This is a genomic window from Streptomyces tremellae, assembly GCF_039540215.1.
Classification (GTDB): domain Bacteria; phylum Actinomycetota; class Actinomycetes; order Streptomycetales; family Streptomycetaceae; genus Streptomyces; species Streptomyces tremellae.
In genome coordinates this window covers 1-114,568 of the sequence record NZ_BAABEP010000015.1, presented here as the reverse complement: position 1 = coordinate 114,568, position 114,568 = coordinate 1, and the positions used below count along the sequence as shown (strand labels likewise).

Here is a 114,568-nt window from a genome sequence, read left to right as displayed (position 1 = left end):
GTTCCGCGACAGACCGAGATCGGCCGCCAGTTCGCTCTCCTTGGGGAGGCGGTCGCCGGGACGCAGCGCGCCCGAGACGATCATTCCCTTGATCTTCTCTATGGCCTCGTCGGTGACAGCCACGGGCGACCTCCATACATCCGATGTATCGGCCCCCATTATGCGCCGGGCTCGGCGCCCCGGGGGACGGATACGCGGGTGACTTCGGCCCGGCCGGCGCCGGCGTCAGTCGCGCCGCGCGAGCACCTCCTCGACCTTCGCCTTGATCTCGTCCGTGTCCAGGCCGCGGATGGTGAGCGTGGTGCGCCGCCGCAGCACGTCCTCGGCGGTCTGCGCCCACTCGCGGTCCCGCGCGTACACGACCTGCGCCCAGATCTCCGGCGCGTCCGGGTGGATGCGCTCGCCCAGCTCGGGCCGCTCGTACGTCAGGCGCGCGATGTCGAAGGCGAGCGAGCCGTAGTGCGTCGCCAGGTGCCTGGCCGTGTCCGGTGCGATCCCGCTCTCCGGCGCGCCCCGGTCGATCAGCAGCCGGTGCGCGACGGCGTGCGGGTTGGCGATGCCCGGCAGCGGCATCTTCTTCGGCAGCTGGGAGACCGGCTCCGCGTCCCGGCCCAGCGGGTGGCCCGGCAGGGTCTCCAGCTTGTTCAGCACGGTGCGGCCGATGTGCCGGAAGGTGGTCCACTTGCCGCCCGCGACCGACAGCATCCCGCCGCGGCCCTCGGTCACCACGGTCTCCCGCTTCGCCGTGGCCGTGCCGCCGGGCCCGCCGGGCAGCACCCGCAGACCCGCGTACGAGTACGCGATCAGGTCCCGGGAGAGCTGCTGGTCGCGCACCGACAGCGACGCCTCGTCGAGGATCTGCCGGATGTCCTTCTCGGTGACGGAGACGTCCGCGGGATCGCCCTCGTACTCCTCGTCCGTGGTGCCGAGGACGAGCATGTCCTCCCAGGGGAGCGCGAACGTGATGCGGTACTTGTCGATGGGCGTGGCCAGCGCGGCGCGCCACGGCGCGGTCCTGCGCAGCACCAGGTGCGCGCCCTTGGACAGCCGGATCGACGGGGCCGCGTTCGGGTCCTCCATCGCCCGCAGGTGGTCCACCCAGGGGCCCGTCGCGTTCAGCACCAGACGCGCGTTGACCCCGAACTCGGTGCCGTCCGTACGGTCCTTGAGGTCGGCGCCCGTCACCCGGCCGGCGGTGAAGCGCAGCCCGGTGACCTCCGCGTAGTTGAGCACCGCCGCGCCCGACTCGGCCGCGGCACGCACGGTCATCAGCGCCATCCTGGCGTCGTTCATCTGGTCGTCCCCGTACACGGCGACCGCGCGCAGGTTCTCCGTGCGCAGTTCGGGCACGGCGCGCCTGGCCTTCTCCGGGCTGATGACGTGCCCGACGCCGTCGCCGAACGCGGACAGCGCCGAGTAGGCGAACACGCCGGCGCCGAGCTTGGCGGCGCCGTGCGGGCCGCCCCGGTAGACCGGCAGGTAGAAGGTGAGCGGGTTGGCCAGGTGCGGTGCGACCTGCTGGGCGACGGCCCGCCGCTCGAAGTGGTTCTCCGCCACCAGCCTGACCGCGCCCGTCTGGAGGTAGCGCAGCCCGCCGTGCAGCAGTTTCGACGAGGCCGACGAGGTGGCGCCGGCGAAGTCGCCGCTGTCCACCAGGGCCACCCTGAGGCCCGACTGCGAGGCGTGCCAGGCGGTGGAGATGCCCAGGATCCCGCCGCCGATCACCAACAGGTCGAAGGCCGCGCGGTCCATCTGTTCGCGGATCTCGGCGCGGCTCGGCAGTGAGCCGCCGGCCAGGTGCGTCCCGAGTGCAGGGGCGCCGCTCAGGGGGGTGTTCATACGTACTCCTCGTCAGCCGTCGTGGGCTGTCGTCTGCGGTGCGGGTCCGGCCGCCGGGTCCCGGCGGCCGGTTGCCGGCCGGCGGTCAGTCCGCCAGCCAGCCCTTGGTGCGCTCCACGGCCTTGAGCCAGTTCCTGTACTCGCGGTCGCGGACCGCCGCTTCCATGTGCGGGGTCCACTCGGCGGCCCGCCGCCAGTTGGCGCGCAGGGCGTCCGTGTCGGGCCAGAAGCCCACCGCGAGCCCCGCCGCGTAGGCCGCGCCGAGCGCCGTGGTCTCGGCGACCAGCGGGCGGACGACCGGTGCGTCGAGGACGTCGGCGAGCGTCTGCATCAGCAGGTTGTTGGCGGTCATGCCGCCGTCGACCTTGAGGGTGGTCAGCTCGACCCCGGAGTCCTTCGTCATGGCGTCGCTGATCTCGCGGGTCTGCCAGGCCGTGGCCTCAAGCACCGCGCGGGCGATGTGCGCCTTGGTGACATAGCCGGTGAGGCCGGCGATCACACCGCGCGCGTCGGGGTTCCAGTGCGGCGCGAACAGGCCGGAGAAGGCGGGCACGAAGTACGCCCCGCCGTTGTCCTCCACGGTGGACGCCAGCGTCTCGATCTCCGGAGCCGTCTTGATCAGGCCCATCTGGTCGCGCATCCACTGCACCAGCGCGCCGGTGACCGCGATGGAGCCTTCGAGCGCGTAGACCGCGGGCTGGTCGCCGATGCGGTAACCCACCGTGGTGAGCAGCCCGTTGTACGAGTTGACCGGCTTGTCCGCCGTGTTCATCAGCATGAAGGTGCCGGTGCCGTACGTGGACTTGGCGTCGCCCTCGGTGAAGCAGCACTGGCCGAACAGCGCGGCCTGCTGGTCGCCGAGCGCGGAGGCCACGGGCACCCCGTCCAGGGCGCCGCCCGCGGCCGTCCCGTACACCTCGGCGGAGGACCTGATCTCCGGCAGCATCACGGAGGGCACGCCCATGGACTCGCAGATGCGCTCGTCCCATTCCATGGTGTGCAGGTTCATCAGCATCGTGCGGGACGCGTTGGTGACATCGGTGACGTGGGCGCCGCCGTTCACACCGCCGGTCAGGTTCCAGATGACCCAGGTGTCCATCGTGCCGAAGAGGATCTCGCCGCGCTCCGCGCGCTCGCGCAGTCCCTCGACGTTGTCGAGCAGCCAGCGCGCCTTGGGCCCGGCGAAGTACGTCGAGAGCGGCAGGCCCGTCTCCCTGCGCCAGCGGTCCGCTCCGACGTTGCGGCCCAGCTCGCGGGTGAGCGCGTCGGTACGGGTGTCCTGCCAGACGATCGCGTTGTGCACCGGGCGGCCGGTGTTCTTGTCCCACAGCAGCGTCGTCTCGCGCTGGTTGGTGATGCCGATCGCCTTGACGTCGTCCTTGGTGATACCCGCCTTGCGGATCGCGCCCGCGACGACGTCCTGGACGTTGGTCCAGATCTCGGCCGCGTCGTGCTCCACCCAGCCGGGCCTGGGGAATATCTGCTCGTGCTCCTTCTGGTCCACGGCCACGATGCGGCCGTCCCGGTCGAAGACGATGCAGCGGCTCGATGTCGTGCCCTGGTCGATGGCGGCGATGAAAGGGCCCGTCCCGTGGGACGCGGTCCCGCTGGTGTTGTCACTCACGGTCTAGCTCCTGCTCCGTCGGAGGAAGTCGGTCGGGGTGGGCGTGCGCCGGGGGCGTCATGCGAACGCCAGCTCGTAGAAGCCGGCCGCGAGCGCGGCGCCCGCGAAGGGGCCGACCACCGGGATCCAGGCGTACGCCCAGTCGGAGCCGCCCTTGTTGCGCAGCGGCAGCAGGGCGTGCACGATGCGCGGCCCGAGGTCGCGGGCCGGATTGATGGCGTAGCCGGTCGGCCCGCCGAGGGAGAGTCCGACGGCCACCACGACGAACGCCGTGATGAGGATGCCGATCGCCCCGAGGCCGTTGCCCTTCTGGTTGAGGCCTTGCGTGAGGATCGCGATGACCAGGACGAACGTGCCGATGATCTCGGTCAGCAGGTTCTGCGCCGGGTGCCGGATCTCCGGGCCCGTGGAGAAGATGCCGAGCACGGGGCCCGCCCTGGGTGCGGTCCGCTGGTCGACCAGGCCTTCCTCGGACGGCTGCGCCGCGAGCACCTCGGGATCCCGCAGGAAGGCCTTGAACTGGCCCATGTAGGCGACCCACACCAGGAAGGCGCCGATCATGGCGCCGAGCAGCTCCGACCCGATGTACAGCGGTACGTCGCCCCACTTGATCCCGCCCTGGATCGCCAGCGCGAGCGTCAGGGCGGGATTGAGGGACGCGGCCGACTTGGGCGCGGAGAGATAGGCGCCGACCATGACCGCGAAGCCCCAGCCGAAGCTGATGGCGACCCAGCCGGCGCCGAACGCCTTGGAGCGTTTGAGCACAACGCCCGCCACCACGCCGCCCCCGAGCAGGATCAGCATGGCGGTACCGGACGTCTCGCCCACGAATATGTCGAGATTGGACACCCGAGACTCCTTCGTCCAGGGAAGGCGGATCTCCGGGGAGCCGGCGGTCCGCGCCGTCCTGCAGGGCACTTGCTACCGGTCGGTTTGCCGTGGGACCCCTGTGACTCTGGAGACCTGTTCGGCAATGCCGACCGCTATACGGCAGTCTCGTACCGAGTTCAAGTGCAGTCAAGGGCTCCGCCACCGGAACCTCCCGCACGTCCGATCATCCGCTATACGGGTCAAAACCGCCCGTTGCCGATATCCCGGGACACCGATCTCGCGCACCCGCGCACCGCCGCGACCAGGTCGTCGCGCACCGCGGGCCGTCCCTCGCCCGGTGCCGCGCCGGCGGACCGCAGCCGCTCCGCGGCGCCCGTCACCGCGACCGCGCCGACCACCATGGAGTGGCGGTCGCGGATCGGCGCCGCCACGGCCGCCACGCCGTCCCAGGTCTCCTCCACGTCGGCGGCCCAGCCCCACTCCCGTACGGTGGCGAGCTCCGCCTCGAACGCGCCGGGGTCCACCACCGTGCGCGGCGTGAGCGGGCGGCGCTCGCCGTCCAGCGCGTCCTGGCGCGCCACCGGGTCGAAGGCGCACAACACCTTCCCGAGCGCCGTGGAGTGCAGCGGCTGGAGCGCCCCCACCTCAAGCACCTGGCGGCTGTCGTCGGGGCGGAAGACGTGGTGCACGATCAGCACGCCACCCAGGTGGAGCACGCCCAGGTGCACGCTCTCGCCACTCGAACGCGCCAGGTCGTCCGTCCACACCAGGGCGCGCGCCCGCAGCTCGTTGACGTCCAGATAGCTGTTGCCGAGCCGCAGCAGCTCCGCCCCCAGCTGGTACCGCCCCGACGCCGCCTCCTGCTCCACGAACCCCTCCGCCTGGAGGGTCCGCAGGATCCCGTGCGCCGTGCCCTTGGCCAGGCCGAGGGACGAGGCGATGTCGGACAGGCCGAGCCGGCGCTCGCCGCCCGCCAGCAGGCGCAGCACGGCCGCGGCCCGCTCCAGCGACTGGATGTTCTTCGCCATGGCGGACTCCGTTCCCTATTCGACAATGCTGAACACTATCGGCCCATGCCGAATTAGTCCGCCGAAGTGAGGGTGTGGTGACCACGCCCTGGACGCCCCGCCCCCGCCCGCGCCCCTCCCGGCTACCCTGGCCGGGTGCCCCTCGCACCGCCCCGGGGCAAAGCCGACAGCCGTCGCATCTACGGGAGTGAATCCATGGCCTCGTCGCCGACCCCCCCCACCGACAGCCGCACCCGTGCCGACGCCCTGCGCGAGGCGTTCGCCACCCGCGTCGTCGTCGCAGACGGCGCCATGGGCACGATGCTCCAGGCACAGGAGCCCACCCTCGCCGACTTCCAGGACCTCGAAGGCTGCAACGAGATCCTCAACGTGACCCGCCCCGACATCGTCCGCTCCGTGCACCAGGAGTACTTCTCGGTCGGCGTCGACTGCGTCGAGACCAACACCTTCGGCGCCAACTTCGCCGCCCTCGGCGAGTACGACATCCCCGAGCGGGTCTTCGAGCTGTCCCAGGCGGGCGCGGCCATCGCCCGCGAGGTCGCCGACGAGTTCACCGCGTCCACCGGGCAGCAGCGCTGGGTCCTCGGCTCCATGGGCCCCGGCACGAAGCTGCCGACGCTCGGCCACGCCCCCTACGTCAAGCTCCGCGACGCCTACCAGCAGAACGCCGAGGGCATGATCGCGGGCGGCGCCGACGCGCTCCTCGTCGAGACCACCCAGGATCTCCTCCAGACGAAGGCCGCCATCCTCGGCGCCCGCCGCGCCCTCGCCGCCACCGGCACCGACCTGCCGGTCATCTGCTCCGTCACCGTCGAGACCACCGGCACCATGCTGCTCGGCTCCGAGATCGGCGCGGCATTGACGGCGCTCGAACCGCTCGGCATCGACATGATCGGGCTGAACTGCGCGACCGGCCCGTCCGAGATGAGCGAGCACCTCCGCTACCTCGCCAAGCACGCCCGGGTCCCGCTCTCCTGCATGCCCAACGCCGGCCTGCCCGTCCTCGGCAAGGACGGGGCGCACTACCCCCTCCAGCCGGGCGAGCTAGCCGAGGCACAGGAGACCTTCGTCGGCGAGTACGGCCTCTCCCTGGTCGGCGGCTGCTGCGGCACCACCCCCGAGCACCTGCGCCAGGTCGTCGAGCGGGTGCGCGGCAGCAGGCCCGCCGAGCGCACCCCGCGGCCCGAGCCGGGCGCCGCCTCCCTCTACCAGACGGTCCCGTTCCGCCAGGACACCTCGTACCTCGCCATCGGCGAGCGCACCAACGCCAACGGCTCGAAGAAGTTCCGCGAGGCCATGCTCGAAGGGCGCTGGGAAGACTGCGTGGAGATGGCCCGCGAGCAGATCCGCGAGGGCGCCCACATGCTCGACCTGTGCGTCGACTACGTGGGCCGCGACGGCGTCGCCGACATGGCCGAGCTGGCAGGGCGGTTCGCCACCGCCTCGACCCTCCCGATCGTCCTCGACTCCACCGAGATCGACGTGCTGCGCGCCGGCCTGGAGAAGCTGGGCGGCCGCGCCGTCATCAACTCCGTCAACTACGAGGACGGCGACGGCCCCGAGTCCCGCTTCCACAAGGTCACCGAGCTGGCCGCGGAGCACGGCGCCGCCCTGATCGCACTCACCATCGACGAGCAGGGGCAGGCCCGCACCGCCGAGAACAAGGTCGCCATCGCCGAGCGGCTGATCGCGGACCTCACCGGCAACTGGGGCATCCACGAGTCGGACATCCTGGTCGACTGCCTCACCTTCACCATCTGCACCGGCCAGGAGGAGTCGCGGCGCGACGGCATCGCCACCATCGAGGCGATCCGCGAGCTCAAGCGCCGCCACCCCGACGTGCAGACCACGCTCGGCCTCTCCAACATCTCCTTCGGCCTCAACCCGGCTGCCCGCGTCGTCCTCAACTCCGTCTTCCTCGACGAGTGCGTCAAGGCGGGCCTCGACTCGGCGATCGTCCACGCCTCCAAGATCCTGCCCATCGCCCGCCTCGACGAGGAGCAGGTCGAGGCCGCCCTCGACCTCATTCACGACCGCAGGCGGGAGGGGTACGACCCGCTCCAGCGCCTCATGGAGCTGTTCGAGGGCGTCAACACCCAGTCGATGAAGGACAGCAGGGCCGAGGAACTCCTCGCCCTGCCGCTGGACGAGCGCCTGGAGCGCCGCATCATCGACGGCGAGAAGAACGGCCTCGAAGCCGACCTCGACGCGGCGCTCGCCGAGCGGCCCGCCCTGGAGATCGTCAACGAGACCCTGCTCAATGGCATGAAGGTCGTCGGTGAGCTGTTCGGCTCCGGCAAGATGCAGCTGCCGTTCGTGCTCCAGTCCGCCGAGGTGATGAAGACCGCGGTCGCCTACCTCGAACCCCACATGGAGAAGGTCGAGGGCGAGGAGGGCAAGGGCACCATCGTCCTGGCGACCGTGCGCGGCGACGTCCACGACATCGGCAAGAACCTCGTCGACATCATCCTCTCCAACAACGGCTACAACGTCGTCAACCTCGGCATCAAGCAGCCCGTCTCCGCGATCCTGGAAGCCGCCGAGGAGCACCGGGCCGACGTCATCGGCATGTCGGGGCTCCTCGTCAAGTCCACCGTGATCATGAAGGAGAACCTGGAGGAGCTGAACCAGCGCCGGATGGCCGCCGACTACCCGGTCATCCTCGGCGGCGCCGCGCTCACCCGCGCCTACGTCGAGCAGGACCTCCACGAGATCTACGAGGGCGAGGTCCGCTACGCGCGCGACGCGTTCGAGGGCCTGCGGCTGATGGACGCCCTCATCGCCGTCAAGCGCGGCGTCCCCGGCGCCGAGCTGCCCGAGCTCAAGCAGCGCCGGGTCAGGTCCGCGGCCACGACCGCCGTGCTCGACCGGCCGGAGCAGCCCGTCACCCGCTCCGACGTCGCCACGGACAACCCGGTCCCCACCCCGCCGTTCTGGGGCAGCCGCGTGGTCAAGGGCATCCAACTCGCCGAGTACGCGTCCTGGCTCGACGAGGGCGCCCTCTTCAAGGGCCAGTGGGGGCTGAAGGAGGCCCGCACCGGCGAAGGGCCCTCGTACCAGGAGCTCGTCGAGACGGAGGGCCGCCCCCACCTGCGCGGCTGGCTGGACCAGATGCACACCCAGAACCTGTTGGAGGCAGCCGTCGTCTACGGCTACTTCCCCTGCGTCTCCAAGGGCGACGACCTGATCCTGCTGCACGAGGACGGCTCCGAGCGCACCCGCTTCACCTTCCCCCGCCAGCGGCGCGGCCGGCACCTGTGCCTCGCGGACTTCTTCAGGCCGGAGGAGTCCGGCGAGACGGACGTCGTCGGCCTCCAGGTCGTCACCATCGGCTCGAAGATCGGCGAGCGCACCGCCGAGCTGTTCCAGGACAACGCCTACCGCGACTACCTGGAGCTGCACGGCCTGTCCGTGCAGCTCGCCGAGGCCCTCGCCGAGTACTGGCACGCCCGGGTGCGCTCCGAGCTCGGCTTCGCGGGCGAGGACCCGGCCGAGGTCGAGGACATGTTCGCGCTGAAGTACCGCGGCGCCCGCTTCTCGCTCGGCTACGGCGCCTGCCCCGACCTGGAGGACCGGGCGAAGATCGCCGCGCTGCTCGAACCCGAGCGCATCGGCGTCCAGCTCTCCGAGGAGTTCCAGCTCCACCCGGAGCAGTCCACGGACGCGATCGTCATCCACCACCCGGAGGCGAAGTACTTCAACGCGCGATGACCGCGCCGTCACCCCCGGTGCGCCGGTACCGCGCGCCGCGCGCCGGGGGCACGTACACTGATCGGTCCAGCGTTGGCCGGCCGCCGGCCCTGGCGGGGGGAACCCGTGCGGGCAGGCGGCCGGCCTTCTCGTCCCTCATGGAGGTGTGCCGGATGACCAGTACGGTCCCCGCGTCCCTGCCCACGACGGCCGGGGGCTCAGCCCTCCAGGCCGTGCTGCTCGACATGGACGGCACCCTGGTGGACAGCGAGGGCATCTGGTGGGAGGCCGAGACCGACGTCTTCAAGGAGCTCGGCCACGTCCTCGACGAGGGCTGGCGCGACATCGTCGTCGGCGGGCCGATGACGCGCAGCGCTGGCTTCCTCATCGAGGAGACCGGCGCCGACATCACCCTGGACGAGGTGGTGGTCCTGCTCAACGACGCCTTCGAGAACCGCATCAGAGAGGGCGTGCCCCTGATGCCCGGGGCCGCGCGGCTCCTCGCCGAGCTGACGGCGCACCGGGTGCCCACCGCGCTGGTCTCCGCCTCGCACCGGCGCATCATCGACCACGTCCTGCGCTCCCTGGGCCCCGAGCACTTCGCGCTCACCGTCGCGGGCGACGAGGTGGCCCGCACCAAGCCGCACCCCGACCCCTACCTGGTCGCCGCGCGCGGCCTCGGCGCGCTGCCCGAGCGGTGTGCCGTCGTCGAGGACACCGCGACCGGCGTGGCCGCCGCCGAGGCGGCCGGCTGCCGCGTCGTCGCCGTGCCGTCCGTCGCGCCCATCGCCCCCGCGCCCGGTCGGCACGTCGCCGCCTCCCTCGAACACGTCGACCTCGCCCTGCTGCGCGCCCTGCCCGCCCGCAGCCGCTGACCTGCGACGACGCCCCTTGCTCCGGCCTCACGCCGGCCGTGTCGCCGGGCCGCCGCGCCCAGTCCGCGGCGCGGCCGGGTGATTTTCCTCACTCCCCGTGGCGCCCGCGCCCGCGGTCCTCCGGGACCGCGCCACGCCGACCGCCCGGTTCGTTACGCCCATGTGTCCCGGTTGGTGAAGGGGTGTACGAAACATGCGACTCCCCACCATGTACAGGCCGTTAAGGGCCATCACGGAGCGGAAGCCCGCTCCTGGAAGCCCGTTCGGGGACCTGGTCGCGCGGGAGCTAATGTCGGAGCCAGTACGCCGACGCCGCGACTGGTGCCGCGCGTAGGGCGTCATGGCGCGTTGTCGACCGCCGCGTCCAGGTTTCCCCCACAAGGAGTTAGCCCACGATGAAGCGCACAACCCTCGTGCTGACGGCGGTCGTCGGCATGTTCGCACCCGTCATGGCAGGCTGCGGCGCCGCTGACAGCGGTTCCGACGGCGGCAGTGCGATCGTCGTGGGCACCACCGACCAGTTCGGCGCGACGAAGACGGCCCCCGCGCCGTTCGACCCCGCGTACACGTACGACACGGCGGCCTGGAACATCCTCCGGCAGACCATCCAGACGCTGACCCACGTGCCGCGCGGCGGCGGCGAGCCGGTCCCCGAGGCCGCCAGCCGCTGCCTGTTCACCGACCACGCGAGCACCACGTACCGCTGCACGCTGCGCACGGGCCTGAAGTTCGCCAACGGTGACCCGGTCACGGCGAACGACGTGAAGTACTCCATCCAGCGGGTCGTCACCATCCACGACCCCAACAGCGCCTACGGCCTGCTGACCAACATCGGCTCGATCGACACCGAGGGCCACGACGTGGTCTTCCACCTCAAGTCGTCCGACGCCACGTTCCCGTACAAGCTCGCCACCCCCGCCGCGGGCATCGTGAACCCCAAGCAGTACGCGCCGAGGAAGCTGCGCGACGGCTTCGAGATCGACGGCTCGGGCCCGTACACCTTCAAGGCGAAGGTCAAGAACAACACCCTCGTCGGGGCCACCTTCACCAAGAACCCCACGTACAAGGGGGATCTGAAGGTCCAGAACGACAAGGTCGAGATGCGCAACTACACGAGCGCGAGCGCCATGGGCGCCGCGTTCGACAAGAACGACGTCGACGTGATGCTGCGCATGTCGCCCGACCAGATCAAGTCGCTGACCGACCACACGCCCAAGGACGTCAACCTCACCGAGATGCCGGGCCTCGAAATCCGCTACCTCGGCTTCGACACCGCGGCGCCGGTCGTGAAGGAGAAGGCCGTACGGCAGGCCATGGCGTACGTGGTGGACCGGGACGCCCTGGTCAGCAAGGTCTACGGGACAACGGCCACGCCGCTCTACTCGCTCATACCGTCCGGCATCACAGGACACACCAACTCGTTCTTCAACCAGTACGGCGGGCAGCCGTCGGTGCAGAAGGCGGCCGACGCGCTCCAGAAGGCCGGGATCCACACCCCGGTCAAGCTGACGCTGGACTACACGACGGACCACTACGGCGCCGCCACCGCCAAGGAGTTCCAGGTCCTCCAGAGCCAGTTCAACGACAGCAAGCTGTTCGACGTCACCATCAAGGGCATCCCCTGGGACACCTTCCGGCCCGATCAGACCAAGGGTGACTACACCATCTACGGCATGGGCTGGTTCCCCGACTTCCCGGACCCGGACAACTTCACGGCGCCGTTCCTCGACAAGGACAACTTCCTCAACAGCCCGTACGACAACCCGCTGATCCGCAACCAGCTGATCCCGGACTCGCGGCGGGTGGCCAACCGCGGCGCCGCGTCCGGCACCTTCGGCGAGATCCAGGACCAGGTCGCGAGCGACGTGCCGATCCTGCCGCTGTGGCAGGGCAAGCAGTACGTCGCGGCCCACACCGACGTCACCGGTGTGGAGTGGGCGGTCGACGCGTCGACCAACTACTACCTCTGGGAGCTCGCCAAGGGCACCTCGGACGACTGAGCCGCACGCCGCGCGCCAGAGCCCCGGACCCGCGCCGCCGGTCCGGGGCTCCCGCGCGCCCCGGGGCACCGGACCGGGCCGCGCACCGTCGCCGCTACTGCGCGCCGGGGCGCACCAGCCCGCTCTCGTACGCGTAGACCGCGGCCTGCACCCGGTCCCGCAGGCCCAGCTTGGTCAGCACATGGCCCACATGCGTCTTCACCGTCGTCTCGCTGACGAACAGGTCGGCGGCGATCTCCGCGTTCGACAGGCCGCGCGCCACCAGCTTCAGCACCTCGACCTCACGCTCCGTCAGCGTGTTCAGCATGTCGGGTACGGGCTCCTCGCCCGACGGCAGATGGTCCGCGTACTTGTCGAGCAGCCGCCGGGTGATGCTCGGCGCCAGCATCGCCTCGCCCGCGGCCACCACCCGGATCGCCTGCACCAGCTCCACGGCCGGCGCGTCCTTCAGGAGGAAGCCGCTCGCGCCCGCGCGCAGCGCCTCCACCACGTACTCGTCCAGGTCGAACGTGGTCAGCACCAGCACCTTGGCGGGGCCGTCCCGGCCGGGCCCGGTGATCTGCCGGGTCGCCTCGACGCCGTCCATCCTGGGCATCCTGATGTCCATCAGCACCACGTCGGGCTGGAGCGCCCGCACCTGCTCGATGGCCTGGAGCCCGTCACCCGCCTCCCCGACCACCGCGACGTCCTGCTCCGCCTCCAGGATCATCCGGAAACCGGTGCGCAGCAGCGGCTGGTCGTCGACCAGCAGGACACGGACGGTGCCGACACTCACAAGAACCCCTCTCCACGGACCACGGCCATTCTGCCCTGCCCGTCCGCTAGCCGGCCGTCAGCGGATAGACCGGGGGAGTGCCGCCGAATTCGGGACAGAGCGCCTGGTGGTCGCACCAGCCGCAGAGCTTCGTGGGGCGTGGCGGGAAGTCGCCCGTCTCCACGGCCCGCCTGATCGCGTCCCACAGAGCGAGCAGCTTGCGCTCCACCCGTTCCAGGTCAGCGGGCACCGGGTCGTACGTCAGCACGTCCCCGCTGCCCAGGTAGACCAGCTGGAGGCGGCGCGGCACGACGCCCTTGAGTCGCGAGACCACCAGCGCGTAGAACGCCATCTGGAAGTGCGCGCTCTCCGCGTACTGGGGGCGGGGCGCCTTGCCCGTCTTGTAGTCGACGATCCTGACCTCGCCCGTCGGCGCCACGTCGACCCGGTCGATCACACCGCGCAGCCGCAGCCCCGAGTCCAGCTCCGTCTCGACGAACATCTCGCGCTCCGCGGGTTCGAGCCGCGTCGGATCCTCCAGCTCGAACCACCGCTCCACCAGCGACTCGGCCTCGCCGAGCCAGCGCGCGAGCCGCTCGCCCGCCGCGTCGTCCGCGAACAGCTCCGTCAGCTCGGGGCGCGCCGCGCGCAGCCTGTCCCACTGGTGGGGCACCATCGCCTTCGCCCGGGGCGCGGTGCGCTCCACGGCGGGGGCGTCGAAGAGGCGCTCCAGCACGGCGTGCACCAGCGTGCCGCGGGTAGCCGCCTCGCTCGGCTTCTCCGGCAGCTTGTCGATCACCCGGAACCGGTAGAGCAGGGGGCACTGCATGAAGTCGTTCGCCCGCGAGGGCGACAGCGAGACAGGGGGCACGCTCGTGGTCATGACGCAGACCCTAAGGCCCACCAAGGACAGCGATCCGCATACCATCGACTACAGGGCCTTTCGCACTGCATGATCAAGCAGACGACAGGGCGACGAAGGAAGGAACCCCGGAACCCGTGAAACCCGTGAAGGACGACGAGTCGGGCGAGCGCGGCGCGGGCGGGGCTCGGGGCCGCGACGGCACCCCCCACCCGGGAGGCAAGCCCGTGCGCCCCGCCGACCCCGGAGGCGGCATCCTGGTCGGCCGCCCCTTCGGCGTGCCCGTCTACGTGGGCCCCAGCTGGTTCCTGGTCGCCGCGCTCATCACCTGGATCTTCGGCGGCCAGCTCGGCGGCATCCTCCCGGACATCGGTAACGCGCGCTATCTGGTGGCGCTGTTCTTCGCGGTCGCCTTCTACGCCTCCGTCTTCGTGCACGAGCTCGCGCACACCGTCGCCGCCCTCCGCTTCAACCTGCCGGTCCGCCGCATTCAGCTCCAGTTCTTCGGCGGCGTCTCCGAGATCGAGAAGGAGTCCGAGACGCCGGGCCGCGAGTTCGTCCTCGCCTTCGTCGGGCCGCTCCTTTCGCTCGTGCTCTCCGGGATCTTCTACGGCGCGATGTACGTCGTCGACGCCGGCTCCGTCCCCGGGGTGCTGCTCGCGGGCCTGATGGTCTCCAACCTGATCGTCGCGGTCTTCAACTTCCTGCCCGGCCTCCCGCTGGACGGCGGCCGCATGCTCCGCGCCGTGGTCTGGAAGATCACCGGCAAGCCGATGAGCGGCACCGTCGCCGCCGTCTGGGTCGGCCGGGCCCTCGCCGTCGCCGTCCTCGTCGTCCTCATCGGCCTGCCGCTGTTCGGCCGCGGCGGCCTGCGCGGCGACGGCGGCATCGACGGCGTGGAGACCGTCACCGACGCGCTGATCGCGGCGGTCCTCGCCGCGATCATCTGGACGGGCGCGGGCAACAGCCTGCGCATGGCGCGGCTGCGCGAGCACCTGCCGCAGCTCCAGGCCCGCACGCTGACCCGGCGTGCCGTGCCCGTCGAGTCCCACACCCCGCTCTCCGAGGCGCTGCGCAGGGCCAACGAGGTCGGCGCGCGCGCCCTCGTCGTGGTGGACGGCCAGGGCGACCCGACCGGCATCGTCCGCGAGACGTCCATCGTCGGGGTGCCGCAGCACCGGCGCCCCTGGGTCGCGGTCAGCACGCTCACCCAGGACCTCACCGAGGGCATGACCGTGCCCGCGGAACTCGGCGGCGAGGTGCTGCTCGAACGGCTGCGCGCCAACCCGGCCACCGAGTACCTGGTCGTAGAGGAGACCGGCTCGATCTACGGGGTCCTCTCCACGGCCGACGTCGAGAAGGCGTTCGTCGCCGCGATGGCCCGCCCCCAGTAGGCCCCCCGCGACCGCCGGCCAGAGGGGCCGCGGGGACCGGATAGGCTGGGGCCATGTCCGAACCGACCGGTGCCGCCCGCCGTCGCGGGCCCTTCAAGGTCGGGGACCAGGTCCAGCTCACCGACCCCAAGGGACGCCACTACACCTTCACGCTCGAAGCAGGGAAGAACTTCCACACCCACAAGGGGTCCTTCCCGCACGACGAGCTGATCGGTGCTCCCGAGGGCAGTGTTGTCCGAACCACGGGAAACGTCGCCTACCTCGCGCTGCGCCCCCTGCTCCCCGACTACGTCCTGTCCATGCCCCGCGGCGCCGCCGTGGTCTACCCGAAGGACGCGGGCCAGATCCTCGCCTTCGGCGACATCTTCCCCGGCGCGCGCGTCGTCGAGGCGGGCGTGGGGTCCGGCTCCCTCAGCAGCTTCCTGCTGCGGGTCATCGGCGACGAGGGCATGCTGCACTCCTACGAGCGCAGGCAGGACTTCGCGGACATCGCGCGGGGCAACGTCGAGCGCTACTTCGGCGGGCCGCACCCCGCCTGGGAGCTGACCGTGGGCGACCTCCAGGACAACCTCTCGGACACCGACGTCGACCGGGTCATCCTGGACATGCTCGCTCCCTGGGAGTGCGTGGAGGCCGTCTCCAAGGCGCTCGTGCCCGGTGGCATCCTCATCGCGTACGTGGCCACCACCACGCAGCTCGCCCGCACCGTGGAGACCATCCGCGAGTTCGGGACCTTCAACGAGCCCGCCGCGTGGGAGTCCATGATCCGCAACTGGCACGTCGAGGGCCTCGCCGTACGCCCCGACCACCGCATGATCGGCCACACGGGCTTCCTGGTCACCGCCCGCCGCCTCGCCGACGGTGTGGAGCCGCCGCTGCGCCGCCGCAGGCCCGCGAAGGGCGCCTACGGCGAGGACTACGAGGGCCCGGGCAGCGGCTCCCGCTGAGTCCGGGCCCGTACGGGCTCTCCACCGCCGGCCGGGCCCGCGGGCAACCGCCTGCCGCCGCCGCACCGTTCACGCGCCCCGTGCGCAACGGGGCGGCGGCGCTCCCATGTTGGCCGGCGGCGCGGGCGCCCCACGGGCGCCGACGTACCGCCCCCACCGTTCCGGCCGCGTGTGACGTGTGGCACGATGCTGTCTCCCGCCCACAGTTGGTTTCTCCAGCACCACCGCAACAGGAGACACTCGGCGTGCAGCTCTCCGAGCTTCCGGACCTCGCGCACAACCGGCCGGCTCCACTCCACTGGGTCGCCACGGCGACCGCGATGGCCGGTGTCGTCGCGCTGGCGGGCCTGCTCCAGCCGGGCGGCGCCACGGCGTCGCCGACGGCCGGGGCCGGGCCCTCGATCAGCAGCTCCGCCCCGCCGAGAGCGGCCCACCTGCCCGCTCCGGACGCCGCCGCTTTCCCCTTCCCCCTGGAGTGCGGCTCCGTCGGCTCCGTCGTCACCGCGAAGGCCAGCGGCGACCTCGACGGCGACGGCAACCCGGAGACGGTCGCCGCCGTCCGCTGCGACTCGGGCACCGGCGCCCCGCCGAACGCCGTCTACGTGCTCAACCGGGACCGCTCGGGAAAGCCGCGCGTGGTCGCCACCCTGCTGGGCGTGGCCGCGCGCGAGACGGTGGGAAAGGGGCTCACGGTGCGCCACGGCGCCGTCTACGCGACACTGCTCGGCTATTCCAGCCAGAACGTGCCGACCTGCTGTCCCGACGTGCAGGAGAAGGTCTCCTGGGCCTGGCGGGGCGGAGCGTTCGTCCGCAGCGAACAGGGCGACAACAAGAGCGTCTGAAAACCGCCGCTCGCCCCGAAGGTCGATTTCCGGTCACCCGGGGCGGGGGAGCCGCGGGCGTACGGCCGCCGCCGGCCCGTCACCGCGGGGCAGCCGCGGCGCTCACTCCGCGTCCGGGCCCACGACCTCGGTGCGGTCCGACACCCGGCGCACATGGATGCACTCGCCGGGGCACTCCCTGGCGGAGTCCACCACCTCGCGCAGCAGCGGCAGGGGCACCCGGGTGGCGGCCCCGGGCTCCTGGAGCAGCTCGTCGTCCTCGCTCTTGACATAGGCCAGGCCGTCGATGTCCAGCTCGAAGACCTCGCGCGCGTACTGCGCGCAGATGCCGTCCCCCGTGCACAGATCCTGATCGATCCAGACCTCCAGCGGTCCGTGGGCCGCCAGGTCGTCGGTCGGGGTGTCCTGCTGCACGGTGATGTCTCCTGCCGTTTTCTGCGCCGGGCCGGTCCTGCGTGCAACCCTGGGGGACAAGTCGCGCCAGCCATGACGGGTGTTGAACAACTCGACGATACAACCGGCCGCTTTCCGATGTTGCTGGGTGGGTATTTGCCTGGCGGGAGGGAGAGCGCAAGGGTGAAGATCGGACGGAGCCCTTACGTCTTTGTGATCTAGGGGTTTCAATCATCACCCACCCAGGTAGGGTCAGGAAGCGTCCAGCTCCCCTTGGAGGAGGTGAGGACCGTGGCAGCCCACGACGACGACATCAACCGCGGCATCCGGCCCGGGCGGGGGTCCGAGGACCCCGCGGGCCAGGTCGCCTATCTTGAGCAGGAAATCGCCGTCCTGCGCCGCAAGCTCGCCGACTCTCCGCGGCACACGAGAATTCTCGAAGAGCGGATCGTCGAGCTCCAGACGAACCTGGCGGGCGTGTCCGCGCAGAACGAACGTCTCGCGAACACGCTGCGTGAGGCGCGCGATCAGATCGTGGCCCTCAAGGAAGAGGTCGACCGGCTCGCGCAGCCGCCCGCCGGCTTCGGTGTCTTCCTTCAGGCCAATGAGGACGAGACGGCCGACATCTTCACCGGCGGCCGCAAGCTCCGGGTGAACGTCAGCCCCAGCATCGAGCTCGACCAGCTCAGGCGCGGCCAGGAGGTCATGCTCAACGAGGCGCTCAACGTGGTCGAGGCCATGGAGTTCGAGCGCGCGGGCGACATCGTCACCCTCAAGGAGGTCCTTGAGGACGGCGAGCGCGCCCTGGTGATCGGACACACCGACGAGGAGCGCGTGGTGCGGCTCGCCGAGCCCCTGATGGACCTCACCATCAGGCCGGGCGACGCCCTGCTGCTCGAACCCCGCTCCGGATACGTCTACGAGGTCGTGCCCAAGAGCGAGGTCGAGGAGCTCGTCCTCGAAGAGGTCCCCGACGTCGACTACACCAAGATCGGCGGTCTCGGCGGTCAGATCGAGCTGATCCGCGACGCCGTCGAACTCCCCTACCTCTACCCGGACCTCTTCAAGGAGCACGAGCTCAGGCCGCCGAAGGGCATCCTGCTCTACGGCCCGCCCGGATGCGGCAAGACGCTCATCGCCAAGGCCGTGGCCAACTCGCTCGCCAAGAAGGTCGGCGAGGTGACGGGCAGGCCCACCGGCAAGAGCTATTTCCTGAACATCAAGGGCCCCGAGCTCCTGAACAAGTACGTCGGCGAGACCGAGCGGCACATCCGCCTGGTCTTCCAGCGCGCCCGGGAGAAGGCGAGCGAGGGCACGCCCGTCATCGTCTTCTTCGACGAGATGGAATCCCTCTTCCGCACCCGCGGTTCCGGTGTCAGCTCGGACGTGGAGAACACCATCGTCCCGCAGCTGCTCGCCGAGATCGACGGTGTGGAGGGCCTGGAGAACGTCATCGTCATCGGCGCCTCCAACCGCGAGGACATGATCGACCCGGCGATCCTGCGCCCCGGGCGCCTCGACGTGAAGATCAAGATCGAGCGTCCCGACGCGGACTCCGCCAAGGACATCTTCGCCAAGTACCTCACCGCCTCCCTGCCGCTGCACGCGGACGACCTCGCGGAGCACCGCGACTCGCCCGACCAGGCGGTCCACGCGATGATCCAGACCGTCGTGGAGCAGATGTACGCCGAGTCCGACGAGAACCGCTTCCTTGAGGTGACGTACGCAAACGGCGACAAGGAAGTCCTGTACTTCAAGGACTTCAACTCCGGCGCGATGATCGAGAACATCGTCGGCCGGGCCAAGAAGATGGCCATCAAGGACTTCCTCGACCACGACCAGAAGGGCATCCGCGTCTCCCACCTCCTGCAGGCGTGCGTGGACGAGTTCAAGGAGAACGAGGACCTGCCGAACACCACCAACCCGGACGACTGGGCCCGCATCTCCGGCAAGAAGGGCGAGCGGATCGTCTACATCCGCACCCTCGTCACCGGGAAGCAGGGCGCCGACACCGGACGGTCCATCGACACGGTGGCGAATACCGGTCAGTACCTGTAAGCCGCCGACCGGCTGCGGACGCCCCCACCGGGTGTCCGCAGCCGGTTGCTTTACCCAGACGTACCATCGCAGCAGGCCGACGTGTTGAATGATCTCCCCGCGGGCGCCACGGCGTTCTAGGCTCGATGATGGAGCGCGCCGCGTCCCCGAGGGGCGCCGCCGGGCAAGGAGGGCCGCATGACCGTACGGCGAGTAATGGGCATCGAGACGGAGTACGGGATCTCCGTGCCCGGTCACCCGAACGCCAATGCCATGCTCACCTCGTCCCAGATCGTCAACGCCTACGCGGCGGCGATGCACAGGGCGCGGCGCGCGCGGTGGGACTTCGAGGAGGAGAACCCCCTGCGGGACGCCCGCGGCTTCGACCTCGCGCGGGAGACCGCGGACTCCACCCAGCTCACGGACGAGGACATCGGCCTCGCCAACGTCATCCTGACCAACGGCGCGCGCCTCTACGTCGACCACGCGCACCCGGAGTACAGCTCGCCGGAGATCACCAACCCGCGCGACGCCGTGCTGTGGGACAAGGCGGGCGAGCGCATCATGGCGGAGGCCGCCGAGCGCGCGGCCCAGCTGCCCGGCGCACAGCCCATCCACCTGTACAAGAACAACACCGACAACAAGGGCGCCTCCTACGGCACCCACGAGAACTACCTGATGCGGCGGTCGACGGCGTTCTCGGACATCGTGCGCCACCTGACGCCGTTCTTCGTCTCCCGCCAGGTCGTCACGGGCGCCGGCCGCGTCGGCGTCGGCCAGGACGGCCGCGACCACGGCTTCCAGCTGAGCCAGCGCGCCGACTACTTCGAGGTCGAGGTGGGCCTGGAGACCACACTCAAGCGGCCCATCATCAACACGCGCGACGAGCCGCACTCGGACGCGGAGAAGTACCGCCGCCTCCACGTGATCATTGGCGACGCCAACCTCTCCGAGATCTCGACCTACCTGAAGCTCGGCACGACGTCGCTGGTGCTCGCCATGATCGAGGACGGCTTCATCAACGTCGACCTCGCCGTGGACCAGCCCGTGCGCACCCTGCACCAGGTCTCCCACGACCCGACGCTCAAGCACCTCGTGACGCTGCGCAGCGGCCGCACACTCACCGCGGTGCAGCTCCAGATGGAGTATTTCGAGCTCGCGCGCAAGTACGTCGAGGAGAAGTACGGCGACGACACGGACGAGCAGACCAGGGACGTGCTGGGCCGCTGGGAGGACACGCTCAACCGCCTGGAGCGCGACCCGATGAGCCTCGCGGGCGAGCTGGACTGGGTGGCCAAGCGGGAGCTGCTCGAAGGCTACCGGCGTCGGGACGGGCTCGACTGGGACGCCGCGAGGCTCCACCTCGTGGACCTCCAGTACGCGGACGTACGGCCCGACAAGGGGCTGTACAACCGCCTGGCGGCCCGCGGCAGGATGAAGCGCCTGCTGACCGAGGACGACGTCGAGCGGGCCAGGACGAACCCGCCCGAGGACACCAGGGCCTACTTCCGCGGCCGCTGCCTCGACCAGTACGCGGAGGACGTCGCCGCGGCGTCGTGGGACTCGGTGATCTTCGACCTGCCGGGGCGGGACTCGCTCCAGCGGGTGCCGACCCTGGAACCACTGCGTGGTACACGCAACCACGTGAAGGAGCTGCTTGACCGCTGCCGTACGGCGGAGGACCTGGTCCGGGTGCTCTCGGGGCAGTGAGGAGGCTGAAAGGGCCCGCCGCAGGGAATCATGGAGGTGGGCCCCCGACGTTGCATCACAACGGGGCCTTTGCCGGAGCCTGCGGTTAGGGTCTGATCTTGAGAGCAGCGAAGGCCGGAGCACTGAAGGCCACATCGAGCGGGGCGAACCGAGCGGGGTGAGGGATATGGCGACCAAGGACAGCGGCGGCGGCCAGCAGAAGGCGGCACGCACCACGGAGGAGACCGAGGAGCAGACGCAGGACGCGCAGGGCTCCGAGGACCTCAAGGAGCGTCAGGAGAAGCTCTCGGACGACGTGGACTCCGTCCTGGACGAGATCGACGACGTGCTCGAGGAGAACGCCGAGGACTTCGTGCGGAGCTTCGTGCAAAAGGGCGGACAGTAGTCACACGGCTGAACGGGGGAGAAGGGGTGCTCCCGTCCTCGGGGGCGCCCCTTTCCTCGGCGGCCTCTTCCGGAAGCGCATGTGGATCACCGCCGCGAGGCGGGTAGGGTCCGTGGCGTACTGTGCTTCAACTGCAATTCGGACACCGGCAAGTTGGGACACGCTCCCGACCCCTTGCGCTGTGCCGTCGCATATCTGGAGGGAAACGCGTGGAAGCCAATACTCGTGACACCGGGCGACTACCTGCTGCCTTCCTGACTCCCGGATCCTCTTCGTTCATGGACTTCCTCTCCGGCCACGCGCCGGAGATGCTGCCGGGCAACCGGTCGACGCCGCCGCTCCAGGGCGCCATCGAGGCGCCGCACGGCACGACGATCGTGGCCGTGACCTTCCCCGGCGGCGTGGTCCTCGCGGGCGACCGCAGGGCGACGATGGGCAACATGATCGCCCAGCGGGACATCGAGAAGGTCTTCCCGGCGGACGAGTACTCGGCGGTGGGCATCGCCGGCACGGCCGGCCTCGCCGTGGAGATGGTCAAGCTGTTCCAGCTGGAGCTCGAACACTTCGAGAAGGTCGAGGGCGCCCAGCTGTCCCTGGAGGGCAAGGCCAACCGCCTCTCCACGATGATCAGGTCCAACCTCGCCATGGCCATGCAGGGCCTCGCGGTCGTGCCGGTCTTCGCGGGGTACGACCTCGACCGCGGCAAGGGCCGCATCTTCTCCTACGACGTCACCGGCGGGCGCTCCGAGGAGACCGGCTACTCCTCGACCGGCTCGGGGTCCGTCTTCGCGCGCGGCTCCCTCAAGAAGCTCTACCGCGACGACCTGACGGAGCAGGACGCCACGACGGTGGTCGTCCAGGCGCTGTACGACGCGGCCGACGACGACTCGGCGACCGGCGGCCCGGACATGGCGCGGCGCATCTACCCGATCGTCACCGTGATCACGGAGGACGGCTTCCGCAGGCTCACCGACGACGAGTCCTCCGCCATCGCCCGCGCCGTCGTCGAGCGCCGGCTCGACGAGCCCGACGGGCCGCGTGCCGCGGTCCTGTGACGGCACCGCCGTGCGAGTGAATCAGCCACTGACAGAAAGGGACGGATAGCCGGTGTCGACGCCGTTCTATGTCTCACCCCAGCAGGCCATGGCCGACCGGGCCGAGTACGCCCGCAAGGGCATCGCCCGCGGTCGCAGCCTGGTCGTGCTCCAGTACGCCGACGGCATCGTCTTCGTCGGCGAGAACCCGTCCCGCGCCCTGCACAAGTTCAGCGAGATCTACGACCGGATCGGCTTCGCGGCCGCCGGCAAGTACAACGAGTACGAGAACCTGAGGATCGGCGGTGTGCGCTACGCCGACCTGCGTGGCTACACATACGACCGCGACGACGTGACCGCGCGCGGCCTCGCCAACGTCTACGCCCAGACGCTCGGCACGATCTTCTCCAGCGCCGGCGAGAAGCCGTACGAGGTGGAGCTGGTGGTGGCCGAGGTCGGCACCACGCCCGACGGCGACCAGATCTACCGGCTCCCGCACGACGGCTCGATCGTGGACGAGCACGGCTCGGTCGCGGTCGGCGGCAGCTCGGAGCAGATCAGCTCCTACCTCGACCAGCGCCACCGCGACGGCATGACGCTCGCGGAGGCCCTCAGACTCGCGGTGCAGGCGCTCTCCCGCGACACCAACGGCGGCGAGCGGGAGATCCCGGCGGAGCGCCTCGAAGTGGCGGTCCTCGACCGCACGCGTCCGCAGCAGCGCAAGTTCAAGCGGATCGTCGGCGCGCAGCTCTCGCGGCTGCTGGAGACGGAGGGCGCCGCCGCGGAGCCCACCGACTCCCCGTCCGACGAGCCCCCGGTGGCGCCGCCCGAGGACCCTGGCGGGGACTCGGACGGCTGAGCCGCGGTACCCCAGCCCTGTGCCCCGGCCGCCCGCGCGGCCGGGGCACAGGCGCGTCCGGCTCAGCGCGGCGCCGGTGCCGTGGACCCCCGTACCACCAGCTCGACCCCGAGCTCGCCTGCGGCCGGGTCGCGGCCGTCGAGGACCGCGAGCAGCGCCGCCATGCCGCACTCGCCCACCCGCTCAGCGGGCAGCCGCACGGTCGTCAGCTCGGGCTCCACGGCCGTGGCCAGCGCCAGGTCGTCGAAGCCGGTGACGGAGACGTCCTCGGGCACCCGCAGACCGAGGCGGCGCAGCGCCTTGCAGGCACCCGCCGCCAGCACGTCGTCGTCGCAGACGATCGCCGTGGGACGCGGCCCGGGGCCGGCGAGCGCGGCTGTGACGGCCTCCCGCGCGTCCGGCACGGACAGCGCGGCCCGCACCGTGCGCAGCCGGGCCCCCGCCCCGCGCACCGCGCCCGCCAGCGCCTCGGCCCGTGCGTCGAAGGTCCAGGACACAACCGCGGAGCCGAGGTGCAGCAGCTCTCGGTGGCCGAGCTCCAGCACATGGGCCGCGACGCCGCGCATGCCGTCCGCGATCGCGAGATTGACGACGGCCGCGGCGCCGGGCGCCGACGGATCGCTGTCCAGCATGACGAGCGGCAGCAGACTGCCGTGGATGGCGGCGGGCGCGTCCACGGCCATCGAGGAGGCGATGACGCCGTCGAGTGCCGTGCGCCCCGGGTCGAAGGGGCTGGTCGCGGGGCCCACCCCGGCGGGGGAGGGGTAGAGCACCACGCCGAAGCCGTGCTCGGCCGCGACGCTCGCGGCCCCGGTGTAGACGCGGGCGAAGAACTCGCTGGTGAGGGCGGGCACGACGAGCAGGGCCGTCCGCGTCGAGCCGAGGCGCAGATTGCGCGCGGCGAGGTTCGGCCGGTACCCGAGCGCGTCCGCGGCCTCACGGACCTGGCCGGCGGTCCGCTCGGAGACCCGGCCGCGCCACTTGCCGCCCAGCACCAGGGAGACCGTGGCCTGCGAGACGCCGGCGGTCCGCGCGACGTCCCTGCTGGTGGGACGCGTGGCCGGCCGGCTCATCCGAACTCCTCACGGGTGCGCCGGTGGACCCGGCGCTCGGGCTCATGGTACGTATGACCTCCGGAAGTTATACGTAACACTTCACCAGGACCACCCGACCGGGGAGGCACAGGCGTGGGAGCCACCGGATATCTGGAGCTGCTGCGGGCGCCGCACGCCGCGCGGCTGCTCACCGGCACGCTGGTGGGCAGGCTGCCCAACGCCACCGCGCCGATCGCCGTCGTGCTGTTCGCCCGGGCGGACGGCGGCAGCTACAGCCTCGCGGGCGCCCTGGCCGCCGTCTACGGCCTCGCCAACGCCGTGGGGCAGCCGCTGCTCGGCCGCGCCGTCGACCTGCGCGGCCAGCCGCGCGTCCAGCTGCCCGCCGCCGTGGTCTCGGCCCTCGGCATGGTGCTGCTCGTCGGCGCGGGCACCGGGACGCCCGCGGTGGCGTTCGCCGCGGTCGCCGTCGCGGGTCTGTGCACACCGCCCCTGGAGGGCGGGCTGCGCGCCCTGTGGCCCGGTGTGCTCGGCAGGACGGACCGCGTCCACCGGGCGTACGCGCTGGACGCCGTGGCCCAGGAGGTCATGTTCACCGTAGGGCCGCTGCTCGTCACCGCGCTGGTGGCGCTCGCCTCCCCGGCCGCGGCGCTGCTCGTGATCAACGCGGTCGGCGTGCTCGGCGCGCTCTCCGTGGTCGTCTCAGGGCCCTCGCGCGCCTGGCGCTCCGCCGACCGCGAGGCGCACTGGCTCGGCGCCCTGCGCTCGCCCGGCCTGCTCGCGCTGCTCGGCGCCTTCCTCTTCATAGGGGCCGCGCTCGGTTCGATCACCGTCGCGGGCGTCGCCTACGCGGACGGCGCGGGCGGCGACGCCGTGTACGGCTGGCTGATGGCCGCCCTCGGCCTCGGCGCCCTGCTGGGCGGCGCCGTCTACGGGGCCCGCGACTGGACCGGCAGCCCCGAGCGCAGGCTCCTCGCCGTCGTGGCGCTCCTCGCGGTCTGCTACCTGCCGCTCGCCCTCACCCCCGGCACCGCGGCCATGGTGCTGCTCTCCGTGCTCTCGGGCGTCTTCCTCGCGCCCTCCCTGGCCTGCGCCTTCGTCGTGGTGGACCGGCAGGCGCCGCAGGGCACCGTCACGGAGGCGTTCTCCTGGCTCGTGACCACCTTCGGTGTCGGCTCCGCGCTCGGCACGGCCGTGGCGGGGCCCGTGGCCCAGCACACCGGCACCTCGGCCGCCTTTGCGGTCGCCGGGGCCGCGGGGCTCGCAGCGCTGCTCGTGCTGGCCGCCACCCGGCGGGCCCTCGCCGTCCCCGCGGGCCGGGACGGCGGGCGGGCCCCCGCGGAAAATGATCGAAGTGACGCGCCCGAACACGGTTTCAGCTCAGGCCATCAGGCGTAATGTTCAGACATGGACCGCCGCATTTTCGGGCTGGAGAACGAGTACGGCGTCACGTGCACGTTCAGGGGACAGCGCCGACTGTCACCTGACGAAGTGGCGCGCTACCTCTTCCGCCGTGTCGTGTCATGGGGCCGGAGCAGCAATGTCTTCCTGCGCAACGGCGCCCGTCTCTACCTCGACGTGGGCTCGCATCCGGAATACGCCACCCCGGAATGCGACAACGTGACCGAGCTGGTCACGCACGACAAGGCCGGTGAGCGCATTCTGGAGGGCCTGCTCGTCGACGCGGAACGCCGCCTGCACGAGGAGGGAATCGCGGGCGACGTCTACCTGTTCAAGAACAACACCGATTCGGCCGGAAACTCCTACGGCTGCCACGAGAACTATCTGGTGGCACGCCACGGCGAGTTCTCGCGCCTCGCGGACATCCTCATTCCGTTCCTCGTCACGCGCCAGCTGCTGTGCGGCGCGGGCAAGGTGCTCCAGACGCCGCGCGGCGCCGTCTACTGCGTCAGCCAGCGCGCCGAGCACATCTGGGAAGGGGTCAGCTCGGCGACGACCCGCTCCCGGCCGATCATCAACACCAGGGACGAGCCGCACGCGGACGCCGAGCGCTACCGCAGGCTGCACGTCATCGTCGGCGACTCCAACATGTCGGAGACGACGACCCTTCTCAAGGTCGGCGCCACCGACCTGGTGCTGCGGATGATCGAGGCGGGCACCGTGATGCGCGACCTCACCCTGGAGAACCCCATCAGGGCCATCCGCGAGGTCAGCCACGACATCACCGGCCGGCGGAAGGTGCGCCTGGCCAGCGGGCGTGAGGCGTCCGCCCTGGAGATCCAGCGCGAGTACTACGAGAAGGCCGTCGACTTCGTCGAGCGCCGCGACATCCGGACCGGCACCGTCGACCGGGTGCTCGAACTGTGGGGCCGCACCCTCGACGCGATCGAGACCGAGGACCTGGACAAGATCGCCACCGAGATCGACTGGGTCATGAAGTACAAGCTCATCGAGCGGTACCGCGAGAAGCACAACATGACCATGTCGCACCCCCGGGTCGCGCAGATAGACCTCGCGTACCACGACATCCACCGCCGCCGCGGGCTCTACTACCTGCTGGAGAGGAAGGGCCAGGCCACGCGCGTCGCCAACGACCTGCGGATCTTCGAGGGCAAGTCGGTTCCCCCGCAGACCACGAGGGCGCGGCTGCGCGGCGACTTCATCCGCAGGGCCCAGGAGCAGAGGCGGGACTTCACCGTCGACTGGGTCCACCTCAAGCTGAACGACCAGGCGCAGCGCACCGTGCTGTGCAAGGACCCGTTCCGGTCCGTCGACGACCGGGTGGAGAAGCTCATCGCGGGGATGTGAGGGGCGCGCCGTCCCACCCTTCCGCCCGTGGGCCCCGTACGAGTGCGTACGGGGCCCACGCCGTGCGACGAGGGTGACGGGTGGGGGAAGAGTCGTAGAGTGGCGGCCACTGATCTAACGCCTACCCCACGAGGACCCACTGTGCGACGCAGTCTTGCAGCCTTGCTGATCGTGCCGGCCTTGGTGCTGACCGCAGCCTGCGGCGGTGACAACAAGAAGGACGACGCGGCGTCATCGGCTGCACCGAGTCCGAGCGCGTCAGCACCGGCGAAACCGCCGACGCCGGTCGGCTCGGCCGACCCGATGCCGTCCGTCGCCGGCGCGTCGGGCAAGAAGGCCGACATCAGCGTCCCGAAGGGGAAGCCGACCGACAAGTTCGTCGTCCATTCCCTCTCCCAGGGCAGCGGCCCGGCCATCAAGAAGGACCAGCTCGTCGTCGCCGGCTTCACCGCCAAGGTGTGGGGCGGCAAGGACCTCGGCAGCTCGTACGACAAGGGCGCGTCCCCCCAGGTGATCCCCGCGGGCTCCCCGCAGATCATCCCCGCGTTCTCCCAGGCCGTCGTCGGCCAGAAGGTCGGCAGCCGCGTCCTGGTGGTCGCCCCGCCGACCGCGGGCTTCGGCAGCCAGGGCAACCAGCAGCTCGGCGTCAAGGGCAAGGACACGCTCGTGTTCGTCCTGGACATCCAGAAGACCCTGCCCAAGCAGGTCAGCGGCTCCCAATCGGCCGTCTCGAAGGACCTGCCGCAGATCAAGGCCGACGCGGCGGCGCCCGCCACCATCCAGGTGCCGAAGTCCGACCCGCCGAAGGACCTCGTCAAGAAGACGCTCATCCCCGGCAAGGGCGCGACCGTCAAGAGCGGCCAGACCGTGGTGATGCAGTACACCGGCGCCGCCTGGAAGCCCAACGAGGGCAAGTCGCCCGCCAAGGCGTTCGACAGCTCCTTCAACAGCGGGGTCCCGCTGACCACGGCCATCGGCACCGGCGCCGTCATCAAGGGCTGGGACCAGGGCATCGTCGGCCAGAAGGTCGGCAGCCGCGTCCTGCTGGTGATCCCGCCGAGCCTCGGCTACGGCGACCAGTCCCCGAGTCCGGACCTGCCCAAGAACTCGACCCTGGTCTTCGTCGTGGACATCCTCGGCGCAGTGTAAGACTTGGGCGGTTCACCAGAGCAACGCGTACAACCCGCGAGGAGCAGTGCAGTGAAGAACGAGAAGCCCGAGGTCGACTTCCCCGGCGGCGAGCCGCCCGCCGACCTGGAGATCAAGGACCTCTGGGAGGGCGACGGCGCCGAGGCGAAGGCCGGCGACACCGTCGCGGTCCACTACGTGGGCGTGGCGTTCTCCACCGGTGAGGAGTTCGACTCCTCGTGGAACCGCGGCACCCCGCTCAGGTTCCAGCTCGGTGTCGGCCAGGTCATCCCCGGCTGGGACAAGGGCGTGCAGGGCATGAAGGTCGGCGGGCGCCGCCAGCTGATCATCCCGGCGCACCTGGCCTACGGGGACCAGGGCGCGGGCGGCCGCATCGCCCCCGGCGAGACGCTGATCTTCGTCTGCGATCTGATCGCGGTCTGATCATTTCCGTTCGCGAGAGGGCCCGTGCCGGTCGGCGCGGGCCCTCAGCTTTTCCAGGTCCGCCCCGTGGCGGTACCGTCGACCAGCACAGGCACCACACGGAGGGGCGTCGATGGCCATTGCCAAGGCAGAGCGGCTGATGAACCTGGCGCTGTGTCTGCTCGGGACCCGACGCCCCCTCAGCAAGCGCGAGCTGCGCGGCTCCATCGAGGCGTACCTGGAAGCGGCCACCGACGACGGCTTCAACCGGATGTTCGAGCGGGACAAGGACGACCTGCGCGAACTCGGCCTCGTCATCGAGACCGTCGAGGGACTCGACGGGGAGACCGGCTACCTCGCCCGCCGGGACAGCAACCGGCTGCCCGCCATCACCCTGGACGCCGAGGAGGCCGCCGCGCTCGGCGTCGCCGCCCGCGTCTGGCAGCAGGCGCGCCTCGCGGGCGCCGCGAGCGGTGCCCTGCACAAGCTGCGCGCCGCCGGCATGCCCGAGGCCGAGGACAGCTACGAGGCGCACCACAGCGCGCTCGAACCCCGCATCCCCGTGCACGAGGCCGCCTTCGAGCCGCTGATGCTCGCCTGCCGGGACCGCAGGCCCGTCTCCTTCGACTACCGCAAGGCCAGCGCGGCCCGCCCCGAGCAGCGGCAGGTCGAGCCCTGGACGCTGGAGTGCTGGCGCGGCCACTGGTACCTGGCGGGCCACGACCGCGACCGTGGCGCCGAGCGCGTCTTCCGGCTCTCCCGGATCAGCGGGCGCGTCAGGACCAGGAACGGCTCCTTCACCGCACCCGTGCCCGACGTCTCCACCGTCAGGGAGACCGTCGAGACCTGGGCGGGTGAGACCGCGACCCGCTCGGCGCTGATCCGGCTGCGGGCCGGGGCCGGATACCCGCTGCGCGCCAAGGCGCTCTCCTCACGCGACCTCGGCGACGGCTGGGACGAACTGGAGATCCCCTACGGGCACGGCCTCGACGCGTGGCTCGTCGAGTTCGGCCCCGACGTGGTCGTACGGGAACCCGCCGACCTGCGGGCCGACGTCGTGGACCGGCTGCGCGCCGTGGCCGAGGGCTGAGAAGGGGAACACGCACCATGGCCACCGCCAACGGCAACGCCATCGACCGCACCAGACGCATGCTGTCGCTCGTCACCTATCTGCGCGAGCGGCCCGGCGCCCATGTCTCCGACGTGGCCAGGGCCTTCGGCATCAGCGAGGACGAACTCATCGCGGACCTGGACGTGCTGCCCATGTGCGGTACCAGCTTCCGCGGCGGTGACCTCCTCGACATCGACACGGACGGCGACCGCATCTGGTGGCACAACCCCGACGACGTCGCGGAGCCGCTGCGGATCGCCGCGGACGAGGCCACCGCGCTGCTTGTCGCGGCCCGCGCCGTCGCGACCCTCCCGGGGCTGCGCGACGGCGACCGGGAGGCGCTGCTGCGCGCCACCGCCAAGCTGGAGGCCGCGGCGGGCGAGGCGGCGGGCGCCAGCTCCCGGCTCTCCGTCACCTTCGAGTCCGAGGGCGGGGTCTTCGCCGACGTCGACCGGGCCATCTCCGAGCGGCGCAGGCTCTGGCTGCGCTACTACTCGCCCGCGCGGGACGAGCTGACCGAGCGGGAGGTGGACCCGATCAGGCTGTTCGCGGTCGGCCACACCTATCTGGAGGGGTGGTGCCACCTCTCCGAGGCCCGCCGCACCTTCCGGCTCGACCGCGTCGCCGAGATCAAACTGCTCGACGAGCCCGCGGCGCCGCCCGCCATCGAGCCCCGCGACCTGTCGGAGGGGCTCGTGCAGCCCTCCGCCGACGACCCGGAGGTCGTCGTGGAGGTCGGCCCCGGCGGGCGCTGGGTCGCCGAGTACTACCCGCACGACAGTGCGGAGGAGCTGCCGGACGGCGGCCTGCGCATCACGCTGCGCACCCCCGCGCCCGCCTCGCTGCGCCGCCTCGCGCTCCGGCTCGGCGGCGAGGGCCGCATCGTCTCCCCGCCCGACCTCGCGCAGAGCGCCCGGCAGGCGGCACGCGACGCGCTCGCCGCGTACGAGGGCGCGGGGGACACCGGCGTCCGCCCGTACGACGAAGGGGCGGCGCCCGAGGACGCCGCCGCACGGCCGCCGTCCCCCCACCCGCAGGGCGTACCCCACGCGCCCGCGGACCGCGCAGGTCGTCAAGGCCGCGAGTAGAAGGAGACCCGGGAACCCATGCCCCCCACGCCCGACGGGTCCGACACGCCAGGCCCCGCCTACGACGCGCCCCAGTACGAGCTCACCGCCGTCGCGCCCGTGCGCTTCAAGGCCGCCTGCCCCGAGTGCCGGGCCAGCTTCGAACTGCCAGCCGACGCCTTCCTGCTGGCCATAGGCGCCAGCAGGCGCACCACGTCCTACTCCTTCACCTGCCCGGACTGCGAGGCCTCGGTCCGCAAGCCCGCGGGGGAGCGGATCGTGGAACTGCTCAGCGAGGGTGGCGTCAGGACGCTCCGCCTGCACGGTGTCGCGCACGCAAGTCGGATCGTAGCCATGTCGTTCTGTGAGCCAAGGAGTTGGGATCGCACGTTGTCTTCCTAAGACCGCTTGGCCTCCGACTTTGCGGGATCGCCGTGCTCGGTGTGCTCGCCGTCCGCGTCTTCCTCGAAACCCAGCGGCTCGGCCGCCAAGTGGCCCACACCACCGACCGGATCAACCGGGCGGCAGCGGACCTCGAACGGGCCGCCGAGCGGATGGCCGCGTCGGGTGAGGCCCTGCGGTAGGGCCGCGCGGGGCCCGGCGGCCGGGACGCCGCGCGGGGGGAGTCGCGGGCGGCCCGCATCCCTCCGCCCCCTCCTGGAATGCGTGTTCGGCGGGTACGCTGGCGTCCGTGGCCCAGCGAGCGAGGCATTGGGCCGCAGCGGGAAGTACGCACAGGGATTGCCCGGGGTTCATCCCCGGGGTTTACGATCCTTGCGTAGGACACCGGTCGGGCATCTGTCCGCCCTGTGTGACGCAGGCCCCCCATGCCGCCTCGGTGAGAAGGTAAACCATTATGTTCGGAAGGCTCGGCGCCCCCGAGATCATTCTCATCCTCGTCGTGATCGTCCTGCTGTTCGGTGCGAAGAAACTCCCGGACATGGCGCGTTCGCTCGGCAAGTCCGCCCGCATCCTCAAGAGCGAGGCGAAGGCGATGAAGTCGGAGCAGGGCCAGAGCGCCCCCGCCGACCCGCCGCACGACGCCGAGGCCCAGCGCACCATCAAGGCCGCGCCCGGCGACGTGACGACTGCCCGCCCGGTCACCGAGCCCTCGGACACCACCCAGCGCTGAGCCGTACCGCACCAAGGGCCAGGAGCGGCGCCGCCTGCTGGCGTGTGTCCGCCGCACGAGATGAGGAAGTGGGTTGGCCAGCTCTGCCCGCAAGCAGCAGAAGGACCCCGAGGGGCGCATGCCCCTCGTGGAGCACCTGAGGGAGCTGCGCAACAGGTTGGCGAAGGGCCTCCTGGCGATCGTCGTCGTCGCCTGTGTCGCCGGGTTCTTCTACAACGACATCATCAACTTCTTCACCCACCCGGTCCTCCAGTCCGTCGGGTGCACGGGTGACTTCACCTCGCTCGCCCACCACAAGGGCCAGCCCTGCGCCAACATCACGATGAACGGCCTGCTCGGCCCGTTCTCGCTGGCCCTGAAGGTCACCCTGATGGCGGGCGTCGTGTGCGCCTCGCCGATCTGGCTGTACCAGCTGTGGGCGTTCATCGCCCCCGGCCTGCACCGGCACGAGAAGAAGTACGCGCTCATCTTCGTCGGCAGCGGCGTGCCGCTGTTCTTCTTCGGCGCCTTCTTCGCCTACGAGGTGCTGCCGACCACGGCCAAGGTCCTCCTCGACTTCACGCCGAACAACATCGCCAACCTGCTGCCCCTCGACGACCTGCTCGACCTCGTCACGCGCATGGTCCTCGTCTTCGGCCTCTCCTTCGAGATGCCGCTCCTGCTGGTGATGCTCAACTTCGTCGGGATCATCAGCGCCAAGCGGATGCTGGGCTGGTGGCGGCTGATGATCATGGGGATCACGGTGTTCGCCGCGGTGGCCACTCCCAGCACCGACCCGCTGTCGATGCTGGCCCTGGCCGCGCCCATCTGGATCCTCTACTTCGCCGCCTGTTTCGTCGCCTACCTCAACGACCGGCGCAAGCGGCTGCGCGACGAGGGCGGCCCCGCCGACGACGAGGCGTCCGACCTCGATCTGGCCCCACAGCGCGTCGAGCCCGTCGAGCCGGTCGGCTCGACCCCCGCCCTGCCGGAGCAGTCCGACGCGCACCGGGTCAACGGTTTCGACGACGTGACCTGACCCGCCTTCTCCGTCCCGGCCCCGCTCCCCGCACGCCGCGTGCGGGGAGCCGTCCGCGCACACCCGCGTACCCGGCGTGCCGGCCCGTCCGGCGTACCCGTCCACCGGCGCGCCGCCGGTGGACCGGGGCGAAAGACCGAGGTGAGTGTCCGAGGTGGCGGGTAGGCTCGTGGGCGAGATGACAGAGGACCTTTCTCCCGCCGAGCGCTACGCGGCCGCCCGTATCCGCAATGCCGTACAGGCCACCGCGCTCGCCCCCTTCCGCGAGATGTACGAGTTCGGCCTCGACCCCTTCCAGATCGAGGCGTGCGAGGCCCTTGAGTCGGGAAAGGGGGTGCTGGTCGCGGCGCCGACCGGCTCGGGCAAGACCATCGTCGGCGAGTTCGCGGTGCACCTGGCCCTCGGAGAGGGCCGCAAGTGCTTCTACACGACCCCCATCAAGGCGCTGTCCAACCAGAAGTACGCCGACCTCGCGGCCCGGTACGGAGCCGACAAGGTCGGCCTGCTGACCGGCGACAACAGCGTCAACGCGGACGCGCCGGTGGTCGTCATGACCACCGAGGTCCTGCGCAACATGCTCTACGCGGGCTCCCAGGCGCTCACCGGCCTCGGCTATGTCGTCATGGACGAGGTGCACTACCTTTCCGACCGGTTCCGCGGCGCGGTCTGGGAAGAGGTGATCATCCACCTGCCGGACTCGGTGACGCTGGTGTCGCTCTCCGCGACGGTCTCCAACGCCGAGGAGTTCGGCGACTGGCTCGACACCGTGCGCGGCGACACCGCCGTCATCGTCTCCGAGCACCGGCCCGTGCCGCTGTGGCAGCACGTGCTCGCCGGCCGCCGGATGTACGACCTCTTCGAGGAGGAGACCGACCACGGCGGCCGTGGCGAGGCGAAGCGCGAGGTCAACCCCGACCTGGTCCGGATGGCCAGGATGGAGAACCAGCGCACGTACAACCCGCGCGACCGCAGGCGCGGCAAGATGGTCCGCGAGGCCGACCGCGAGCGCGAGCGAAGACAGCGCAGCCGGATCTGGACGCCGTCGCGGCCCGAGGTGATCGACCGGCTCGACGCCGAGGGCCTGCTGCCCGCGATCACGTTCATCTTCAGCCGGGCCGGCTGCGAGGCCGCCGTGCAGCAGTGCCTCTACGCGGGCCTGCGGCTCAACGGCGAGGCCGCGCGCGCCGAGGTCCGCGAGATCGTCGAGCAGCGCACGTCCTCCATCCCCACCGAGGACCTGCACGTCCTCGGCTACTACGAGTGGCTCGAAGGGCTTGAGCGGGGCATCGCGGCCCACCATGCGGGGATGCTGCCGACGTTCAAGGAGGTCGTGGAGGAGCTGTTCGTCCGGGGTCTGGTCAAGGCGGTCTTCGCCACCGAGACGCTGGCGCTCGGCATCAACATGCCCGCGCGCACGGTGATCCTCGAGAAGCTCGTCAAGTGGAACGGCGAGCAGCACGCCGACATCACACCGGGGGAGTACACCCAGCTCACCGGGCGGGCGGGGCGGCGCGGCATCGACGTCGAGGGCCATGCGGTGGTGCTGTGGCAGCGCGGGATGGACCCGGGCGCCCTCGCCGGGCTCGCGGGCACACGCACGTATCCGCTGCGCTCCAGCTTCCGGCCCTCGTACAACATGGCCGTCAACCTGGTCAAGCAGTTCGGCCGCCACCGGTCGCGGGAGCTGCTGGAGACGTCCTTCGCGCAGTTCCAGGCGGACCGGTCGGTCGTCGGGATCTCCCGGCAGGTCCAGCGCAACGAGGAGGGCCTCGCGGGCTACCGCGAGGGCATGACCTGCCACCTCGGTGACTTCGAGGAGTACGCGCGGCTGCGCAGGGAGCTCAAGGACCGGGAGAACGAGCTGGCCAAGCAGGGCGCAGCGCAGCGCAGGGCGCAGGCGGCCGCCTCGCTAGAGAAGCTCAAGCCGGGCGACGTGATCCACGTGCCGACCGGCAAGTTCGCGGGTCTCGCCCTGGTGCTCGACCCGGGAGTGCCCGCGGGCCGGACGGGCGGGCACCGCGGACACGCGGGAGTGGAGTACCACGAGGGCCCGCGCCCGCTGGTGCTGACCGTGGAGCGGCAGGTCAAGCGGCTCGGCTCGATCGACTTCCCGGTGCCGGTCGAGCCCCTCGAACGGATGCGCATCCCGAAGTCGTTCAACGCGCGCTCGCCCCAGTCGCGCCGCGACCTGGCGTCGGCGCTGCGCACGAAGGCCGGGCACATCGCGCCCGAGCGGCACCGGAGGCAGCGCGCCGCGGCCGCCGACGACCGGGAGATCGCCCGGCTGCGCGCGGCGCTGCGCGCCCACCCGTGCCACGGGTGCAGCGAGCGCGAGGACCACGCGCGGTGGGCCGAGCGCTACCACCGGCTGACCCGCGACACGCGCCAGCTGGAGCGCCGGATCGAGGGGCGTACGAACACCATCGCGCGGACCTTCGACCGGATCGTCGGGCTGCTCACGGAGCTCGACTACCTGCGCGGCGACGAGGTCACCTCGCACGGCAGGCGGCTCGCCCGCCTCTACGGCGAGCTCGACCTGCTCGCGAGTGAGTGCCTGCGGGAGGGCGTGTGGGAGGGGCTCGGGCCCGCCGAACTGGCCGCTTGCGTGTCGGCCCTGGTCTTCGAGTCACGGCAGACCGAGGACGCGGTGGTGCCCAAGACGCCCTCGGGCCCCGCGAAGACGGCGCTCGCGGAGATGGTCAGGACCTGGGGCCGGCTCGACGCGCTGGAGGACGAGTTCCGCATCAACCAGGCGGAGGGCGTCGGCCAGCGTGAGCCGGACCTCGGCTTCGCCTGGGCGGCGTACATGTGGGCGTCCGGCCGGGGCCTCGACGAGGTGCTGCGGGAGGCCGAGATGCCCGCGGGCGATTTCGTGCGCTGGTGCAAGCAGGTCATCGACGTGCTGGGGCAGGTCGCGGCGGTCCCGTCCTCCGAGGAGTCCACGGTCGCGCGCAACGCCCGCAGGGCGATCGAGGGGATGCGGCGCGGCGTGGTGGCGTACAGCTCGGTGGGCTGAGCGGCCGGGCGGCTCCGGCACGGACCGTGCGGGCCCGTGCCGTGGGGGCCCGGTACCGGGGCCGCCTCCCGGGGCTCAGGCCCCCCTGGCACGCAGGAAGCGGTCGCGGCCCGCGGCCAGGTCGACCACCGGATCCGGGTAGTCGAGCGCGGCGCGCTCGGGCTCGGGCAGGCGCCAGGGCCGGTGCACCGCGGCGCCCGCCACGTCCGCGAGCTCGGGCACCCAGCGCCGCACATAGCTGCCCCGCGGGTCGAACCGCCTGGCCTGGGTGAGCGGGTTGAGGACCCGGTTGGGGCGGGTGTCGGTTCCGGTGCCCGCGGCCCACTGCCAGTTGAGCTGGTTGTTCGCGAGGTCGCCGTCGACGAGCAGGCCGAGGAAGTGCTCGGCGCCGACGCGCCAGTCCGCGTAGAGCGTCTTGGTGAGGAAGCTCGCGACGAGCAGGCGCGCCCTGTTGTGCATCCAGCCCTCGTGGCGCAGCTGCCGCATCGCCGCGTCCACCACCGGGTAACCGGTGCGGCCCTGCCGCCACGCCTCGACGGCCCGGTCCGTGTCGGCCCCCGTGGACCAGCGGTCGCCCCGGTCCCGGTAGTCGGACCAGGAGGCGGCGGGACGTGCGGCGAGCACCTGGTGGTGGAAGTCGCGCCAGGCGAGCTGCCGTACGAAGGCGTCGGCCCCCGCGCCGCCCTTGCGGCCGGCCCGGTGCACCAGCTCCACGGCGGAGAGGCAGCCGAAGTGGAGGTAGGGCGAGAGCCGTGACGTGGCGTCGCCCGCGAGGTCGTCGTGTCGGTCCCCGTACTCCGTGATGCCGGAGCGCAGCCAGGCTGTGAGCCGCTCGCGGGCCGCCGCCTCGCCGCCCTCGGGCACCCCGGGGGAGACGCCGGCGACACCGGCCCTGCGGAGCGGCTCCTCGCCCTTCACCCGGGGCACGTCCACGGATCTGGGCGCGCCGAGTGCCGCGCGTACGCCCTCCTGCTGCCAGCGCCTGAAGTAGGGGGTGAAGACGGCGAAGTGGTCGCCCGAGGCGGGGGTGACACGGCCCGGCGGCAGGGCCGTGACCACGGCGTCGTGGGCGTGCAGCGCGCACCGCAGGCCGGTGAGCGCCTCGCGCAGCCGCTCCTCGCGGCCCAGCGCGTACCCGCTGACGCCGGCGGCGACATGCACCTCGTGCGCGCCGGTCTCGCGCACCACCCGGCAGACCTGGTCGACGGTTTCACCCGTACGGACGACGAGGCGGCCGCCCCGCTCGCGCAGCCCCGCGTCGAGCGAGGCAAGGCAGTCGGCGAGGAACGCCCGCCGGTTCGGCGCGTCGAACCCGGCGCGGTGGATGCCGTCGTCGCGCACGAACAGCGGGACCACCTGGTCCGCGGCTCTCAACGCGGCATGCAGCACGGGCTGGTCGTGGACGCGCAGGTCGGAGGTGAAGAGGGCGACGGCAACGGTCATGCCGCGCATTCTCGCGGGGCGCGGCCCCGGAGCGCGGACCTCGGGCCGCCCGCGCGGCGTGGCCGCACGGGCGGGTCGGGCTCAGGCCGGGACCTGGCCCTCCTGCTCGCGCTCCACCTGGGCGTTCCACTCGCGCTTGACGGCGCGCCACGCCTCGTCGTCGTGGCCGTGCCGCCAGTACCCGGAGACGGAGAGGCGCTCGACGGGCACCTTGCGGTCGTGGCGCAGGTGGCGGCGCAGCTCCTTCACGAAGCCGGCCTCGCCGTGGACGAACGCGTGCACGGACCCCTCGGGGAAGTCCAGCGCGCGCACCGCGGCGACCAGCGCCTCGCCGACCGGACGGCCCGCGCGGTGCAGCCAGGTCACCTCGACGCCGTCGGGGCAGGCGATCTTCTGCTCCTCCTCGGGGCCCTCGATCTCCACGAACGCGTGCACCGGGGCCTCTGCGGGGACCTGCTCAAGGGAGGCGGCGATCGCGGGGAGCGCGCTCTCGTCGCCCGCGAGCAGGTGCCAGTCGGCGTCCGCGGACGGCGCGTAGCCGCCGCCGGGGCCGAGGAAGCGGACCGTCTCGCCGGGTTCTGCCCTGGCGGCCCAGGGGCCCGCGAGCCCCTGGTCGCCGTGGACGACGAAGTCGATCGTCATCTCCAGCGCGTCCCGGTCGAAGGCGCGCACCGTGTACGTGCGCGTGGTGGGCCACTGCTCGCGGGGGAACTCCGCGCGGATGCGCTCCATGTCGTACGGCTCGGGGTAGGTGACGCCCGGGGCGCCGAAGACCACCTTCACGTAGTGGTCGGTGAACTCGCCGCACTCGACGGCGGCCAGGTCCTCTCCGCCGAGCACGATCCGCACCATGTGCGGGGTGATGCGCTCGGTGCGCAGCACGCGCGCCTCGCGGACCCTCGGTGCCTTGCGGCGCGGTTCCTCCGCCACGGCCAACTCCCCTGATCGTTGTGGATATCAGATTAGGCTTACCTAAGTTAACACCTCAGCGGGTGAGCGTGGAGAGGAGCCGAGCCAGCGATCCGCCGAGCCCCCACCGCCGCGCCAGGGCGTCCAGCGCCTCGGGGTCGCGCGGCGCCTTCGGCAGCGTGGAGTCCACCGCGGGCAGCGGCACGTCGGAGGCGACCCGTACGACCCGCGGCGCGACCGCCAGATAGGGCCGCGCCTCGGCGAGGCGCCCCCGCTGGGAGGGGGTGAGCCTGGTGTGCGGGTCGTCCACCGCGGCCAGGATTCCCGCGAGGTCGCCGTAGGAGTCGAGCAGCTTGGCCGCGGTCTTCTCGCCGATGCCGGGCACGCCGGGGAGACCGTCGCTCGGGTCGCCGCGCAGCAGCGCCAGGTCCGCGTAGCGCGCGCCGGAGACCCCGTACTTCTCCCGCAGCACGGCCTCGTCGGTGAGCTGGAGGGTGCCGACGCCCTTGACGGGGTACAGCACGCGCACCCCGCGCGCGTCGTCGACCAGCTGGTAGAGGTCGCGGTCGCCGGTGACGATGTCGACGGGGCCCGTCGCCCGCGCGGTGAACGTGCCGATCACGTCGTCCGCCTCGTAGTCCGGGACGCCGGCGCGCGCGATCCCCAGCGCGTCCAGCACGTCCTCGATGACGGGGACCTGCGGCGAGAGCGTGTCCGGCACCTCCTCGACATCGCTGCCGCCGGTGCCGGCCGCAGGGGCCTCCTCGGCGACCCGGTGCGCCTTGTAGGAAGGGATGAGCTCGACCCGCCACCGCGGGCGCCAGTCGGCGTCCATGCAGGCCACCAGGGCATCCGGCCGGTGGTCCTGGACCAGTCTGGCGATGAAGTCGAGCAGGCCGCGCACGGCGTTGACCGGGGTGCCGTCGGGGGCGCGCACGGAGTCGGGCACGCCGTAGTACGCGCGGAAGTAGAGGGAGGCGGTGTCGAGGAGCATCAGGCGTCGCGTCACGCCGCCGATGATGCCGTACGGCACCGACAGCCGGGGTTGACCGTGATCACCCGGGATGTCCCGCGTGCAAGAGCGACACGCCCTCTTGATGTGATGTAGATCACATAATTGTTTGGTCTGTACAAGTGAGGGCAGGTGCGCAGCCGGAGCGGACCAGCCTCCGGCCCAAGGCGGCCGGACGGCCGGCGAAGCGGGCAGACCCCGTGCCGCTCCACGGCTCGCCCGGCGGGGGTGGCGGGCCGTTTTCCGGTTCGACCCGTGAGGTTTATGTGTCCAGGCTGCAAGCCGAGCACTTGTACAAAGTGTTCGGCAGACGACCCGATGAGGCCGTGACGAAGCTCCGCGAAGGCGCGGACCGCGAGGAGCTTCGCGCGGACGGAACGACGGCCGCTGTCATCGATGCATCCTTCACGGTCGAGCCGGGGCAGATCTTCGTGGTGATGGGCTTGTCGGGCTCCGGCAAGTCCACCTTGCTGCGCATGCTGAACGGCCTGCTCGAACCGACCGCCGGGCGGGTCCTCTTCGACGGGCAGGACCTCACGGCCCTGTCCAAGGAGGGGCTGCGCACCGTCAGGTCGACCAAGATCAGCATGGTCTTCCAGCACTTCGCCCTCTTCCCGCACCGCAGCGTGCTGGAGAACGCGGGCTACGGCCTCGAGGTCCAGGGCGTCCCGCGCAAGCAGCGCGAGGCCAAGGCCCGCGAGGCCCTGGAGCTCGCCGGGCTCGGCGGCTGGGAGGACTCCTGGCCCGACGAGCTCTCCGGCGGCATGCAGCAGCGCGTGGGCCTCGCCCGCGCGCTGGCCACCGACGCGGACCTGCTCCTCATGGACGAGTCGTTCAGCGCCCTCGACCCGCTGATCCGCCGTGACATGCAGGACCAGCTGCTCTCGCTCCAGAAGCGGCTCAAGAAGACCATCGTCTTCATCACGCACGACCTGAACGAGGCCATGCGCCTCGGCGACCGGATCGCCGTGATGCGCGACGGGAAGATCGTCCAGCTCGGCACCGGGCAGGACATCCTGGTCACCCCGGCCAACGACTACGTCGCGTCCTTCACCCAGGACGTCGACCGCTCGCGCGTGCTCACCGCCGGCGCCATCATGGCCGACACCGAGACCGCGTTCGGCACCCGTACGGACTCCGGCAGGGAACTGCGCACGGAGGAGGACGTCCTCGCCGCCGCGCCCGCCACCGTCTCCGAGGACACGCCGATCATCGAGCTGTTCACGCCCTGCTCGACCAGCGCGGCGCCGGTCGCGGTCACCGGAGGGGACGGCGCGCTCGTCGGCGTCGTGCCGCGGTCCCGGCTGCTCGCCGTGCTCGGCGAGCCCATGACCCCGCCGGACTCCCGCGAGGGGACCGGGGGCGAGGGCGCCGCCGACGCGGACTCCGCCACGGGCAAGGCGGTGGCCAGTGCCTAGGCTCCCACTGGGCGACTGGGTCGACAGCGCGGTGAACTGGCTCCAGGACAACCTGTCCTGGCTGTTCAACGCGGTGTCCTGGCTCGTCAACCACCTCTACGACTGGATATTCGACGTCCTGTCGGCCCCGCAGCCGCTGCTGCTCGCGGGCATCTTCGCCGTCATCGCCTGGTGGCTGCGGAGCCTGTCCGCCGGTGTGCTCGCCTTCATCGGCTTCGCGCTGATCGACTCCATCGAGCTGTGGGACCACTCGATGCAGACGCTGTCGCTCGTCCTGGTCGCCACGGTCCTCACCCTGGTGATCGGCGTGCCGCTCGGCATCTGGGCCGCGAGGTCCAAGACCGTCAGCCAGGTGTTCCGGCCGATCCTGGACTTCATGCAGACCATGCCCGCCATGGTCTACCTGATCCCCGGCGTGATCTTCTTCGGCGTCGGCGTCGTGCCCGGCATCATCGCGACGATCGTCTTCGCCCTGCCCCCCGGCGTCCGCATGACCGAGCTGGGCATCCGCCAGGTCGACGAGGAGCTGGTCGAGGCCGCAGACGCGTTCGGCACGCCCCCGCGCCAGACGCTGCTGCGGGTCCAGCTGCCCCTCGCCATGCAGACGATCATGGCCGGTGTCACCCAGAACGTGATGCTCGCGCTCTCCATGGTGGTCATCGCCGGCATGGTCGGCGGCGGCGGCCTCGGCGGCGACGTCTTCCAGGCCATCGGCAACGTCAACATCGGCCTCGGCTTCGAGGCCGGCATCTCCATCGTCATCGTGGCGATCTACCTCGACCGGATGACCGGCGCGCTGGGCCAGCAGGTTTCGCCGCTCGGCCGCCGCACCCTCGCCAAGGCGCGGGAGATGGCGAGCGGGGTCGCGGGGCTCAAGGTCTGGAACCACCGGCCGCAGCCCGTCGTGGCGCTCGTCGGAGTCGTGGTCCTGGCGCTCGCCGCGGGCGGCATCGGCCTCTTCGGCGGCTCGGACTCGGGCACCGCCAAGGTCGCGGACACGCAGAACGTCGGCCACGGCAAGTCCGTCAGCATCGGCTACATCCCGTGGGACGAGGGCATCGCCACCACGTACCTGTGGCAGGAACTGCTCCAGGAGCGCGGCTACAAGGCCGACGTCAGGCAGTACGACGCCGGCGCGCTCTACCAGGGCCAGGCCAACGGCCAGATCGACCTGCAGACCGACTCCTGGCTGCCCACCACGCACGCCGCCTACTGGAAGAAGTACGGCAGCAAGCTGGAGGACATGGGCAAGTGGTACGACCAGACCTCGCTGGAGGTCTCCGTCCCCTCGTACGTCAAGGGCGTCAAGTCCATGGCGGACCTCAAGGGCAAGAGCAAGGAGTTCGGCGGCCGGATCATCGGCATCGAGCCGAGCGCCGGTGAGATGGGCCTGCTCAAGACGAAGGTGCTCAAGGCGTACGGCCTCGACAAGGAGTACACCGTCACCGACGGCTCCACGCCGAGCATGCTCTCCGAGCTGAAGCGCGACTACCAGGCCAAGAAGCCGGTGGCCGTCGTGCTGTGGTCGCCGCACTGGGCGTACAGCACGTACAAGCTCACGAAGCTCGCCGACCCCAAGAACGCCTGGGGCAAGGGCGACAGCATCCACGCGCTGGCCCGCAAGGGCTTCACCGCCGACAACCCCACCGTGGCCGGCTGGCTGAAGAACTTCCACATGAGCGAGACCCAGCTCAGCAGCCTTGAGGCGGAGATCCAGAAGGCCGGCAAGGGCCACGAGCTGGACGCCGTGAAGACCTGGCTGAAGGCCAACCCCGGCCAGGCGGGCAAGTGGGCCCCGGTGCCGAAGCAGAACAAGGCGGTCGCGGCGGCCGTCGCCAAGGAGGCCGCCCGTCCGCTGAACGTCGCCTGGTTCCCCTGGGACGAGGACGTCGCGGCCACCTACCTCTGGAAGGAGGTGCTGGCCAAGCGCGGCTACACGATGAACCTCAAGCAGTTCGACGTGGGCCCGATGTACGCGGCGCTCTCCAGGGGCCAGCTCGACGTGCAGTTCGACGGCTGGCTGCCGTACACGCAGAAGCCGTACTGGGACAAGTACCACCAGGACCTGACCAAGATCGGGTACTGGTACGGGCCGACCTCGCTGGAGGTGGCGGTGCCCAGCTACGTCAAGGGCGTGAAGACGTACAGCGACCTCAAGGGCAAGGGCAAGGAGTTCGGCAACCGGATCATCGGGATCGAGCCGGGCACCGAGGAGATGAACCTCCTCAAGCACAAGGTCCTGCCGACGTACGGCGTCGACAAGGAGTACAAGGTCGTCGACGGCTCGACGCCCGGCATGCTCGCCGAGCTCAAGCGCGACTACGCGCAGAAGAAGCCGGTCGCCGTCGTGCTGTGGTCCCCGCACTGGGCCTACAGCACGTACAAGCTGACCAAGCTCGCCGACCCGCAGAAGGCGTTCGGCTCCGGTGACAAGCTGACCACCGTGGCCAGCAAGAAGTTCCCCCAGCAGTACCCGCAGCTGACCAAGTGGCTGAAGAACTTCCACATGTCGGACGCGGAGCTGGGCGGTCTGGAGAGCCAGATCAAGAAGGCGGGGACCGGCCACGAGGAGGACGCCGTCAAGGCGTGGATGGCCAAGAACCCCGGCATCGTGGACAAGATGGCCCCGATGTAGCACGGCGTGCGGGCCTCCCGGGCACACCCCGGGGGGCCCGCCGTCCGGCACGGTGAGCGGCGACCGCGAACGCTGCGTCGAGGGGTGAGTACCCGCTGTGACGGGGCTCACCCCTTTTCCGGTTTCCTATCGGCCCGGGAACGACAAGTCTTGTCAGGGCGTGACCTCTGAGAAGATGGCGGTCCGGCCGGGAGGGAGCCCAGACATGGACGACAAGGAAGCGCTGAGAGTGGGCGCGGCCGTCCGCAGGCGGCGCAGGTCGCTCGGGTTCACGCTGGCGGCGGTCGCCGCGCGCAGCGGCCTGTCCGTGCCGTTCCTCAGCCAGATCGAGAACGAGCGGGCCCGCCCGAGCACCCGCTCACTCGAACGGGTCGCGGACGCGCTGGAGACCACGCCCGCCGCGCTGCACGCCGCCGCCGACTCCGCACGCACCGTCGACGTCGTACGCGGCGACTGCGGCGCCGGGTCCGCTGCCCCCGGCACCCGGCGGGTGGTGCGCGGCGGCCACCAGCTCGCCGCCAAGGAGTACAGCGGCGAGCAGGACACGGGGCGCGAGTACATGCACCGCAACGACGAGATCATGTACATCGCGGACGGCGCCGCCGAGGTCGAGGCCGAGGGCCGCTCGTACCTGCTGGAGCGCGGCGACACGCTCTACCTCTCCGGCGGGGTCAGGCACCGCTGGCGCACCACGGAGCCCGGCACGCGCATCCTGGTCGTCGCCGTCGCCGAGCACATCGACGCGACCTTCGACCGGGACCGCTGAGCGGGGCGCCGCCGTGGCCGCCCGCCCCCGGGTCGTCTCCCTCGTCCCCTCGCTGACCGAGGCCGTCGCGGTGAGCGCCCCCGGGCTGCTGGTCGGCGCGACCGACTGGTGCGTGCGCCCCGCGGGCCTCGACGTCGCCAGGGTCGGCGGCACGAAGAACCCCGACACGGCCGCCGTCCTCGCGCTCCGCCCCGACCTGGTCGTCGCGAACGAGGAGGAGAACCGGCCAACCGACCTCGAAGCGCTCCGCGCGGGCGGAGCCCGGGTGCTGGTCACCGAGGTCAGGACGCTCGGGCAGGCGTTCGCCGAACTGACGCGCGTCCTGGCCGGCGGCTGCGGCCTTGCGCCGCCGCCCTGGCTCGACCGGGCGCGTGCCGCCTGGGCGGCCGTGCCGCCCCCGGCGGGCGGCCCGGTGCGCGCGGTCGTCCCGGTGTGGCGCAGGCCGTGGATGGTGCTCGGCCGCGACACGTTCGCGGGCGACCTGCTGTCCAGGCTCGGGGTGCGCAACGTGTACGCGGAACACGCCGAGCGCTATCCGCGCGTGCCGCTCGACGAGCTGCGGGCGGCAGGCGCCGACCTGGCCGTCCTGCCCGACGAGCCGTACCGCTTCGCGGCCGACGACGGCCCCGAGGCGTTCCCCGGCCTGCCCGCCGCGCTGGTCGACGGCCGCATGCTCACCTGGTACGGCCCCTCCCTCGAACAGGCGCCGATGTCCCTCGCGGCGGCGCTGCGGGCGCCCCTGCCGCCGCGCTGAGACCCGGGCGCGCAGGTCCGTGCGGGGCGCGGCCGGGGCGTGCACGGCCGCCGCGGAGCCGGGGCCGGGCCCGGCGTCCGCCTCAGCCGGCGTACGCCGCCGCGCGGACGAAGTCGGCCACGACGCGGGTGTCGTCCGCCATCTCCGGGTGCCACTGGACGCCGAGCACCCAGCGCCTCCCGGCCAGCTCGACCGCCTCCACCGTGCCGTCGGGGGCCACGGCCGAGACGGTCAGGCCTTCGCCCAGCCGGTCGACCGACTGGTGGTGCTGGCTCGGCACGGTGCACTCCTCGGGCACCAGGCCCGCATAGCGCGTCCCCGGCAGCGGCGCCACCGGATGCGCGCCGAACTGCCCGGCGACCTCGCCGACGTGGCCCTCGATGTGCTGGACGAGCGTGCCGCCGCGCGCGACGTTCAGCAGTTGCAGCCCCCGGCAGATGCCGAGCAGCGGGGTGTCCGCGTCGAGCGCCGCCCCGATCAGCGCCAGCTCCCAGGCGTCGCGCTCGCGCGCGGGCGGCCCCGTCCGCGGATGCGGCCCGGCCCCGTACCGCTCGGGCTCCACGTCGGGGCCGCCCGCGATCACCACGCCGTCGAGCCGCGCCACCACGGCCGCCGCCGTCGCGGGATCGCCCGGCGGCAGCAGCACGGCGAGGCCTCCGGCGCGCTGGACAAGCCCGGAGTAGCCGGCAGGCAGCAGCGCGGCCGGCATCCGCCAGGGCCCCCACGCCGCCGGGTCCTCCCAGTAGGTGCTGATGCCGATCAGCGGCGCCATCGTGTCTCCTCCCCGCGTCAGGGCCGTCCACCGGCCAAAGGTCTCTGATCACACCATTCGCTCCCGGGCTCGTCGCCGGGGCCGCGGCCGTCCGCGAGGAAGCCGCGCAGCAGCGCCGCGGTCCCCGCGCAGTGCTCGCGCGCGATCTCACGGGCGGCGTCCGCGTCCCGGTCGAGCACCGCGCCGACCAGCGCGGCGTGCTGGCGCTGCGAGTGCTCCAGATTGCGCACCAGCAGGGGGATGCAGTCCAGCAGGTCGTTCACCCGGGCGCGCACCGCCGCGTACTGCGCCGTGAGCGAGGGGGCGCCCGCCAGCTCCGCGAGGGCGAGGTGCAGCAGCGTGTCCCGCCTGCGGTAGTCGGCGAGCGGCGCGTCGTGCGTCGCCGCGAGCGCCGCGCGCAGCCGGCCGGCGGCACCGCCGGCCAGGCCCTGGTCCGCGCAGAGCCCGGCGGCGCCCGACTCCAGCACCTCGCGGAAGCGCAGCACGTCGTCGAGGTCGGCGCGCGCGACCCGGCGGCGCAACTCGGCGCCGCCGGCGTGCGGCGCGCCGCCAGGGGCGGGGCGCGGGCGCACGAAGGTCCCGCCGTACCGGCCCCGCCTGCTCTCCACCTCGCCGTGGTCCGCGAGCACCTTGAGCACCTCGCGCAGCGTGACCCGGCTGACGCCGAGCCGGCCCGCGAGCTCGCGCTCCGCCGGCAGGCGCCCGCCGGGCGGGACCAGGCCGAGCCTGATCACCTGGAGGATCTGTTCGAGCGCCTCCTCGAAGCCGTTGCCCGCGTGCACGGGCCGCAGCACCGGCGCGAGCGCGTCCGCCCCCGCGGCGGGGCGTACGCCGTCCTGCGGCGCCTGAGCCATGTGCCTCCCCCTCGCGGGGCCGCGGACCCGGCCCGTCGTCCCTCGTACTTCCCTCTCAAAGGTAAGCAGCTATACCTTAAGGCTTCCGGCTGACCGAAGGAGGCCATACCCCCGTGGCAGACCGCACACCCCCGCTCGCCACCGGCGACCTCGCACGCCTCGTCGGCGCGGGCGAGATCGACACCGTCGTCCTCGCCTTCCCCGACATGCAGGGCAGGCTCCAGGGCAAGCGCTTCGCCGCGCCCTTCTTCCTCTCCGACGTCCTCGACCACGGAGCCGAGGGGTGCAACTACCTCCTCGCGGTCGACACCGAGATGAACCCCGCCGACGGCTACGCGATGGCGTCCTGGGACCGCGGCTACGGGGACTTCGCACTGCGGCCCGACCCCGCGAGCCTGCGCCGCGTGCCCTGGCACCCCGGCACCGCGCTGCTCATGGCCGACCTCGCCTGGGCCGACGGCACCCCCGTCGCCGCCGCGCCGCGGCAGATCCTGCGACGCCAGCTCGACCGCCTCGCCGGGCACGGGCTCACCGCGCACGTCGGCACGGAGCTGGAGTTCATCGTCTTCAAGGACACCTACGAGCAGGCGTGGGACGCCGCCTACCGCGGCCTCACCCCCGCCAACCAGTACAACATCGACTACTCCGTCCTCGGCACCGGCCGCGTCGAACCCCTGCTGCGCCGCATCCGCAACGAGATGGCGGGCGCGGGCCTGACGGTCGAGTCGGCGAAGGGCGAGTGCAACCCGGGACAGCACGAGATCGCCTTCAAGTACGACGAGGCCCTCACCACCTGCGACCACCACGCCGTCTACAAGACCGGCGCCAAGGAGATCGCCGCGCAGGAGGGCGTCTCGCTCACCTTCATGGCGAAGTACGACGAGCGCGAGGGCAACTCCTGCCACATCCATCTCTCCCTGCGCGACGCCGGGGGACGCCCCGCGATGGCGGGAGACGGACCAGGCGGCATGTCCGCGCTGATGCGGCACTTCCTCGCGGGACAGCTCGCCGCACTGCGGGACTTCGCGCTGCTGTACGCGCCGAACATCAACTCGTACAAGCGCTACCAGCCGGGATCCTTCGCGCCCACCGCCGTCGCCTGGGGCCACGACAACCGCAGCTGCGCGCTGCGGGTCGTCGGGCACGGCCCCTCGCTCCGCTTCGAGAACCGGGTGCCGGGCGGCGACGTCAACCCCTACCTGGCCGTCGCCGGCCTCGTCGCCGCCGGCCTGCACGGTGTCGAGGAGGAGCTCGAACTCCCCGCCCCCTGCGCGGGCAACGCCTACGAGGGCGACTACGTGCACGTCCCCGCCACCCTCCGCGAGGCCGCCGAGGTGTGGCAGGGCAGCGCGCTCGCCCGCGCCGCGTTCGGCGAGGAGGTCGTCGACCACTACGCCAACATGGCCCGCGTCGAACTCGCGGCCTTCGACGCCGCCGTCACCGACTGGGAGCTGCGCCGCTCCTTCGAACGCCTCTAGGGAGTGTCCGGCACCTGCCGCCTCGCCGTCCTCCGGGCGGACGGCGGCGGGTGTCCGACAGTCCCCAGCACCGCACGTACCGCGCACGTCCCGTCCGCCCGCTCACGTAAGGACCAGGCCGCATGCCAGGGCACCACCACACCACCGGAGCGCCGCACCCCGTGGAGCACCGCGTACTCGACCCGGCGACCGGCGCGGTCGTCGCCACCGTCCCCGCCACCACGCCGGAGCAGGTCGACGCGGCCGTGGGCCGGGCCGCGGCGGCCCAGCGCGGCTGGGCGGCCGCGGCGCCCGCCGACCGCGCAAGGCTGCTGCGCCGCTTCGCCGCCGTCGTGGACGAGCACACCGAGGAGCTGGCCGGGCTGGAGGTCCGCCAGGCCGGCCACACCATCGGCAACGCGCGCTGGGAGGCCGGCAACGTCCGCGACCTCCTCGACTACGCCGCCGGGGGAGTGGAGCGCCTCACCGGGGCACAGATCCCCGTGCCGGGCGGCATCGACGTCACGTTCCTCGAACCCCTCGGCGTGGTCGGCGTGATCGCCCCCTGGAACTTCCCGATGCCCGTCGCGGCCTGGGGCTCCGCCCCCGCGCTCGCCGCCGGGAACGCGGTCCTCCTCAAGCCCGCGGAGACCACCCCGCTGACCGCCCTGCGGCTCGCCGAACTCGCCCTGGAGGCCGGCCTGCCCGAGCACCTCTTCCAGGTGCTGCCCGGTGCGGGACCCGTCACCGGGGACGCGCTGGTGACCCACCCGGGTGTCGCGAAGATCGTCTTCACCGGGTCGACGGCCGTCGGCACCTCGATCATGGCGAAGTGCGCCACCGCCGTGAAGCGGGTCACCCTCGAACTCGGCGGCAAGAGCCCCAACATCGTCTTCGCCGACGCCGACCTCGAACGGGCCGCCGCCGCGGCCCCGATGTCCTTCCTCGACAACGCGGGCCAGGACTGCTGCGCCCGCACCCGCCTCCTCGTGCAGCGCGACGTGTACGACCGCTTCCTCGCCCTGCTGGAACCCGCGATCGCCGCCGTCACCGTGGGCGACCCGGCCGACGAGGCGACCGAGATGGGCCCGCTGATCTCCGCCGGGCACCGCGAGCGCGTACGCTCCTACGTCCCCGAGGACGCCCCGGCCCTGCGCGGCAGCGCCCCCGAGGGGCCCGGCTTCTGGTACCCGCCGACGGTCCTCACCGGCCTCGCGCCCGACGCCCCCGCCGCCACCGAGGAGGTCTTCGGGCCGGTCGCCGCCGTCCTCCCGTTCACCGACGAGGAGGACGCCGTACGGCTCGCCAACGCCACCCCGTACGGCCTCTCGGGGTCTCTGTGGACCCGGGACGTCGGCCGGGCGCTGCGCGTGTCGCGGGCCGTCGCCGCAGGGAACCTCTCCGTCAACTCCCACAGCAGCGTGCGCTATTGGACCCCCTTTGGCGGCTACAAGCGCTCCGGGATCGGACGGGAGCTCGGCCCCGGAGCGCTCGCCGCCTTCACCGAGACCAAGAACGTCTTCATCAGCACGGAGGACTGACCGCATGAGCACACCCACCCCCACACCCCAGGACCAGGGAGGCGGCGCCACCGTCTGCCGCCGCCTCGTCGGCCGCACCGCAGTCGTCACGGGCGCGGGCAGCGGCATCGGGCTCGCCACCGTGCGCAGGCTCGCGTCCGAGGGCGCCCACGTCGTCTGCGCGGACATCGACGAGACCACGGGAAGGGCCGCGGCCGAGGAGGCGGGCGGCCTCTTCGCGCGGGTCGACGTCACCGAGCCCGAGCAGGTCGAGGCGCTTTTCGAAGCCGCGTACGACACGTACGGCAGCGTCGACGTGGCCTTCAACAACGCGGGCATCTCACCGCCCGACGACGACTCCATCCTCGACACCGGCCTCGACGCGTGGCGCCGCGTGCAGGAGGTCAACCTGACGTCGGTCTACCTCTGCTGCAAGGCCGCCATCCCGTACATGCGCCGCCAGGGCCGCGGCTCCATCATCAACACCGCGTCCTTCGTGGCCAGGATGGGCGCGGCGACCTCCCAGATCTCCTACACGGCCTCCAAGGGCGGCGTGCTCGCGCTCTCCCGCGAACTCGGCGTGCAGTTCGCCCGGGAGGGCATCCGGGTCAACGCGCTGTGCCCCGGGCCCGTCAACACCCCGCTGCTGCGCGAGTTGTTCGCGAAGGACCCGGAGCGCGCGGCCCGCAGGCTCGTGCACATCCCGCTCGGCCGGTTCGCCGAGGCCACCGAGATCGCCGCCGCCGTCGCGTTCCTCGCGAGCGACGACGCCTCGTTCGTCAACGCGTCCGACTTCCTGGTGGACGGCGGCATCTCCGGCGCCTACGTCACCCCGCTGTAGGCGCCGCCGCGGAACAGGACCGGGCGCGGCGCGCGCCGCGCCCGGTCACCGCACGAAGCCCACCCCAGCGTAGCCGGACTGGGCGCCCGGCAGATCCGCGTCGGCGGGCCGCGGGGAGTCCTTGTGCCAGCACGGCACAAGGCCGGGCTCCACCAGGTCGAGCCCGTCGAAGAACCGCAGCACCTCCGCGTACGTGCGCGGCCGCAGGTCGATCCCCGCCGTCCGGTACTCCTCCGTGCGGTCCTGCTCGGGCGTGAGCAGGTCCATGCTCAGGTGGGACAGGATCAGGCAACTGCCGGGCACCAGGGGCGCGAGCAGCGTCCGCACGATGCCGTACGGGTCGCGGCCGTCCGGCACGAAGTGCAGCAGCGCGATCAGCGACAGGGCGACGGGCCTGCCGAAGTCCAGTGTCCGGCGGGCCTGTTCGAGGATGGCCTCGGGATCGAGGACGTCCGCCTGCACATAGGCCGTGCGGCCCTCGGGCCGGCTGACGAGCAGCGCCTCCGCGTGCCGCAGCACGATCGGGTCGTTGTCGACGTACACGATCCGGCACGTGGGGTCCACGTCCTGGGCGATCTGGTGGAGGTTCGGCTCGGTCGGGATGCCCGTGCCCACGTCCAGGAACTGGTCGACGCCCGCGCGGGCCGTCCACTCGATGCCCCTGCGCATGAACGCCCGGTTCGCGGCCGCCCCGTTGCGTGCCTCGACCGGCAGCCGCTCGGCCACGGCCTGGTCCACCGGGTAATTGTCCTTTCCGCCGAGCAGGAAGTCGTAGATCCGCGCAGGGTGCGGCCTGCTGGTGTCGATGCGCGCGGCGGGCTTGCCTGATGCCATCGGAGGGCCTCCTCGGGGTCCGGCCGTCGTCGTCCTGCCGTACGGCCGCCGTACGCACGGACCTTGCCACACCGGCGCCGGCGCCCGCGACACATATGGGAACGGAACCGGACGAACCAGCATCTCCCGCTTCGGGCAAGGGCGTTGCGGGACCTGCCCGGCGGAGCGGCGCGGACCGGGCGGCATGGGCCGTGCGGGGACGGCCTACAGGAACGTGCGCCCCTCGCCCCGGTACGTCGGTACCGTCGCCGTGACCCGGTCGCCCTCGACCAGGTGCAGCTCGGCGAACCGCTCGCACATCTCCCCGGCCTTCGCGTGCCTGAACCACACCGTGTCGCCGATCAGCAGGTCGTCCGCTGCCGAGCCGAGCAGTGGCGTCTGCACCTCGCCCGGGCCCTCCTGCGCGTCGTAGCGCAGTCCCTCGGGCAAGTACGGCACCGGAAGCCGGTCCGCGCCCGCGGCGCCCGACGCCGGATACCCGCCGCCCAGCACCGTCACCACGCCCACGCCCGGCCTGCGCACCACGGGCTGGCCGAACAGCGCGGCCGGACGGCCGGAGAACGACGTGTAGTTGTCGAACAGGCGCGGCTGGTAGAGCCCCGAGCCCGCGGCGATCTCCGTGACCGCGTCCTCCGCCGCCGTGTGCTGCACGCTGCCCGTGCCCCCGCCGTTGACGAACTCGACCCCCGGCGCCACCGCGCGGACCGCGCGCACCACCGCGGCGCGCCTGCCCGTCAACTCCCTGCGCGCCGCCGCCTGCATCAGCCGGATCGCCCGCGAGCGCAGCGGCCGGCCCGCCACCGCGTCGCCCACCCCCGCCACATGGCCCTCGTACGCCATCAGGCCCACCACCCTGAACCCGGGCCTGCGCGTCACCGACCTGGCCAGCTCGGCCAGTTGGGCCGGATCGCGCAGCGGCGAGCGCAGCGCCCCGATCCGCACCCTGCCGCCCAGCATCCGCAACGACGTGTCCAGTTCGAGGCAGACCCGGATCTCCTCCCGGCCCCCGTCGCGCGCCGCGTCGATCAGATCGAGCTGTGCCGGATCGTCCACCATCACCGTGACCGCGCCCGCCAGCTTCGGGTCCGCGGCCAGCTCCGCGTACGCGGCGCGGTCGGCCGACGGGTAGGCGAGCAGCACGTCGTCGAAGCCCGCGCGCGCCAGCCACAGGGATTCGGCCAGCGTGAACGACATCAGGCCGGAGAAGCCGTCCCTGGCGAGGACCCGCTCCAGCAGGGCGCGGCACCTGACGGACTTGCTGGCCACCCGGATCGGCTTGCCGCCCGCCCTGCGGACGAGGTCGTCGGCGTTCGCGTCGAAGGCGTCCAGGTCCACGACGGCCAGCGGCGCGTCGAGGTGCGCGGTGGCCCGGTCGTACCGTGCCCTGTCGGAGGCGAGGGGAGTCATGGGACCGAGCTTGCCAGAGCCGATTACCGGACGGTAGACCAGCGCGTCCCGCCGGTGGCGTACCGCGGGCCCGCCACCGGCGGGACGCGGTACGGGGCCGCGCACGGTGCGGGCCCGCCGCCGTCCCGACCGGCCCGCGCCGGGACCGCGGGCCCCCGCGAACCCGTAGAGTGACGTCCGGACTTCAGGCGAACGCGCCCGTCCCGTACGGTGATCCGCACCGCGGCCGGACACGCGCGCCGCCGTGCAGGCGGCGAGACCAGGACCCGGAGGGGCGGATGAGCATCGAGGCGCAGGGCTCCGGCGCACCGCGGCCCTCGGCTCCGGTGCCGCCGCGGCCCGCCGCCGGGCCCCGCGCGGTGCCAGGCCGCCCCGCCGCCCCGGCCGCGTCGTCCGCGTACACCCTCGCGCCGCCGGTCCAGCCGCCGGCGCTGCCGCCGCTCCCGCCCCTGCCCCCGCACGGCACGTACCCACCGCGCCCCGCGCCTGCGGCGGGACCACCGCGGCGCACCCGGCGCACCGCCCTCACCGTCGCGCTCCTCGTCCTCGGGCTCGGCCTGGTCGGCGGCGCGGTCACCGGGAGCTGGCTGCTCGACCAGGACCCCGCGCACGCGGCCGCCGGCCGCTTCGACACCGCCAGGCAGCTGTGGCACACCACGCCGGTCGACACCCTCTTCCCGCCCGTCGTCGACGGCACGGGCGCCGGACCAGACGGGGCCGACCGCACCTGGACGAGGCTCGGCGTCGCCCCCGACAGCGGCTGCGCGGCCACCCTCGGCCCGGACCTCGCCGCCGCCCTGCGCACCGCCGGATGCCTGCGCGTCGTACGGGCCACCTACCGCGACGCCACGTCGAGCGACGTCACCACCGTGGGCCTGGTCTTCACCCGGGCAGACCCCGCGGGCACCGCAGCCCTGCGCACCGCCTTCACGAAGCGCCGCCTCGCCGCCGACCCGCGGCTGCTGCCCGCCGCCTACGCGGTGCCCGGCACCGCCGCCGCGTCCTTCGGCGGCCGGCAGCGCGCCAGCTGGAGCATCGACGTACTCGCCCAGGCGCCCGTCGTCGCCTACGCGGTCACCGGCTTCGCCGACGGGCGCGCCGTCGCGGCCCCCGAGCCCGCCGCCGCGGCCATGGCGGCGCACGACACGAGCCCCGCAGGGCAGGCCGGGCTCGGCTACGAGGCGAAGGGCCTCGCCGACCGGGTCGGCCGCACCGTGCGCGCCCTCGCCGCCCCGAGCCCCACGGAGGGAGGGTGAGGCGGCCGCCGCGGCGCACCGCCGCGACCCTCGTCGCCGTCTCCCTCCTGCTGCTGGTGCCCGCGCGGCCCGCGAGCGCCGACACCATCCGCGACCAGCAGTGGGCGCTCACCCAGCTGCACGCGCAACAGGCGTGGCGTACCACCAAGGGGCGGGGCGTCACCGTCGCCGTCCTCGACACCGGCGTCGACGCCACCCACCCCGACCTCACAGGACACGTGCTCGCGGGCAGGGACCTCATCGGCTTCGGCGCCCGCCGCGGCGACCGCTCCTGGGCCCGCCACGGCACCGCCATGGCGAGCATCATCGCGGGCCACGGGCACGGCCCCGGCGACGGGGACGGGGTGCTCGGCCTCGCGCCCGACGCGGAGATCCTCCCCGTGCGGGTGATCCTCGAAGGCACCGACCCGGCAAGGGACCGGGCCCGCACCAGCCGCGGCGACGCGCTCGCCGACGGCATCCGCTGGGCCGTCGACCACGGCGCCGACGTCATCAACCTCTCCCTCGGCGACGACAGCGCCTCCGCCCACCCCGAGCGCGCGGAGGACGAGGCCGTGCAGTACGCGCTCGCCAAGGGCGTGCCCGTCGTCGCCTCCGCGGGCAACGGCGGGCAGAAGGGCGACCGCATCTCCTACCCGGCGGCCTACCCCGGCGTGATCGCGGCGGCCGCCGTCGACCGCTACGGCCTGCCCGCCGACTTCTCCACCCGCCGCTGGTACGCGGACGTCGGCGCGCCCGGGGTCGACGTGGTGATAGCGGACCCCGACCGCCACTACTACGAGGGCTGGGGCACCAGCGCCGCAGCCGCGTTCGTCTCCGGCACCGTCGCCCTCCTGCGCGCCGCGCACCAGGACCTCACCCCGGCGCAGATCAAGACGCTTCTGGAGAAGACCGCGAACACCCCGAAGGACGCCCCCGCGGGCAGCCGGGACGACGGGACCGGATACGGCGTGATCGACCCGGCGGCCGCCCTCGCGGCCGCCGACCGCATGGCCGCCGCAGACCCGCACGGCGCCCCCGCCGGGTACACCAGGCGCTACTTCGGCCCCGGTCCCGGCGCCGCGCCGCACTCCACGGACCCTGCGGCCTGGCCCGCACCGCTCGCGGGCGGCGCCGGCGGCCTGCTGCTGCTCGCGGCGGGCGCCGTCTGGGGCACGGGCCGGCGACGCGCCGCGCGCGACCGGGTGTGACGCGGAGCACCGAACCCGGACCTGAGGCAGGGCCCGCCGACCTGAGGCAGGGCCCTCCGGGTCCGGGACGGGGCGCGGGCCGGGCCCCTTCACCCTCGGGCCGGGGCCCCGGGTCCGAGGGACTCCGAGCCCGGGCCCCACGCTCCGGGCGGGGTCCCTCCGAGCGCGGCGCGCGGCCCTTCTAAGCTCGGGGCGTGGCCCTGAAGAACATCCCTGACCCCGGTTTCGCCGACGACGACGGCAGCGCGGCACCCGAACTGGCCGCGGCGCTCGCCGCCTGGTCGGCCGACAGGTCGGCGGAGCCCCGGGTGCTCGCCGCGCTGCGCACGGCCAGGCTCCTCGTGCCGGTGGTCGCGGTGCTCGGCGAGGCCGAGGAGGGCGCCCCCGGCGACCCGACCGGCCTGCGCAGGGAGAAGACCAGCGACATGGCCGTGCCGACGCTCACCGCGGGCGGCCGGCGGGCCCTGCCCGCGTTCACCTCGACCGCGGCGCTGGCCGCCTGGGACCCCGCGGCACGGCCCGTCGCCGTGCCCCTGCACCAGGCGCTGCTGGCGGCGGCGCACGAGCGGGCCGACACGGTGGTGCTCGACCTCGCGGGCCCGGTGCCCTACGAGCTGACGGGCCCCGCGCTGCGGGCGCTCGCCGAGGGGGGAGGCTCGGGCGATCCGCTGGCCGACCCCGCCGTCACCGGCGCCGTGCGCGAGGTGGTCGCGGCCCAGCCCGCCGTGGTCCGCGCCCACCTGGGGCCCGGCAGCGCGGACGGCCTCCTCGCGCTCGTCCTCGACCCGGGGGTGTCCGACCCCGCCGCGACCGCGCGCTCCGTCGCCGAGGCGCTCGCGGCCCACGACACGCTGCGGGCCCGCCTGGTGCGCGGCCTCGACCTGGCCCTCCTGCCGGCCGGCACCGCCCCGCCAGGCGAGCCCCTCTACGTACGCGGCGCGTGAGGCGCCCCGGCCTGCGCGGCCGCAGGCCTCAGCCGTAGACCGGGCCCGTGTACTTCTCGCCCGGGCCCTGGCCCGGCTGGTCCTTGACGACGGAGGCCTCGCGGAACGCCAGCTGGAGCGACTTCAGGCCGTCCCGCAGCGGCGAGGCGTGGAAGGAGCTGATCTCCGTCGCGCTCGCGTCCAGCAGCCCCGCCAGGGAGTGGATCAGCTTGCGGGCCTCGTCGAGGTCCTTGTGGGCTTCGCCCTCCTCGGTCAGCCCGAGCTTCACCGCCGCCGCGCTCATCAGGTTGACCGCCACGGTGACGATCACCTCGACGGCCGGGACCTCCGCGATGTCGCGGGTCAGGGCGTCGTAGTCGGGCTGCTCCGGGGCAGCCTGACCGGCTGCGGGTGTCGCGTCACTCATGCCGCACACCCTAGGCGCTCCCCGGCGCGCCTCTCGACGAGCTGCCGGTTCGCCCGGTACACGCGCGGAGTGCTAACCTTGTGTGACGACCGGCCGGGAGCGCATGCCTCCGGCCCACAAGTGGAGGCTCCGATCTCCCACCTGGCCGCCTTCGAGGCGGCGGGTCACCGGTCAGGCGGTGCCCATCGTTCCGTACGGACGATGGAGCCGCCCGATGCGCCCCGCGGCGACGCGGCGGTGCTCCGGTAGTGCTTGGAGCTCCCGCCTGTGTCCGTCCGGGGCATTTTTCGTGTTCCGCCACGGTTGGTCCACACACGCACCAAGTGATGCGGCTGTCTGCCATACAGCCGGTCAGTCCTAACCGAGGAGGATCCATCAGCGCCGAGCCCCGCATCAACGACCGGATTCGTGTTCCCGAAGTACGACTCGTCGGTCCCAGCGGCGAGCAGGTCGGCATCGTGCCGCTTGCCAAGGCCCTGGAACTCGCCCAGGAGTACGACCTCGACCTCGTCGAGGTCGCGGCGAACGCGCGGCCGCCCGTGTGCAAGCTCATGGACTACGGGAAGTTCAAGTACGAGTCGGCCATGAAGGCCCGTGAGGCGCGCAAGAACCAGGCGCACACGGTCATCAAGGAGATGAAGCTCCGGCCGAAGATCGACCCGCACGACTACGACACCAAAAAGGGTCACGTGGTGCGGTTCCTCAAGCAGGGCGACAAGGTCAAGATCACGATCATGTTCCGTGGTCGCGAGCAGTCCAGGCCCGAACTGGGCTTCCGGCTGCTCCAGCGCCTCGCTTCGGACGTCGAGGACCTCGGTTTCATCGAGTCCAACCCGAAGCAGGACGGCCGCAACATGATCATGGTGCTTGGCCCGCACAAGAAGAAGACCGAGGCCATGGCCGAGGCCAGGGAGGCCCAGGCCGCCCGCAAGGCCGAACGCCAGGGTGGTGGCCAGCTCACCGCGGAGGCCGACGAGGGCGCCGAGGAGCCCGCCGAGGAGTCCGCCGAGGCGTGATCCGCGGCCGCTCCACAGGGCTGCCTCCGGCTCCGGGTCCCTCCCGGAGCCCATACCGAAGAAATGACGCTTCCGCGCGCCGGCCCGCCGCCGGCCGGGAAGCGCCACTGACGAGGAGACAACGGCGCATGCCGAAGAACAAGACGCACAAGGGTGCCAGCAAGCGCTTCAAGGTCACCGGCTCCGGCAAGGTGCTGCGCGAGCGGGCCGGCAAGCGCCACCTGATGGAGCACAAGTCGTCCCGGGTGACGCGTCGTCTCAGCGGCAACGCCGAGATGGCCCCGGCGGACACCAAGAAGATCAAGAAGCTTCTCGGCATGTGAGGCGGCGGCCCCCGCCAGGGGGCCGCGCCTCGGACCACCGGGACCCACCACTTTCGGGCCGCGTGCAGTGACCGCGGCCCCGCTACAAGGAGTTGACACGTGGCACGCGTCAAGCGGGCAATCAACGCCCACAAGAAGCGCCGGGCGATCCTGGAGCAGGCCAGCGGTTACCGCGGGCAGCGCTCGCGCCTGTACCGCAAGGCGAAGGAGCAGGTCACCCACTCCCTCGTCTACAACTACAACGACCGCAAGAAGCGCAAGGGCGACTTCCGGCAGCTGTGGATCCAGCGCATCAACGCCGCCGCCCGCGCCAACGGCATGACGTACAACCGCTTCATCCAGGGTCTGAAGGCCGCCAACGTCGAGGTGGACCGCAAGATCCTCGCGGAGCTCGCCGTCAACGACGCCAACGCGTTCGCCGCGCTGGTCGAGGTCGCGCAGAAGGCCCTGCCGAGCGACGTCAACGCGCCGAAGGCCGCCGCCTGACCCGGCGGCGCCACCCGCTTCACCGCACCGGACCCGCAGGCAGCGCGCCTGCGGGTCCCGTGCGTTCCCGACCCTTACGCACCGAGAAGTGAGAAGCCGCAGCCGATGGCCACCCCCGAGCTGATCTCCCCGCGCTCCGCGCGCGTCACGGCCGCACGGCGGCTCGCGAAGCGCTCCTTCCGCGCCAAGGGGCGCAGGTTCCTCGCCGAGGGGCCGCAGGCCGTACGGGAGGCCGTCGCCCACACCGCGGACGGGCACCCCACCCTGCTCGAACTGTTCGTCACCGCGGACGCGGCGGGGCGCCACGCGGACCTGGTCGCCGCGGCCCGCGCGGGCGGCGCCCTGATCCACCACGCGTCCGACGCCGTCGTCGCCGACCTCGCCGACACCGTCACCCCGCAGGGCCTGCTCGGCGTCTGCCGCTTCCTCGACACGCCCTTCGAGGACGTCGTGGCCGCCGGGCCGCGCCTGGTCGCCGTCCTCGCCCACGTACGCGACCCCGGCAACGCCGGGACGGTGCTGCGCTGCGCGGACGCCGCGGGCGCCGACGCGGTCGTCCTCACCGACGCCTCGGTCGACCCGTACAACCCGAAGGCAGTACGGGCCTCCGCCGGCTCCCTCTTCCACCTGCCGGTCGCCGTCGGCGTCCCCGTGGAGCGTGCCGTCGCAGGGCTGCGCGCCGCCGGGGTGCGCGTGCTCGCCGCGGACGGGGCGGGCGACGCCGACCTCGACACCGAACTCGACGCGGGCACCATGGACGCCCCCACTGCCTGGGTCTTCGGCAACGAGGCATGGGGCCTGCCCGCCGGGACCAGGGCCCTGGCCGACGCCGTGGTGCGGGTCCCGATCCACGGCAGGGCCGAGAGCCTGAACCTCGCCACCGCCGCCGCGGTCTGCCTCTACGCCTCCGCGCGCGCCCAGCGCACCGCGTAGCAGGCGCCTTTACGCCCCGGGGCACCCTCGGCGCAAGCGCGCCGCCGAACCACTTCGACGAAAAGTCAGGCCCTAGTACTCTTGCGCCCTCGGCACCCGTGTGCCGAATCGGGGAAGGGGCACAGGGGGATGACTGGCGGGGTGGACCCCGACGACCTGCCCGACGGACTGGTCGTCGCCGACGAGCGCGGACGGGTGGTCCGCTTCAACGCGGCGGCCACGCGCATCACCGGGCTGTCCGCCGAGACCGCGCTCGGCAGGCCGCTCGACCAGGCGCTGCCCCTCGAAGACCTCAAGGGCCGCCGCTGGTGGGCGCTGACCGACCCGTACGGCGGGCTCGCCATCCGGACCGGGCAGCCGGAGCGCAACCTGCTGCTGCCCGGCGGCGCCGAGGTGCTGGTCTCCGCCCGGTACGTGCGTGCCCGGCCCATAGGGCCGCTCAGCCGCGTCGTCATCTGCCTCCGGGGCACCGAGGCGCGGCGCCGCACCGAGCTGAGCCACGCGGAGCTGATCGCGACCGTCGCCCACGAGCTGCGCTCGCCCCTCACCTCGGTGAAGGGCTTCACGGCGACCCTGCTCGCGAAGTGGGAGCGCTTCACCGACGACCAGAAGCGGCTGATGCTGGAGACCGTCGACGCCGACGCCGACCGCGTCACCCGGCTGATCGCCGAACTCCTCGACATCTCCAGGATCGACTCGGGGCGCCTCGAAGTGCGCCGGCAGCCGGTCGACATCGCGGCCGCCGTGGGGCGCCACGTCCAGGCGTACACGGCCGCCGGCCAGCCGCCCGACCGGTTCCTCGTGCGGATACAGCAGCCGCTGCCCGACCTGTGGGCCGACCCCGACAAGATCGACCAGATACTGGGCAACCTGCTGGAAAACGCGGTGCGCCACGGCGGGGGGACTGTCACGATCGAGGTGGCGCCCGCCGAGCTGCGCACCGGCGGGGCGGAGGGCGCCGAGCACCCAGGAGCGACGCAGAAGGGGACGGCGGTCACCGTGTGCGACGAGGGGCCCGGGATCCCCGAGGAGTCGATGAACCGCGTCTTCACCCGCTTCTGGCGGGGCAGCAAGCGCGGCGGCACCGGGCTCGGCCTCTACATCGTCAAGGGCATCGTCGAGGCGCACGGCGGCACCATCACCGTCGGCAGGGGGCCGGGCGGCGGCGCCGAGTTCCGATTTGTCCTGCCCGTGGGCACGCCCGCCTTCCTGGCGTGAGCGGCCCGCGGGCCCTGCCACCTTCACCGGACCTTTAGACTCGGTCCCTGGCGCCTTCGCGCCCTCTGCGATCGGGAGCGATCGGGCGGTCGCGCCGCGTCGTTCTGGCATGGTCGTTCCGCCAGCCAATCGGAAGTACGGGAAGAGATGTCGGCACCCAACAAGTCGTACGACCCAGTCGAGGTCGAGGCACTGAAACCGGAAGAGATCGAGCGCATGCGGGACGAGGCGCTCGCCGCCTTCGCCGCCGCGGGCGACCTCGACGCGCTCGCCCACGCGAAGACCGCCCACACCTCGGGCACCTCGCCGCTCGCCCTCGCCAACCGGGAGATCGGCGCGCTCCCGCCGCAGGCCAAGGCCGAGGCGGGCAAGCGGGTCGGGCAGGCGCGCGGCGCCGTGAACAAGGCGCTCGCCGCCCGCCAGGCGGAGCTGGAGGCCGAGCGCGACGCGCGGGTCCTGGTGGAGGAGGCGGTCGACGTCACCCTCCCCTACGACCGCACGCCCGCAGGCGCCCGCCACCCGCTGACCACTTTCATGGAGCGGGTCGCCGACGTCTTCGTCGCGATGGGGTACGAGATCGCCGAGGGCCCCGAGGCCGAGGCCGAGTGGTTCAACTTCGACGCGCTGAACTTCCTGCCCGACCACCCCGCGCGCCAGATGCAGGACACCTTCTTCGTGCGCGGCGCCGACGGCGCGGCGGCCGAGGGCGAGTCCGGCGTGGTGCTGCGCACCCACACCTCGCCCGTGCAGGCGCGCGCCCTGCTGGAGCGCAGGCCCCCGGTCTACGTGGTGTGCCCCGGCCGGGTCTACCGCACCGACGAGCTCGACGCCACGCACACCCCGGTCTTCCACCAGATCGAGCTGCTCGCCGTCGACGAGGGCCTGACCATGGCGGACCTCAAGGGCACCCTGGACCACATGGTCCAGGCGCTGTTCGGGGCCGACCTGCGCACCCGCCTGCGGCCGAACTACTTCCCGTTCACCGAGCCGTCCGCCGAGATGGACATGGTCTGCTACGTGTGCCGCGGCGCGTCCGTCGGCAACCCCGACAGGCCCTGCCGCACCTGCGGCAGCGAGGGCTGGATCGAGCTGGGCGGCTGCGGCATGGTCAACCCCCACGTGCTGACCGCGTGCGGCGTCGACCCGCAGAAGTACAGCGGCTTCGCCTTCGGCTTCGGCATCGAGCGGATGCTCATGTTCCGCCACAACATCGAAGACATGCGAGACATGGTCGAGGGTGACGTCCGGTTCACCCGGCCCTTCGGGATGGAGATCTGATGCGGGTCCCGCTTTCCTGGCTGCGGGAGTACGTCGAGCTCCCCGCCACCGAGACCGGCCGCGACGTGCAGGCCAGACTGGTGTCCGCGGGTCTTGAGGTCGAGACGGTCGAACAGCTCGGCGCCGGCCTCAAGGGGCCGCTCGTCGTCGGCCAGGTCCGCGCCATCGAGGAGCTTGAGGGCTTCAAGAAGCCGATCCGCTTCTGCCACGTCGACGTGGGGGGCGCCAACCGCACGGGCGAGCTCCAGGAGATCGTCTGCGGCGCCCGCAACTTCGCCGTCGGCGACAAGGTCGTCGTGGTGCTGCCGGGCGCCGTCCTGCCCGGCGGCTTCGAGATCGCCGCGCGCACGACGTACGGCAAGGTCTCGCACGGCATGATCTGCTCGGCCGAGGAGCTCGGCATGGGCGACGACGGAACGCACGGCATCATCGTGCTGCCGCCGGAGTACGAGCCGGGCACCGACGCCATCGAGCTGCTCGAACTCGTCGACGAGGTCCTCGACATCGCCGTCACGCCCGACCGCGGCTACTGCCTGTCCATGCGCGGCATCGCCCGCGAGACCGCCACCGCCTACGGCCTCCCGCTGCGCGACCCCGCGCTGCTCGACGTGCCCGCACCCAACTCGTACGGCTACCCGGCGCAGGTCGCCGATCCGATCGGCTGCGACCGGATCACCCTGCGCACGGTCACCGGCATCCAGCCAGAGGCCCGCTCGCCGATCTGGCTCCAGCGCCGCCTCCAGAAGGCCGGCATGCGCGCCATCTCGCTCGCCGTCGACATCACCAACTACGTGATGCTGGAGCTCGGCCAGCCGCTGCACGCCTACGACCGCGGCACGCTCGAAGGCCCCGTCGGGGTGCGCCGCGCCGCCCCCGGCGAGAAGCTCACCACCCTCGACGGCACCGACCGCGTCCTCGACGCGCAGGACCTCGTCGTCACCGACGACCGCGGCCCCATCGGCCTGGCCGGCGTGATGGGCGGCGCGCACACCGAGATCGCCGACAGCGCCGCCGACGCCGAGACCGGCGAGACCGGTGGAACCACCTCCGTGGTCATCGAGGCCGCCCACTTCGACCCGGTCTCCATCGCGCGCACGGCACGCCGCCACAAGCTGTCGTCCGAGGCGTCCAAGCGCTTCGAGCGCGCCGTCGACCCGCTGGCGGGTCCCGCGGCCGCGCAGCGCACCGTCGACCTGCTGGTGCTGCTCGCCGGCGGCTCCGCGGAGGCCGGCGTCACCGAGATCATCGCGCCGTCCGCGCCGCACACCGTCGCCATGCCCGCCGACCACTGCGACCGCGTCGCGGGCGTCGCGTACGGCAGGGAGACCGTCGTGCGCAGGCTCCAGCAGGTCGGCTGCGACGTGTACGGGCAGGACGAGCTGATCGTCACCGTGCCTTCCTGGCGGCCCGACCTGCGTGAGCCCAACGACCTCGCGGAAGAGGTCATCCGGCTCGAAGGGTACGAGAACCTCCCGTCGACGCTGCCCACCCCGCCCTCGGGCCGGGGCCTGACCGAGCGGCAGCGGCTCCACCGCCGCGTCGGCCGCGCGCTCGCGGGCGCCGGCTACGTGGAGGCGCTGAGCTACCCCTTCCTCGGGCAGGGCGTCCTCGACCAGCTCGGCGTCCCCGCGGGCGACGCCCGCCGCAGGACGGTCACCCTCGTCAACCCGCTCTCCGACGAGGAGCCCGCGCTGCGCACCACGCTGCTGCCAGGGCTGCTCGGCGCGCTGCGCCGCAACGACGGGCGCGGCTCGCACGACCTCGCGCTGTTCGAGACGGGCCTCGTCTTCCAGCCCACCGGCGAGGAGCGCGTGGCCGAGCGGCTGCCGGTGGACCACCGGCCCACGGACGAGCAGCTCACCGCGCTCGACGCGGCCCTGCCGCACCAGCCGCGGCACGCTGCGGTCGTCCTCGCGGGCGCCCGCGAGCAGGCCGGCTGGTGGGGCAAGGGCCGCCCGGCCGACTGGGCCGACGCCGTCGAGGCCGCGCGCACCGCGGCCCGTGAGGCGGGCGTCGAACTCACCGTGCGGGCCGGCCAGTACGAGCCCTGGCACCCGGGCCGCTGCGCCGCGCTGTTCGCGGACGTCGACGGCGAGGAGCGGCTCGTCGGCCACGCGGGCGAGCTGCACCCGCGCGCCGTGAAGGCGCTCGGCCTGCCGGAGCGCACCTGTGCGGCCGAGATCGACCTCGACCTGGTCGAGCGGGCCGGTACGGGGCCGCTTGTGGCGCCGCGGATCTCGACGTTCCCCGTCGCCACGCAGGACGTCGCGCTCGTCGTCGACCGCGGGGTGCCCGCGGCGGACGTGGAGCGCGCGCTGCGCGAGGGCGCGGGCGCGCTGCTTGAGTCCGTCCGGCTGTTCGACGTCTTCGAGGGTGAGCAGATCGGGGCGGGCCGCAAGTCGCTCGCGTACGCGCTGCGGTTCCGCGCGGACGACCGGACGCTGACGGTCGAGGAGGCGACGGCGGCGCGCGACGCGGCGGTCGCGCTGGCGGCCGAGCGCACGGGGGCGGTGCTGCGGGGCGCCTGAGGGCGCGGCGCCCACCGAGCGGCGGGGCCGTCCCGCGTGGTCCGTCCACGCGGGACGGCCCCGCGGCCGTCTGCCGGGGCGCTGCGGGCGGCAGGCGCCGACCGCCCCGGCGCGGAGTGCCGGGCAGGTGGGCGGGGCGCACGGTGCGAGCGGGCCCGCGGGGACGGGGACGCGCGCCGTGACGCCCGCCTGGGAGTGGGAGAACCCGCCGGACGACCCCGACGTGTCCAGGGACGGGTCGGTGGCGGTACGGCCCGCCGCCGTCGAGGCGCTGCGCCCGGCCCGCGCCCACTACGAGCTGATGTGCCGCAGGACCGGCGTGCGTCGCGACGCACGCCCGCATCGTGCGCCTCCTCAAAGAGCAGACCGCGCCGCCGCGCGGCAGCGGCGGCGACGGCCTCGGCGGGGGACTGCACCGGGCGGCCGGCGGCCTCGTCGCGGCCGGCGGGATCCGCGCGTACGACGCGCACGCGCGGGGGCTCACGCAGCGCTGCTCCCGCCAGGCGCCGCGGCTCGCCGGGGGCCGGGTCCCCGCTGCGAACATGACGGCGGGGCTGTTGCTGCTGTACCACCTGCGCCCGGGGGTGACTGCGGCGGGCGGCCCCCGCCGCCCATAAGTCTCCCTTGGAGAAAGGCAAAGGCCCTTGACGGGCTGATCACCGGTTGATGTGCTCGGCATCGCACATCCGCCCATCCGGCGGACCGACTCCGGACGACGAGGACCCCGATGCCGACCGCGCAGCCCGACCAGCAGGCCACCGGCCGCGAGGAGCCCTCGGGCGGCACCCGGCTCGGCCGCTTCTTCGCCGTCGTCGACCGGATCGGCCGCCGGATCCCGCACCCCTTCCTCCTCTTCCTCTACCTGCTGATCGCGCTGGCCGTCGCGTCCGCGATCCTCGCTGCCTGTCACGCCACGGCCCAGGTGCCGGGCACCGCGAAGGCGGAGCCGGTGCGCAGCATCCTGTCCGTGGCGGGCATCCAGAACCTCCTGGACACCCTGGTCCCCAACTTCATCGGCTTCCCGCCGCTCGGCGTCGTCCTCGCCGTGCTGCTCGGCGTCGGGGTCGCGGAGCGCGCCGGGTTCCTCGGCACGGTGGTCGCCGTGGTCCTGACGAAGGTGCCGCGCGGCCTCATGCCGTACGCCGTCACCTTCATCGCGGCCCAGGGGCATGTGATGGGCGACGCGTCGATGGTGATCCTGCCGCCGCTCGCCGCGCTCGCGTTCCGCGCGGTGGGCCGCCACCCGATCGCCGGGATGATCGGCAGCTTCGCCTCCACCTCGGTGGGGTACGCCTCCGGCGTGCTGATCGGGGCGCTGGACGCCAACCTCTCCACGATCACGGCGTCCGTGGTGCCGCACGGCGTGCCCGTCGACACCTCCGTCGTCATGAACTACTTCTTCCAGGCCGCGGCCGGCCTCGTACTGCCGCTGCTGACCGGCTTCATCCTGGTCCGCTGGGTCGAGCCGACCCTGCCGGAACTGCCGCCCCGGGCACCGGAGCCCGAGCGGGGCGGGGCGCGGGCCGACACGGCTGCGCAGCCCGCCGCGTCCGACGAGTCCGCCGCGTCAGCGGGTCCGGCCGCGTCAGCGGGTCCCGTCGCCTCGGCCACGCCCGAGCAGCGGCGCGGCCTCCTGGTCGCCACCCTCGCCCTCGCGGCCTTCCTCGCCGCGGCCTTCTGCTGCTGGCTCGTCCCCGGCGGGCCGCTCCAGGGGCCGGGCGGCGCGCTGGTGAAGTCGCCGTTCTTCGGCGGCATCGTGCCGCTCGTGATGCTGTCGTTCCTGGTCTGCGGCATCGCGTACGGCATCCCCGCGGGGACGGTGCGGCGGCCCGCCGACGTGCCCCGGATGATGGGGGAGGCTCTCCAGTCGATGCTCGGCTACATCGTGATCGCCTTCACCGCGGGGCAGTTCATCGCCCTGTTCGACTGGAGCCACCTCGGCGACTACCTCGCGGTGCGGGGCGCGGACGGCCTGCGGGCCGCCCATGTGACCGGATTCTGGGCGCTGTTGCTGATGATGGCGTTCAGCGGACTGCTCTCGCTTGTGATCTTCTCGGGTGCCTCGCTGTGGACGGTGCTCGCCCCCGTCCTCGTGCCGATCTTCGTCGGGCTCGGTTTCCACCCCGGTGTCGTGCAGGCCGCCTACCGGGTCGGGGACTCCGTGACCCATCCCGTCTCGCCGCTGAACCCGTACGTGTACATGCTGGAGCTGTCGGCCCGCAGATACGACCCCGGGTTCACCCTGGGCGCCCTGTTCGCGCGGCTCAGCCTCTTCGTGGTGCCGGTCGCCGTGCTGTGGGCCGGGATCTTCGCCCTGTTCTACTTCGCGGGCATCCCCTTCGGGCCCGGCGTCCCGACCCGTCTGTGACCGTGAGAAAGGCGTACGCCATGCCGCATGACGACCACCCCGCCGCTGAGCCGGCGGCGGCGCCCGGTGCCACCGCCGTGCGCTGGCGACGTGACCTGCACCGCCACCCCGAGGTCGGCTTCACCGAGTTCCGCACGGCGAGCCGGGTCGCGGGCGCGCTCGCCGACCTCGGCTGGGAGATCCGCACCGGCGCCGACGCCCTCTCGCCCGGCGACCGCCTCGGCGTGCCGTCCGACGGAGAACTCGACGCCGCCTACCGGCGGGCCGCAGCCGAGGGCGCGGACGAGCGGTTCCTGCCCGCGATGAAGGGCGGAAGCACCGCCGTCGTCGCGACCTGGCGGGCGGCTGCGCCCGGCCCCCGTGTCGGGCTGCGCGCCGACCTCGACGCGCTGCCGCTGACCGAGTCCGCGGCCGGGTCCCACCTCCCGGCCCGCGAGGGGTTCAGGTCCTCGCACGAAGGAGTCATGCACGCCTGCGGACACGACGGCCATGTCGGCATGGCCGTCGAGCTCGCCGAGCGCCTGACCGCGGATCCGCCGCCGGCCGGCGCGGTGACCCTGCTGCTCCAGCCCGCGGAGGAGGGCGGCAGGGGAGCGCGCGCCATGGTCCCCGCGGGCGCCGCCGACAGTATCGACCTGCTGATCGCGCCCCACCTCGGGCTCAACCTGCCTACCGGTACGGTCGCCCCGTCCCTCGACGGGCTGCTCGCCAACTCCAAGATGCGGGCGGTCTTCCACGGCGTGGCCTCGCATGCCTCGCTCGCCCCGCACGAGGGCCGCAGCGCCCTGCTCGGCGCGGCGGCCGCCACCCTCGCGGTGCACGCGGCTCCCCGCGTCCCCGGCCACGAGACGAGGGTCGCGGTCGGCCGGATCAGCGGCGGCACGTCGAGCAACATCGTGCCGGACCGCGCCGAGATGCTGCTGGAGACCAGGGCCGACGACGGCGCCGTCAACGAGGACCTGGAGGCGCGGGTGCGGACCGCGCTGCACGGCGCCGCCGCGACCTACGGCCTCACCGTGGACATCGACCTGATCGGCGGCGTCACCACGGCGCGCGCCGACCGCGCCGCCGTCGACCTGGTCGAGGCGGCGGCAGCGGCCGAGGGCCTGCGGCTGGTCGCCGCGCGCGCCGAGGACGGCGTGGCCAGCGACGACGCCACCGCGTTCATGCGCCGGGTGCAGGAGCGCGGCGGCGCCGCCTCGTACATCGGCATCGGCGCGACCCTCGCGGCCCCGCACCACACCCCGGCCTTCGACCTCGACGAGGCGGCACTGCCGCTGGGCGTCGCCCTGCTGGAGAACCTGGTACGCCGGGCACTGGCCGGCTGAGAGGGCGGCTGCCCGGCGCGCACGGGACGCGGCCGTACGGCGTGCACGGGACACGGCCGTACGGCGTGCACGGCACGCGGCCCTACGGCCGCCGGGCCTTACGGCGCCTCAGGCGTACGAGTAGAAGCCGAAGTTGGTCTTGCGGCCGAGGCGGCCCGCGTCGACCATGCGCTGGAGCAGCGGGGGAGCGGCGTACAGCGGCTCCTTGAACTCGGTGTACATCGAGTCCGCCACCGAGGCGACCGTGTCGAGGCCGATGAGGTCGCTGAGCTTCAGGGGGCCCATGGGGTGGGCGCAGCCGAGTTCCATGCCGTTGTCGATGTCCTCGCGGCTGGCGATCCCCGACTCGAACATCCGGATCGCGGCCAGCAGATACGGGATCAGCAGGGCGTTCACCACGAAGCCCGAGCGGTCCTGGGCGCGGATCGCGTGCTTGCCGAGCGCGCCGCCGACCAGCGCCTCGGCGCGCGTCAGCGTCTCGTCGGACGTGGTCAGCGCGGGGATGAGCTCCACCAGCCGCTGCACGGGCGCGGGGTTGAAGAAGTGGATGCCGATGACCTGGTCGGGGCGCGAGGTCGCGACGGCGAGGCGCACCAGGGGGATGGAGGACGTGTTCGACGCGAGGATCGCGTCGGGGCGCGTCACCACCTGGTCGAGCACCCGGAAGATCTCCGTCTTGACCTGCTCGTTCTCCACCACCGCCTCGATCACCAGGTCCCGGTCGGCGAACTCGCCGAGGTCCGTGGTGTAGGTGAGGCGGCCCAGCGTGTCGTCCCGCTGGGCCTCGGTGATCTTGCCGCGCTCCGCCGCCTTCGTGAGCGACGAGACGATCCGGGTACGACCGATCTCCAGGGCCTCTCCCGTGGTCTCCGCGACCATCACCTCAAGGCCGCTGCGCGCGGCCACTTCGGCGATGCCGGCCCCCATCTGTCCGCAGCCCACCACCCCGACGCGGGAGATGTCGGTCCTTGTGTCGGTCACGTCGAGCCCCTCACTGATCGGTGTCTGAGCCGCCCGCCGCGTCCTTCCCGGGGGCGCCCCGGAGACGTTACCCCGCACTCCGGCGCACGGCGGCTTGGGGAGGGGGCGCGTACGGCCGCATATGCGCCGGTGGCCGGGCGCGGGCATGGTCACGGGCGCCGCGGCCGGCCCCGTCAGGCGCGGGCCCGCTGGGTCACCGTGATGCAGACCAGCACGGCCACCGCGGCCACCACGGCGACAGGACCCAGGCGCTCGCCGAGCAGCAGCACCGACCAGAGGAGCGTCAGCAGCGGCTGCGCCAGCTGGAGCTGGCTGGCCCTCGCCACCCCGATCGCCGCCATCCCCCGGTACCAGACGTACAGGCCGCAGAAGGTGGAGCCCGCGGCCACCCAGACCAGGCCGGCGACGCCGTGCTCCGTCAGGCGGACCGGCTCGTACGCGAGCGCCACCGCGCCGCCCGCGACGGCCAGGGGCAGCGAGCCCGCCAGGGCCCACCCGACGACCTGCCAGCCGGGCAGCTCCCGCGCCAGCCTGCCGCCCTCCGCGTAGCCCGCGGCGCACACCAGCAGCGCGCAGAACAGGTACAGGTCGGCGGTGGAGAACCCACCGCCGCTCTGCTGCACCGCGAAGGCGATCACCACGGCGGCGCCCGCGAACGCCCCGTACCAGAAGGTCCGCGAGGGGGAGCGGTGCCCGCGCACCGCCCCGTAGACGGCGGTCGTCAGCGGCAGCAGCCCCACCACCACGGCCGCGTGCGAGGTGCTCGACGTGCCGAGCGCGAGCGTGGTGAGCAGCGGGAAGCCGATGACCGTGCCGCCCGCCACCACCGCGAGCGGCGCCCAGTGCCGCCGCTGAGGCAGCGGCACCCGGCGTCCCGCGAGGAAGGCGAGCGCGATCAGCGCCGCCAGGACCGTCCGCAGGGCGGCGAGCGACCAGGGGCCGAAGCTCTCCAGGCCCCAGGCGGTGGACGGGAGGGTGAGGGAGAAGGCCGCGACACCGGCGGCCGCCTGGAGGAGGCCACCGCGTACCGATATCGGAGCGGCGGCAATAGCGCTATTCTCTGCTGTCATGTATGAGCGTAGCAGTGCGACAGTCGGCGAGCCCAACAGCGTGGATTCCCTGGCTGTGGCGCTCAGGCGGGAACTCGACCGCTATCCCGTAGGTGGAAAGCTGCCGTCCAGCAGGGAGCTGGTGGAACGCCATCGCGTCTCGCCGGTCACGGTGTCCCGCGCGCTCGCCCGGCTGGTCGCGGAGGGCCTTGTCGTCACCCGGCCGGGCGCGGGCGCCTTCCGCGCGGCGGGCCGGGCCGCCCCCGCGCGGCCGGGTGACACGTCCTGGCAGGAGGTCGCGCTGAGCGCGGACGCCGCGGCGGACGGCGTGCCGCGCGCCGTCGACGCCTCGGGCGTACTGGCCACGCTCGCCGCGCCGCCCCCCGGCGTGATCGAGTTCAACAGCGGCTATCTGCACCCCGCGCTCCAGCCCGAGCGGGCGATGGCCGCCGCGCTCGCCCGCGCGGGCCGCCGCCCCGGCGCCTGGGGCAGGCCCCCGGCCGACGGGCTGCCCGAGCTGCGCGAGTGGTTCGCCCGAGGCGTCGGCGACACCTGGACGGCCGCGGACGTGCTGGTCACCGCGGGCGGCCAGGCCGCGCTGACCACGGCGCTGCGGGCGCTCGCCCCGCCCGGCGCGCCCGTCCTCGTGGAGTCCCCGACCTACCCGGGGCTGCTCGCCGCCGCCCGCGCCTCGGGGCTGCGGCCCGTACCGGTGCCGGTCGACGCCGAGGGGCTGCGGCCCGACCTGCTCGCGGACGCGTTCCGGGCCAGCGCCGCGCGTGTGCTGGTGTGCCAACCGCTGTTCCAGAACCCGACGGGCGCGGTGCTCTCGGCCGCCCGCCGCCCCGAGGTGGTACGGGTCGCGCGCGAACACGGCGCCTTCGTCGTCGAGGACGACTTCGTCCGCCGCCTCGCCCACCGGGACGCGGGCCCGCTGCCCCGCCCGCTCGCCGCCGACGACCCGGACGGCGTCGTCGTCCACGTCAACTCCCTCACGAAGGCCACCTCGCCGAGCATGCGGGTGGCGGCGCTCGCCGCCAGGGGACCGGCGCGCGAGCGGCTGCGCGCCCTCCATGTCGTCGACACCTTCTTCGTGCCGCGGCCGCTCCAGGAGGCGGCGCTCGAACTCGTCGGCGCCGCCGCCTTCCACCGCCACCTCAAGGCGGTCGCCGCCGAACTGGCCGTCCGCCGCCAGGCGTTGGTGGCGGCGCTGCGCGCGGAGCTGCCGGGACTCGCGCTCCCGCACGTGCCGTACGGCGGCTACCACCTGTGGCTCGGCCTGCCCGCGGGCACCGCCGAGCAGGACCTCGCCGCGGTCGCCCTGCGCGCCGGTGTCGCCGTCGCGCCGGGCCGCCCGTACTTCGGCACGGAGCCGCCCGGCCCGCACATCCGTCTCAGCTTCGCGGGTGTGTCGGGCATCGCGGAGATCACGGAGGGGGTTCAGCGGCTGCGGCGGGCGTACGAGGAGACGGCCGTGGCGGTATGAGCGCGGGCCGCCTGCGCACCGCGCCCGCGCCCCCCGGCCGGCCCGGCGCCCCTCGCGCGGGGGCGCGGATGCGGTCAGGCCGGGCCCGTCACGGCGGATGACGATCGTGATCTCCGCCGCGAAGGTCTCGGCCGACTCGCCCCCGGGGGGCTCGTCGAGGAGCCGTCCCGTCGTCGGGTAGCGGCCGGTCGCGAGCTGTCTGGCGAGGTACGCGCCCACCGTCTCCTGCCGCTGCCGCTGCCGCTGCCGCTCGTCGGTGCCGGTCTCGCGCCCGAGGCGCCGCTCCGTCACCTCGTTGCGCACCGCCCCGACCAGGCAGGCGTGCTGTCGACGGTGCCCGACAGCGCCGTGCGCTGGAACCACCGCCTGACCGGCGTGGAGGCGCTGCGAGGCGGCGGCTACCGGCTGGCCTTCGCCGACGGCTCCCGGGCCGAGTGCGACGTCCTCGTCTGCGCGGACGGTCTGCGCGGACGGCGGGCGCTCCCGCATCCGGCCGCTCCTCACGGACGCCCGGCCGATCCACCTCTCCGCCTATCTCCAGCTGACGATCACCGACGCGGACCGGCGGCGGCCCCGCGTGGCGGACTCCGTCGGCCCCGGCAGCCTGATGGCGCTCGGCGGCAACCTCAACCTGGGGCACAGCGGTCCGGCGACGGCACCATCCGCGTCTCGGTGTCCGTGCGGGCCGACGCGGACTGGATCGAACGCGGGGGGTCCGACGGCGGGGAGCGGGACGACACGCTGGCGCGGCTCCACGGCCTCTTCGCCGGCTGGGCCCCTGAGCTGACCGGGCTGATCGACGCCTGCGACCCCGGATCGCTCGTCGGGCGCACCATCGAGGCTCTGCCGGTCGGCACCCGGTGGGAGCCCCACCCGGACGTCACCCTGCTCGGCGACGCCGCCCATCTGATGCCCCGGTGGGCGAGGGCGCCAACCAGGCGATGCTCGACGGCGTCCTGCTGGCCCGCGCGCTCGCAGGGACCGCCGACGACCCGGCCGCGGCGATCGCCGCCTACGAGAGCGAGATGCTGGACCGCGCGGCGGCGGTCGGGGCCGAGTCGTCCCGGATGGAGCAGATGGGCCTCGCACCCGACGCCGCCGAGCGCCTGGCCGCCCTCTTCGGCCGGCGCGCGCAGGCCGAGTAGGGCACAGCCGGGGCGCGGTGCTCAGACCCGGTCGTCGGGGAAGGGGTCGTCGTCAGGGAACGGCTCGTCGGGGAAGGGGTCCTCGGGCGGGTCGTCGGGAAACGGGTCCTCGTCCATCGGCGGGTTGCTCGCCGGGGGCGCTGCCGAGGACCCTGGGCCCTCGTCCGCGCCGAAGGTGTCGAGGATCGACTGGCCGTACTTGGCCAGCTTGTTCTCCCCCACGCCGCTGATGCCGCTCAGCGCGCCCAGCGTCGCCGGCTTCGCCAGCGCGATCTCCCGCAGCGTCGCGTCGTGGAAGATCACATACGCCGGGACGCCCTGCTCCTTAGCCGTCGCCGCGCGCCAGGCGCGCAGCGCCTCGAACACCTCGGCCGCCTCCTGCGGCAGCTCCACCGCAGCGGCGCGCCCGCGCCCGCCAGAACCGGAACCGCCGCTGGAGCCGGAGCGCCCGGCCTTCGCCACCCGCTCGGGCTCCTTGCGCAGGGTCACCGTGCGCTGCCCGCCGAGCACCTCGGAGCTCTCGGGCGTCAGCACGAGCGTGCTGTACTCGCCCTCGACCGCGAGCAGCCCCTGCGACAGCAACTGCCGTGCGACGCTGCGCCACTGGGCGTCCGTGAGGTCCGCGCCGATGCCGAAGACGCTGAGCGCGTCGTGGTCGAACTGGATGACCTTCGCGGTCTTCCTGCCCAGCAGGATGTCCACGGCCTGGCCCACCCCGAACTTCTGGTTGCGCTCGCGCTTGAGCCGCACCACCGTCGACAGCAGCTTCTGCGCGGGGACTGTGCCGTCCCAGGAGGCGGGCGGCGACAGGCAGGTGTCGCAGTTGCCGCAGGGTTCGCTCTTCTGCCCGAAGTAGTCGAGCAGTCGCACCCTGCGGCACTCGACCGTCTCGCACAGGGCGAGCATCGCGTCGACGTGCTCGGCGAGCCGTCGCCGGTGCGCGGCGTCACCCTCCGAGGTGTCGATCATCTTCCGCTGCTGCACGACGTCCTGGTAGCCGTAGGCGAGCCACGCCGTGGACGGCAGGCCGTCACGCCCCGCGCGCCCGGTCTCCTGGTAGTAGCCCTCCACCGACTTCGGCAGGTCGAGGTGGGCCACGAACCGCACGTCCGGCTTGTCGATGCCCATGCCGAACGCGATGGTCGCGACCATGACGAGGCCGTCCTCGCGCAGGAAGCGCGCCTGGTTCTCCTGGCGCACCCGCGCGTCCAGGCCCGCGTGGTACGGCAGCGCCCGCACGCCGTTCTTCACGAGGAACTCCGCGGTCTTCTCGACCGAGGAGCGCGAGAGGCAGTACACGATGCCCGCGTCGCCCTCGTGCTCCGACCGCAGCAGCTGGAGAAGCTGGCGGCGCGGCTCGTTCTTCGGGGCGATCCGGTACTGGATGTTCGGCCGGTCGAAGCTCGCCACGAAGTGCCGCGCGTCCTGGAGCTTCAGCCGGGACGCGATCTCCGCGTGCGTGGCCTCCGTCGCCGTCGCGGTCAGCGCGACGCGCGGCACGTCGGGCCACCGCTCGTGCAGCGCGGAAAGCGCCAGGTAGTCGGGGCGGAAGTCGTGTCCCCACTGGGCGACGCAGTGCGCCTCGTCGATCGCGAACAGCGAGATGGCGCCGCGCTCCAGCAGCCGCACCGTCGACTCGACGCGCAGCCGCTCGGGTGCGAGGTAGAGCAGGTCGAGCTCGCCCGCGAGGAACTCGGCCTCCACCAGCCTGCGCTCGTCCAGGTCCTGGGTGGAGTTGAGGAAGCCGGCCCGCACACCGAGCGCGCGCAGCGCGTCCACCTGGTCCTGCATGAGGGCGATCAGCGGTGACACGACGACGCCCGTGCCCCGGCGCACCAGGGCGGGGATCTGGTAGCACAGCGACTTGCCGCCGCCGGTGGGCATGAGCACGAGGGCGTCCCCACCGCCCACCACGTGGTCGATGATCTCCTGCTGGCTGCCGCGGAAGGCGTCGTACCCGAACACCCGGTGCAGCACGTCGAGCGCGCCGCCGCGCGCCGCCTCCGCGGCGACGCGCCCTGCGCCCTCGCCTGCGGTGCCGTCCGCCGCGTGGTCCTGGTCGATACGGGGGGTCTCGAACTCTGGAGCGCTCACGGGCCCGAGTCTAGGGGCGGGGTACGACAGCGGCGGACGGGCCCGCGTCCGGAGCCCCGCGACACCGGCCCCGCCCACCGGCCCCCGCGACACCGGCCCCGCCCACCGGCCCCCGCGACACCGGCCCCGCACGCCGGGAGCCCCGTCCGGAGTGTGTTCCGGCCGGGGCTCCCGGTGCGTCGGACGGTGCGCGCCCTGCGGGCGCTGCCGCGTCAGGCGGCGGTGTCGTGCGTCAGCTGCGTGCTGCGTGCCGCGGACTCCGCGGGACGCACCTCGAGCGCGTGCACCACGCGCTCGGTGCCCAGCTCGTGGGCCGTCAGGTCGCCGAGGGCCGCGGCGACGAACGCCGCGCCTGCCGCGAACACCAGCCAGGTCAGAGTCGTACCGCTGAAGACCAGCGAGGCGATCAGCGACCACAGGCCGACGGCGGCGAGCACGCCGTGTCCGGCCCTGGCCGATGTCCTGCGGGCCAGGAGCAGCCCGGCGACGCCGGCGACGGTCACCGCGGTGGACACGCCGAAGCCGAGCCAGCCGGCGACGGGAGCGGTGAACGCCATCGCGGAGACGGCGAGGAAACCGCCCGCGAGAACGGCGAACGAGTTGAGCGCGAAGCGAGGGCTGAGAGCCATCGGTGAAACACCTCCTTGGTACCGCGACCTCGCGGCACCGCTGTGCAGAACAAGGAAGTGGGTCGTCACGGGGCGCGTCCTGCGCGCCGGGGGCGGCTCGCTTGCCTCCGGATCCCCACCGGAGGCACTTATCACCAACCGCGCGGCCCCGCTCCGCATGCCCTGATCCGACCCCTATGTGCGTGGTGTGCGTCACACCTGTTTCGGATGCCGACACGGCCGCCTCCGCGAACGGTTCACGCCGCGCCGCACCCGCGCCCGCCGCCGTTCGCGCCCGCCGGCCCCTCGCCGCGGGCCCGCGGAAATTCCTCCGGAACGACATCTTCTCCCTCCGGCGGAGCCGGGCGCAGCTTCCTTGCACAGATACTTCGGGCGCCAGATGGTACGGAGACCCAAGTGGCCGGAACGGGAACCCCCCCAGACGACTCACCGGGCCCCGGCGACACCCCGGGCGAGGTCCTGCTCGCGCTCGGCGGGCGCCTCCCCCGATTGCAGACGGAGATCCTGGCCGGACTGCCGCAGCCGCTCACGATCAGGCAGTTCCGCATCCTCTCCAGGGTCGACAACGGACATGCCGTCCCTGACGGCACTGTCGAAACTGGCCCGGCGCAATCTCTCCACGATGTCGGAGAGCGTCGACAAGCTCGTGACCCTGGGACTGCTCTCCCGCACCGCCTCCGAAACGAGCCGCCGCACCATGCGCCTGGCCCTCACCCCGGCCGGACGCACCGCGCTCGAAGCGGGCAAAAGGGCCCTGGGGAAGTTCACTTCGGAACTGACCACCCATATGCCGCGGGAGCTCCAGGACCAGGTCCTGCCGGCACTTCGGCAGGTGTACATCGAGAGCTCGGTGCTCCTTCTCGGCATGCCGGACGGCGCGGCCGCCGCGGGCGTGGTCTCCGACCGGCTGGGACGCAAATTCCCGCTCGCCGCCTGCCTGTTGGTGTTCGCCGGTTTCTCACTGCTCGCGGCGCTCTCCTGGGGCTATCCGTCGCTCATGGCGGCCCGCTTCCTCCAGGGCATCGGGCTCGGCGCCGAAATCGCCGTCGTCCTCCCGTACATCACCGAATTCGTGCCCTCACGGCTGCGGGCCCCGCTCGTCACCACGGCGACCGGATCCTGGCTGACCGGCCTGCCGGTCGCCGGGGTGGCGGGCGCCGCGGTGGTGCCGTCCCTCGGCTGGCGTGCCATGTTCGTGATCGGGGTCGCGCCGGTCCTGGTGAGCGCGGCCGTCGCGCTCGCCCTCCCGGAGCCGGTGCGCTACCTGCTGCGCGAGCGGTGCGAGGACGACGCGCGGCGCGTCGTCCTCGCGCTGACCCGAAGCGGCGCGGGGGCCGCGGGACGCGCCGCGCCGTACGTCTCCCCGCAGCGCGAGGCGCCTGCGGACGCCGGCCGCGGGGCGGCGCTCCGTGCGGCTGCTGCTCTCGGGCCGGTACCTGCGCTTCACGGTGTCGCTGTGGCTGATGGAGCTGTGCGCGGGGGCCTTCCTCTACGGGCTCTCCACCTGGCTGCCCTCCGTCCTCGAGCAGAAGGGGATCGGCCTCCTCGGCAGCCTCACGTACACCGCCGTCATCACCTTCGGCCAGTCCTCAGGGCGCGCCATCGCGACCAGGGCGCTGCGGGCCACCGGCATCGGCTGCGTGGCGGCGGAGACCTTCACGCGGACCTTCTACCGCAACTGTTTCGAGGTGGGCCTGCCCGCGATCGAGGTGCCAGGCGTCAAGGAGATCGTCACCGCGGGCGACCGGCTGCGCGTCGACCTCGCCGCGGGCACCGCGACCAACCCGGCGACCGGCGCCACATGCTCCGGCACCCCGGCCGACCCGTTCCTCATGGACATGCTCGACGCGGGCGGCCTGATCGCGCTGGCCCGCCGGCACAGCGAGCTGTTCCGGGGGTGAGCGCGGGGCCGGAGCCTGGCGGAAGCAGCGGCCCCGGCCCGCGGCCCGGCGCTGGGCCGGGAGGGACGGCAACCCCGCGCCCCTTCACCGCGCCCGCGCGTCCTCGGAACCGCCGCCGGGGAACTCCTGCGTGCCCACGACCCGCAGCAGGTCGAGCCGCTCACGGGTCTCGGCGTTCCCCGGGGTGAGCACCAGCAGCTGCTGGCCCAGGTCGGGCGTGACGAGGGTCTCGCAGTCCATCACCAGCCGGCCCACGCGCGGGTGGTCGAAGGTCTTGCGGTCGGCACGCCTGACCGCCACCTCGTGCTCGGCCCAGAGCCGGCGGAAGTCGGCGCTCTCCGCCCCCAGCCTGGCCACGAGCCCGGCGACCACGGGGTCGCCCGGCCGCCGCCCCGCGGCGGCGCGCAGGTCGGCCACAAGGTGGCGGGCGTGCTCCTCCGCCTCCTCGCGTACGCCCGCCGCGCGCTCCCCCGGGTCGGTGAACCAGCGGTAGACGATGTAGCGCCGGTCGCCCGAGTGCCGGGTCTGGTCCCCGGTGACCAGGACGGACGCCCTGTTCTGGGCGAGCACCTCGCCCAGGTCGGAGAGGACCATCGCCGGGGTGTCCCCGAGCAGGTCGAGCATGCGCACCAGGCCGGCCCTGGCCGACCGCGCCGTCCCTTCCGCGGGCGGCGGCCGGTGCCCCGCCAGGTGGAACAGGTGGTCGCGCTCGTCGTCGGAGAGCCGCAGCGCCCGCGCGAGCGCGCCCAGCAGCTGGGGCGAGGGCTGGCTGCTGCGGCCCTGTTCGAGACGTACGACGTAGTCGACCGACATCCCGGCGAGCATCGCCACCTCCTCCCTGCGCAGGCCGGCCGTGCGGCGCCGCGGCCCCTCGGGGACGCCGGCCTCGGCCGGGCGCAGCGCCTCGCGGCGGCGGCGCAGGAAGTCGGCGAGCTGGTCGCGTTGCATGCCCTCCATGGTCCCTCGCGCACGGCGGGCCATCCAGGGAGCGGCTCTCCCATGATGAGCGCTCCGCTCCCGCGGGGGAGCGCGCGGGCCCAGGGTGGGGGGAGAACCACGACGAAGGAGAGAGCCATGCGGAAGCGAACCCTCGGCAGCACAGGACCCGCGGTCTCCGCCCTCGGCCTCGGCGCGATGGGCATGTCGGGCGCCTATGGCGCGGCCGACCGGGCGGAGAGCATCGCCACCGTGCACGCCGCGCTGGACGCGGGGGTCACCCTGATCGACACGGCCGACTTCTACGCCATGGGCCACAACGAACTGCTGCTCGCCGAGGCCCTGCGCGGCCGGGACAGGGACGGCTACCAGCTGAGCGTGAAGTTCGGCATGCTCCGCGGCCCCGGCTCCGAATTCGGCGGGCACGACGGCCGGCCCGCGGCGGTGAAGAACTTCCTCGCCCACTCGCTGACCCGGCTGGGCACCGACCACGTCGACATCTACCGCCCGGCCAGGCTCGACCCCGACGTGCCCGTCGAGGAGACCGTGGGCGCGGTCAAGGAGATGATCGACGCGGGACACGTCCGCCACCTCGGCCTCTCCGAGGTCGACGCGGAGACCGTGCGCAGGGCCCACGCCGTGCACCCGGTCGCCGACCTCCAGATCGAGTACTCGCTGATCTCCCGCGCGGTGGAGGCCGAGGTGCTGCCCACGCTGCGGGAACTCGGCATCGGGCTGACCGCCTACGGCGTGCTCGGCCGCGGCCTCATCTCCGGCCACTGGTCGGCCGGCCGCCGGGCGGCCCCGGGCGACAGCCGCGCCGCCAGCCCCCGGTTCTCGGGGGAGAACGTCGAGCACAACCTCGCGCTCGTGGAGGCGCTGCGCCGGGTCGCGGAGGCGAAGGGGTGCACCGTCGCCCAGCTGGCGATCGCCTGGGTGGCCGCGCAGGGCCCCGACATCGTGCCGCTGGTCGGCGCCCGCACCCGCGGCCGGCTCGCGGAGGCGCTGCCGGCCGCGGAGCTCTCCCTCTCGGCCGACGACCTCGCCGAGATCGAGAAGGCCGTGCCGTCCGGGGCCGCCCGCGGCGACCGCTACCCGTCCGCCTTCATGCGGGACCTCGGCGTCGGCAACTGAGCGCGCCGCCGCGCCCGCCGGCGGGGGCGGCCGCCTCAGCCGGCCGCCCCCGCTTCGCCCCCGGCGCGCGGGACGGCCCGCAGGCGGGCGTGGAGGACGGCGAAGGCCGTGCAGGTGAGGGGGAGCGTCAGGGCCGCCGTCACGAGGACGCCGACGGCGACGGGGGAGAGGATGCCCGCGTAGTAGCCGGCGAAGAAGTTGCCCGTGGCCCGTTCGACAAGGCTCCGCACGAGGGGCCGCAGCGGCAGGGCGACCTGGGTGACCAGCCGGAGCGCCCCCGCGGTCAGCGCGGCGAGCGGCAGCGCGAGGGCGAGCACGCGGGGCCACCCGGCGCGCGTCCACGTCAGCGACCAGGACCGCCGCAGCGCCGCCAGGGGGCCGAGCCCGGCCGCCGCGGCGGCCGGCGCGAGCGTGAACGCGAGGCGCAGCACCACGGCGACGAGCAGCGCCGCCACGGGGGAGTCCCGGACGAGGGTGAACGGCAGCGTTCCCGGCCGCAGGGGCTGGGGGCTGTCGAGCTGGTAGCCGGCGAAGCTCTGCGACACGGCGTAGACGATCACCGGCAGAGGCCACACGGCCGCGCCCCGCAGCACGTACACGGCGAGCACCGGCCGCAGCCTGCCCGGCTCGCCCCGCTGCGGTTCCGGGGAGGCCGCCCGCGAGCCCGCGCCCTGGACGGCCGCGCTGCCGACGCCGAGGAGGAGCAGGAACAGCGGCAGGGTGCAGACCGCGACGAGCCCGAGCCGGCTGTGGTCGTGCAGGTAGGGGTCCTCGACGTAGTGGTACCAGGTGCGCTGGTTCCGCATACGGGTGAAGACGGGCCAGGCCAGTGCGAAGATCGCGGCCGTCAGCAGCAGCCCGGCAGCCCCGCACAGGCCGACCGCGCGCACGGTCGCGCCCGCGAGAGCGCGCCGGTGCCGCCGCAGCACGGCGCACACCGCGCCGGTCAGGCGCCGCGGCCGGACCCCCGTCGCCCCGGCGGTCCCGTCGTGCTGCGTGCTGCGGCTCATGGGCGGCCCTCTCCGTGCGTACGTGCTCCGCTCCCGAAGGGGACGCGACACCGGGCCGCCGGGTTCTCCGGGGGCCGCCGCCCCGGTCAGCCCGGGGTGGCCATGAGGGCGGTGACGCAGGCGTCGAGCCGCTCCTCCACGACCCACGCCGTCAGCTCCGTACTCGCCGCCAGACGGGTCATCAGAAGCGACGGGTACGCGCAGTGCGCGGTGGTCGGATCGACCGCGACCAGCGCGGGAGCCGGCACGTCGGTGCCCGCGGGCAGGGCCGGGGCAGCGGCCTCCCTGTTCAGCCAGTCCTCGGCGTGCTCCAGGGAGGACGGGGAGACGAAGGACCGCAGCACCAGGCGGCGGTGCTGCGCAAGCAGCGTGCCGTACCGCGCTGTGAGCGGATCCCCGTACCCGCGGACCTCCGCGAGGAGTGCCCGGCCGCGCTGGGCGCCGCCGGGCACGACCCGGCGGCGCCGACCGCGTGGATCGCCGAAGGACTGCTGATCTACCTGTCTCAGGAGGACATGGAGCGGCTGCCGGCCCGGATCGGCGCGCGGTCCGCGGCCGGGAGCGGGCTCGGGACCACCCTGGGCCCGCGCGGCGTGGCCGGGCGCTTCGCCGCGGACGCCGCGCCGGGCTCCGCGGCGTCCCTGTGGGTCTCGGAGACGCCCGACGACCCGGTGGCCTGGCTCGCAGGACACGGCTGGGACGCGGAGACCCGTACCTTCCGCGAGCGCGCCGCCGCCTACGGCCGCCCCCTCATCACTCCGCCCCGACACGAGGAGCGCCCAGGGCGGTCTGGTCTCGGCAATCCGCCGGTAGGCGCCGGTCCTCCCGGGTGCCGCGGCCCGGGTGCCGCGGGCCCCGCTGGGCACGCGCTCTATATTGCATAAAAGTGCAGACCTACGTATAGTCATGCCGTCTAGAGGGAGGACGGGCGATGGCTCTACGTGTGGCGGTGGCCGGTGCCAGCGGGTATGCCGGGGGCGAGGTGCTGCGGGTGCTGCTCGGGCACCCGGCGGTCGAGATCGGGGCCCTGACCGGCAACGCCAACGCCGGGCAGCCGCTCGGGTCGCTCCAGCCGCACCTGCTGCCGCTGGCCGGGCGGGTGCTCGCCGAGACCAGCGCCGACAGCCTCGCCGGGCACGACGTCGTCTTCCTCGCGCTGCCGCACGGGCAGTCCGCGGCCGTCGCCGAGCAGCTCGGAGCCGACACCCTGGTTGTCGACATGGGGGCCGACTTCCGGCTCCGCGACGCCGCCGACTGGGAGCGCTTCTACGGCTCGCCGCACGCCGGGACCTGGCCCTACGGCCTGCCGGAGCTGCCGGGTGCCCGCGCCGCGCTGGAGGGGTCCAAGCGCATCGCGGTGCCCGGCTGCTACCCCACCGCGGTCTCGCTCGCGCTGTTCCCCGCGTACGCCGCGGGCCTCGCGGAGCCCGAGGCGGTGATCACCGCCGCGTCCGGCACGTCGGGCGCGGGCAAGTCCGCCAAGCCGCACCTGCTCGGCAGCGAGGTCATGGGCTCGATGTCCCCGTACGGCGTCGGCGGCGGCCACCGCCACACCCCGGAGATCACCCAGAACCTCAGCGGGGTCGCGGGCGAGCCCGTCACCGTGTCCTTCACACCCACCCTCGCGCCCATGCCGCGCGGCATCCTCGCCACCTGCTCGGCGAGGGCGCGCCCCGGCACCACCGCGGAAAGCCTCCGCGCGGCCTACGAGAAGGCGTACGCGGACGAGCCGTTCGTCCACCTGCTGCCCGAGGGCCGGTGGCCCGCCACGGCGTCCGTCTACGGCTCCAACGCCGTACAGATCCAGGTCACCCACGATCCGCACGCGGACCGGATCATCGCGATCAGCGCCATCGACAACCTCGCGAAGGGCACCGCGGGCGGCGCCGTGCAGAGCATGAACATCGCCCTCGGACTCCCCGAGGAGACCGGACTTTCCACGATCGGAGTCGCGCCGTGAGCGTCACCACACCGAAGGGATTCGCCGCGGCCGGCATCGCCGCGGGGATCAAGCAGAACGGCGGCCCCGACCTGGCGCTCGTCCTCAACAAGGGCCCCCGCCGCGCCGCCGCGGGCGTCTTCACCGCCAACCGCGTCAAGGCCGCGCCCGTCCTCTGGTCCGAGCAGGTCGTCAGGGGCGGTGAGATCGCCGCGGTCGTCCTCAACTCGGGCGGCGCCAACGCCTGCACGGGGCCGCGCGGCTTCCAGGACACCCACGCCACCGCGGAGAAGGCCGCCGAGGTGCTGAGCGCCCTCGCCACCGGCGAAGGCCCCGACGACGTCGGCGCCGGCCAGGTGGCCGTCGCCTCCACCGGCCTCATCGGCGTGACCCTGCCCATGGACAGGCTGCTGTCCGGCATCGGCAAGGCGGCCGCCGAACTCTCCGAACACGGCGGCGAGAAGGCCGCCCTCGCCATCAAGACCACCGACACCGTCCACAAGACGGCCGTCGCCACGGGGCCCGGCGGCGCGTGGACCGTCGGCGGCATGGCCAAGGGCGCGGGCATGCTCGCCCCCGGCCTCGCCACCATGCTCGTCGTCCTCACCACCGACGCCGACGTGGAGAGCGCGGACCTCGACCGCGCCCTGCGCGCGGCCACCCGCACCACCTTCGACCGCGTCGACTCCGACGGCTGCATGTCCACCAACGACACCGTGCTGCTCCTCGCCTCCGGCGCCTCCGGCACCGTCCCCGCGTACGAGCCGTTCGCGGAGGCCGTCCGCGAGGTCTGCGCCGACCTGGCGCGGCAGCTCATCGGCGACGCCGAGGGCGCGTCGAAGGACATCCGCATCGAGGTCGTCGGCGCCGCGAGCGAGGACGACGCCGTCGAGGTGGGCCGCTCCATCGCCCGCAACAACCTCCTCAAGTGCGCGATCCACGGAGAGGACCCCAACTGGGGCCGCGTCCTGTCCGCGATCGGCACGACCGGCGCCGCCTTCGAGCCGGACCGGCTGAACGTCGCCATCAACGACGTCTGGGTCTGCAGGAACGGCTCCTTCGGCGAGGACCGCGACCTGGTCGACATGCGCTTCCGCGAGGTCCGCGTCACCGCCGACCTGGCGGCGGGCGACGAGTCCGCGGTGATCTGGACCAACGACCTCACCGCCGACTACGTCCACGAGAACAGCGCGTACAGCTCATGAGCACACGCAAGCACACCGCGCTGCCGAAGGCGCAGACCCTCGTCGAGGCGCTGCCCTGGCTCGTCCGGCACAACAACAAGATCGTTGTCGTCAAGTTCGGCGGCAACGCCATGGTCGACGACGACCTCAAGGCCGCGTTCGCGCAGGACGTCGTCTTCCTGCGGCAGGCGGGCCTCAGGCCCGTCGTCGTGCACGGCGGCGGACCACAGATCAGCGCACAGCTCGACCGGCACGGCCTGGTCAGCGAGTTCAAGGCGGGCCTGCGCGTCACCACGCCCGAGGCGATGGACGTGGTGCGCATGGTGCTCGCGGGCCAGGTCCAGCGCGAACTCGTGGGCCTGCTCAACGCGCACGGGCCGCACGCCGTCGGCCTCACCGGCGAGGACGGCAACACCATCACCGCGACCAAGCACCAGCCGCGCGTCGAGGGTGAGTTGGTCGACATCGGGCGCGTCGGCGAGATCACCGGCATCGACACGGGGCTGATCAGCACCCTGCTGGAGGACGAGCGCATCCCGGTGGTGTCGTCCATCGCCCGCAGCGCCGACGACCACCACGTCTACAACGTCAACGCGGACACCGCAGCCGCGGCGCTCGCCGTCGCGCTCGGCGCCGAGACCCTGCTCGTCCTCACCGACGTCGAGGGCCTCTACGAGGACTGGCCCCACAGCGACGACGTGATCAGCCGGCTCACCGCGGGCCAGCTGGAGAAGCTGCTGCCCGACCTGTCGAGCGGCATGGTGCCGAAGATGGAGGGCTGCCTGTACGCCGTCCGCGGCGGCGTCTCCACGGCCCGCGTCATCGACGGGCGGGTCCCGCACTCGATCCTGCTGGAGATCTTCACCGACGAGGGCATCGGCACGATGGTCGTACCCGACGGGCCCGGGGCGCAGACCGCCCCCGGCGCCGGTCCGCACACCACTGGAGGGGACGCGCAGTGAACGACACCGCAGGCACCGGCACCACCGGCAGCGCCGACTCGGCCGGTTCCACCGACTGCGCCGACTCGGCCGGCACCACCGGCAACGAGGTGCTGGCCCGCCGCTGGCGGGCCGTCATGGCCGACAACTACGGCACCCCGCAGCTGTCCCTGGTGCGCGGCTCGGGCGCGACCGTGTGGGACGCGGACGGCACCGCGTACACCGACTTCGTCGGCGGGATCGCCGTCAACGCGCTGGGCCACGCCCACCCCGCCGTGGTCGAGGCGGTGTCCCGGCAGATCGGCTCGCTCGGCCATGTCTCCAACCTGTACGTCGCCGAGCCGGCCGTCGCTCTCGCGGAGCGCCTCGTCCAGCTGGCGGGCCGCCCAGGGCGGGTGTTCTTCTGCAACTCCGGCGCGGAGGCCAACGAGGCCGCGTTCAAGATCGGCCGGCTCACGGGCCGCCGCCACATGGTCGCGACCGCCGGAGGCTTCCACGGCCGCACCATGGGCGCGCTCGCGCTGACCGGCCAGGAGGGCAAGCGGGCGCCGTTCGCGCCGCTGCCCGGCGAGGTCACGCACGTGCCGTTCGGCGACACCGAGGCGCTGCGCGCCGCGGTCACCGAGGAGACCGCCTTCGTGATCGTCGAGCCGATCCAGGGCGAGCTCGGCGTGGTCGTCCCGCCGCGCGGCTATCTGGAGGCGGCCCGTGAGATCACCCGCGCCACCGGGACGCTGCTCGTCCTCGACGAGGTGCAGACGGGCGTCGGCCGCACGGGCCACTGGTTCCACTACCAGGGCCACCAGGGTGTCGAACCGGACGTGGTCACCCTCGCCAAGGGGCTCGGCGGCGGCCTGCCGCTCGGCGCGGCCCTCGCCTTCGGCCCGGCGGCCGACCTGCTGAAGCCGGGCCAGCACGGCACGACGTTCGGCGGCAACCCGGTCGCCTGCGCCGCCGGGCTCGCGGTGCTCGACACGCTCGCGGCCGAGGGCGCGCTCGACGAGGTCAAGCGGCTGGGCGAGAAGCTGCGCGAGGGGATCGAGGGGCTCGGGCACCCGCTGGTCTCCCATGTCCGCGGCGCGGGCCTGCTCCTCGGTATCGTGCTCACGGAGCAGCTCGCGGCGGCCGTGCAGCGGGCAGCTCAGGACGCCGGTTTCCTGGTGAACGCGCCGGCCCCCGACGTCGTACGGCTCATGCCGCCGCTGATCGTCGGGGACGGCGAGGTCGACGGATTCCTCCGGGCGCTGCCCGGCGTCCTGGACGCCGCGGGGCACCCGGGCGACCCGTACGACCCGGACGACCTGAACGGGGCGGACGGGCGCGAGCCGAGCTGAGCCGAACCGAGATGAGACGACGACGATGAGTGAGCCGCAGCAGGGCGGGCCTGCCCTTCCCCAGACGAGAATGGCCAGGCACCGCCGGATCGTGGACATCCTGGGGAGGCAGCCGGTCCGCTCGCAGAGCCAGCTGGCGCGGCTGCTCGCGGACGACGGCCTCACCGTCACCCAGGCCACGCTCTCCCGCGACCTGGACGAGCTCGGCGCGGTCAAGATCCGCAACGCGGGCGGCGAACTCATCTACGCGGTCCCGAGCGAGGGCGGGTTCCGCACCCCGCAGGCGCCGCTGGGGGAGTCGGTGAAGGAGGAGCGCATGCGCCGCCTCGCCGCCGAACTGCTCATCTCCGCCGAGGCGTCCGCCAACCTCGTGGTGCTCCGCACGCCCCCGGGCGCGGCCCAGTTCCTCGCGTCCGCCATCGACCAGGCGGAGCTCGGCAGCGTCCTCGGCACCATCGCGGGCGACGACACCCTGATGCTCATCAGCCGCGACCCCGCCGGCGGCCAGGAGCTCGCCGACCACCTCCTGAAACTCGCCGAAACCGGCCGCGAACGCTGACCCGCGCCGGGGGCCGCGACCACCTGGCCCGCCCGCCGCGCAGGGCCGGCGGTACCCGCCGCCGCACGGAGCCCCGGCGGCCGGGCACCGCGCGGCCCGCCCTGCGGCCGTCGCACCGCCGCCAGGGCGTACACCCACCGTTCGCTCGCGGCGGGAGCCGTACGCCGCGCCCCGGCCCCGGCGCGCCGCCGGAGTCCCCGGCACGCACCGGGGCCGTGTCCCGTATCCGGCCGCGGCGCCGCGGGGCTCAGCCGCCCAGCAGGGCAGCCACGTCGTCGGCGTGGGCCGCACGGGCGAAGGCGATCAGCTCGGCGCGGGTGGGGGCCGTCGCGGGGCCGCGGCGTGTGACCGCGTACGCGGCCGCCGCGTTGGCGGCCCGTACCGCGCGCTCCGGGGGCGCGCCCTCGCCCAGCAGGGTCAGGAACGCGCCGACGTGCGCGTCGCCCGCGCCGTTGCTGTCCACCGCCGTCACCGGGAAGCCCGGGACGTGGACGGGCGCAGAACCGTCGGGTGCCGCGAGCCAGCAGCCGTCCTTGTCGGCCCGCACCAGGACGCCCGCGCCAGGCGCGAGCCGCTCCCGCAGCGCCGCCGCGGCGGCGGGCGGCTCGGCCGAGCCGGACAGCAGCGCCGCCTCGCGCGCGTTGGCGCTCAGCCAGTCCGTACGGGCGAGTACCGGGCCGAGTACGGCCGCCGGGATGTCCGCCACCAGCGGTGCCGGGTCCAGGCAGAGCACCACCCCGTCAGGCAGCCCCGCGGCGAACGCCGAGAGCAGCGGGCCGTTCACCGCCATCACCAGGCCGTAGCCCGACAACTGCACCAGGTCGCCCGGGCGCACCTCCGCGGCGACCGCGGCCATGTCCCGCGCGGTCAGCTCCGCGTCCACACCGAAGCTCGTCACGAAGGTGCGCTCGCCGCCGCCGTCGACCAGCGCCACCGTGAACCCGGTGTCGCCGTCCGCGCGCCGCGGCAGCAGCACCCGTACACCCTCCGCCGCGAGCGCGGCCCGCACCAGGTCGCCGTAGGGACCCGTGCCGTGCAGCCCCGCGAAGACGGTCTCGGCGCCCAGCCGCCCGGCCGCGGCCAGCGTGTTGAAGCCGCCACCCGCCGTCAGCCCGGTGCCTGTGCCGATGACGTCGCCGCCGCGCTCCGGCAGGGCGGGCACCTCGATCACCAGGTCCGCGATGACATTGCCCGCGAGGAACAGCCGCCGCCCGGTCACCGGCCTGTGCCTTCCGCGCCCGCGGGCGGGGCCCCGGCCGCGCTTCCCGCACCCGCGTCCTGGCCGGGGAGCACGGCGGGCCGCCGCCCCAGCGCCCCGTACAGCAGCGCGCCCACCGCCATCGAGACGGCCCAGCCGAGGCCGTTCACGCCGAGCCAGGTGTGCGCCCAGGGCCCCGCGAACCAGACGTCGTCCGCGCTGGTCGACGCCTCCGTGAACAGCAAACCCGTCACGATCGCCACCGCCCACGCCAGCACGGCGGGCAGGTGCAGGCCGCCGGTGTACCAGTAGCGGCTGGTGCGGGTGGTGTCCATCAGGCCCGCCGGGTCGTAGCCGCGCCCGCGCGCCGAGTCCACGAGGATCACCCCGACCCACGCCGAGATCGGCACCGCGAGGAGCGTGAGGAACGTGGAGAAGGGTCCGTAGAAGTCCTTCGCGATCAGCATGAAGTACACGCCGCCGAGGAACATCAGCACGACGTCCACGGTCACGGCGAGGTGGCGCCGCACCCGCAGGCCGAGCGTCAGCATCGTCAGGCCCGCCGAGTACGTCGACAGGTGGTTCGACATCAGCAGTCCGCCGAAGGCCGCGATCAGGTACGGCACCGCCATCCACGACGGCAGCATCCCGTTGATCGCCGCGACCGGGTCGGACGCGCTCGCCAGCGTGGTGTCGCCCGCGGACAGCAGCGAGCCGAGCGAGATCAACAGCACGAGCGGGATGCCCGCGCCGAACGCCGACGCCGTCACCAGCCGCCCGCCGGGCAGCTTGCGCGGCAGGTAGCGGGCGTAGTCCGCGCCCGCGTTGGCCCAGCCGATGCCCGTACCCGCGGCGATGAAGCCGACGCCCGCGACGACGCCGCTGACCGGACCCGCGTGCACGTGGAGCACCTTGTCCCAGTCGACGGTCGCGACGAGGAAGCCCATCACGATCAGGTTCAGCACACCGAAGACGACCGTCGCCCACTTGTTGATCCACATGATCGTGGCGTGGCCGAGGCCGCTGATCAGCAGGGTGCAGCCGATGAACACGAGCAGGCACACCAGCGTCAGCACGGTGTTCTGGTGCCAGCCGAAGATCCACCGCACGAGCGCGAGCAGCGCGTACGCGGCGGTCGTCGTCGTGATCGTCTCCCAGCCCACCCTGCTGAGCCAGCTGATCAGGGTGGGGCCGGCGTTGCCGCGCTGCCCGAACACCGCCCTGGACAGGGTGAGCGCGGGCGCGCCGCCCTTCTTGCCCGCCAGGCTGAGCACGCCCACCAGGGCGAAGGAGCCGAAAGAGCCGATCGCGGCGACCAGGACGGCCTGCCAGATGTTGAGGCCGCGGAACGCCACCAGGGTGGCGCCGAGCGGCAGCCCGAGGATGGAGATGTTGGCGGCGAACCACGTCCAGAACATCTGGGAGGCGTGGCCGTGCCTCTCCGCGTCGGGTACGGGCTCGATGCCCCGGGTCTCGATGGTCCCGACCTGCTCGTTCGCGGTCGCGGTACCACTGGTGCCGACGTGATCGTTCGTCGTCGAAGCGGTCATGACGGAACCTCCTTGCCTCGTGCTCTCGGAGGGACTGGTTCCGCTCGCCGGGGGGTTCCGGCGGCGCGGCGGGACTGCGCGGACACGGTCAGCGCAGCGCGAGCAGACGCTCCGTGAGGGGCTCCAGCTCAAGGTCGTTGACGGCGCGGAGGGTGGCGACCGCGTCGGGCGGCAGGGCGCAGAGCCCGGCCACCGACCCGGCGACGGCGCCCGCGATCGCGCCGATGGTGTCGCTGTCGCCGCCGAGGTTGGCGGCGAGCAGCGCGCTCCGCCACGGGTCGCCCCCCGCGACGGACAGCACGGCGAACGCGGCGGGCACCGACTCCTGGCTCGCCACGCTCGTCCCGACGAGCGAGCAGACCAGGTCGAGCGCGTCCGCCTCCGGCAGGCCCGCGACAAGACCGGTCGCCCACTCGATCCTGGCCGCGATGTCCGCGCCCGCGATCCAGTGGCCGCGCTCCGCGCCGGCCGCGGCCGCCTCCACGGCGGCGGCCACCGCGTCCTCAAGCGTGCCACCGCCGACGCCGGTGCTGACGGCCGCGGCGACGGCGGCGGCCCCCGCGATGCCGATGCCCGTGTCGTGGGTCACCTGGCAGGACTCCACGACCCGGTCGAGGAACGCCGCCACCGGCCGCGCGGGAAAGGCGATGCCCACGGGCGTGACGCGCATCGCGGCGCCGTTGGTGGTGCCGTAGCGCCCCGCCTCCCGCGGCTCCACCCCCTTCGCCACCAGGTCGAGCGCCGCCTTGGTGGACGGTCCGAGCAGGTCGAGCGAGCCCTTGGCCCGCATCTCCTTCTCCCAGTCGAGCAGGGTCCGCGCGAGGCGCGTCGGGTCGATGTGCCCGCCGCCCTCCACGAGGAGCCTGCCGACGATGACGGCCTGGTCGGTGTCGTCGGTGACCGAGCCCGCGGGCATCCCCGCGCTGACCGGGTTGTCGGGCCCGGCGGGCGCGAAGCCGGTGAGGGTGCCGTACGCCCTGACCACGTCGCGGCGCGACATGAGCTGGGTGGGCATGCCGAGCGCGTCGCCGAGCGCGAGGCCGTAGTACGCGCCGAGGGCGCGGTCGAGTGTGGTGTGCGGGTGGGTCATGCGCGGTCTCCTCGCCCCGAGTGGACGTGCAGTTGGAACCTGGCGGGGTCGAGGAGGCTGGTCACCTGCTCGACGAGGGAGCCGTCGGCCGCCCGGTACACCTGGGCCAGGTGCAGGAAGGACTCGCCGGGGGAGCGGCGCAGCAGCTCCGCCTCGTCCGCGGTGAGGCCCCGCACCGACACCTGGCCGTCGCCGGACTCGGTGATCCGCCCCGCGGCGAGCAGCGTCTTGTTGAGCGACCCCTCGGTGAGCCCGCGCGCGGGAAGGCCGGCCAGCGGCCCCACGGCCGGCACGCGGCTGAGTTCGAGTGACACCCCGGCGCCGTCGCCCAGCCGCCTGACCCGGTCGAGCGCGACGAACGCGTCGGTCTCCGTGTCCAGCTCGGCCGCGAGCGCCGGGTCGCGCACCGTCTCGAACCGCAGCACCTCGATGGCCAGCTCGGTGGCCTGCCCGGCGAGGGCGCGGGTCCAGCCGAGCCGGTTGTCCAGCGGCGTACCGTCGAAGGTGACGAACGAGCCGATGCCGGGGTGTGTCGCGATCAGCCCCTCGTCGCCCAGCACCTGGAGCGCCTGCCGCAGGGTGGTGCGGCTGACCCCGAACCGCTGGGTGAGGGCGTGCTCGCCGGGCAGCCGCTCGCCGGTGCTGTGCACACCGGCCCTGATCTCGTCGGCGAGTACGCGGGCGATGCGATGGTGTTTGTGGACCTGTCCAGGCATGTCTAGAGAGTAGTGGACATGCCTGGACAGGTCCATAGTCTGCGGGGGCGTGCTTTCCTTGTCCGCCGGGTGGTGTGTTTCCCGGCGCCCCGGAGGGGACGCGGCTCAGTACGCCGTGACCGCCGTGGCCCCGCGCTCCGTGCCGATTGCGATGTGCGGCAGCCGCGACCGGTCGGCCCAGGAGAGGACCGCGGCCATCGCGTCCGCCGGGACCGAGACGCAGCCCGCCGTCGCGCCCTCCCCGTTGACGTGCAGGAAGATCCCGGCGCCCCGCCCGCGCACCGGGTGGTCGTAGTTGTAGGCGATCACCAGCGCGTGCGCGTACTGCTCCGCGTAGTCCGCCAGGTGCTCGGACTCGCTCGCCCGGCAGTCCGGCGGCAGCCCCTCGGTCCAGCGGTTGTACGCGTGCGACGCGTTGTCCTCGCACCACCAGGAGCGGTCGCTCGCGCGCCGGTAGGGATACGTCGTACCGCGCGGCGCCGCCGCGTTGCCGAAGGCGTACGGCAGGCCGTAGAGGCCCGTCGGCGTGGTGGAGGTGCCCTGCCTGCGCGTGGCGCCGTCCGTCAGGCCGTTCGCGCCGAACCGCGCGGGCGCGGAACCCGCCGCGACCCAGTGCCGCCCCCGCCGGTCCCACCAGGTGAGCCGGCCCGTCCTGGAGCCGAGCGCGGGCCCCGCCACGGTGATCAACTGGCTGCCGCCGCCGGTGTCCGCCATCCGCTCGGGCAGCGGCCCCGCGCCGCCGGGCGCGGCGGCCGCCGTGGTCGCGGCGACGGCGGTGAGGGTGAGGAGCGCGGAGACCGCCGCGCGGGCTCTCTTCATGTCTCGGAGCGTAGGAGCGGCGGGCGCCGCGGGCCGCCGGGCGGAGCCGTACGGGGGACCCTGCGCCCGCGCGCGGCCCCCGGCCCCGGGCTTTGACAAACCATGCGTCCCCTTGCATAGTTATACCCACCAGTGAATGCATCCAAGGAAGAGACCCGGAGACCGCCGCCGAGCGGGACCCGCGGGCGTGACAGCCTCGGGAAGACTCGACCTGGTACCGCCTCCCCGCTCCCTCGCAGGGCGGGGAGGCGGTCGCGGTCCTGAGCCCCGGCTCTCGGGCCTCGGCCCCGCACCATCCCCCGCACCCCCTCATGTCCAACCCCTCTCACCTCGGGAGCAGCAGTGAGCAGCAACAACGGTGACGTCCGGCTCTGGGGCGGCAGGTTCGCCGACGGGCCGGCCGACGCCCTGGCCAGGCTCTCCGCGTCCGTGCACTTCGACTGGCGCCTCGCCCCGTACGACATCGCCGGGTCGCGCGCCCACGCGCGCGTGCTGCACAAGGCGGGGCTGCTCACGGCCGACGAGCTGACCGAGATGCTCGCGGGCCTCGCCCAGCTGGAGGACGACGTCGTGGGCGGCTCGTTCACCGGCACCGTCGCCGACGAGGACGTGCACACCGCCCTGGAGCGCGGTCTGATCGAACGCCTCGGCCCCGACCTCGGCGGCAAGCTGCGCGCGGGCCGCTCCCGCAACGACCAGGTCGCCACCCTCTTCCGGATGTACCTGCGCGACCACGCGCGGACCATCGGCGCCCTGATCGCCGACCTCCAGGACGCGCTGGTGGGCCTCGCCGAGGCCAACTCGACCGTGGCCATGCCCGGTCGCACCCACCTCCAGCACGCCCAGCCCGTGCTGTTCGCCCACCATGTGCTCGCGCACGTCCAGGCCCTCTCGCGGGACGCGGAGCGGCTGCGCCAGTGGGACAAGCGCACGGCGGTCTCCCCGTACGGCTCCGGCGCGCTGGCCGGTTCGTCGCTCGGCCTCGACCCGGAGGCGGTCGCGGTCGACCTCGGCTTCGAGCGCGGCTCCGCCGGCAACTCCATCGACGGCACGGCGTCCCGCGACTTCGTCGCCGAGTTCGCCTTCATCACCGCGATGATCGGCCTGAACCTCTCCCGGATCGCGGAGGAGGTCATCATCTGGAACACGAAGGAGTTCTCCTTCGTGACGCTGGACGACGCCTACTCCACCGGCTCGTCGATCATGCCGCAGAAGAAGAACCCGGACATCGCCGAGCTGGCGCGGGGCAAGTCGGGCCGCCTCATCGGCAATCTGACCGGCCTGCTCGCCACGCTCAAGGCGCTGCCGCTCGCGTACAACCGCGACCTCCAGGAGGACAAGGAGCCGGTCTTCGACTCCTGCGACCAGCTGGAACTCCTGCTGCCCGCGTTCACCGGCATGATGGCCACCCTGAAGGTCAACAGGACGCGGATGGAGGAGCTGGCGCCCGCGGGCTTCTCGCTCGCCACGGACGTCGCGGAGTGGCTGGTCAAGCAGGGCGTGCCGTTCCGGGTCGCGCACGAGGTCGCGGGGGAGTGCGTCAAGGAGTGCGAGGCGCTCGGGATCGAGCTCGACGAGCTGACGGACGAGCAGTTCGCCAAGATCTCCCCGCACCTGACGCCCGACGTGCGCTCCGTGCTCAATGTGCAGGGCGCCCTCGCCTCCCGCAACGGGCGCGGCGGCACGGCACCTTCCGCGGTCCTGGCGCAGCTCTCCGAGCTCAAGGCCGACCTGGTGATCCAGCACGCGTGGGCCGCCGCGAAGAAGTGACCGCCATTCGGGGCAGTCGGGGCGACACACCGATAATCGGATGGCACCCCTGAGGCGGACCTGTCAGAGTCGGGGACGCCGAAGGGGTGTAGCTCAGAGGCCAGAGCAACGCTCTCCAAAAGCGTCGGTCGCAGGTTCGACTCCTGCCGCCCCTGCTGGAACGCGCAGAAGGCGCACGACCCGTGCCACACGGGCCGTGCGCCTTCTGCCGTGGAGAGCCGGCGGCCGGGGAGCGCGCCGCCCCCGGCCCGTCAGCGGGGGCCGTCAGCCCTTGAGCGCGTCCACCGCCTGGTTGAAGGTCTTCGACGGGCGCATCGCGGCCGTGGCCTTCGCCGGGTCAGGCTGGTAGTAGCCGCCCAGGTCGACCGGCGAGCCCTGCACGGCGATCAGCTCGTCGACGATGGTCCGCTCCTGCTCCGTCAGCGTCTTCGCCAGCGGTCCGAACGCCTCGGCGAGCTGCGCGTCCTCGGTCTGCTTCGCCAGCTCCTGCGCCCAGTACAGGGCGAGGTAGAAGTGGCTGCCGCGGTTGTCGATGCCGCCGACGCGGCGGCTCGGCGACTTGTCCTGGTCGAGGAAGGTGCCGGTGGCGCGGTCCAGGGTGTCCGCGAGGACCTTGGCGCGCGGGTTGCCCGCGGTGCCCGCGAGCTGCTCGAAGCTGACCGCGAGGGCCAGGAACTCGCCCAGGCTGTCCCAGCGGAGGTAGTTCTCCTTGACGAGCTGCTGGACGTGCTTGGGGGCGGAGCCGCCCGCGCCCGTCTCGAAGAGGCCGCCGCCGTTGATGAGCGGGACGACGGAGAGCATCTTGGCGCTCGTGCCGAGCTCCAGGATCGGGAACAGGTCCGTCAGGTAGTCGCGCAGCACGTTGCCGGTGACCGAGATGGTGTTCTCGCCGCGGCGGATGCGCTCCAGCGAGAAGCGGATCGCGTCGACCGGTGACTTGATCTCGACGGTCAGGCCCTCGGTGTCGTGCTCGGGCAGGTACTGCTCGACCTTGGCGATCAGGTTGCGGTCGTGGGCGCGGGTCTCGTCAAGCCAGAACACGGCCGGGTCGCCGGTGGCGCGGGCGCGGGTGACGGCCAGCTTGACCCAGTCGCGGATCGGCACGTCCTTGGTCTGGCACATGCGGAAGATGTCGCCGGCGCTGACGGCCTGTTCGAGGACCGCGGTGCCGGAGCCGTCGACCGCGCGCACCGTACCGGTGGTCGGGATCTCGAAGGTCTTGTCGTGGCTGCCGTACTCCTCGGCCGCCTGCGCCATCAGGCCGACGTTGGGCACGGAGCCCATGGTCGAGGGGTCGAAGGTGCCGTGGGCGCGGCAGTCCTCGATGGTGGCCTGGTAGATGCCCGCGTAGCTGCTGTCGGGGATGACCGCGAGGGTGTCGTGCTCCCCGCCGTCCTTGCCCCACATGTGGCCCGAGGTGCGGATCATCGCGGGCATGGAGGCGTCCACGATCACGTCGCTCGGCACGTGCAGGTTGGTGATGCCGCGGTCCGAGTCGACCATCGCGAGCTCAGGGCCCTCGGCCAGCTCGGCGTCGAAGGAGGCCTTGATCTCCGCGCCCTCGGGCAGGCCCTCGATGCCCTTGAGGATGCCGCCGAGGCCGTCGTTCGGGGTCAGGCCCGCCTTCGCGAGCACGTCGCCGTACGCGGCGAACGTCTTCGGGAAGAAGGCGCGCACGACATGGCCGAAGATGACCGGGTCGGAGACCTTCATCATCGTGGCCTTGAGGTGCACGGAGAACAGCACGCCCTGGCGCTTGGCCTCCGCGATCTGCTCGGTGAGGAACTCGCGCAGCGCGGCGACGCGCAGCACGGAGGCGTCCACGACCTCGTCCTTGAGGACCGGCACGGACTCGCGCAGCACCGTCGTGGTGCCGTCGTCGCCGACCAGCTCGATGCGCAGCGCGCCGTCCGCGGCGATGACCACGGACTTCTCGGTGGTCCTGAAGTCGTCGGCCGCCATGGTGGCGACATTGGTCTTCGAGTCGGGCGACCAGGCGCCCATGCGGTGCGGGTGGTTGCGCGCGTAGTTCTTCACGGACGCGGGGGCGCGGCGGTCGGAGTTGCCCTCGCGGAGCACCGGGTTGACGGCGCTGCCCTTGACCTTGTCGTAGCGGGCGCGGATGTCGCGCTCCTCGTCGGTCTTCGGGTCGTCCGGGTAGTCAGGCAGGTCGTAGCCCTTGTCCTTGAGCTCCGCGACGGCGGCCTTGAGCTGCGGGATCGATGCCGAGATGTTCGGCAGCTTGATGATGTTGGCGCTCGGGGTCCTGGCGAGGGCACCCAGCTCGGCGAGGGCGTCGCCGACGCGCTGCTCCTCCTTGAGACGCTCCGGGAACTGGGCGATGATCCGCCCGGCCAGCGAGATGTCCCGGCTCTCCACGGCGACGCCGGCCGTCGAGGCGTACGCCTCGACCACGGGCAGGAACGAATAGGTCGCCAGGGCCGGGGCCTCGTCGGTGTGCGTATAGATGATGGTCGAGTCAGTCACCGGTGCTCCGCTCCACGTTGCTCACGTCAGCAAGGACTTCTGCAATATTGCTCGACATCAAGATATCCCGTGGCCCGGTCCGGCAGGACACGGCCATGGGTCCCGCGTGACATCTCCCACGCGGTGAGACACCGCCGTCTCATCCGGGTTAGGGTCGTCTCATGGCTGTCGACCGGGACCACGTACTGCGCAGCGCCGCCGCCCTGCTGACGCGCCGCGCCACCGCCACCCTGGACGAGGTGGCGCGGGCCGCGGGCATCGGAAGAGCCACCCTGCACCGGCACTTCGCCGGGCGGGACGCGCTGGTGCGGGCGCTCGAATCCCTCGGCATCCAGGAGACCGAGGCCGCGCTCGACGCCGCCCGCCTCGACGACGGACCCGCGGAGGGCGCGCTGCGCCGCTTCGTCGCCGCGGTCGAGCCCGCCGCAGGCCTCCTCGCCTTCCTCATCACCGAGAACCAGCTGTTCGAGGGAGACGACGTGCACGAGGGGTGGAGCCGGATAGACGGCCGCATCTCGTCCCTGTTCCGCCGGGGCCAGGAGCGCGGCGAGTTCCGTATCGACCTGCCGCCCGCCTGGCTCACCGAGGCGCTGTACGGGCTGATCGGCGCCTGCGCCTGGTCCATCCAGGACGGCCGGGTGGCCGCCCGGGACTTCCCGTACATGACCTGCGAACTCCTCCTCGGAGGGGCACGAAGGGGCGTGCGGACATGACCCGCGGCACGACCGCTGCGGCGGCCCGCGGCGGCGCGGCCCGCTGGCTCGCCCTCGCCGTGCTGGTGCTCGCCGTGCTGCTGGTCGCCGTCGACGCGACCGTCCTCGGCCTCGCCACGCCCTTCCTCAGCGAGGACCTGCGCCCCAGTGGCACCCAGCTGCTGTGGATCGGCGACATCTACTCCTTCGTCATCGCCGGGCTGCTGGTCTCCATGGGCGGCCTCGGCGACCGCATCGGCCGCAAGCGGCTGCTGCTCGCAGGCTCGGTCGCCTTCGGCGGGATCTCGGTGCTCAACGCGTACGCGACGAGCCCGGAGATGATGATCGTCGCGCGCGCCCTGCTCGGTGTCGCGGGCGCCACCCTGATGCCCGCCACCCTCGCGCTGATCCGCAACATCTTCCACGATCCGCGCGAGCGCAGCCTCGCCGTCGGCATCTGGGGCGCCATGGCCTCGGCGGGCGCGGCCGTCGGGCCGATCGTCGGCGGCTTCCTGCTGGAGCACTTCTGGTGGGGCTCGGTCTTCCTGATCAACCTGCCGGTGATGGCGGTGCTCGTGCTCGTCGGCGCCCGGCTGCTGCCGGAGTCGCGCAACCCGCACCCGGGCCCCTGGGACCTGCCGAGCGTGCTGCTCTCGCTCGTCGGAATCGTCGGCGTCGTCTACGCGGTGAAGGAGGCCGCCGCCCACGGCGTGCGCTGGGACGCCGTGGCCGCCGGCGCCCTGGGCGCCGGCGCCCTCTTCTGGTTCGTACGGCGGCAGCTGACGCTGCCCGTGCCGCTGCTCGACATGCGGCTGTTCCAGCGCCGGGGGTTCCGCGGCGCCGTACTCGCCGACCTGCTGACCATCCTCGGACTCTCGGGCCTGGTCTTCTTCCTCTCGCAGTACCTGCAGCTCGTCCAGGGGCGCGACCCGCTGGAGGCAGGACTCGCCGAGATCCCCGCCGCGGTCGGCGCCGTCGCGGCCGGCCTGGTCGCGGGGCGCGCGGCCCGCCGCTTCTCGGTCCGCGCGATCGTCTCGGGCGGCCTCGCCGCGGTCGGCCTCGCGCTCGCCGCCGTCACCCTCTTCGGGGAGCACACCGGCTATCCGGCGCTCGGCGCGGTGCTGCTTGTCGTCGGCGTCGGCGCGGGCTTCAGCTTCACCGTCACCGCCGACGTGCTCCTCGGCAGCGTGCCCAAGGAGGAGGCGGGCGCCGCGTCCGCGGTCTCCGAGACCGCGTACGAACTCGGCGCGGCCCTCGGCATCGCCCTGCTGGGCAGCATCGTCACCGGCGTCTACCGGGGCTTCGCCACTCCGCCTGGCGTGCCCGCGGCGGCGGCCGCCGCAGCCCACGAGTCGCTGGGCGGCGCCGTCCAGGCGGCGCACGGCCTCGGCGGGCGCGGCGCGGCGCTGGTCGCCGCCGCGCAGGAGTCGTTCATGTCGGGCCTGCGGGTCGCGGCGGGCGCGGGCGCGCTGATCCTGCTGCTGACGGCCGCCGCCGCCTGGGTCCTGCTGCGCGGACAGCGCCTCGCCGAGGCGCCCCCGGAGGAGGAGTCGGACGATGCGGACGAGCGGCCCGCACACCTCGCGGGGGACAGGGCCGAGTGAGCGCGGGACGCACAGGTCAAGGGCCGTACGGCTACGCGGCCTTCGCCTTGGTCGCGTACATGTCCACGTACTCCTGGCCGCCGAGCCGCATGACCTCCGCCATCACGGAGTCCGTCACCGCGCGCAGCACATAGCGGTCGCGCTCCATCCCGTCGTACCGGGAGAACTCCATCGCCGGGCCGAAACGGACGGTCACCTTCCCGGCCCGCGGCAGCCCGCGCCCGTCGGGCTGGAGCTTGTCCGTGCCGATCATCGCGAACGGCACCACGGGGGCGCCCGTCATCAGCGTCAGCCGCGCGATGCCCGTACGGCCCCGGTACAGGCGGCCGTCGGGGGAGCGGGTGCCCTCCGGGTAGATCCCGAAGATCTTCCCCTCCTCCAGGATGCGGCTCCCCGTCATCAGCGCCGCCACCCCGCCGCGCCCGCCGTCCCGGTCCACCGGGATCATGCCGACTCCGGTGAAGAACCATGCCATCGCACGGCCCTTGATGCCCCGGCCCGTGACGTACTCGTCCTTGCCGATGAAGAAGACCTGCCGGTCGCAGACGAGCGGCAGGATCATCGAGTCGATGAAGGTCAGGTGGTTGCCGGCGAGGATCACCGGACCGGTGGCCGGGATGTGCTCCGCCCCCTCCACCCTCGTACGGAACGCGAGGCGCACCAGGGAGCCGAGCGTCGCCTTGAGGAACGCGAAACGGGACAACGGGTCCTCCGTGTCGTGGACTGGCATGGATGACGGCGAGGTCTGTGCAGGTGAGGACATTACTCGGGAGGCGTGTCGGAGCGCACGTCGGGAGGCGTACCCGGGTAGGGGTCCGGGGTGCGCCCCGCGCACAGCACCCCCACAGGAGGGGTGCGGTCCCCGCCATGTTCCGCCAACTGCCCCCGACCGCAGGGCTGTCCGGCCTACGCTCGGCCGTTCGCCGACGGGCCCCGCACCGCCGAAGGAGCGTCATGACGCAGGAGCACCAGCAGGAGCACGCCCCCACGGACGCCGCGCGTCCCGCGCGCAGGGCGGTACTGGGGACCGCGGCCCTCACCACGGCCGCGCTCGCCGACCCGGCCGCGGCCGCCGCGGCGCAGGCCGCCCCCCGGCCCGCACGCCGCGGCGGCGCGCTGCCCGTCCCCACCGTCGTCGGCCACCGGGGCACCGCCGGATACCGGCCTGAGCACACGCTCGCCTCCTACCGACTCGCCCTCGACATGGGCGCCGACATCGTCGAGCAGGACGTCGTGCCGACCAGGGACGGGCACCTCGTGTGCCGCCACGAGAACGACATCTCCGCCACCACCGACGTAGCGGACCACCCGGAGTTCGCGGCGCGCCGCACCACCAAGTCCGTCGACGGCAACGACATCACCGGCTGGTTCACCGAGGACTTCACGCTCGCGGAACTGAAGACGCTGCGCGCCAAGGAGCGCATCCCGGCCAACCGGCAGCACAACACGCTCTACGACGGCCACTTCGAGATCCCCACCTTCGAGGAGGTGCTGACCTGGGCCGACGAGCAGGGCCGGCGGCGCGGGCGGCCCGTCTGGCTCTACACCGAGACCAAGCACCCCACGTACTTCCGCGGCATCGGCCTGCCCCTGGAGGAGCGCCTCGCCGCGCTGCTGCGCCGCCACGGCAGGCACCGCGCCGACTCCCCGCTCTACCTCCAGTCCTTCGAGCCGACCAGCATGCGGCGCATGGCGAGGCTCGTCGGGACCCCGCGCGTGGTGCTGCTCGACGCGGCGGGCACCAGGCCCTGGGACCTGGAGACGGCGGGGGACCCGCGCGGTGTGGACGACCTCGTCAGGCCCGAGGGGCTGCGCTGGATCGCGTCGTTCGCCCGGGGCATCGGGCCGACGCTCGACCTGGTCATCCCGAAGGACGAGGCCGGCAGGCTGGGCGAGCCCACCACCCTGGTGCGGGACGCGCACGCGCGGGGCCTGATCCTGCACCCGTACACGATGCGCAACGAGAACACCTTCCTGCCCGCCGACTTCCGCCGCGGCACCGACCCGAACGCCTACGGCGACGCCTTCGGGGCGTTCCGCGCCTACTTCGAGACCGGCATCGACGGCGTCTTCACCGACCACGCGGACACGGCGCTGCTGGCCCGCGAGGAGTTCCTCGCCCGGCGCCGCCGCTGAGCGCGCCCCGGCGTGCCGGCGCGGGCCCGAACGGGTGGTCCCCGCCGGCCGGCGGGCGGGAGCGTTGGCTATGTCACAGCGCGGTTTGGTGACGTTGCGCGCCGGATGTCCCGGTTGTCGCCGTGGAATGCCCACGCCGGAGGTTGGGGCGCCTGGACTTGTGGGAAAGGAGCCGTAGACAATCGGCGCAACCAAGTGAGCGGGAGGCATGCACACATGGGCATGAGCGTGACCATCTCAGCGGCACGGGCGCAGGACGCGGAGAAGATCCTCAAACTCCAGTACCTGTGCTACCAGGGAGAGGCGGAGCTCCACGGCGACTACACCATCGAGCCGCTGACCCAGACCCTCGACGAGCTCAGGGCCGACCTGGAGGGCGGCCACTGCCTCGTCGCGCGGCTCGGCGACGAGGTCGTCGCCTCGGTCCGCGGCAGGATCGACGCGTCGGGCACCGCCACCATCGGCAAGCTCATGGTGCACCCGCGGATGCGGCGCCACGGCCTCGGCGGGCGACTGCTCGACGCCATCGAGACGCACTTCGCGCAGGACCCGGCGGCGCGCCGCTTCCAGCTCTCCGCGGGCGGCCGCAAGGACGGCGACACCCGCCTGTACCGCAGCCGCGGCTACGCCCCTGTCGTCTCGGGGGACACCAGGCTCGACCTGCTCACGCTGGAGAAGCCGGCCACGGCCGGCACGTTCGTGGCAAGCGCCTGACGAGGGCCCCTGGCGTCCCGGGCGCGGACGTCAGGGGCGAGCACCGACAGGGCAGCCCGCTTGGAAGCCCGCAGGCCCCAAGCAGCCCCTGAGGCCGGGAAGAAGACCGCAGGCCCGGCTCAGGACGCGGCCGGCGCCACCGCGCGCGACCTGCGCAGCCACAGGATGCCCGTGACCGGCAGCGCCACCGGGATCAGGATGTAGCCCGCCCCGTAGTACGACCAGACCGTCGCGTCCGGGAACGCCGACGAGTCGACCAGGGTCCACGTGCCGACGGTCAGCACACCGGCCAGTTCGAGCGCGCAGCACGCCAGCGCCACCTTGCGGGCCGTCTCCCCGCCGCGCACCAGGGTGTACGTGATGAAGACGTAGACGACCGCCGCGACCGCGGAGAGCGAGTACGCCAGCGGCGCCCGGTGGAACTCCGTGGCGATCTGGTACACCGACCGCGAGGCGGCACCGACCGTCATCACCCCGTACAGCCACACCAGCAGCACGCCGGGACCGGTCACCAGCTTGGTCCGCCTGCGCCCGCCGCCCGCGCCGACGGCACCGTCCGCGCCCACCGGGGCTTCGGCCGGGGCGCCGCCCGGACCCCCGGCGACCGGCTCCGCGGGGCCCGCCGTCTGTGCCGTCACGTTCGATCCGTCCCTTCCGTTCACCGTGCCTCACCCTCCCCAGATCGCGTGGAGCCGCACTTCGAGCACGGCGAGGACGATCCCGCCCGCCGCGACCACCACCGAACCCCACCGGCTGCGCTCCGTCAGTGACATGAACCCCGCCACCGGCACCGCGAGCACCGCGCCCGCCAGGTACGAGAAGAAGATCACCGACCCGTCGTGGGCCTGCCGGCCGCGCGCCACCTCCACGATCCCCACCACCAGCTGGACCAGCGCGAGCACCGACACCACGGCCATGCCGATGAAGTGCCAGTCCTTCGTGGGCTGGTCCCGGTAGGCGGCGAAACCGCACCAGGCGGCGAGCGCGAGCGCGGCCGCGGTGACCGCGATCGTCAGGGCGACAAGCATTGACCGAGGGTATTACGGGCCGGGCACCCGCCCGCGCCCGGCCCCGACCACCCCCTATGCGCGGGGGCCGCCGGATGCTGCATGCTGTGCCTTTACGGCGGACCGGACGCACCGCTCGACGGAACCAGGCATGGAGCTGCGGATGACTACCACCTTTCCGGATGTTTCCATCAGCACGGAGCGGCTCGTGCTGCGCCCGTTCGAGTCCGCGGACGTCCCCGCGTACACCGAGATGATGAACGACGAGATGGTCACCGCGTGGACGTCCGCCCCGCACCCCTTCACGACGGCCGACGCGGCCCGCTGGGTCGGCAGGGCCGCGCCCGCCGTCCGCAGGGAGGGCCGCGGCATCGTCTTCGCCGTCACCGAGTTCCTCACCCAGCGCCTCGTCGGCACCGTGCGGCTGCACGACACGGACTGGCGCATCCTCGCCGTGCGCGCCGAGTACGCCACCGCGCCCTGGGCCCGCGGCGAGGGCTACGCCACGGAGTCGATGCTCGCCGTCGCCCAGTGGCTGTTCCGCGACCAGAAGTTCGAACGGCTCGAACTGCGCACCGCCGCGGACAACACCGCCGCACAGCAGGTCGCCCAGAAGATGGGGTGCATCAGCGAGGGCGTCCTGCGCAACGCCTGGATAGCGCGCACCAGGACTGAGGACGGCGGCTGGACGGACATCCGCACCGACCTGATCGTGTGGAGCCTCCTGCCCGAGGACCTGGAAGGCGTGGGTGAGCAGCTCGCCGACGCGGGCGGCTACGCCACCTACACCGACTGGCGCTGAGCCCGGACGGGCCGTCCGGGGCCCGCAGGGGCGGTCGTCCGTCCGCTCGGCGCGGGAGCGTGGCCGCCCACCCGGTCCTGCCGGACGCACGGCACCGGTGCGCGCCCCGGCCAACCACTCGCGCGGCAGGGCGCGTCGGCGCCCCGGGCGCAGTCCGCGCCCGAACCCCCACCCGGCTGCCGCGCCGATCCGGGGCCCGGTACTCTCACCGTGCCCCGCGTCACGCCACAGGCGCCCCCGCACCCTCCATCTGCCCCTTCTCCAGCCCGCACCCCATCCCGCCCGCGACGACTCCGGGAGACGAACGACGATGGCCGACCGCGTCACGGTGATCGGCTGGGACGGCTCACCGCTGACCCCTGCGGCCCGATCCGCGCTCCTCGCCGCCACCCTGGTGGCCGGGGCCGCACACCACCTCGCGCTGCCCGAAGTGCCCGACGACGCCGAGCACATCCGCCTCGGCAGCATCGACCTCGCCGCCCGCCGCATCGCGGGCCACCGCGGCAGCGCCGTCGTCCTCGCCGACGGCGACCCCGGCTTCTTCGGCGTCGTACGCACCCTGCGGGCCCCCGAACACGGCCTGGAAGTCGAGGTCGTACCCGCCGTCTCGTCCGTCGCGGCGGCCTTCGCACGGGCCGGGATGGCCTGGGACGACGCCCAGGTCGTCGTGGCGCACCGCCGCACCCTGCGCCGCGCGGTGAACGTCTGCCGCGCCCACACCAAGGTCGCCGTCCTCACCTCGCCGGGCGCCGGCCCCGTCGAACTCGCCCTGCTCCTCGAAGGCGTCCACCGCACCTTCGTCATCTGCGAGGAACTCGGCACGGACCGCGAGCAGGTGAGCGTCCTCACCTCGGACAAGGTCGCCGACCACGTGTGGCGCGACCCGAACGTGGTGATCGTCATCGGCGGCGCCACGCCAGGCGCTGCGATATCCGCGTCCGCGCCCGCCGGCTGGCTGCTCGGCGGGCCCGCACGCCCCGCGGGTGCCACGGGCCGCGGCTGGGCACTGCCCACCGAGGAGTACGGCGTGGCTCTCGACGAGGGCGAGTCGACCTGGCTGCGCGCGGCCCAGCTCGCCCGCATCGGGCCCCGCACGGGCGACCTGATCTGGGACATCGGCTCAGGCAGCGGCGCCGTCGCCGCGGAGGCCGCGAGGTTCGGCGCCGCCGTCATCGCCGTGGACGAGGAGGAGGGGGCCTGCGCGGCCACCGCCGCGGCCGCCCGCCGCGCGGCCGTGCAGCTCCAGGTCGTGCAGGGCCGCGCGCCCCACGTACTCGAGAGCCTCCCGGAACCCGACGTCGTACGCATCGGCGGCGGCGGCCTCGACACCGTCACCGCGTGCGCCGACCGCAGGCCCGAACGGATCGTCACCCACGCGGCGACGCGGGACGAGGCGGAGGCCGTCTCCGCGGCGCTCGCCGCGGGCGGATACACCGTGGAGTGCACCCTGCTGCAGTCCGTCGAGATGGACACGGACGACTGGTCGGAGCGCGAGCGCGCGGTCGTCTTCCTGGTCGCGGGGCGGCGGCGGGAAAGCGCCCCCTGAACCCGCGGGGCGAGGGCGCGGGGTAGGCTGGCCGATCGTTGTACCGCAGTCGGCCACCCGTGTATCCGGTGGTCAATGTCCGGGGAAATCCGGGGAAATCCGGCACATTCTTTCGAGAACGAGGCCCTTTCCCGCCCCTCGGCGGTACGGCGCGACCGGGGGACGCGCAACGGCGCGCGGTCCGCGGCCGGTGGTCGGGGGGAGACGCTTCACGCGGCCCGCGGGACCGCGTGGGGACACGCCAGGACGGCGGTCCCTCGTGCCGCGCGGCGCCCCCGCTCGTTGTTATGGACGGGCGGCCGGGGCCAAGGGCCCCGCGTGACCCCGGCGAAGGGCTGTAAGGAGCAGAACCGATGGGCGAGGGGTACGCATGACGGACACCGGCGGGATCCCGGGCGAGGGGCGGCCGGGGAACGCGGGCATGGTGGAGCAGCAGGGCGGCCAGGCCGCCGGCGAGTACACCTACCTCGACCCCTCCGACGCCCCGCAGGACGACGACGACCTCCTCCTGATGCCGAGCGCGCAGGGCGCCTGGAGCGACCCGCAGCCCGTGCCGTCGCAGGAACACGCGTACCACGCGCCGCCGGTGGACCAGCAGCCGCACGGCGGCCACCAGGGCTCGGGGCAGTACGCGGTCCCCGCCGGGGCCCTCGACCCGCACGCGGCGCACACGCCGCCCATAGATCAGCCGGCACCGGTGACGGAGCCGGCGGCGCAGACCCCGGTGCACGCGGCCCCGCAGGCGCAGTACGCGCCACCGCAGCAGCACACCCCCGTGGACGGCGTGCCGTACGGCGCGGCGCAGGTCCCGCACCCGCAGGAGCCGACCCACAGCTCCGACGGCCGCGGCTTCGCCCTCGTGCCGGGCCAGGACCCGGCGGCGGCCCACGGGCAACTCGCGGGCGAGGCCTCGGCCCAGGGCGCCGACGGCACGCAGGCCGCGGCCCCCGGCCTCGGCGCCCCGGGGGCGGAAGACCACGCCCTGACCGGCCTGGCGGTTCCCGGCCCGCAGGCCGAAGGCCAGGGCCTCGACGGTCAGCAGGCCGCGGGCGGGACGTTCGAGGGGCAGGAACCCGACGGCCCGCAGGCTCCGAGCGGGCCGGTCGACGGCCGGGAAGCCGGCGGCCACGCGCCGGGCGGTCAGGAGATCCCGGGCCAGGGGGCTCCCGGCCAGGAGCCCGGTGGCCAGGCGGCCCAGGATCCGGGCGGTGACGTCGAGGGCACCGCGGCGCAGGAGGCCCCTGGGCAGCCCGGTGCGGACCCGCAGGCACCCGCCGAGCCCGAAGGCCCCGGCACGGGGCGTGTGCCCGTGCCCGCCGACGGCTCCCTCGGCGGGCAGGCCGCGGCCACCCCCGCGCAGGCGAGCCCGCGCAGACCGCTGCGCCTCGGCCCGCCCGTCTCCGACCCGCCGAGCGGTGTCGTGCGCTCGCTCGCCGATCGCGGGCCCGCCGCCCGCAAGGCACCTGTCTACCCGGTGCGTTCGCAGACGCCGGGGCCGCCCACCACGGGCCCCGAGTACTTCGACGTCGCCCACGACGCGCCCGCCGCGGAATCCGGGGCCGCCGCGCCCGGTGCGGCCGGGGCGCCGCAAGGCGGTGTCCCGTGGGTGCCCCAGCCGCCGCAGGCCCCGCAGCCGCAGGACACGGCCGCGGCGGAGAGCCGGGCCCCCGAGGTCCAGGCCCCCGCCGCGCAGCCGGTGCCGGAGCAGGAGACCGAGCCGCAGAGCCCGGCCCCCGAGGCACAGGACGAGGGCGGGCACCAGGAGGCGGTCCAGGTCGCCGAGGCCCAGGCCCCCCAGGACACACCCGCCGCACCCGCCGCACCCGCCCCGGAGACCGTCGACGCCACGGCGACCGGGACCGGGCCGCAGGCCGTCGACGTCGGGGCCGCCCCGGAGACCGTGGACGCTGCGGCGGCCGAGGACGAGCCGGAGACCGTCGACGCCACGGCGACCGAGGACACTCCGGAGCCACCCGCGGACGACATCCCCGAGGCGGCCGAGCAGGCCGCCCCCGACGAGACGCAGGAGCCCGCCGTCCCGCACAGCACACCGGACGCCGCGCCGCAGGACGCGGCGCCGCCCGCCCAGACGCCCGAGGCTCCGGTGGCCCCCGTGGCGGACGAGTCCGCCGCCTCCGACGTACCGCCCCCCATCCTCGTCACCGACGCCGTCGTCGGCGCGGAGAACCTCGCCGACGACGGTGCGGCGGCCCCGGCCCCACAGACGGCGCGGGACGAGGCAGCGGCGGCGCCCGCCGAAAACCCGGACGCCCCCGGCGCCCCTGCGGGGCCCGGCCCAGCCGACCCGGGCCCCGCCCCCTCGGGCTACGACGAGGCAGAACGGGACGCCGTGCTGCGGGTGATGCGCGAACGCCGCGACATCCGCAACGGCTTCCGCTCCGACCCCGTCCCCCAGGACGTGCTGCTGCGCGTCCTGGAGGCCGCGCACACCGCGCCGAGCGTCGGGCACTCGCAGCCCTGGGACTTCGTGGTCATCCGCTCAGAGGAGACCCGGCGCGCCATGCACGAACTGGCCCAGCGGCAGCGCGACGCGTACGCCAGGTCGCTGCCGAAGGGCCGCGCGAAGCAGTTCAAGGAACTGAAGATCGAGGCGATCCTCGACACCCCGGTGAACATCGTGGTGACCGCCGACCCCACCCGCGGCGGCCGGCACACGCTGGGGCGGCACACCCAGCCGCAGATGGCGCCCTACTCCTCGGCCCTCGCCGTGGAGAACCTCTGGCTCGCCGCGCGTGCCGAGGGCCTCGGCGTCGGCTGGGTCAGCTTCTTCGACGAGCGCGAGATGGTCCGCGCGCTCGGCCTGCCGGAGCACCTCGAAGTCGTGGCGTACCTCTGCGTCGGGTACGTCGACAGGTTCCCCGAGGACCCCGAGCTGATGCAGGCGGGCTGGTCCAGGCGGCGCCCGCTGGCCTGGGTCGTGCACGAGGAGACGTACGGCAGGCGCATCCTGCCGGGCGCGGACGCCCACGACCTGCTCCAGGAGACGGTCGCCGGCATCCGGCCGCTCGACGCGAAGGCGCTCGGCGAGGCGTGGGAGCGCCAGAAGCGCATGACCAAGCCGGCCGGCGCGCTCGGCGTGCTGGAGATCATCTCGGCGCAGCTCAGCGGGTTGTCCCGGATGAGCCCGCCGCCGATCCCCGAGCCCGCGGCTCTCGCGGTCTTCGCGGGGGACCACGGGGTGCACGCGCAGGGCGTCACACCGTGGCCGCAGGAGGTCACCGGCCAGATGGTGGCGAACTTCCTCGGCGGCGGCGCGGTGTGCAACGCGTTCGCCGGACAGGTGGGCGCGGAGATCTGCGTCGTGGACGTCGGTGTCGCCTCCGAACTGCCCGCCACCCCCGGCCTGTTGCCGCGCAAGGTACGGGCCGGCACCGCGGACTTCACCACCGGGCCCGCGATGACCCGCGAGGAGGCCGTCGCGGCCGTCGAGGCCGGCATCGAGACCGCGCGCGACCTGGTCACGGCGGGCAACAAGGCCCTCCTGACGGGTGAGATGGGGATCGCCAACACGACGGTCTCCGCCGCCCTGATCTCGGTGTTCACCGGTATGGACCCGGCCGAGGTCACCGGCCGCGGCACCGGTATCAACGACGAGACGCACACCCGCAAGGTCGACGTGGTCCGCCGTGCGCTCGACCTGCACAGGCCCGACCCGGCCGACCCGATCGGCGTCCTCGCCGCGGTCGGCGGCCTCGAACACGCCGCCCTCGTCGGCTTCCTGCTCGGCGGCGCCTCACTGCGCACACCGGTGATCCTCGACGGCGTGAGCGCGGGTGCGGCCGCCCTGGTGGCCCGCGCGATCGCCCCCGAGTCGCTGGCCGCCTGCATCGCAGGCCACCGCAGCGCCGAGCCCGGCCATGTCGCGGCCCTCACCAAGCTCGGCCTGCGCCCGCTGGTCGACCTCGACCTGCGCCTCGGCGAGGGCACGGGCGCCCTGCTCGCCCTGCCCCTGGTGCAGAGCGCGGCCCGCGCGATGCACGAGGTGGCGACGTTCGACTCGGCGGGCGTCACCGAGAAGTAGCAGCCGGACCGGGGGAGCGGCCGCCGCGCGCGGCCCGGCACACCCGCCGGGCCGCCCGGCGGGCGGAGCCCAGGGCGCGGCGGGCCGCCCGGCGAAGGGCGCCGCGAAGCCCGGTGGGATCGTCCCGGCCCGCGCCGGGGGACCGCTCCACCGCTCCCGGCCCGGACCCGGGGGCCTTACCCCGGCGCGGCGGGCCGGCGCCGCCCCGCGCCTCCTCCACGTACAGAACCGGCAGCCGCCCGCACCCCGATGCGCCCGGCGCCCCGGGCCCCGCGCACCCCGTGCGTCCACCCCGCACACGGCACGCACCCCTGCGGGCCCCGGGCGTCCGCGCCGGGCGACCCCCGCCCGAACGCCACGTAAAGTGGTCGCACCATCCGTCCCACCAGCCGCTCCACCGGCGCAGCGGCCGCCAGACGAACCCGCCCGAGGAGCTGCACGCACGATGGCCGAGCCCGACGACGCCCCCCGAACGCCGCCGACAGGGCCGGCCGGCCCGCGCGACGGCCGGCACCCCGCCTACCCGGTGGGGCTGCGGCTCTCCGGCCGCAGGGTGGTCGTGCTCGGTGGCGGTCAGGTCGCCCAGCGCAGGCTGCCCGCGCTGATCGCGGCGGGCGCCGACATCGTGCTGGTCTCGCCGTCCGCGACGCCCTCGGTCGAGGCGATGGCGGCGGCGGGCGAACTGCGCTGGGAGCGCCGCCGGTACGCCGAGGGCGACCTCGCGGACGCCTGGTATGCGCTGGTCGCCACCAGCGACCCGGCCGCCAACGCAGCCGCGTCCGAGGAGGCGGAGCGCGCCCGCGTCTGGTGCGTGCGCAGCGACGACGCCCAGGAGGCCACCGCCTGGACGCCCGCCACCGGCCAGGAGGACGGCATCACCGTGGCCGTGCTCGCCGGCCACGACGCGGGCCACCGCGACCCGCGCCGCTCGGCCGCCGTACGGGACGCCGTCGTCGAGGGGCTCAGGGAGGGCACCCTCGCCCCGGCCCGCGCGCGGACCCCCGGCACGGGGCCCGCCCCTGTCGCCCTCGTCGGCGGCGGCCCCGGCGACCCCGACCTCATCACGGTCCGCGGCCGCCGGCTGCTCGCCGCCGCGGACGTCGTCGTCGCCGACCGGCTCGGCCCGCGCGACCTGCTCGCCGAACTCCCGCCGCACGTCGAGGTCATCGACGCGGCGAAGATCCCCTACGGCCGGGCCATGGCGCAGGAGGCCATCAACGCGGCGCTCGTCGAGCACGCCAAGGCCGGCAGGAACGTCGTACGCCTCAAGGGCGGCGACCCGTTCGTCTTCGGCCGCGGCATGGAGGAGGTGCACGCGCTCGCCGAGGCGGGCATCCCCTGCACGGTCGTGCCCGGCATCTCCTCCACGATCAGTGTGCCGGGCGCCGCCGGCATCCCCGTCACCCACCGGGGCGTGGCCCACGAGTTCACCGTGGTCAGCGGCCACGTCGCCCCCGAGGACCCGCGCTCCCTGGTGGACTGGGCGGCGCTCGCCCGGCTCACCGGCACGCTCGTCGTGCTGATGGGCGTCGAGAAGATCGAGGCGATCGCCGCCGCCCTGGTCGCCCACGGCAAGGACCCGGCGACACCGGTCGCGCTGGTCCAGGAGGGCACCACCGCCGCGCAGCGCCGCGTGGACGCCACCCTCGCGACCGTGGGGGAGCGGGCCAGGGCGGAGGCCGTACGGCCGCCCGCGGTGATCGTGATCGGCGACGTCGTCGTCCTCGGGAACGGCTGAGACATGGCGCGTCCCCTTCCCGTCGACGACCCCGCCGACCCGCGCCTGCGCGACTACACCGACCTCACCGACGTCGAACTGCGCCGCCGCCGCGAACCCGCGGAAGGCCTCTTCATCGCCGAGGGCGAGAAGGTCATCCGCCGTGCCGTACGGGCCGGTTACGCCATGCGCTCGATGCTGCTCTCGCCCAAGTGGCTCGGGCCGCTCGCGGATGTCGTCGAAGAGGCCACCGCGCCCGTCTACCTGGTGGACCCCGCGGTCGCCGAGCGCGTCACCGGCTACCACGTGCACCGCGGGGCCTTGGCCGCCATGGCCCGCAGGCCGCTGCCCGCGGCCGACGAACTCCTCGCCGGGGCACGGCGCGTGGCGGTCTTCGAGGACATCGTGGACCACGCCAACATCGGTGCAGCCTTCCGTAACGCGGCGGCCCTCGGCATCGATGCGGTGCTGCTCACGCCCCGCTGCGCCGACCCGTTCTACCGCAGGTCGGTAAAGGTATCGATGGGCGCCGTCCTCCAGGTGCCGTGGACCAGGGCGGCCCACTGGCCCGGCGACGTGGCGGAGGTGCGCGCCGCCGGCTTCACCGTGGCCGCGCTGTGCCTGAGCGACCGGGCCATCGCCCTCGACGTGCTCGCCGCGCGCGGCGACGAGAAGCTCGCGCTGGTCTTCGGCACGGAGGGCACGGGCCTCGCACCCGCCACCCTCGCCGCGGCCGACGTGCACGTGCGCATCCCGATGGACGCGGGCGTCGACTCCCTCAACGTGGCCGCCGCCTCCGCGGTCGCCTTCTACGCCACCAGGCCCCGCACGCCCTGACCCGCCCCGGCTCCCTACGCCTTGGTCCACCCGGCCCAGCACGACGCCTTGGTCCGCCCGGCCCAGCACGACGCCTTGGTCCGCCCGGCCCAGCACCCCCTGAACCGCCCGGCACCGTACGTCCTGACCCGCCTGGCCACGCCGCCGGGCCCCCGGGTGGCGGGCCCCGTGGCGGGGTGCCCGCGGGCACCGGGCTCAGAACTGCTGCGCCAGCCAGATCCCCAGCGCCACCAGCAGCGTCACGATGACGAAGACGATGAGCCGCTGCCGCAGCAGCCGCGGGTTCGCGGGCCTGCGCGGCGGGGTGCCGCCCCGGGTACCGGACCGGCTCCCTGTCCCGCTCCGCGGCCCCGGCGGCCGGGTCCCGCCCGTGCGGGCGCCGGCGGCCGGGCGCTTCTGCGCGGTGCGCCCCGCCCCCGTCGTACGCGAAGGACCCCGCCCGGAGTGGTCCGTGTGGTCGGCGTGGTCGGTGTGGTCCGCGGCGGCCGCCGCCCGCCACATCGAACGCTCCGTGTAGTGCTCGGTCGCCCGCTCACCGGCCCGGCGCTCGCGCTCCGGCATCCGGCCCGTCGGCACGTCCTGCGGCGCCCGGTCCCGCTGGGCCGGCGGCCGCGCGTCCGCCAGGCCCTGCGCCTCGCGGGCGGCGATCTCCTTGAGCCGCATCGACAGCTGCAGCGTGCTCGGCCGGTCGCCAGGGTCCTTCGCCAGGCAGGCCCGCAGCAGCGGCGCCAACGTGTCGGGCACCCCGCGCAGCTGCGGCTGCTCGTGCACCACCCGGTAGAGCATGACCTCGGAACTGCCGTGCCCGAACGGGGAGTCGGCCGTCGCCGCGTACGCCAGCGTGGCGCCGAGCGCGAACACGTCCGTGGCGGGCGTGACGGCGGCGCCGCGCACCTGCTCGGGCGCGAGGAAGCCGGGGGAGCCCACGGCCGTGCCGACATGGGTCAGCGTGCTCGCGCCGGTCGCCCAGGCGATCCCGAAGTCGATGATGCGGGGGCCCTTGGGCGAGAGCAGGATGTTCGACGGCTTGAGGTCCCGGTGCACGACCCCCGCCTCGTGCACGGCCACCAGGCCCTCCGAGAGCGCGGCGCCGACCGCCGCCACGTCCGACGCGGCCAGCGGGCCCTCCTCGGCGACCTTGTCGTGCAGCGAGGGGCCCGGCACGTACTGCGTGGCGAACCAGGGCCGCTCCGCCTCCAGGTCGGCGGCGACCAGGCGGGCCGTGCAGCCGCCGCGGATGCGCCGCGCCGCGGACACCTCGCGCGCGAAGCGGGATCTGAACTCCTGGTCCTCCGCCAGGTCAGGTCTGATCACCTTCAGCGCGACGCGCTGCCCCCGCCGGTCGGACCCCAGGTAGACGACGCCCATGCCGCCCGCGCCCAGCCGCCGGTGGAGCCGGAAGGAGCCGACGACTCGCGGGTCCTCGCGCCGGAGCCGCATCATCGCCATGTCCATCCCCGCTGCCCGGTCGTCCGTCTGACGTGGCACAGCTTACGTATCCGCGCCCCCGCGCGCTCACAGGCCGCGCCCTGGCGTCCGGATCGAGCGTCAGTGCGGCAGCCGGCAGGTGAGCCGATGTCACCAGGTACGCCGCACCGGGCGCCTTGGGCCGGCCTCCGCCCCAAGATCCTTCCCCGCCAGGGGGATTGGGCGGCACGCCGGGTGCCCGGCGCGGACCGCGCCGCCCACCGCGCCGGGGCGGGCCCGCCCGCCGTCGCGGAGCCGGTGAGCGCCCGCTCCCCGTGGGGCGCGGGGTGAGCGAAGTCACGCGTGACGCGCGCCCCGCAGAAGGACCCCGAGACCCCCGCCCCGTGAGTCCACCCAGGGGAGTACGTCCCCGCACGGCGGGTCATCCCCTGGGAGGCCGCGCAAGCGGTACGCGGGCATGACGACCCGGCGCCGCAACTTCCCTAGTGTGAGGGGCAAGCGGTGGGTACAGCACTCGTCCCCCGAGGCCAGGTGCCCGCCGCTGCGACGTTCGACGGGAGAGGGACGATGGCGGACACGGCGGCACGGAGCACGCTCAGCGCGCAGCGCAAGGCGTTCGCGGCGCTGGGCGTGCGGCCGTCGGGCACCCGCCACCCCCTGGTGGCGGCGGCCATCGTGCTCCCCCTCGCGGCCCTGCTCGTGGTCGCCTTCGGCGGCTGGAGCGCAGTGGTCGAACAGGCGTCGTCCGTGGGCGTGATGCTGGGGCGCTGACCGCGCCCCAGGCCCGGGAGAGCGGTCCGGGCCGGGGACATCCGGCCAACAGCCCCGTGGGGACGGGGGTGCGGCGGACGGCAGCGTACGGCCGGTCAGCTGGGGAGCTGACCGGCCGGCGCGTTTCTGCGGGCAGGCACCGCGTACGCTCACCGCACACCGGCGCCGCAGCCGGGTCCGCACGCCGCCAAGGGGAAGGACCGGCCCATGACGCGCGAGGGGCTTCTGCCCGCGCTCCACCGCGTGGCACGCGACGCCGCGCACCGCGGGGGCACCTGCCGTGCCTGTGGCCGAGGCAGCGTGCTCGCCGACCGCCCCGACGCCGCCGTCGTGCGCCACGGCGCGGCCGTCGTGAAGGCGCATGCCGAGGGCACCGACCCGGCCGCCCACCGCGCCAGGCTCGCACTCGCCGCCCATCCGCTCCTCGCCGGCATCCTCCTCCCGCCGCTCGACCCCCCGGCCGAGGTGCGCGGCCGCCTCGTCACGGCCTGGCCCTACGGCGTCCCCGTCGACCCCGCAGAGCCGGACGCCGCCCCCTGGGAGGAGGCGGCACGGCTGCTCGCCCGGCTGCACTCCGTACCCCTCGAAGCGCTCCCCGGGCCGCTGCCGCCGGTGCGCGCGCCCCTCAAGGTGGCCGCCGCCGTGGCGCGGATGCGCGCCGCGGCCCCCGCACACCCGGCGGCCCGCGCCGTGCAGCGCGCCCACACCGCCCCGGTGCCGGACGCGGCGGGCGCTCCCGTCGCGCTCTGCCACGGCGACCTGCACCTCGGCCAGCTCGTCCGCGGTCCCGAGGACGGCAGGTGGCTGCTGATCGACATCGACGACGCGGGCCTGGGCGACCCCGCCTGGGACCTCGCGCGGCCCGCCGCCTGGTACGCGGCGGGCCTGCTGCCGCCCGAGGTGTGGGCCCGCTTCCTCGGCGCCTACCGGGCGGCCGGCGGCCCCGCGCTTCCCGCGGCAGGCGACCCCTGGCCCCGCCTGGAAGGGCCGGCCCGCGCGCTCACCGTGCAGACCGCCGCCCTCGCCCTGGCGAAGGCGGCCGAGCAGGGGCGCCCCATCGACGAGGTGGAGCAGCTCGTGGTCGCGGCCTGCGAGCGGATCGCCGCCCTTCCGCAGGCCAACTGAGCCCGCACGCAACCGTGTCGGCCGCTCCCGCGTCGTCACAGGGGCAACGGACCGTACACCCCGTCGAGGAGCTGACCTGGATGAAGTGCCCCAAGTGCCACGCGGAGATGCACACGTACAACCGCAACGGCGTCCAGATCGAGCAGTGCAGTGGCTGCCGGGGGATCTTCCTCGACTTCGGTGAGCTGGAGGCCCTGGCCCGCATCGAGTCCCAGTGGGCCCAGCCCGCGCCGCCCGCCGCGCCGTACCCGCAGGCGCCGGGCCCCGCCTGGGGAGCCCCGTACGGGGGCCACGGCGGCGGCCACTACGGGGGCCACGGCCACCACTCTCACCGCAGCTTCGCGCACATGCTGTTCTCGACCTGACCGGCCCCGGCACGGAGGAAGCCCCGGCGGACGAATCCGCCGGGGCTTCCCGCTGTGCGCGATACTGGGATTGAACCAGTGACCTCTTCCGTGTCAGGGAAGCGCTCTCCCGCT

Annotated in this window: 97 protein-coding genes, 1 tRNA gene and 3 pseudogenes (1 of these 101 cut by a window edge); 66 read left to right on the top strand and 35 right to left on the bottom strand. The window is 73.5% G+C overall.

What is annotated here, in order from left to right; genetic code table 11:
• The 5 genes from ABEA77_RS13880 to ABEA77_RS13860 form a co-directional block, all read right to left on the bottom strand.
• Positions 1-123: the beginning of a FadR/GntR family transcriptional regulator gene (locus tag ABEA77_RS13880; RefSeq protein WP_345646103.1), read on the bottom strand. Its footprint begins 549 nt before the window's first position; 123 of the gene's 672 nt are visible here — the first part of the coding sequence; the start codon lies at positions 121-123; its stop codon lies beyond the left edge, outside the window.
• Between the two features lie 102 nt (positions 124-225).
• Positions 226-1,839: a glycerol-3-phosphate dehydrogenase/oxidase gene (locus ABEA77_RS13875; RefSeq protein ID WP_345646100.1), complete on the bottom strand. Its 1,614-nt coding sequence runs from the start codon at positions 1,837-1,839 to the stop codon at positions 226-228.
• An 85-nt stretch (positions 1,840-1,924) separates the two neighbouring features.
• Positions 1,925-3,463, bottom strand: a complete 1,539-nt coding sequence (glpK, locus tag ABEA77_RS13870; protein WP_345646097.1) for a glycerol kinase GlpK — start codon at positions 3,461-3,463, stop codon at positions 1,925-1,927.
• A 57-nt stretch (positions 3,464-3,520) separates the two neighbouring features.
• Positions 3,521-4,312: an MIP/aquaporin family protein gene (locus tag ABEA77_RS13865; protein ID WP_345646094.1), complete on the bottom strand. Its 792-nt coding sequence runs from the start codon at positions 4,310-4,312 to the stop codon at positions 3,521-3,523.
• Positions 4,313-4,533: 221 nt separating this feature from the next.
• Positions 4,534-5,322, bottom strand: coding sequence for an IclR family transcriptional regulator (locus ABEA77_RS13860; RefSeq protein ID WP_345646091.1), 789 nt, complete (start codon positions 5,320-5,322; stop codon positions 4,534-4,536).
• A 195-nt stretch (positions 5,323-5,517) separates the two neighbouring features.
• Here ABEA77_RS13860 and metH point away from each other — a divergent pair, with 195 nt between their 5' ends.
• The 3 genes from metH to ABEA77_RS13845 all read left to right on the top strand — a co-directional run bounded on the left by metH (position 5,518) and on the right by ABEA77_RS13845 (position 11,887).
• A complete protein-coding gene (gene metH, locus ABEA77_RS13855; protein ID WP_345646088.1) occupies positions 5,518-9,033 on the top strand; it encodes a methionine synthase in 3,516 nt (1,171 codons plus the stop codon).
• A 152-nt stretch (positions 9,034-9,185) separates the two neighbouring features.
• Complete coding sequence (locus ABEA77_RS13850; RefSeq protein WP_345646085.1) at positions 9,186-9,887, top strand: HAD family hydrolase; 702 nt, start codon at positions 9,186-9,188, stop codon at positions 9,885-9,887.
• A 395-nt stretch (positions 9,888-10,282) separates the two neighbouring features.
• Entirely contained in the window at positions 10,283-11,887 is a 1,605-nt protein-coding gene (locus ABEA77_RS13845; RefSeq protein WP_345646083.1) for an ABC transporter substrate-binding protein, read from the top strand.
• Between the two features lie 94 nt (positions 11,888-11,981).
• On the opposite strand, the gene ABEA77_RS13840 is transcribed toward ABEA77_RS13845, so the two are convergent.
• The gene (locus ABEA77_RS13840; RefSeq protein WP_345646080.1) at positions 11,982-12,662 is read right to left on the bottom strand and encodes a response regulator; all 681 of its coding nucleotides are present in this window, start codon (positions 12,660-12,662) and stop codon (positions 11,982-11,984) included.
• Positions 12,663-12,708: 46 nt separating this feature from the next.
• Positions 12,709-13,524 carry a RecB family exonuclease gene (locus ABEA77_RS13835; protein WP_345646078.1) on the bottom strand — a complete coding sequence of 272 codons (816 nt, stop codon included), beginning with the start codon at positions 13,522-13,524 and terminating at the stop codon, positions 12,709-12,711.
• A gap of 116 nt (positions 13,525-13,640) precedes the next feature.
• On the opposite strand from ABEA77_RS13835, the gene ABEA77_RS13830 reads away from it, so the two are divergent.
• From ABEA77_RS13830 to ABEA77_RS13820, 3 genes are all read left to right on the top strand, one after another.
• The gene (locus tag ABEA77_RS13830) at positions 13,641-14,897 is read left to right on the top strand and encodes a site-2 protease family protein (protein WP_425588275.1); all 1,257 of its coding nucleotides are present in this window, start codon (positions 13,641-13,643) and stop codon (positions 14,895-14,897) included.
• A gap of 53 nt (positions 14,898-14,950) precedes the next feature.
• Positions 14,951-15,844, top strand: a complete 894-nt coding sequence (locus ABEA77_RS13825; protein ID WP_345646075.1) for a tRNA (adenine-N1)-methyltransferase — start codon at positions 14,951-14,953, stop codon at positions 15,842-15,844.
• A 245-nt stretch (positions 15,845-16,089) separates the two neighbouring features.
• Complete coding sequence (locus ABEA77_RS13820; RefSeq protein ID WP_345646072.1) at positions 16,090-16,686, top strand: hypothetical protein; 597 nt, start codon at positions 16,090-16,092, stop codon at positions 16,684-16,686.
• 102 nt (positions 16,687-16,788) lie between these two features.
• On the opposite strand, the gene ABEA77_RS13815 is transcribed toward ABEA77_RS13820, so the two are convergent.
• Positions 16,789-17,106 carry a ferredoxin gene (locus ABEA77_RS13815; RefSeq protein ID WP_345646138.1) on the bottom strand — a complete coding sequence of 106 codons (318 nt, stop codon included), beginning with the start codon at positions 17,104-17,106 and terminating at the stop codon, positions 16,789-16,791.
• Positions 17,107-17,370: 264 nt separating this feature from the next.
• On the opposite strand from ABEA77_RS13815, the gene arc reads away from it, so the two are divergent.
• The 6 genes and pseudogenes from arc (at position 17,371) to prcA (ending at position 23,104) form a co-directional block, all read left to right on the top strand.
• Complete coding sequence (gene arc, locus ABEA77_RS13810; protein ID WP_345646070.1) at positions 17,371-19,137, top strand: proteasome ATPase; 1,767 nt, start codon at positions 17,371-17,373, stop codon at positions 19,135-19,137.
• A 177-nt stretch (positions 19,138-19,314) separates the two neighbouring features.
• Positions 19,315-20,826, top strand: a complete 1,512-nt coding sequence (gene dop, locus ABEA77_RS13805) for a depupylase/deamidase Dop (RefSeq protein WP_345646068.1) — start codon at positions 19,315-19,317, stop codon at positions 20,824-20,826.
• Positions 20,827-20,992: 166 nt separating this feature from the next.
• Entirely contained in the window at positions 20,993-21,211 is a 219-nt protein-coding gene (locus ABEA77_RS13800; protein ID WP_345646066.1) for a ubiquitin-like protein Pup, read from the top strand.
• A gap of 78 nt (positions 21,212-21,289) precedes the next feature.
• A pseudogene (locus tag ABEA77_RS13795) lies at positions 21,290-21,469 on the top strand (endonuclease domain-containing protein); the annotation flags it as partial.
• The gene (gene prcB / locus ABEA77_RS13790; protein ID WP_345646060.1) at positions 21,421-22,266 is read left to right on the top strand and encodes a proteasome subunit beta; all 846 of its coding nucleotides are present in this window, start codon (positions 21,421-21,423) and stop codon (positions 22,264-22,266) included. The pseudogene ABEA77_RS13795 and the gene prcB, both read left to right, overlap by 49 nt.
• Positions 22,267-22,318: 52 nt before the next feature.
• Positions 22,319-23,104 (top strand): proteasome subunit alpha, encoded by a 786-nt coding sequence (prcA, locus tag ABEA77_RS13785; protein WP_345646057.1) that lies wholly within the window; start codon positions 22,319-22,321, stop codon positions 23,102-23,104.
• A gap of 62 nt (positions 23,105-23,166) precedes the next feature.
• On the opposite strand, the gene ABEA77_RS13780 is transcribed toward prcA, so the two are convergent.
• Entirely contained in the window at positions 23,167-24,177 is a 1,011-nt protein-coding gene (locus ABEA77_RS13780) for a LacI family DNA-binding transcriptional regulator (protein ID WP_345646054.1), read from the bottom strand.
• Positions 24,178-24,291: 114 nt separating this feature from the next.
• Between ABEA77_RS13780 and ABEA77_RS13775 the strand changes: the two genes are divergently transcribed.
• From ABEA77_RS13775 to ABEA77_RS13725, 9 genes are all read left to right on the top strand, one after another.
• Entirely contained in the window at positions 24,292-25,554 is a 1,263-nt protein-coding gene (locus tag ABEA77_RS13775; protein WP_345646052.1) for an MFS transporter, read from the top strand.
• A 9-nt stretch (positions 25,555-25,563) separates the two neighbouring features.
• Positions 25,564-26,925 (top strand): Pup--protein ligase, encoded by a 1,362-nt coding sequence (pafA, locus tag ABEA77_RS13770; protein ID WP_345646051.1) that lies wholly within the window; start codon positions 25,564-25,566, stop codon positions 26,923-26,925.
• A 162-nt stretch (positions 26,926-27,087) separates the two neighbouring features.
• Positions 27,088-28,074: an FKBP-type peptidyl-prolyl cis-trans isomerase gene (locus ABEA77_RS13765; RefSeq protein ID WP_345646049.1), complete on the top strand. Its 987-nt coding sequence runs from the start codon at positions 27,088-27,090 to the stop codon at positions 28,072-28,074.
• A 51-nt stretch (positions 28,075-28,125) separates the two neighbouring features.
• On the top strand, positions 28,126-28,497 hold the full coding sequence (locus ABEA77_RS13760) for an FKBP-type peptidyl-prolyl cis-trans isomerase (protein WP_345646047.1): 372 nt from the start codon (positions 28,126-28,128) through the stop codon (positions 28,495-28,497).
• A 112-nt stretch (positions 28,498-28,609) separates the two neighbouring features.
• Complete coding sequence (locus ABEA77_RS13755; protein WP_345646044.1) at positions 28,610-29,566, top strand: helix-turn-helix transcriptional regulator; 957 nt, start codon at positions 28,610-28,612, stop codon at positions 29,564-29,566.
• A 17-nt stretch (positions 29,567-29,583) separates the two neighbouring features.
• Complete coding sequence (locus tag ABEA77_RS13750) at positions 29,584-30,675, top strand: helix-turn-helix transcriptional regulator (protein WP_345646042.1); 1,092 nt, start codon at positions 29,584-29,586, stop codon at positions 30,673-30,675.
• An 835-nt stretch (positions 30,676-31,510) separates the two neighbouring features.
• Entirely contained in the window at positions 31,511-31,786 is a 276-nt protein-coding gene (tatA, locus tag ABEA77_RS13735; protein ID WP_345646036.1) for a Sec-independent protein translocase subunit TatA, read from the top strand.
• Between the two features lie 73 nt (positions 31,787-31,859).
• Positions 31,860-32,804, top strand: a complete 945-nt coding sequence (tatC, locus tag ABEA77_RS13730; RefSeq protein ID WP_345646034.1) for a twin-arginine translocase subunit TatC — start codon at positions 31,860-31,862, stop codon at positions 32,802-32,804.
• Between the two features lie 178 nt (positions 32,805-32,982).
• Positions 32,983-35,820 (top strand): DEAD/DEAH box helicase, encoded by a 2,838-nt coding sequence (locus ABEA77_RS13725; RefSeq protein WP_345646031.1) that lies wholly within the window; start codon positions 32,983-32,985, stop codon positions 35,818-35,820.
• Between the two features lie 75 nt (positions 35,821-35,895).
• On the opposite strand, the gene ABEA77_RS13720 is transcribed toward ABEA77_RS13725, so the two are convergent.
• From ABEA77_RS13720 to ABEA77_RS13710, 3 genes are all read right to left on the bottom strand, one after another.
• Complete coding sequence (locus ABEA77_RS13720; protein WP_345646028.1) at positions 35,896-37,263, bottom strand: cryptochrome/photolyase family protein; 1,368 nt, start codon at positions 37,261-37,263, stop codon at positions 35,896-35,898.
• Between the two features lie 81 nt (positions 37,264-37,344).
• Positions 37,345-38,193 carry a siderophore-interacting protein gene (locus tag ABEA77_RS13715; protein ID WP_345646025.1) on the bottom strand — a complete coding sequence of 283 codons (849 nt, stop codon included), beginning with the start codon at positions 38,191-38,193 and terminating at the stop codon, positions 37,345-37,347.
• A gap of 55 nt (positions 38,194-38,248) precedes the next feature.
• Entirely contained in the window at positions 38,249-39,205 is a 957-nt protein-coding gene (locus ABEA77_RS13710; protein WP_345646022.1) for a 5'-3' exonuclease, read from the bottom strand.
• A gap of 245 nt (positions 39,206-39,450) precedes the next feature.
• Between ABEA77_RS13710 and ABEA77_RS13705 the strand changes: the two genes are divergently transcribed.
• From ABEA77_RS13705 to ABEA77_RS13690, 4 genes are all read left to right on the top strand, one after another.
• On the top strand, positions 39,451-40,602 hold the full coding sequence (locus tag ABEA77_RS13705) for a quaternary amine ABC transporter ATP-binding protein (protein WP_345646019.1): 1,152 nt from the start codon (positions 39,451-39,453) through the stop codon (positions 40,600-40,602).
• Entirely contained in the window at positions 40,595-43,237 is a 2,643-nt protein-coding gene (locus ABEA77_RS13700; protein ID WP_345646016.1) for an ABC transporter permease/substrate binding protein, read from the top strand. The genes ABEA77_RS13705 and ABEA77_RS13700 overlap by 8 nt, the downstream gene beginning before the upstream one ends.
• A 205-nt stretch (positions 43,238-43,442) precedes the next feature.
• On the top strand, positions 43,443-44,003 hold the full coding sequence (locus ABEA77_RS13695; RefSeq protein WP_345646013.1) for a helix-turn-helix domain-containing protein: 561 nt from the start codon (positions 43,443-43,445) through the stop codon (positions 44,001-44,003).
• A gap of 13 nt (positions 44,004-44,016) precedes the next feature.
• A complete protein-coding gene (locus ABEA77_RS13690) occupies positions 44,017-44,757 on the top strand; it encodes a helical backbone metal receptor (protein ID WP_345646012.1) in 741 nt (246 codons plus the stop codon).
• Positions 44,758-44,839: 82 nt separating this feature from the next.
• Here the strand turns inward: ABEA77_RS13690 and ABEA77_RS13685 are convergent, their stop codons facing one another.
• Positions 44,840-45,529: a gamma-glutamyl-gamma-aminobutyrate hydrolase family protein gene (locus ABEA77_RS13685; RefSeq protein ID WP_345646011.1), complete on the bottom strand. Its 690-nt coding sequence runs from the start codon at positions 45,527-45,529 to the stop codon at positions 44,840-44,842.
• Positions 45,530-45,546: 17 nt separating this feature from the next.
• Positions 45,547-46,383 (bottom strand): FadR/GntR family transcriptional regulator, encoded by an 837-nt coding sequence (locus ABEA77_RS13680; RefSeq protein ID WP_345646010.1) that lies wholly within the window; start codon positions 46,381-46,383, stop codon positions 45,547-45,549.
• A gap of 113 nt (positions 46,384-46,496) precedes the next feature.
• On the opposite strand from ABEA77_RS13680, the gene ABEA77_RS13675 reads away from it, so the two are divergent.
• The 3 genes from ABEA77_RS13675 (at position 46,497) to ABEA77_RS13665 (ending at position 50,201) form a co-directional block, all read left to right on the top strand.
• A complete protein-coding gene (locus tag ABEA77_RS13675) occupies positions 46,497-47,861 on the top strand; it encodes a glutamine synthetase family protein (protein ID WP_345646009.1) in 1,365 nt (454 codons plus the stop codon).
• A 122-nt stretch (positions 47,862-47,983) separates the two neighbouring features.
• The gene (locus ABEA77_RS13670; protein WP_345646007.1) at positions 47,984-49,381 is read left to right on the top strand and encodes an aldehyde dehydrogenase family protein; all 1,398 of its coding nucleotides are present in this window, start codon (positions 47,984-47,986) and stop codon (positions 49,379-49,381) included.
• A 4-nt stretch (positions 49,382-49,385) separates the two neighbouring features.
• The gene (locus ABEA77_RS13665; protein ID WP_345646005.1) at positions 49,386-50,201 is read left to right on the top strand and encodes a 3-oxoacyl-ACP reductase; all 816 of its coding nucleotides are present in this window, start codon (positions 49,386-49,388) and stop codon (positions 50,199-50,201) included.
• A gap of 45 nt (positions 50,202-50,246) precedes the next feature.
• Here the strand turns inward: ABEA77_RS13665 and ABEA77_RS13660 are convergent, their stop codons facing one another.
• Positions 50,247-51,035, bottom strand: coding sequence for an SAM-dependent methyltransferase (locus tag ABEA77_RS13660; RefSeq protein ID WP_345646003.1), 789 nt, complete (start codon positions 51,033-51,035; stop codon positions 50,247-50,249).
• Positions 51,036-51,239: 204 nt separating this feature from the next.
• Positions 51,240-52,442, bottom strand: a complete 1,203-nt coding sequence (locus tag ABEA77_RS13655) for an amino acid deaminase/aldolase (protein ID WP_345646000.1) — start codon at positions 52,440-52,442, stop codon at positions 51,240-51,242.
• A gap of 278 nt (positions 52,443-52,720) precedes the next feature.
• On the opposite strand from ABEA77_RS13655, the gene ABEA77_RS13650 reads away from it, so the two are divergent.
• From ABEA77_RS13650 to ABEA77_RS13640, 3 genes are all read left to right on the top strand, one after another.
• Positions 52,721-53,698 carry a hypothetical protein gene (locus ABEA77_RS13650; RefSeq protein WP_345645997.1) on the top strand — a complete coding sequence of 326 codons (978 nt, stop codon included), beginning with the start codon at positions 52,721-52,723 and terminating at the stop codon, positions 53,696-53,698.
• On the top strand, positions 53,695-54,888 hold the full coding sequence (gene mycP / locus ABEA77_RS13645) for a type VII secretion-associated serine protease mycosin (protein WP_345645994.1): 1,194 nt from the start codon (positions 53,695-53,697) through the stop codon (positions 54,886-54,888). The genes ABEA77_RS13650 and mycP overlap by 4 nt, the downstream gene beginning before the upstream one ends.
• A gap of 194 nt (positions 54,889-55,082) precedes the next feature.
• Positions 55,083-55,832 (top strand): SseB family protein, encoded by a 750-nt coding sequence (locus ABEA77_RS13640; protein WP_345645991.1) that lies wholly within the window; start codon positions 55,083-55,085, stop codon positions 55,830-55,832.
• Between the two features lie 28 nt (positions 55,833-55,860).
• On the opposite strand, the gene ABEA77_RS13635 is transcribed toward ABEA77_RS13640, so the two are convergent.
• Positions 55,861-56,238 (bottom strand): DUF1844 domain-containing protein, encoded by a 378-nt coding sequence (locus ABEA77_RS13635; RefSeq protein WP_345645988.1) that lies wholly within the window; start codon positions 56,236-56,238, stop codon positions 55,861-55,863.
• 326 nt (positions 56,239-56,564) lie between these two features.
• On the opposite strand from ABEA77_RS13635, the gene infC reads away from it, so the two are divergent.
• The 10 genes from infC (at position 56,565) to ABEA77_RS13585 (ending at position 67,716) form a co-directional block, all read left to right on the top strand.
• Positions 56,565-57,254, top strand: a complete 690-nt coding sequence (infC, locus tag ABEA77_RS13630) for a translation initiation factor IF-3 (protein ID WP_345645985.1) — start codon at positions 56,565-56,567, stop codon at positions 57,252-57,254.
• 128 nt (positions 57,255-57,382) lie between these two features.
• Positions 57,383-57,577, top strand: a complete 195-nt coding sequence (rpmI, locus tag ABEA77_RS13625; RefSeq protein ID WP_345645982.1) for a 50S ribosomal protein L35 — start codon at positions 57,383-57,385, stop codon at positions 57,575-57,577.
• 99 nt (positions 57,578-57,676) lie between these two features.
• Positions 57,677-58,063, top strand: coding sequence for a 50S ribosomal protein L20 (rplT, locus tag ABEA77_RS13620; protein WP_345645979.1), 387 nt, complete (start codon positions 57,677-57,679; stop codon positions 58,061-58,063).
• A 105-nt stretch (positions 58,064-58,168) separates the two neighbouring features.
• On the top strand, positions 58,169-58,996 hold the full coding sequence (locus ABEA77_RS13615; RefSeq protein WP_345645978.1) for a TrmH family RNA methyltransferase: 828 nt from the start codon (positions 58,169-58,171) through the stop codon (positions 58,994-58,996).
• Between the two features lie 129 nt (positions 58,997-59,125).
• On the top strand, positions 59,126-60,214 hold the full coding sequence (locus ABEA77_RS13610; RefSeq protein WP_345645975.1) for a sensor histidine kinase: 1,089 nt from the start codon (positions 59,126-59,128) through the stop codon (positions 60,212-60,214).
• Positions 60,215-60,361: 147 nt separating this feature from the next.
• The gene (gene pheS, locus ABEA77_RS13605; RefSeq protein WP_345645972.1) at positions 60,362-61,492 is read left to right on the top strand and encodes a phenylalanine--tRNA ligase subunit alpha; all 1,131 of its coding nucleotides are present in this window, start codon (positions 60,362-60,364) and stop codon (positions 61,490-61,492) included.
• Positions 61,492-64,020, top strand: a complete 2,529-nt coding sequence (gene pheT, locus ABEA77_RS13600) for a phenylalanine--tRNA ligase subunit beta (protein ID WP_345645969.1) — start codon at positions 61,492-61,494, stop codon at positions 64,018-64,020. The genes pheS and pheT overlap by 1 nt, the downstream gene beginning before the upstream one ends.
• 344 nt (positions 64,021-64,364) lie before the next feature.
• Positions 64,365-64,637 carry a hypothetical protein gene (locus tag ABEA77_RS13595; protein WP_345645967.1) on the top strand — a complete coding sequence of 91 codons (273 nt, stop codon included), beginning with the start codon at positions 64,365-64,367 and terminating at the stop codon, positions 64,635-64,637.
• A gap of 110 nt (positions 64,638-64,747) precedes the next feature.
• Positions 64,748-66,388, top strand: coding sequence for an AbgT family transporter (locus ABEA77_RS13590; RefSeq protein ID WP_345645964.1), 1,641 nt, complete (start codon positions 64,748-64,750; stop codon positions 66,386-66,388).
• Positions 66,389-66,408: 20 nt separating this feature from the next.
• The gene (locus ABEA77_RS13585; protein WP_345645962.1) at positions 66,409-67,716 is read left to right on the top strand and encodes an amidohydrolase; all 1,308 of its coding nucleotides are present in this window, start codon (positions 66,409-66,411) and stop codon (positions 67,714-67,716) included.
• Between the two features lie 108 nt (positions 67,717-67,824).
• Here ABEA77_RS13585 and ABEA77_RS13580 read toward each other — a convergent pair whose 3' ends face one another.
• Both ABEA77_RS13580 and ABEA77_RS13575 read right to left on the bottom strand, forming a co-directional pair.
• On the bottom strand, positions 67,825-68,697 hold the full coding sequence (locus ABEA77_RS13580; protein ID WP_345645959.1) for a 3-hydroxybutyryl-CoA dehydrogenase: 873 nt from the start codon (positions 68,695-68,697) through the stop codon (positions 67,825-67,827).
• 173 nt (positions 68,698-68,870) lie between these two features.
• Entirely contained in the window at positions 68,871-69,767 is an 897-nt protein-coding gene (locus tag ABEA77_RS13575; protein ID WP_345645956.1) for a DMT family transporter, read from the bottom strand.
• On the opposite strand from ABEA77_RS13575, the gene ABEA77_RS13570 reads away from it, so the two are divergent.
• Entirely contained in the window at positions 69,766-71,232 is a 1,467-nt protein-coding gene (locus ABEA77_RS13570) for an aminotransferase-like domain-containing protein (protein ID WP_345645953.1), read from the top strand. The genes ABEA77_RS13575 and ABEA77_RS13570 overlap by 2 nt on opposite strands.
• Positions 71,233-72,149: 917 nt before the next feature.
• Positions 72,150-72,377 carry a hypothetical protein gene (locus tag ABEA77_RS13565; RefSeq protein ID WP_345645950.1) on the top strand — a complete coding sequence of 76 codons (228 nt, stop codon included), beginning with the start codon at positions 72,150-72,152 and terminating at the stop codon, positions 72,375-72,377.
• Between the two features lie 21 nt (positions 72,378-72,398).
• On the opposite strand, the gene recQ is transcribed toward ABEA77_RS13565, so the two are convergent.
• The 3 genes from recQ to ABEA77_RS13550 all read right to left on the bottom strand — a co-directional run bounded on the left by recQ (position 72,399) and on the right by ABEA77_RS13550 (position 75,742).
• A complete protein-coding gene (gene recQ / locus ABEA77_RS13560; RefSeq protein ID WP_345646134.1) occupies positions 72,399-74,354 on the bottom strand; it encodes a DNA helicase RecQ in 1,956 nt (651 codons plus the stop codon).
• 329 nt (positions 74,355-74,683) lie between these two features.
• Entirely contained in the window at positions 74,684-75,100 is a 417-nt protein-coding gene (locus ABEA77_RS13555) for a hypothetical protein (protein ID WP_345645948.1), read from the bottom strand.
• A gap of 426 nt (positions 75,101-75,526) precedes the next feature.
• Positions 75,527-75,742: a hypothetical protein gene (locus ABEA77_RS13550; protein WP_345645945.1), complete on the bottom strand. Its 216-nt coding sequence runs from the start codon at positions 75,740-75,742 to the stop codon at positions 75,527-75,529.
• Here ABEA77_RS13550 and ABEA77_RS33965 point away from each other — a divergent pair.
• Positions 75,672-76,352 (top strand): annotated as a pseudogene (locus tag ABEA77_RS33965) (MFS transporter); the annotation flags it as partial. The gene ABEA77_RS13550 and the pseudogene ABEA77_RS33965 overlap by 71 nt on opposite strands.
• Before the next feature lie 157 nt (positions 76,353-76,509).
• Positions 76,510-77,001 (top strand): 3-isopropylmalate dehydratase small subunit, encoded by a 492-nt coding sequence (locus ABEA77_RS13540; RefSeq protein ID WP_345645941.1) that lies wholly within the window; start codon positions 76,510-76,512, stop codon positions 76,999-77,001.
• Between the two features lie 84 nt (positions 77,002-77,085).
• Here the strand turns inward: ABEA77_RS13540 and ABEA77_RS13535 are convergent, their stop codons facing one another.
• Positions 77,086-77,949 carry a helix-turn-helix transcriptional regulator gene (locus tag ABEA77_RS13535; RefSeq protein ID WP_345645939.1) on the bottom strand — a complete coding sequence of 288 codons (864 nt, stop codon included), beginning with the start codon at positions 77,947-77,949 and terminating at the stop codon, positions 77,086-77,088.
• A 126-nt stretch (positions 77,950-78,075) separates the two neighbouring features.
• Here ABEA77_RS13535 and ABEA77_RS13530 point away from each other — a divergent pair, with 126 nt between their 5' ends.
• Positions 78,076-79,071 carry an aldo/keto reductase gene (locus tag ABEA77_RS13530; RefSeq protein ID WP_345645937.1) on the top strand — a complete coding sequence of 332 codons (996 nt, stop codon included), beginning with the start codon at positions 78,076-78,078 and terminating at the stop codon, positions 79,069-79,071.
• A gap of 35 nt (positions 79,072-79,106) precedes the next feature.
• Here the strand turns inward: ABEA77_RS13530 and ABEA77_RS13525 are convergent, their stop codons facing one another.
• Both ABEA77_RS13525 and ABEA77_RS13520 read right to left on the bottom strand, forming a co-directional pair.
• Complete coding sequence (locus ABEA77_RS13525) at positions 79,107-80,081, bottom strand: hypothetical protein (RefSeq protein WP_345645935.1); 975 nt, start codon at positions 80,079-80,081, stop codon at positions 79,107-79,109.
• Between the two features lie 86 nt (positions 80,082-80,167).
• Complete coding sequence (locus ABEA77_RS13520) at positions 80,168-80,425, bottom strand: hypothetical protein (RefSeq protein WP_425588274.1); 258 nt, start codon at positions 80,423-80,425, stop codon at positions 80,168-80,170.
• Between ABEA77_RS13520 and ABEA77_RS13515 the strand changes: the two are divergent.
• The 6 genes and pseudogenes from ABEA77_RS13515 to ABEA77_RS13490 form a co-directional block, all read left to right on the top strand.
• Positions 80,426-80,894, top strand: a pseudogene (locus tag ABEA77_RS13515) (SAM-dependent methyltransferase); the annotation flags it as partial.
• 118 nt (positions 80,895-81,012) lie between these two features.
• Positions 81,013-82,041 carry an N-acetyl-gamma-glutamyl-phosphate reductase gene (gene argC / locus ABEA77_RS13510; protein WP_345645933.1) on the top strand — a complete coding sequence of 343 codons (1,029 nt, stop codon included), beginning with the start codon at positions 81,013-81,015 and terminating at the stop codon, positions 82,039-82,041.
• Positions 82,038-83,225 carry a bifunctional glutamate N-acetyltransferase/amino-acid acetyltransferase ArgJ gene (gene argJ, locus ABEA77_RS13505; protein WP_345645931.1) on the top strand — a complete coding sequence of 396 codons (1,188 nt, stop codon included), beginning with the start codon at positions 82,038-82,040 and terminating at the stop codon, positions 83,223-83,225. Before argC ends, argJ begins: the two co-directional genes overlap by 4 nt.
• The gene (argB, locus tag ABEA77_RS13500) at positions 83,222-84,166 is read left to right on the top strand and encodes an acetylglutamate kinase (RefSeq protein ID WP_345645929.1); all 945 of its coding nucleotides are present in this window, start codon (positions 83,222-83,224) and stop codon (positions 84,164-84,166) included. Before argJ ends, argB begins: the two co-directional genes overlap by 4 nt.
• 116 nt (positions 84,167-84,282) lie before the next feature.
• The gene (locus ABEA77_RS13495; protein ID WP_345646131.1) at positions 84,283-85,479 is read left to right on the top strand and encodes an acetylornithine transaminase; all 1,197 of its coding nucleotides are present in this window, start codon (positions 84,283-84,285) and stop codon (positions 85,477-85,479) included.
• Between the two features lie 25 nt (positions 85,480-85,504).
• On the top strand, positions 85,505-86,038 hold the full coding sequence (locus tag ABEA77_RS13490) for an arginine repressor (RefSeq protein WP_345645927.1): 534 nt from the start codon (positions 85,505-85,507) through the stop codon (positions 86,036-86,038).
• Positions 86,039-86,285: 247 nt separating this feature from the next.
• Here ABEA77_RS13490 and ABEA77_RS13485 read toward each other — a convergent pair whose 3' ends face one another.
• The 5 genes from ABEA77_RS13485 to ABEA77_RS13465 form a co-directional block, all read right to left on the bottom strand.
• Positions 86,286-87,257: a PfkB family carbohydrate kinase gene (locus ABEA77_RS13485; RefSeq protein WP_345645925.1), complete on the bottom strand. Its 972-nt coding sequence runs from the start codon at positions 87,255-87,257 to the stop codon at positions 86,286-86,288.
• On the bottom strand, positions 87,254-88,786 hold the full coding sequence (locus ABEA77_RS13480) for a purine-cytosine permease family protein (protein ID WP_345645922.1): 1,533 nt from the start codon (positions 88,784-88,786) through the stop codon (positions 87,254-87,256). Before ABEA77_RS13480 ends, ABEA77_RS13485 begins: the two co-directional genes overlap by 4 nt.
• 88 nt (positions 88,787-88,874) lie before the next feature.
• Complete coding sequence (locus ABEA77_RS13475; RefSeq protein WP_345645920.1) at positions 88,875-89,876, bottom strand: ADP-ribosylglycohydrolase family protein; 1,002 nt, start codon at positions 89,874-89,876, stop codon at positions 88,875-88,877.
• Positions 89,873-90,592, bottom strand: a complete 720-nt coding sequence (locus tag ABEA77_RS13470; RefSeq protein ID WP_345645917.1) for a GntR family transcriptional regulator — start codon at positions 90,590-90,592, stop codon at positions 89,873-89,875. Before ABEA77_RS13470 ends, ABEA77_RS13475 begins: the two co-directional genes overlap by 4 nt.
• A 105-nt stretch (positions 90,593-90,697) precedes the next feature.
• Complete coding sequence (locus ABEA77_RS13465) at positions 90,698-91,411, bottom strand: L,D-transpeptidase family protein (protein ID WP_345645914.1); 714 nt, start codon at positions 91,409-91,411, stop codon at positions 90,698-90,700.
• 342 nt (positions 91,412-91,753) lie between these two features.
• Here ABEA77_RS13465 and argH point away from each other — a divergent pair, with 342 nt between their 5' ends.
• The gene (argH, locus tag ABEA77_RS13460) at positions 91,754-93,181 is read left to right on the top strand and encodes an argininosuccinate lyase (protein ID WP_345645911.1); all 1,428 of its coding nucleotides are present in this window, start codon (positions 91,754-91,756) and stop codon (positions 93,179-93,181) included.
• An 82-nt stretch (positions 93,182-93,263) separates the two neighbouring features.
• A tRNA-Trp gene (locus ABEA77_RS13455) sits at positions 93,264-93,336 on the top strand.
• A gap of 109 nt (positions 93,337-93,445) precedes the next feature.
• On the opposite strand, the gene ABEA77_RS13450 is transcribed toward ABEA77_RS13455, so the two are convergent.
• Positions 93,446-95,668, bottom strand: coding sequence for an NADP-dependent isocitrate dehydrogenase (locus ABEA77_RS13450; RefSeq protein WP_345645908.1), 2,223 nt, complete (start codon positions 95,666-95,668; stop codon positions 93,446-93,448).
• A 161-nt stretch (positions 95,669-95,829) separates the two neighbouring features.
• Between ABEA77_RS13450 and ABEA77_RS13445 the strand changes: the two genes are divergently transcribed.
• Complete coding sequence (locus ABEA77_RS13445) at positions 95,830-96,381, top strand: TetR/AcrR family transcriptional regulator (protein ID WP_345645906.1); 552 nt, start codon at positions 95,830-95,832, stop codon at positions 96,379-96,381.
• Positions 96,378-97,964: an MFS transporter gene (locus ABEA77_RS13440; RefSeq protein ID WP_345645903.1), complete on the top strand. Its 1,587-nt coding sequence runs from the start codon at positions 96,378-96,380 to the stop codon at positions 97,962-97,964. Before ABEA77_RS13445 ends, ABEA77_RS13440 begins: the two co-directional genes overlap by 4 nt.
• Before the next feature lie 31 nt (positions 97,965-97,995).
• Here the strand turns inward: ABEA77_RS13440 and ABEA77_RS13435 are convergent, their stop codons facing one another.
• A complete protein-coding gene (locus tag ABEA77_RS13435; RefSeq protein WP_345645900.1) occupies positions 97,996-98,727 on the bottom strand; it encodes a lysophospholipid acyltransferase family protein in 732 nt (243 codons plus the stop codon).
• A 191-nt stretch (positions 98,728-98,918) separates the two neighbouring features.
• Between ABEA77_RS13435 and ABEA77_RS13430 the strand changes: the two genes are divergently transcribed.
• Positions 98,919-100,100, top strand: a complete 1,182-nt coding sequence (locus ABEA77_RS13430; RefSeq protein ID WP_345645898.1) for a glycerophosphodiester phosphodiesterase — start codon at positions 98,919-98,921, stop codon at positions 100,098-100,100.
• A 216-nt stretch (positions 100,101-100,316) separates the two neighbouring features.
• A complete protein-coding gene (locus tag ABEA77_RS13425) occupies positions 100,317-100,814 on the top strand; it encodes a GNAT family N-acetyltransferase (RefSeq protein ID WP_345645896.1) in 498 nt (165 codons plus the stop codon).
• A gap of 119 nt (positions 100,815-100,933) precedes the next feature.
• Here the strand turns inward: ABEA77_RS13425 and ABEA77_RS13420 are convergent, their stop codons facing one another.
• Together ABEA77_RS13420 and ABEA77_RS13415 are read right to left on the bottom strand one after the other, a co-directional pair.
• The gene (locus ABEA77_RS13420; protein ID WP_345646128.1) at positions 100,934-101,380 is read right to left on the bottom strand and encodes a hypothetical protein; all 447 of its coding nucleotides are present in this window, start codon (positions 101,378-101,380) and stop codon (positions 100,934-100,936) included.
• A gap of 102 nt (positions 101,381-101,482) precedes the next feature.
• Entirely contained in the window at positions 101,483-101,842 is a 360-nt protein-coding gene (locus ABEA77_RS13415) for a hypothetical protein (protein ID WP_345645895.1), read from the bottom strand.
• A gap of 142 nt (positions 101,843-101,984) precedes the next feature.
• On the opposite strand from ABEA77_RS13415, the gene ABEA77_RS13410 reads away from it, so the two are divergent.
• The 5 genes from ABEA77_RS13410 to ABEA77_RS13390 all read left to right on the top strand — a co-directional run bounded on the left by ABEA77_RS13410 (position 101,985) and on the right by ABEA77_RS13390 (position 110,765).
• Positions 101,985-102,623: a GNAT family N-acetyltransferase gene (locus ABEA77_RS13410; protein WP_345645893.1), complete on the top strand. Its 639-nt coding sequence runs from the start codon at positions 101,985-101,987 to the stop codon at positions 102,621-102,623.
• Between the two features lie 310 nt (positions 102,624-102,933).
• Complete coding sequence (cbiE, locus tag ABEA77_RS13405; protein ID WP_345645890.1) at positions 102,934-104,169, top strand: precorrin-6y C5,15-methyltransferase (decarboxylating) subunit CbiE; 1,236 nt, start codon at positions 102,934-102,936, stop codon at positions 104,167-104,169.
• Positions 104,170-104,539: 370 nt separating this feature from the next.
• Complete coding sequence (gene cobT, locus ABEA77_RS13400) at positions 104,540-108,211, top strand: nicotinate-nucleotide--dimethylbenzimidazole phosphoribosyltransferase (RefSeq protein ID WP_345645887.1); 3,672 nt, start codon at positions 104,540-104,542, stop codon at positions 108,209-108,211.
• Between the two features lie 445 nt (positions 108,212-108,656).
• Positions 108,657-109,949, top strand: coding sequence for a uroporphyrinogen-III C-methyltransferase (cobA, locus tag ABEA77_RS13395; RefSeq protein WP_345645884.1), 1,293 nt, complete (start codon positions 108,657-108,659; stop codon positions 109,947-109,949).
• A gap of 3 nt (positions 109,950-109,952) precedes the next feature.
• A complete protein-coding gene (locus tag ABEA77_RS13390; RefSeq protein WP_345645881.1) occupies positions 109,953-110,765 on the top strand; it encodes a TrmH family RNA methyltransferase in 813 nt (270 codons plus the stop codon).
• A 195-nt stretch (positions 110,766-110,960) separates the two neighbouring features.
• Here ABEA77_RS13390 and ABEA77_RS13385 read toward each other — a convergent pair whose 3' ends face one another.
• Positions 110,961-112,220 (bottom strand): serine/threonine-protein kinase, encoded by a 1,260-nt coding sequence (locus ABEA77_RS13385; protein WP_345646125.1) that lies wholly within the window; start codon positions 112,218-112,220, stop codon positions 110,961-110,963.
• Positions 112,221-112,760: 540 nt separating this feature from the next.
• Here ABEA77_RS13385 and ABEA77_RS13380 point away from each other — a divergent pair.
• The 3 genes from ABEA77_RS13380 to ABEA77_RS13370 all read left to right on the top strand — a co-directional run bounded on the left by ABEA77_RS13380 (position 112,761) and on the right by ABEA77_RS13370 (position 114,454).
• Positions 112,761-112,964 carry a hypothetical protein gene (locus ABEA77_RS13380; protein ID WP_345645878.1) on the top strand — a complete coding sequence of 68 codons (204 nt, stop codon included), beginning with the start codon at positions 112,761-112,763 and terminating at the stop codon, positions 112,962-112,964.
• 207 nt (positions 112,965-113,171) lie between these two features.
• Positions 113,172-114,089 carry a phosphotransferase gene (locus tag ABEA77_RS13375; protein WP_345645875.1) on the top strand — a complete coding sequence of 306 codons (918 nt, stop codon included), beginning with the start codon at positions 113,172-113,174 and terminating at the stop codon, positions 114,087-114,089.
• 80 nt (positions 114,090-114,169) lie between these two features.
• Positions 114,170-114,454 carry a TFIIB-type zinc ribbon-containing protein gene (locus ABEA77_RS13370; protein ID WP_345645873.1) on the top strand — a complete coding sequence of 95 codons (285 nt, stop codon included), beginning with the start codon at positions 114,170-114,172 and terminating at the stop codon, positions 114,452-114,454.
• Positions 114,455-114,568: the final 114 nt, after the last annotated feature.

Bases quoted from the DNA above. Each gene is read 5' to 3' on its own strand.
- ABEA77_RS13390 (WP_345645881.1), top strand. From the start codon at position 109,953: ATGGCGCGTCCCCTTCCCGTCGACGACCCCGCCGACCCGCGCCTGCGC.
- cbiE (WP_345645890.1), top strand. From the start codon at position 102,934: ATGGCCGACCGCGTCACGGTGATCGGCTGGGACGGCTCACCGCTGACC.
- ABEA77_RS13755 (WP_345646044.1), top strand. From the start codon at position 28,610: ATGGCCATTGCCAAGGCAGAGCGGCTGATGAACCTGGCGCTGTGTCTG.
- ABEA77_RS13670 (WP_345646007.1), top strand. From the start codon at position 47,984: ATGCCAGGGCACCACCACACCACCGGAGCGCCGCACCCCGTGGAGCAC.
- ABEA77_RS13800 (WP_345646066.1), top strand. From the start codon at position 20,993: ATGGCGACCAAGGACAGCGGCGGCGGCCAGCAGAAGGCGGCACGCACC.
- ABEA77_RS13470 (WP_345645917.1), bottom strand. From the start codon at position 90,592: ATGCCTGGACAGGTCCACAAACACCATCGCATCGCCCGCGTACTCGCC.
- ABEA77_RS13720 (WP_345646028.1), bottom strand. From the start codon at position 37,263: ATGACCGTTGCCGTCGCCCTCTTCACCTCCGACCTGCGCGTCCACGAC.
- ABEA77_RS13555 (WP_345645948.1), bottom strand. From the start codon at position 75,100: ATGGCTCTCAGCCCTCGCTTCGCGCTCAACTCGTTCGCCGTTCTCGCG.
- ABEA77_RS13415 (WP_345645895.1), bottom strand. From the start codon at position 101,842: ATGCTTGTCGCCCTGACGATCGCGGTCACCGCGGCCGCGCTCGCGCTC.
- rpmI (WP_345645982.1), top strand. From the start codon at position 57,383: ATGCCGAAGAACAAGACGCACAAGGGTGCCAGCAAGCGCTTCAAGGTC.
- ABEA77_RS13440 (WP_345645903.1), top strand. From the start codon at position 96,378: ATGACCCGCGGCACGACCGCTGCGGCGGCCCGCGGCGGCGCGGCCCGC.
- ABEA77_RS13590 (WP_345645964.1), top strand. From the start codon at position 64,748: ATGCCGACCGCGCAGCCCGACCAGCAGGCCACCGGCCGCGAGGAGCCC.
- argB (WP_345645929.1), top strand. From the start codon at position 83,222: ATGAGCACACGCAAGCACACCGCGCTGCCGAAGGCGCAGACCCTCGTC.
- ABEA77_RS13570 (WP_345645953.1), top strand. From the start codon at position 69,766: ATGTATGAGCGTAGCAGTGCGACAGTCGGCGAGCCCAACAGCGTGGAT.
- infC (WP_345645985.1), top strand. From the start codon at position 56,565: ATGCGGCTGTCTGCCATACAGCCGGTCAGTCCTAACCGAGGAGGATCC.
- ABEA77_RS13585 (WP_345645962.1), top strand. From the start codon at position 66,409: ATGCCGCATGACGACCACCCCGCCGCTGAGCCGGCGGCGGCGCCCGGT.
- ABEA77_RS13780 (WP_345646054.1), bottom strand. From the start codon at position 24,177: ATGAGCCGGCCGGCCACGCGTCCCACCAGCAGGGACGTCGCGCGGACC.
- cobT (WP_345645887.1), top strand. From the start codon at position 104,540: ATGACGGACACCGGCGGGATCCCGGGCGAGGGGCGGCCGGGGAACGCG.
- argC (WP_345645933.1), top strand. From the start codon at position 81,013: ATGGCTCTACGTGTGGCGGTGGCCGGTGCCAGCGGGTATGCCGGGGGC.
- ABEA77_RS13825 (WP_345646075.1), top strand. From the start codon at position 14,951: ATGTCCGAACCGACCGGTGCCGCCCGCCGTCGCGGGCCCTTCAAGGTC.
- ABEA77_RS13680 (WP_345646010.1), bottom strand. From the start codon at position 46,383: ATGGCTCAGGCGCCGCAGGACGGCGTACGCCCCGCCGCGGGGGCGGAC.
- ABEA77_RS13665 (WP_345646005.1), top strand. From the start codon at position 49,386: ATGAGCACACCCACCCCCACACCCCAGGACCAGGGAGGCGGCGCCACC.
- ABEA77_RS13575 (WP_345645956.1), bottom strand. From the start codon at position 69,767: ATGACAGCAGAGAATAGCGCTATTGCCGCCGCTCCGATATCGGTACGC.
- ABEA77_RS13610 (WP_345645975.1), top strand. From the start codon at position 59,126: ATGACTGGCGGGGTGGACCCCGACGACCTGCCCGACGGACTGGTCGTC.
- pheS (WP_345645972.1), top strand. From the start codon at position 60,362: ATGTCGGCACCCAACAAGTCGTACGACCCAGTCGAGGTCGAGGCACTG.
- ABEA77_RS13465 (WP_345645914.1), bottom strand. From the start codon at position 91,411: ATGAAGAGAGCCCGCGCGGCGGTCTCCGCGCTCCTCACCCTCACCGCC.
- ABEA77_RS13875 (WP_345646100.1), bottom strand. From the start codon at position 1,839: ATGAACACCCCCCTGAGCGGCGCCCCTGCACTCGGGACGCACCTGGCC.
- ABEA77_RS13425 (WP_345645896.1), top strand. From the start codon at position 100,317: ATGGGCATGAGCGTGACCATCTCAGCGGCACGGGCGCAGGACGCGGAG.
- dop (WP_345646068.1), top strand. From the start codon at position 19,315: ATGACCGTACGGCGAGTAATGGGCATCGAGACGGAGTACGGGATCTCC.
- ABEA77_RS13835 (WP_345646078.1), bottom strand. From the start codon at position 13,524: ATGACCACGAGCGTGCCCCCTGTCTCGCTGTCGCCCTCGCGGGCGAAC.
- ABEA77_RS13480 (WP_345645922.1), bottom strand. From the start codon at position 88,786: ATGACCGCTTCGACGACGAACGATCACGTCGGCACCAGTGGTACCGCG.
- ABEA77_RS13725 (WP_345646031.1), top strand. From the start codon at position 32,983: ATGACAGAGGACCTTTCTCCCGCCGAGCGCTACGCGGCCGCCCGTATC.
- ABEA77_RS13385 (WP_345646125.1), bottom strand. From the start codon at position 112,220: ATGGACATGGCGATGATGCGGCTCCGGCGCGAGGACCCGCGAGTCGTC.
- ABEA77_RS13615 (WP_345645978.1), top strand. From the start codon at position 58,169: ATGGCCACCCCCGAGCTGATCTCCCCGCGCTCCGCGCGCGTCACGGCC.
- ABEA77_RS13495 (WP_345646131.1), top strand. From the start codon at position 84,283: ATGGCCGACAACTACGGCACCCCGCAGCTGTCCCTGGTGCGCGGCTCG.
- ABEA77_RS13685 (WP_345646011.1), bottom strand. From the start codon at position 45,529: ATGGCGCCGCTGATCGGCATCAGCACCTACTGGGAGGACCCGGCGGCG.
- ABEA77_RS13410 (WP_345645893.1), top strand. From the start codon at position 101,985: ATGACTACCACCTTTCCGGATGTTTCCATCAGCACGGAGCGGCTCGTG.
- pafA (WP_345646051.1), top strand. From the start codon at position 25,564: ATGGACCGCCGCATTTTCGGGCTGGAGAACGAGTACGGCGTCACGTGC.
- ABEA77_RS13845 (WP_345646083.1), top strand. From the start codon at position 10,283: ATGAAGCGCACAACCCTCGTGCTGACGGCGGTCGTCGGCATGTTCGCA.
- ABEA77_RS13435 (WP_345645900.1), bottom strand. From the start codon at position 98,727: ATGTCCTCACCTGCACAGACCTCGCCGTCATCCATGCCAGTCCACGAC.
- tatA (WP_345646036.1), top strand. From the start codon at position 31,511: ATGTTCGGAAGGCTCGGCGCCCCCGAGATCATTCTCATCCTCGTCGTG.
- ABEA77_RS13475 (WP_345645920.1), bottom strand. From the start codon at position 89,876: ATGACCCACCCGCACACCACACTCGACCGCGCCCTCGGCGCGTACTAC.
- pheT (WP_345645969.1), top strand. From the start codon at position 61,492: ATGCGGGTCCCGCTTTCCTGGCTGCGGGAGTACGTCGAGCTCCCCGCC.
- ABEA77_RS13370 (WP_345645873.1), top strand. From the start codon at position 114,170: ATGAAGTGCCCCAAGTGCCACGCGGAGATGCACACGTACAACCGCAAC.
- ABEA77_RS13445 (WP_345645906.1), top strand. From the start codon at position 95,830: ATGGCTGTCGACCGGGACCACGTACTGCGCAGCGCCGCCGCCCTGCTG.
- ABEA77_RS13850 (WP_345646085.1), top strand. From the start codon at position 9,186: ATGACCAGTACGGTCCCCGCGTCCCTGCCCACGACGGCCGGGGGCTCA.
- ABEA77_RS13375 (WP_345645875.1), top strand. From the start codon at position 113,172: ATGACGCGCGAGGGGCTTCTGCCCGCGCTCCACCGCGTGGCACGCGAC.
- ABEA77_RS13660 (WP_345646003.1), bottom strand. From the start codon at position 51,035: ATGGCATCAGGCAAGCCCGCCGCGCGCATCGACACCAGCAGGCCGCAC.
- ABEA77_RS13430 (WP_345645898.1), top strand. From the start codon at position 98,919: ATGACGCAGGAGCACCAGCAGGAGCACGCCCCCACGGACGCCGCGCGT.
- ABEA77_RS13695 (WP_345646013.1), top strand. From the start codon at position 43,443: ATGGACGACAAGGAAGCGCTGAGAGTGGGCGCGGCCGTCCGCAGGCGG.
- ABEA77_RS13655 (WP_345646000.1), bottom strand. From the start codon at position 52,442: ATGACTCCCCTCGCCTCCGACAGGGCACGGTACGACCGGGCCACCGCG.
- ABEA77_RS13650 (WP_345645997.1), top strand. From the start codon at position 52,721: ATGAGCATCGAGGCGCAGGGCTCCGGCGCACCGCGGCCCTCGGCTCCG.
- ABEA77_RS13535 (WP_345645939.1), bottom strand. From the start codon at position 77,949: ATGCAACGCGACCAGCTCGCCGACTTCCTGCGCCGCCGCCGCGAGGCG.
- ABEA77_RS13530 (WP_345645937.1), top strand. From the start codon at position 78,076: ATGCGGAAGCGAACCCTCGGCAGCACAGGACCCGCGGTCTCCGCCCTC.
- ABEA77_RS13635 (WP_345645988.1), bottom strand. From the start codon at position 56,238: ATGAGTGACGCGACACCCGCAGCCGGTCAGGCTGCCCCGGAGCAGCCC.
- cobA (WP_345645884.1), top strand. From the start codon at position 108,657: ATGGCCGAGCCCGACGACGCCCCCCGAACGCCGCCGACAGGGCCGGCC.
- ABEA77_RS13380 (WP_345645878.1), top strand. From the start codon at position 112,761: ATGGCGGACACGGCGGCACGGAGCACGCTCAGCGCGCAGCGCAAGGCG.
- ABEA77_RS13525 (WP_345645935.1), bottom strand. From the start codon at position 80,081: ATGAGCCGCAGCACGCAGCACGACGGGACCGCCGGGGCGACGGGGGTC.
- ABEA77_RS13860 (WP_345646091.1), bottom strand. From the start codon at position 5,322: ATGGCGAAGAACATCCAGTCGCTGGAGCGGGCCGCGGCCGTGCTGCGC.
- metH (WP_345646088.1), top strand. From the start codon at position 5,518: ATGGCCTCGTCGCCGACCCCCCCCACCGACAGCCGCACCCGTGCCGAC.
- ABEA77_RS13490 (WP_345645927.1), top strand. From the start codon at position 85,505: ATGAGTGAGCCGCAGCAGGGCGGGCCTGCCCTTCCCCAGACGAGAATG.
- ABEA77_RS13750 (WP_345646042.1), top strand. From the start codon at position 29,584: ATGGCCACCGCCAACGGCAACGCCATCGACCGCACCAGACGCATGCTG.